107 protein-coding genes (1 of these 107 running past the window's edge) are annotated in these 109,031 nt (G+C 70.2%); 54 read left to right on the forward strand and 53 right to left on the reverse strand.

The window, feature by feature from the left end:
- Window positions 1-92: 92 nt before the first annotated feature.
- From AC1Q7O_RS18640 to AC1Q7O_RS18650, 3 genes are all read right to left on the reverse strand, one after another.
- On the reverse strand, window positions 93-653 hold the full coding sequence (locus AC1Q7O_RS18640) for an outer membrane beta-barrel protein (RefSeq protein WP_492657597.1): 561 nt from the start codon (window positions 651-653) through the stop codon (window positions 93-95).
- A 70-nt stretch (window positions 654-723) separates the two neighbouring features.
- Window positions 724-2,106 (reverse strand): sensor histidine kinase, encoded by a 1,383-nt coding sequence (locus AC1Q7O_RS18645; RefSeq protein WP_492657596.1) that lies wholly within the window; start codon window positions 2,104-2,106, stop codon window positions 724-726.
- A 69-nt stretch (window positions 2,107-2,175) separates the two neighbouring features.
- Window positions 2,176-2,835 carry a response regulator gene (locus AC1Q7O_RS18650; RefSeq protein WP_492657595.1) on the reverse strand — a complete coding sequence of 220 codons (660 nt, stop codon included), beginning with the start codon at window positions 2,833-2,835 and terminating at the stop codon, window positions 2,176-2,178.
- A gap of 91 nt (window positions 2,836-2,926) precedes the next feature.
- On the opposite strand from AC1Q7O_RS18650, the gene AC1Q7O_RS18655 reads away from it, so the two are divergent.
- Window positions 2,927-3,382, forward strand: coding sequence for a MaoC family dehydratase (locus tag AC1Q7O_RS18655; protein WP_492657594.1), 456 nt, complete (start codon window positions 2,927-2,929; stop codon window positions 3,380-3,382).
- A 27-nt stretch (window positions 3,383-3,409) separates the two neighbouring features.
- Here the strand turns inward: AC1Q7O_RS18655 and AC1Q7O_RS18660 are convergent, their stop codons facing one another.
- A complete protein-coding gene (locus tag AC1Q7O_RS18660; RefSeq protein ID WP_492657593.1) occupies window positions 3,410-4,195 on the reverse strand; it encodes a PEP-CTERM sorting domain-containing protein in 786 nt (261 codons plus the stop codon).
- A 35-nt stretch (window positions 4,196-4,230) separates the two neighbouring features.
- Window positions 4,231-6,288 carry a LamG-like jellyroll fold domain-containing protein gene (locus AC1Q7O_RS18665; protein ID WP_492657592.1) on the reverse strand — a complete coding sequence of 686 codons (2,058 nt, stop codon included), beginning with the start codon at window positions 6,286-6,288 and terminating at the stop codon, window positions 4,231-4,233.
- A 156-nt stretch (window positions 6,289-6,444) separates the two neighbouring features.
- Here AC1Q7O_RS18665 and AC1Q7O_RS18670 point away from each other — a divergent pair, with 156 nt between their 5' ends.
- Complete coding sequence (locus AC1Q7O_RS18670; RefSeq protein ID WP_492657591.1) at window positions 6,445-7,350, forward strand: DUF808 domain-containing protein; 906 nt, start codon at window positions 6,445-6,447, stop codon at window positions 7,348-7,350.
- A gap of 20 nt (window positions 7,351-7,370) precedes the next feature.
- On the opposite strand, the gene AC1Q7O_RS18675 is transcribed toward AC1Q7O_RS18670, so the two are convergent.
- Together AC1Q7O_RS18675 and AC1Q7O_RS18680 are read right to left on the reverse strand one after the other, a co-directional pair.
- Window positions 7,371-7,775 (reverse strand): GFA family protein, encoded by a 405-nt coding sequence (locus tag AC1Q7O_RS18675; protein ID WP_492657590.1) that lies wholly within the window; start codon window positions 7,773-7,775, stop codon window positions 7,371-7,373.
- 84 nt (window positions 7,776-7,859) lie between these two features.
- A complete protein-coding gene (locus AC1Q7O_RS18680) occupies window positions 7,860-9,350 on the reverse strand; it encodes a Ppx/GppA phosphatase family protein (protein ID WP_492657589.1) in 1,491 nt (496 codons plus the stop codon).
- A 59-nt stretch (window positions 9,351-9,409) separates the two neighbouring features.
- Between AC1Q7O_RS18680 and AC1Q7O_RS18685 the strand changes: the two genes are divergently transcribed.
- Window positions 9,410-10,273: a dienelactone hydrolase family protein gene (locus AC1Q7O_RS18685; RefSeq protein WP_492657588.1), complete on the forward strand. Its 864-nt coding sequence runs from the start codon at window positions 9,410-9,412 to the stop codon at window positions 10,271-10,273.
- Window positions 10,274-10,336: 63 nt separating this feature from the next.
- Window positions 10,337-11,125 (forward strand): ZIP family metal transporter, encoded by a 789-nt coding sequence (locus AC1Q7O_RS18690; RefSeq protein WP_492657587.1) that lies wholly within the window; start codon window positions 10,337-10,339, stop codon window positions 11,123-11,125.
- A 25-nt stretch (window positions 11,126-11,150) separates the two neighbouring features.
- Here AC1Q7O_RS18690 and AC1Q7O_RS18695 read toward each other — a convergent pair whose 3' ends face one another.
- The gene (locus tag AC1Q7O_RS18695; protein WP_492657586.1) at window positions 11,151-11,519 is read right to left on the reverse strand and encodes a hypothetical protein; all 369 of its coding nucleotides are present in this window, start codon (window positions 11,517-11,519) and stop codon (window positions 11,151-11,153) included.
- Window positions 11,516-12,280 (reverse strand): hypothetical protein, encoded by a 765-nt coding sequence (locus tag AC1Q7O_RS18700; RefSeq protein WP_492657585.1) that lies wholly within the window; start codon window positions 12,278-12,280, stop codon window positions 11,516-11,518. The genes AC1Q7O_RS18695 and AC1Q7O_RS18700 overlap by 4 nt, the downstream gene beginning before the upstream one ends.
- 185 nt (window positions 12,281-12,465) lie before the next feature.
- Here AC1Q7O_RS18700 and AC1Q7O_RS18705 point away from each other — a divergent pair, with 185 nt between their 5' ends.
- Window positions 12,466-14,175, forward strand: coding sequence for a methyl-accepting chemotaxis protein (locus tag AC1Q7O_RS18705; RefSeq protein ID WP_492657584.1), 1,710 nt, complete (start codon window positions 12,466-12,468; stop codon window positions 14,173-14,175).
- Between the two features lie 9 nt (window positions 14,176-14,184).
- Here AC1Q7O_RS18705 and AC1Q7O_RS18710 read toward each other — a convergent pair whose 3' ends face one another.
- The 9 genes from AC1Q7O_RS18710 to AC1Q7O_RS18750 all read right to left on the reverse strand — a co-directional run bounded on the left by AC1Q7O_RS18710 (window position 14,185) and on the right by AC1Q7O_RS18750 (window position 22,548).
- Window positions 14,185-15,558, reverse strand: coding sequence for a sensor histidine kinase (locus AC1Q7O_RS18710; protein WP_492657583.1), 1,374 nt, complete (start codon window positions 15,556-15,558; stop codon window positions 14,185-14,187).
- Complete coding sequence (locus tag AC1Q7O_RS18715) at window positions 15,527-16,213, reverse strand: response regulator transcription factor (protein WP_492657582.1); 687 nt, start codon at window positions 16,211-16,213, stop codon at window positions 15,527-15,529. The genes AC1Q7O_RS18710 and AC1Q7O_RS18715 overlap by 32 nt, the downstream gene beginning before the upstream one ends.
- Window positions 16,213-17,034, reverse strand: a complete 822-nt coding sequence (locus AC1Q7O_RS18720) for a MipA/OmpV family protein (RefSeq protein ID WP_492657581.1) — start codon at window positions 17,032-17,034, stop codon at window positions 16,213-16,215. The genes AC1Q7O_RS18715 and AC1Q7O_RS18720 overlap by 1 nt, the downstream gene beginning before the upstream one ends.
- Before the next feature lie 55 nt (window positions 17,035-17,089).
- The gene (locus AC1Q7O_RS18725; protein ID WP_492657580.1) at window positions 17,090-18,436 is read right to left on the reverse strand and encodes a sensor histidine kinase; all 1,347 of its coding nucleotides are present in this window, start codon (window positions 18,434-18,436) and stop codon (window positions 17,090-17,092) included.
- A gap of 70 nt (window positions 18,437-18,506) precedes the next feature.
- Window positions 18,507-19,166 carry a response regulator gene (locus AC1Q7O_RS18730; RefSeq protein WP_492657579.1) on the reverse strand — a complete coding sequence of 220 codons (660 nt, stop codon included), beginning with the start codon at window positions 19,164-19,166 and terminating at the stop codon, window positions 18,507-18,509.
- Window positions 19,167-19,208: 42 nt separating this feature from the next.
- Window positions 19,209-19,643, reverse strand: a complete 435-nt coding sequence (locus AC1Q7O_RS18735; protein ID WP_492657578.1) for a universal stress protein — start codon at window positions 19,641-19,643, stop codon at window positions 19,209-19,211.
- A 66-nt stretch (window positions 19,644-19,709) separates the two neighbouring features.
- Window positions 19,710-20,531, reverse strand: a complete 822-nt coding sequence (locus tag AC1Q7O_RS18740; RefSeq protein ID WP_492657577.1) for a sulfurtransferase — start codon at window positions 20,529-20,531, stop codon at window positions 19,710-19,712.
- A gap of 2 nt (window positions 20,532-20,533) precedes the next feature.
- On the reverse strand, window positions 20,534-21,436 hold the full coding sequence (locus AC1Q7O_RS18745) for a DMT family transporter (protein WP_492657576.1): 903 nt from the start codon (window positions 21,434-21,436) through the stop codon (window positions 20,534-20,536).
- On the reverse strand, window positions 21,436-22,548 hold the full coding sequence (locus AC1Q7O_RS18750; RefSeq protein WP_492657575.1) for an aromatic ring-hydroxylating oxygenase subunit alpha: 1,113 nt from the start codon (window positions 22,546-22,548) through the stop codon (window positions 21,436-21,438). Before AC1Q7O_RS18750 ends, AC1Q7O_RS18745 begins: the two co-directional genes overlap by 1 nt.
- 230 nt (window positions 22,549-22,778) lie before the next feature.
- Between AC1Q7O_RS18750 and xseB the strand changes: the two genes are divergently transcribed.
- The 3 genes from xseB to dxs are packed head-to-tail and all read left to right on the forward strand — an operon-like array spanning window position 22,779 to window position 25,842.
- Window positions 22,779-23,033, forward strand: a complete 255-nt coding sequence (xseB, locus tag AC1Q7O_RS18755; protein ID WP_492657574.1) for an exodeoxyribonuclease VII small subunit — start codon at window positions 22,779-22,781, stop codon at window positions 23,031-23,033.
- A 3-nt stretch (window positions 23,034-23,036) separates the two neighbouring features.
- Window positions 23,037-23,924 carry a polyprenyl synthetase family protein gene (locus AC1Q7O_RS18760; RefSeq protein ID WP_492657573.1) on the forward strand — a complete coding sequence of 296 codons (888 nt, stop codon included), beginning with the start codon at window positions 23,037-23,039 and terminating at the stop codon, window positions 23,922-23,924.
- Between the two features lie 10 nt (window positions 23,925-23,934).
- Window positions 23,935-25,842 carry a 1-deoxy-D-xylulose-5-phosphate synthase gene (dxs, locus tag AC1Q7O_RS18765; protein ID WP_492657572.1) on the forward strand — a complete coding sequence of 636 codons (1,908 nt, stop codon included), beginning with the start codon at window positions 23,935-23,937 and terminating at the stop codon, window positions 25,840-25,842.
- Here dxs and AC1Q7O_RS18770 read toward each other — a convergent pair.
- Window positions 25,790-26,698 carry a LysR family transcriptional regulator gene (locus tag AC1Q7O_RS18770; RefSeq protein ID WP_492657571.1) on the reverse strand — a complete coding sequence of 303 codons (909 nt, stop codon included), beginning with the start codon at window positions 26,696-26,698 and terminating at the stop codon, window positions 25,790-25,792. The genes dxs and AC1Q7O_RS18770 overlap by 53 nt on opposite strands.
- A gap of 70 nt (window positions 26,699-26,768) precedes the next feature.
- On the opposite strand from AC1Q7O_RS18770, the gene lysA reads away from it, so the two are divergent.
- From lysA to ahpF, 7 genes are all read left to right on the forward strand, one after another.
- Entirely contained in the window at window positions 26,769-28,013 is a 1,245-nt protein-coding gene (lysA, locus tag AC1Q7O_RS18775; RefSeq protein ID WP_492657570.1) for a diaminopimelate decarboxylase, read from the forward strand.
- A gap of 37 nt (window positions 28,014-28,050) precedes the next feature.
- Entirely contained in the window at window positions 28,051-29,115 is a 1,065-nt protein-coding gene (locus AC1Q7O_RS18780) for a Gfo/Idh/MocA family protein (RefSeq protein WP_492657777.1), read from the forward strand.
- Window positions 29,115-29,696: an acyltransferase gene (locus AC1Q7O_RS18785; RefSeq protein WP_492657569.1), complete on the forward strand. Its 582-nt coding sequence runs from the start codon at window positions 29,115-29,117 to the stop codon at window positions 29,694-29,696. The genes AC1Q7O_RS18780 and AC1Q7O_RS18785 overlap by 1 nt, the downstream gene beginning before the upstream one ends.
- Entirely contained in the window at window positions 29,696-30,793 is a 1,098-nt protein-coding gene (locus tag AC1Q7O_RS18790) for a DegT/DnrJ/EryC1/StrS family aminotransferase (protein WP_492657568.1), read from the forward strand. Before AC1Q7O_RS18785 ends, AC1Q7O_RS18790 begins: the two co-directional genes overlap by 1 nt.
- A gap of 34 nt (window positions 30,794-30,827) precedes the next feature.
- Complete coding sequence (locus AC1Q7O_RS18795; RefSeq protein WP_492657567.1) at window positions 30,828-31,958, forward strand: HD-GYP domain-containing protein; 1,131 nt, start codon at window positions 30,828-30,830, stop codon at window positions 31,956-31,958.
- 119 nt (window positions 31,959-32,077) lie between these two features.
- Window positions 32,078-32,641: an alkyl hydroperoxide reductase subunit C gene (gene ahpC, locus AC1Q7O_RS18800; protein WP_492657566.1), complete on the forward strand. Its 564-nt coding sequence runs from the start codon at window positions 32,078-32,080 to the stop codon at window positions 32,639-32,641.
- A 142-nt stretch (window positions 32,642-32,783) separates the two neighbouring features.
- Window positions 32,784-34,337, forward strand: coding sequence for an alkyl hydroperoxide reductase subunit F (gene ahpF / locus AC1Q7O_RS18805; RefSeq protein ID WP_492657565.1), 1,554 nt, complete (start codon window positions 32,784-32,786; stop codon window positions 34,335-34,337).
- A gap of 33 nt (window positions 34,338-34,370) precedes the next feature.
- Here ahpF and AC1Q7O_RS18810 read toward each other — a convergent pair whose 3' ends face one another.
- Complete coding sequence (locus tag AC1Q7O_RS18810; RefSeq protein ID WP_492657564.1) at window positions 34,371-34,613, reverse strand: glutaredoxin family protein; 243 nt, start codon at window positions 34,611-34,613, stop codon at window positions 34,371-34,373.
- 11 nt (window positions 34,614-34,624) lie between these two features.
- Window positions 34,625-35,500 (reverse strand): EamA family transporter RarD, encoded by an 876-nt coding sequence (rarD, locus tag AC1Q7O_RS18815; RefSeq protein ID WP_492657563.1) that lies wholly within the window; start codon window positions 35,498-35,500, stop codon window positions 34,625-34,627.
- 86 nt (window positions 35,501-35,586) lie between these two features.
- Here rarD and AC1Q7O_RS18820 point away from each other — a divergent pair, with 86 nt between their 5' ends.
- The 5 genes from AC1Q7O_RS18820 to AC1Q7O_RS18840 all read left to right on the forward strand — a co-directional run bounded on the left by AC1Q7O_RS18820 (window position 35,587) and on the right by AC1Q7O_RS18840 (window position 41,424).
- Entirely contained in the window at window positions 35,587-35,856 is a 270-nt protein-coding gene (locus AC1Q7O_RS18820) for a MoaD/ThiS family protein (RefSeq protein ID WP_492657562.1), read from the forward strand.
- 162 nt (window positions 35,857-36,018) lie between these two features.
- Window positions 36,019-37,092: a WD40/YVTN/BNR-like repeat-containing protein gene (locus AC1Q7O_RS18825; protein WP_492657561.1), complete on the forward strand. Its 1,074-nt coding sequence runs from the start codon at window positions 36,019-36,021 to the stop codon at window positions 37,090-37,092.
- Window positions 37,093-37,154: 62 nt separating this feature from the next.
- Window positions 37,155-38,600 (forward strand): methyl-accepting chemotaxis protein, encoded by a 1,446-nt coding sequence (locus AC1Q7O_RS18830; RefSeq protein WP_492657560.1) that lies wholly within the window; start codon window positions 37,155-37,157, stop codon window positions 38,598-38,600.
- Window positions 38,601-38,627: 27 nt separating this feature from the next.
- Complete coding sequence (locus tag AC1Q7O_RS18835) at window positions 38,628-40,586, forward strand: CocE/NonD family hydrolase (protein ID WP_492657559.1); 1,959 nt, start codon at window positions 38,628-38,630, stop codon at window positions 40,584-40,586.
- A gap of 40 nt (window positions 40,587-40,626) precedes the next feature.
- The gene (locus AC1Q7O_RS18840; RefSeq protein ID WP_492657558.1) at window positions 40,627-41,424 is read left to right on the forward strand and encodes a substrate-binding periplasmic protein; all 798 of its coding nucleotides are present in this window, start codon (window positions 40,627-40,629) and stop codon (window positions 41,422-41,424) included.
- On the opposite strand, the gene AC1Q7O_RS18845 is transcribed toward AC1Q7O_RS18840, so the two are convergent.
- The 7 genes from AC1Q7O_RS18845 to AC1Q7O_RS18875 all read right to left on the reverse strand — a co-directional run bounded on the left by AC1Q7O_RS18845 (window position 41,309) and on the right by AC1Q7O_RS18875 (window position 49,016).
- Window positions 41,309-42,052 carry a pseudouridine synthase gene (locus AC1Q7O_RS18845; protein WP_492657557.1) on the reverse strand — a complete coding sequence of 248 codons (744 nt, stop codon included), beginning with the start codon at window positions 42,050-42,052 and terminating at the stop codon, window positions 41,309-41,311. The genes AC1Q7O_RS18840 and AC1Q7O_RS18845 overlap by 116 nt on opposite strands.
- Window positions 42,049-42,462, reverse strand: a complete 414-nt coding sequence (locus AC1Q7O_RS18850) for a YchJ family protein (protein WP_492657556.1) — start codon at window positions 42,460-42,462, stop codon at window positions 42,049-42,051. Before AC1Q7O_RS18850 ends, AC1Q7O_RS18845 begins: the two co-directional genes overlap by 4 nt.
- A 25-nt stretch (window positions 42,463-42,487) precedes the next feature.
- Complete coding sequence (locus AC1Q7O_RS18855) at window positions 42,488-44,119, reverse strand: response regulator (RefSeq protein WP_492657555.1); 1,632 nt, start codon at window positions 44,117-44,119, stop codon at window positions 42,488-42,490.
- Window positions 44,116-44,802 (reverse strand): sensor histidine kinase, encoded by a 687-nt coding sequence (locus tag AC1Q7O_RS18860; RefSeq protein ID WP_492657554.1) that lies wholly within the window; start codon window positions 44,800-44,802, stop codon window positions 44,116-44,118. The genes AC1Q7O_RS18855 and AC1Q7O_RS18860 overlap by 4 nt, the downstream gene beginning before the upstream one ends.
- A 102-nt stretch (window positions 44,803-44,904) precedes the next feature.
- Entirely contained in the window at window positions 44,905-47,178 is a 2,274-nt protein-coding gene (locus tag AC1Q7O_RS18865; RefSeq protein WP_492657553.1) for a putative bifunctional diguanylate cyclase/phosphodiesterase, read from the reverse strand.
- A gap of 104 nt (window positions 47,179-47,282) precedes the next feature.
- Window positions 47,283-47,828 carry a GNAT family N-acetyltransferase gene (locus tag AC1Q7O_RS18870; RefSeq protein ID WP_492657552.1) on the reverse strand — a complete coding sequence of 182 codons (546 nt, stop codon included), beginning with the start codon at window positions 47,826-47,828 and terminating at the stop codon, window positions 47,283-47,285.
- Between the two features lie 99 nt (window positions 47,829-47,927).
- Entirely contained in the window at window positions 47,928-49,016 is a 1,089-nt protein-coding gene (locus AC1Q7O_RS18875) for an alpha/beta hydrolase (RefSeq protein WP_492657551.1), read from the reverse strand.
- Window positions 49,017-49,156: 140 nt separating this feature from the next.
- On the opposite strand from AC1Q7O_RS18875, the gene AC1Q7O_RS18880 reads away from it, so the two are divergent.
- Complete coding sequence (locus AC1Q7O_RS18880) at window positions 49,157-49,423, forward strand: hypothetical protein (RefSeq protein WP_492657550.1); 267 nt, start codon at window positions 49,157-49,159, stop codon at window positions 49,421-49,423.
- Window positions 49,424-49,439: 16 nt separating this feature from the next.
- Here the strand turns inward: AC1Q7O_RS18880 and AC1Q7O_RS18885 are convergent, their stop codons facing one another.
- Window positions 49,440-50,186 (reverse strand): DUF481 domain-containing protein, encoded by a 747-nt coding sequence (locus AC1Q7O_RS18885; protein WP_492657549.1) that lies wholly within the window; start codon window positions 50,184-50,186, stop codon window positions 49,440-49,442.
- A 113-nt stretch (window positions 50,187-50,299) separates the two neighbouring features.
- On the opposite strand from AC1Q7O_RS18885, the gene AC1Q7O_RS18890 reads away from it, so the two are divergent.
- Together AC1Q7O_RS18890 and AC1Q7O_RS18895 are read left to right on the forward strand one after the other, a co-directional pair.
- Window positions 50,300-52,675 (forward strand): UvrD-helicase domain-containing protein, encoded by a 2,376-nt coding sequence (locus tag AC1Q7O_RS18890; protein ID WP_492657548.1) that lies wholly within the window; start codon window positions 50,300-50,302, stop codon window positions 52,673-52,675.
- Between the two features lie 10 nt (window positions 52,676-52,685).
- On the forward strand, window positions 52,686-53,108 hold the full coding sequence (locus AC1Q7O_RS18895; RefSeq protein WP_492657547.1) for a PaaI family thioesterase: 423 nt from the start codon (window positions 52,686-52,688) through the stop codon (window positions 53,106-53,108).
- 165 nt (window positions 53,109-53,273) lie between these two features.
- Here the strand turns inward: AC1Q7O_RS18895 and bchE are convergent, their stop codons facing one another.
- From bchE to AC1Q7O_RS18920, 5 genes are all read right to left on the reverse strand, one after another.
- The gene (gene bchE, locus AC1Q7O_RS18900; protein WP_492657546.1) at window positions 53,274-54,818 is read right to left on the reverse strand and encodes a magnesium-protoporphyrin IX monomethyl ester anaerobic oxidative cyclase; all 1,545 of its coding nucleotides are present in this window, start codon (window positions 54,816-54,818) and stop codon (window positions 53,274-53,276) included.
- A gap of 199 nt (window positions 54,819-55,017) precedes the next feature.
- Entirely contained in the window at window positions 55,018-56,976 is a 1,959-nt protein-coding gene (locus tag AC1Q7O_RS18905; protein WP_492657545.1) for a PhoX family protein, read from the reverse strand.
- Between the two features lie 78 nt (window positions 56,977-57,054).
- Window positions 57,055-57,876 (reverse strand): BPSS1780 family membrane protein, encoded by an 822-nt coding sequence (locus tag AC1Q7O_RS18910; RefSeq protein WP_492657544.1) that lies wholly within the window; start codon window positions 57,874-57,876, stop codon window positions 57,055-57,057.
- Window positions 57,873-58,886 carry a homoserine kinase gene (locus tag AC1Q7O_RS18915; RefSeq protein ID WP_492657543.1) on the reverse strand — a complete coding sequence of 338 codons (1,014 nt, stop codon included), beginning with the start codon at window positions 58,884-58,886 and terminating at the stop codon, window positions 57,873-57,875. Before AC1Q7O_RS18915 ends, AC1Q7O_RS18910 begins: the two co-directional genes overlap by 4 nt.
- Window positions 58,887-58,927: 41 nt before the next feature.
- On the reverse strand, window positions 58,928-59,221 hold the full coding sequence (locus AC1Q7O_RS18920) for a hypothetical protein (RefSeq protein WP_492657542.1): 294 nt from the start codon (window positions 59,219-59,221) through the stop codon (window positions 58,928-58,930).
- 42 nt (window positions 59,222-59,263) lie between these two features.
- On the opposite strand from AC1Q7O_RS18920, the gene polA reads away from it, so the two are divergent.
- From polA to AC1Q7O_RS18940, 4 genes are all read left to right on the forward strand, one after another.
- Complete coding sequence (gene polA, locus AC1Q7O_RS18925; protein WP_492657541.1) at window positions 59,264-62,026, forward strand: DNA polymerase I; 2,763 nt, start codon at window positions 59,264-59,266, stop codon at window positions 62,024-62,026.
- 127 nt (window positions 62,027-62,153) lie between these two features.
- The gene (locus AC1Q7O_RS18930; RefSeq protein ID WP_492657540.1) at window positions 62,154-62,498 is read left to right on the forward strand and encodes a type II toxin-antitoxin system prevent-host-death family antitoxin; all 345 of its coding nucleotides are present in this window, start codon (window positions 62,154-62,156) and stop codon (window positions 62,496-62,498) included.
- A 3-nt stretch (window positions 62,499-62,501) separates the two neighbouring features.
- Window positions 62,502-63,122, forward strand: a complete 621-nt coding sequence (locus AC1Q7O_RS18935; RefSeq protein ID WP_492657539.1) for an ATPase — start codon at window positions 62,502-62,504, stop codon at window positions 63,120-63,122.
- A 30-nt stretch (window positions 63,123-63,152) separates the two neighbouring features.
- Window positions 63,153-63,776: a response regulator transcription factor gene (locus AC1Q7O_RS18940; protein WP_492657538.1), complete on the forward strand. Its 624-nt coding sequence runs from the start codon at window positions 63,153-63,155 to the stop codon at window positions 63,774-63,776.
- Window positions 63,777-63,930: 154 nt separating this feature from the next.
- Here the strand turns inward: AC1Q7O_RS18940 and AC1Q7O_RS18945 are convergent, their stop codons facing one another.
- From AC1Q7O_RS18945 to xdhA, 4 genes are all read right to left on the reverse strand, one after another.
- The gene (locus AC1Q7O_RS18945) at window positions 63,931-64,359 is read right to left on the reverse strand and encodes a hypothetical protein (protein ID WP_492657537.1); all 429 of its coding nucleotides are present in this window, start codon (window positions 64,357-64,359) and stop codon (window positions 63,931-63,933) included.
- A gap of 351 nt (window positions 64,360-64,710) precedes the next feature.
- Complete coding sequence (locus tag AC1Q7O_RS18950) at window positions 64,711-65,298, reverse strand: peptidoglycan recognition protein family protein (RefSeq protein ID WP_492657536.1); 588 nt, start codon at window positions 65,296-65,298, stop codon at window positions 64,711-64,713.
- Window positions 65,295-67,613, reverse strand: a complete 2,319-nt coding sequence (xdhB, locus tag AC1Q7O_RS18955; protein ID WP_492657535.1) for a xanthine dehydrogenase molybdopterin binding subunit — start codon at window positions 67,611-67,613, stop codon at window positions 65,295-65,297. The genes AC1Q7O_RS18950 and xdhB overlap by 4 nt, the downstream gene beginning before the upstream one ends.
- Window positions 67,610-69,076, reverse strand: a complete 1,467-nt coding sequence (gene xdhA / locus AC1Q7O_RS18960) for a xanthine dehydrogenase small subunit (RefSeq protein WP_492657534.1) — start codon at window positions 69,074-69,076, stop codon at window positions 67,610-67,612. The genes xdhB and xdhA overlap by 4 nt, the downstream gene beginning before the upstream one ends.
- A 39-nt stretch (window positions 69,077-69,115) precedes the next feature.
- On the opposite strand from xdhA, the gene guaD reads away from it, so the two are divergent.
- Together guaD and AC1Q7O_RS18970 are read left to right on the forward strand one after the other, a co-directional pair.
- Entirely contained in the window at window positions 69,116-70,432 is a 1,317-nt protein-coding gene (gene guaD / locus AC1Q7O_RS18965) for a guanine deaminase (protein ID WP_492657533.1), read from the forward strand.
- A 97-nt stretch (window positions 70,433-70,529) separates the two neighbouring features.
- On the forward strand, window positions 70,530-70,721 hold the full coding sequence (locus AC1Q7O_RS18970; RefSeq protein WP_492657532.1) for a hypothetical protein: 192 nt from the start codon (window positions 70,530-70,532) through the stop codon (window positions 70,719-70,721).
- On the opposite strand, the gene AC1Q7O_RS18975 is transcribed toward AC1Q7O_RS18970, so the two are convergent.
- The 5 genes from AC1Q7O_RS18975 to AC1Q7O_RS18995 all read right to left on the reverse strand — a co-directional run bounded on the left by AC1Q7O_RS18975 (window position 70,718) and on the right by AC1Q7O_RS18995 (window position 77,663).
- Complete coding sequence (locus AC1Q7O_RS18975; RefSeq protein WP_492657531.1) at window positions 70,718-70,921, reverse strand: hypothetical protein; 204 nt, start codon at window positions 70,919-70,921, stop codon at window positions 70,718-70,720. The two genes, AC1Q7O_RS18970 and AC1Q7O_RS18975, sit on opposite strands and share 4 nt — an antisense overlap.
- A 265-nt stretch (window positions 70,922-71,186) precedes the next feature.
- Window positions 71,187-74,474: a CHASE domain-containing protein gene (locus AC1Q7O_RS18980; RefSeq protein WP_492657530.1), complete on the reverse strand. Its 3,288-nt coding sequence runs from the start codon at window positions 74,472-74,474 to the stop codon at window positions 71,187-71,189.
- 5 nt (window positions 74,475-74,479) lie between these two features.
- Window positions 74,480-75,430, reverse strand: a complete 951-nt coding sequence (locus tag AC1Q7O_RS18985) for a diguanylate cyclase domain-containing protein (RefSeq protein WP_492657529.1) — start codon at window positions 75,428-75,430, stop codon at window positions 74,480-74,482.
- Between the two features lie 16 nt (window positions 75,431-75,446).
- Window positions 75,447-77,165 (reverse strand): methyl-accepting chemotaxis protein, encoded by a 1,719-nt coding sequence (locus AC1Q7O_RS18990; RefSeq protein ID WP_492657528.1) that lies wholly within the window; start codon window positions 77,163-77,165, stop codon window positions 75,447-75,449.
- Window positions 77,166-77,186: 21 nt separating this feature from the next.
- Window positions 77,187-77,663, reverse strand: a complete 477-nt coding sequence (locus AC1Q7O_RS18995) for a chemotaxis protein CheW (protein WP_492657527.1) — start codon at window positions 77,661-77,663, stop codon at window positions 77,187-77,189.
- A gap of 374 nt (window positions 77,664-78,037) precedes the next feature.
- Here AC1Q7O_RS18995 and AC1Q7O_RS19000 point away from each other — a divergent pair, with 374 nt between their 5' ends.
- From AC1Q7O_RS19000 to AC1Q7O_RS19010, 3 genes are read left to right on the forward strand one after another with little or no spacing between them, the layout of a single operon-like run.
- Window positions 78,038-78,418 (forward strand): response regulator transcription factor, encoded by a 381-nt coding sequence (locus AC1Q7O_RS19000; RefSeq protein ID WP_492657526.1) that lies wholly within the window; start codon window positions 78,038-78,040, stop codon window positions 78,416-78,418.
- Between the two features lies 1 nt (window position 78,419).
- A complete protein-coding gene (locus AC1Q7O_RS19005) occupies window positions 78,420-79,178 on the forward strand; it encodes an HD-GYP domain-containing protein (protein ID WP_492657525.1) in 759 nt (252 codons plus the stop codon).
- Window positions 79,179-79,192: 14 nt separating this feature from the next.
- Window positions 79,193-80,941 carry a sensor histidine kinase gene (locus tag AC1Q7O_RS19010; RefSeq protein WP_492657524.1) on the forward strand — a complete coding sequence of 583 codons (1,749 nt, stop codon included), beginning with the start codon at window positions 79,193-79,195 and terminating at the stop codon, window positions 80,939-80,941.
- A 12-nt stretch (window positions 80,942-80,953) separates the two neighbouring features.
- Here the strand turns inward: AC1Q7O_RS19010 and AC1Q7O_RS19015 are convergent, their stop codons facing one another.
- Together AC1Q7O_RS19015 and AC1Q7O_RS19020 are read right to left on the reverse strand one after the other, a co-directional pair.
- Window positions 80,954-81,712, reverse strand: a complete 759-nt coding sequence (locus AC1Q7O_RS19015; RefSeq protein ID WP_492657523.1) for a substrate-binding periplasmic protein — start codon at window positions 81,710-81,712, stop codon at window positions 80,954-80,956.
- A 22-nt stretch (window positions 81,713-81,734) separates the two neighbouring features.
- Window positions 81,735-82,289: an NUDIX hydrolase gene (locus tag AC1Q7O_RS19020; RefSeq protein WP_348690155.1), complete on the reverse strand. Its 555-nt coding sequence runs from the start codon at window positions 82,287-82,289 to the stop codon at window positions 81,735-81,737.
- A 33-nt stretch (window positions 82,290-82,322) separates the two neighbouring features.
- On the opposite strand from AC1Q7O_RS19020, the gene maiA reads away from it, so the two are divergent.
- Together maiA and pgeF are read left to right on the forward strand one after the other, a co-directional pair.
- Window positions 82,323-82,958: a maleylacetoacetate isomerase gene (gene maiA, locus AC1Q7O_RS19025; RefSeq protein ID WP_492657522.1), complete on the forward strand. Its 636-nt coding sequence runs from the start codon at window positions 82,323-82,325 to the stop codon at window positions 82,956-82,958.
- Window positions 82,948-83,676 carry a peptidoglycan editing factor PgeF gene (gene pgeF, locus AC1Q7O_RS19030; protein ID WP_492657521.1) on the forward strand — a complete coding sequence of 243 codons (729 nt, stop codon included), beginning with the start codon at window positions 82,948-82,950 and terminating at the stop codon, window positions 83,674-83,676. The genes maiA and pgeF overlap by 11 nt, the downstream gene beginning before the upstream one ends.
- On the opposite strand, the gene AC1Q7O_RS19035 is transcribed toward pgeF, so the two are convergent.
- Window positions 83,596-83,862 (reverse strand): hypothetical protein, encoded by a 267-nt coding sequence (locus AC1Q7O_RS19035; RefSeq protein WP_348690149.1) that lies wholly within the window; start codon window positions 83,860-83,862, stop codon window positions 83,596-83,598. The two genes, pgeF and AC1Q7O_RS19035, sit on opposite strands and share 81 nt — an antisense overlap.
- Before the next feature lie 174 nt (window positions 83,863-84,036).
- Here AC1Q7O_RS19035 and phaC point away from each other — a divergent pair, with 174 nt between their 5' ends.
- Genes phaC through phbB form a run of 3 tightly spaced genes read left to right on the forward strand, consistent with a single transcriptional unit; the run spans window position 84,037 to window position 87,626 of the window.
- Window positions 84,037-85,647: a class I poly(R)-hydroxyalkanoic acid synthase gene (phaC, locus tag AC1Q7O_RS19040; protein WP_492657776.1), complete on the forward strand. Its 1,611-nt coding sequence runs from the start codon at window positions 84,037-84,039 to the stop codon at window positions 85,645-85,647.
- A gap of 19 nt (window positions 85,648-85,666) precedes the next feature.
- Complete coding sequence (locus AC1Q7O_RS19045) at window positions 85,667-86,851, forward strand: acetyl-CoA C-acetyltransferase (protein ID WP_492657520.1); 1,185 nt, start codon at window positions 85,667-85,669, stop codon at window positions 86,849-86,851.
- A gap of 37 nt (window positions 86,852-86,888) precedes the next feature.
- Window positions 86,889-87,626: an acetoacetyl-CoA reductase gene (gene phbB, locus AC1Q7O_RS19050; protein ID WP_492657519.1), complete on the forward strand. Its 738-nt coding sequence runs from the start codon at window positions 86,889-86,891 to the stop codon at window positions 87,624-87,626.
- 86 nt (window positions 87,627-87,712) lie between these two features.
- Here phbB and AC1Q7O_RS19055 read toward each other — a convergent pair whose 3' ends face one another.
- Window positions 87,713-88,222 carry a hypothetical protein gene (locus AC1Q7O_RS19055; RefSeq protein ID WP_492657518.1) on the reverse strand — a complete coding sequence of 170 codons (510 nt, stop codon included), beginning with the start codon at window positions 88,220-88,222 and terminating at the stop codon, window positions 87,713-87,715.
- 131 nt (window positions 88,223-88,353) lie between these two features.
- Between AC1Q7O_RS19055 and dbpA the strand changes: the two genes are divergently transcribed.
- From dbpA to AC1Q7O_RS19075, 4 genes are all read left to right on the forward strand, one after another.
- Entirely contained in the window at window positions 88,354-89,754 is a 1,401-nt protein-coding gene (gene dbpA, locus AC1Q7O_RS19060; RefSeq protein WP_492657517.1) for an ATP-dependent RNA helicase DbpA, read from the forward strand.
- 36 nt (window positions 89,755-89,790) lie between these two features.
- Window positions 89,791-90,672, forward strand: coding sequence for a hypothetical protein (locus tag AC1Q7O_RS19065; protein WP_492657516.1), 882 nt, complete (start codon window positions 89,791-89,793; stop codon window positions 90,670-90,672).
- Window positions 90,673-90,788: 116 nt separating this feature from the next.
- Window positions 90,789-91,013: a hypothetical protein gene (locus AC1Q7O_RS19070; RefSeq protein WP_492657515.1), complete on the forward strand. Its 225-nt coding sequence runs from the start codon at window positions 90,789-90,791 to the stop codon at window positions 91,011-91,013.
- 68 nt (window positions 91,014-91,081) lie between these two features.
- Entirely contained in the window at window positions 91,082-91,882 is an 801-nt protein-coding gene (locus AC1Q7O_RS19075; RefSeq protein ID WP_492657514.1) for a substrate-binding periplasmic protein, read from the forward strand.
- A 13-nt stretch (window positions 91,883-91,895) separates the two neighbouring features.
- Here AC1Q7O_RS19075 and AC1Q7O_RS19080 read toward each other — a convergent pair whose 3' ends face one another.
- The 6 genes from AC1Q7O_RS19080 to AC1Q7O_RS19105 form a co-directional block, all read right to left on the reverse strand.
- Window positions 91,896-93,665, reverse strand: a complete 1,770-nt coding sequence (locus AC1Q7O_RS19080) for a glutamine--tRNA ligase/YqeY domain fusion protein (protein ID WP_492657513.1) — start codon at window positions 93,663-93,665, stop codon at window positions 91,896-91,898.
- A gap of 54 nt (window positions 93,666-93,719) precedes the next feature.
- Window positions 93,720-94,523 (reverse strand): hypothetical protein, encoded by an 804-nt coding sequence (locus tag AC1Q7O_RS19085; protein WP_492657512.1) that lies wholly within the window; start codon window positions 94,521-94,523, stop codon window positions 93,720-93,722.
- A 10-nt stretch (window positions 94,524-94,533) separates the two neighbouring features.
- Entirely contained in the window at window positions 94,534-94,788 is a 255-nt protein-coding gene (locus AC1Q7O_RS19090) for a hypothetical protein (RefSeq protein ID WP_492657511.1), read from the reverse strand.
- A 51-nt stretch (window positions 94,789-94,839) separates the two neighbouring features.
- Window positions 94,840-95,616, reverse strand: a complete 777-nt coding sequence (locus tag AC1Q7O_RS19095) for a LytR/AlgR family response regulator transcription factor (RefSeq protein ID WP_492657510.1) — start codon at window positions 95,614-95,616, stop codon at window positions 94,840-94,842.
- Window positions 95,613-96,686 carry a sensor histidine kinase gene (locus AC1Q7O_RS19100; RefSeq protein WP_492657509.1) on the reverse strand — a complete coding sequence of 358 codons (1,074 nt, stop codon included), beginning with the start codon at window positions 96,684-96,686 and terminating at the stop codon, window positions 95,613-95,615. The genes AC1Q7O_RS19095 and AC1Q7O_RS19100 overlap by 4 nt, the downstream gene beginning before the upstream one ends.
- An 81-nt stretch (window positions 96,687-96,767) precedes the next feature.
- Complete coding sequence (locus AC1Q7O_RS19105; RefSeq protein WP_492657508.1) at window positions 96,768-98,315, reverse strand: helicase HerA-like domain-containing protein; 1,548 nt, start codon at window positions 98,313-98,315, stop codon at window positions 96,768-96,770.
- A gap of 77 nt (window positions 98,316-98,392) precedes the next feature.
- On the opposite strand from AC1Q7O_RS19105, the gene AC1Q7O_RS19110 reads away from it, so the two are divergent.
- The 13 genes from AC1Q7O_RS19110 to AC1Q7O_RS19170 form a co-directional block, all read left to right on the forward strand.
- On the forward strand, window positions 98,393-99,115 hold the full coding sequence (locus AC1Q7O_RS19110) for a YebC/PmpR family DNA-binding transcriptional regulator (RefSeq protein WP_492657507.1): 723 nt from the start codon (window positions 98,393-98,395) through the stop codon (window positions 99,113-99,115).
- Window positions 99,115-100,401, forward strand: coding sequence for a phosphoribosylamine--glycine ligase (gene purD / locus AC1Q7O_RS19115; RefSeq protein ID WP_492657506.1), 1,287 nt, complete (start codon window positions 99,115-99,117; stop codon window positions 100,399-100,401). Before AC1Q7O_RS19110 ends, purD begins: the two co-directional genes overlap by 1 nt.
- Window positions 100,398-101,018, forward strand: coding sequence for a 1-acyl-sn-glycerol-3-phosphate acyltransferase (locus AC1Q7O_RS19120; protein ID WP_492657505.1), 621 nt, complete (start codon window positions 100,398-100,400; stop codon window positions 101,016-101,018). Before purD ends, AC1Q7O_RS19120 begins: the two co-directional genes overlap by 4 nt.
- The gene (gene hemF, locus AC1Q7O_RS19125; RefSeq protein WP_492657504.1) at window positions 101,015-101,950 is read left to right on the forward strand and encodes an oxygen-dependent coproporphyrinogen oxidase; all 936 of its coding nucleotides are present in this window, start codon (window positions 101,015-101,017) and stop codon (window positions 101,948-101,950) included. The genes AC1Q7O_RS19120 and hemF overlap by 4 nt, the downstream gene beginning before the upstream one ends.
- Window positions 101,947-102,534, forward strand: coding sequence for a nicotinate (nicotinamide) nucleotide adenylyltransferase (gene nadD / locus AC1Q7O_RS19130; RefSeq protein ID WP_492657503.1), 588 nt, complete (start codon window positions 101,947-101,949; stop codon window positions 102,532-102,534). Before hemF ends, nadD begins: the two co-directional genes overlap by 4 nt.
- Window positions 102,535-103,251 (forward strand): ribosome silencing factor, encoded by a 717-nt coding sequence (gene rsfS, locus AC1Q7O_RS19135; protein WP_492657502.1) that lies wholly within the window; start codon window positions 102,535-102,537, stop codon window positions 103,249-103,251.
- A complete protein-coding gene (gene rlmH, locus AC1Q7O_RS19140) occupies window positions 103,251-103,718 on the forward strand; it encodes a 23S rRNA (pseudouridine(1915)-N(3))-methyltransferase RlmH (protein WP_492657501.1) in 468 nt (155 codons plus the stop codon). The genes rsfS and rlmH overlap by 1 nt, the downstream gene beginning before the upstream one ends.
- Entirely contained in the window at window positions 103,715-104,320 is a 606-nt protein-coding gene (locus tag AC1Q7O_RS19145; RefSeq protein ID WP_492657500.1) for a Maf family protein, read from the forward strand. Before rlmH ends, AC1Q7O_RS19145 begins: the two co-directional genes overlap by 4 nt.
- A 48-nt stretch (window positions 104,321-104,368) precedes the next feature.
- On the forward strand, window positions 104,369-105,853 hold the full coding sequence (gene rng / locus AC1Q7O_RS19150) for a ribonuclease G (RefSeq protein ID WP_492657499.1): 1,485 nt from the start codon (window positions 104,369-104,371) through the stop codon (window positions 105,851-105,853).
- An 81-nt stretch (window positions 105,854-105,934) separates the two neighbouring features.
- A complete protein-coding gene (gene tolB, locus AC1Q7O_RS19155) occupies window positions 105,935-107,212 on the forward strand; it encodes a Tol-Pal system beta propeller repeat protein TolB (RefSeq protein ID WP_492657498.1) in 1,278 nt (425 codons plus the stop codon).
- Window positions 107,213-107,308: 96 nt separating this feature from the next.
- A complete protein-coding gene (pal, locus tag AC1Q7O_RS19160; protein ID WP_492657497.1) occupies window positions 107,309-107,842 on the forward strand; it encodes a peptidoglycan-associated lipoprotein Pal in 534 nt (177 codons plus the stop codon).
- Window positions 107,842-108,621, forward strand: coding sequence for a tol-pal system protein YbgF (ybgF, locus tag AC1Q7O_RS19165; protein ID WP_492657496.1), 780 nt, complete (start codon window positions 107,842-107,844; stop codon window positions 108,619-108,621). Before pal ends, ybgF begins: the two co-directional genes overlap by 1 nt.
- Window positions 108,621-109,031, forward strand: partial view of a tRNA threonylcarbamoyladenosine dehydratase gene (locus tag AC1Q7O_RS19170; RefSeq protein ID WP_492657495.1) — the 5' portion only. 381 nt of this gene lie beyond the right edge of the window; only the first 411 of its 792 coding nucleotides appear in the window; its start codon is at window positions 108,621-108,623; its stop codon lies off the right edge, out of view. The genes ybgF and AC1Q7O_RS19170 overlap by 1 nt, the downstream gene beginning before the upstream one ends.

Consider the following 109,031-nt stretch of genomic DNA (forward strand, 5'->3'; position numbering starts at 1 on the left):
TCGCTGGGGCGGCCAGCCCCAGCTTCGCGACGCGCCTACTCGCGGGCCGGTGCTGTCGCAAACGCGGCCCACAGGGGTTCTGCAGACCCTCCCTAGAACTTGTAGGCCAGCCCGATCTCGGCCTTCTGCTGCGTGAAGCGGCCACCCGCGTCGCGTCGCGCGCCGTAGTGGGCGTACTCCACGGTGGCGGAGATCTCCGGCGTGATGCGCCATGCCAGCCCGCCGCCGGCCATGGGGCGTACGAAGGTCTCGCGCGCCGAGTGGCCCAGCGTGTCGTGCTGGTCCAGCCGGTTCAGGGCTACGCCCAGCTTGCCGAACAGCTCGAACGATTCGCCCAGCGGCTGCGTGGCGCGGCCAGCCAGGTAGACGACCTTGGCGCCCAGCCGGGTGCGGAAGGTGGCGCCCGGTGCGGGGTCGCCGGCACGCCAGCTGCCGAAGGCGCCGTAGCCGACCTCGGCGGCCCAGATCGGCGTGAGCTGCAGGCCGGCGTAGAGCTTGAGCGCACGCGGGTGGTTGTCGTTGGCGACGCTGCGGCCGTTGATGTCGAAATTCGCTTCGCCGGGCGTGGCGAGATTGATGCCCACGTAGGGCTCGGCGGCGTGGGCCGAGGTGGCGACAAGCAGGGCCGCGGCGGCCAGAAACAGGGTTCTCAAGAAAGGCTCCAGGTCGTTGAAACAGGGACCGGGCCATTGTTGGAAGCGCCGCCTTAAGGGACGCCCAAGATCAGGGGACGCCCAGGGCGGTGGCGGGCAGCTGCAGGTCGAAGCGCACGCCGCAGCCGCCGGCGCGCGCCAGGCCGTCGGCGACCGTAACGCGGCCGCCCAGCCGCTCGGCCGCCTGCGCGACGATGGCCAGCCCCAGGCCGCTGCCATGCGCGTCGTGCCCGCTGCCGCGCCAGAAGCGCTCGAACACGTTGGCGCGGTCGGCCACGGGGATGCCGGGACCGTCGTCCGCCACGCCCAGGCGCGGGCCGTCGGGCGTGGCGGCCAGCGCCAGCGTGATGCGGCCGCCGCGGCCGACGTAGCGCAGTGCGTTGTCGAGCAGGTTGCGCAGCACCGACTGCAGCGCGGCGGTGTCCACCCGCACTGGCAGATGGTCGGGCGCGTCCAGCGACAGCTCGATGCCTTGGGTGCGCGCAAGCGCCGTGTGCTCGATCAGCAGTTCGGCGCAGGCCTGGGCCAGGTCGATGGCGGCCGGCGTGGTGGTCGGGTCGCTGTCGAGGCTGGCCAGGTCGAGCAGCTGGCGTGACAGGTGGGCGCTGCGGTTGATGGCCTGCTGCAGCGCGGTGGCAGCGGTGGCGCGGGCTGCCGCACTGCCCGCGTGCACGAGGGCGTGCGCCTGCGCGGCGACGACGGCCAGCGGCGTGCGCAGCTCGTGCGCGGCCTCGTGCACGAACGCGCGCTCGCGGGCGCGCCGCTGGCGCAGCCGCTGCAGCAGTGCGTCGAAGGCCTGGCCCAGTGGGCGCAGCTCGCCGTAGCGCAGGTCGGCGCCCAGCGGCGCCAGGTCCTGCCGGGCGTCGAGGTCGCGCAGGCGCCGCGCGAAGCGGCGCAGCGGTGCGAGGCCTGTGTGCACGGCCACCCACAGCGGCAGCAGCATCAGCGGGAAGGCCAGCAGCAGCTGCTTGCCCAGCTCCCAGCTGGCGAAGCCGAGCAGGCTGGTGCGCGGGATGGCCGGCTCGGCCAGCCGCAGCGACCAGCGCGGGCCGTCATGGCGGTAGGTCCAGTAGGTCCGGCCGTCGATGGGCCGCTCGCCGATGCCGGGCTTGTCGAGGTCGAACGCCGTTGCGGACGCATGGGCCACGCGGCCATCGGGGCCGATGAGTCGCGCCAGCAGCGGCCCTTGCGTCAGCTGCTGCTCGGCGCGCAGCCGGTTGATGTGGCGCAGGTGGCCGTCCAGCACGCGGGCGGCCAGCGTGGCGTCGTCGATTTCCTCCAGCCCCGCCGCCAGCTCGCGGCCGTACTGGCGAATGCCAGGGTTGGTGGCCAGCGTCTGCTGGATGTCGAGCTGGTCCTCCACCAGCAGCAGCACGGCGCACAGCGTGAAGGCGAGCAGCAGTGCGCCGATCAGCCGGCGCGTCAGCGTGGGCCGCAGCCAGTCAAAGGACATAGGTGCACCCTTCGCGCTGCGTGCTCCCGCCAAGCGGGAGCTGAGCCCCTTCGGCCGGCCGGGCGGGGCTCACGCGCACTCCAGCCAGTAGCCCACACCGCGCAGCGTGCCGATGCGCGACGCGCCGATCTTGCGGCGCAGGTTGGCCAGGTGCACCTCCAGCGTGCCGAATTCCAGCGGTTCGCCCAGCGGCGCCAGGCGCTGCGCCAGGTGGTGCTTGGCCACCACGCCGCCGCGCTCGCGCGCCAGCTCCAGCAGCAACTGGTACTCGCGGGGCGACAGCGCCAGCTCGACGCCGTCCAGCAGGGCGCGCTGGCGGCGCGGCTCTATGGTCAGGCTGCCCAGCGTCCAGTGGTCGCTGGCCTGCTGGGCGCAGCGCCGCAGCACCGAGCGCAGCCGCGCGATCAGCTCGGGCATCTCGAAGGGCTTGACGACGTAGTCGTCGGCGCCGCCGTCGAAGCCGGCCAGGCGGTCCTGCAGCGCGGTGCGTGCGGTGATGACGATGACCGGCACCGTGCAGCCCTGGCGGCGCCAGCGCATCAGCAGGTCGCGGCCCTCGCCGTCGGGCAGCGTCTGGTCCAGCAGCACGGCGTCCTGCGCGGCGGGGTCCAGCCGCGGCGGAGCATCGGCGCAGCGCCGCAGCCAGGTGCTGGTGTGGCCCTCGGTCTGCAGTGCGGCCTGCAGCGCCGGACCCAGGCCGAGGTCGTCCTCGATCAACAGGATGTGCATGGGGGGGTGAAGCGCGGTGTCGCCTGGGCTACGGTCGGGCAGGGCGCGCGAGGGTAACGTAAGCGCAACGTTCTCCGTTTCGTCACGCCGCATGCGCCATTTCGACACCCTTGCCGACCTGCAACCCCTGATCGGCCAGCCGCTGGGCCACAGCGACTGGATCACCGTGGACCAGGCCCGCGTCAACGCCTTCGCCGACGCGACCGAGGACCGGCAGTGGATCCATGTGGACCCGGAGCGCGCCAGGACCGGCCCGTTCGGCGGCCCCATCGCACACGGTTTCCTGACGCTGTCGCTGATCCCGTACTTCTTCGAGACCGGCTTTGCCGTGCGCGAGACGCGCATGGTCGTCAACTACGGTCTTAACAAGGTGCGCTTCACGGCGCCGGTGCCGGTGGGTAGCCGGCTGCGGGCGGCGTTCAGGCTGTTGGCGCTGGACGATGTGGCCGGCGGCGCCGTGCAGCTGACGGTGGAGGTGGCCGTGGAGGCCGAAGGCGCGGCCAAGCCGGTCTGCGTGGCCGAGAGCCTCGCGCGGCATTACCGCTGAGGCCCCCGGCCGCCGGGAGCCTGTCGTTCAGCGGCGCCGGCGCAGCAGCGGCACCACCACCAGGCCGGTCAGCATCAGCGCCCAGCTGCCCGGTTCGGGCACGGCCGTGATGGTGTAGTTGGCGATGCTGGCGACCTGCGCGGCGTTCAGCCCGTCCAGCCGCGGCGCGGCCAGCAGGTCCATCCCGGTCTGCCGGGCCAGCGCCTGGTCGGCCGCGGTCGGGCCGCTGGCGTCGCTGGCCAGGAAGGCGAAGTTCAGCAGGCTGAGCGTCTGGCCCGGTGCGAGGCTGACGCTGTAGCGCACGTTGTAGCGATCCGGGCTCAGCGCGGCCTGTGCCAGCCCGTTGTTGCCCGACACCAGCGCCAGCACCGGCTGGCCGGTGCACTGGCTCTGGCCGTCGTCCGTGCAGCTGACGATGAGCCCGCTGGCGTCGTGGCTCACCAGCTCGTCACCGTCCGAGCCCAGGTTGCCGAAGAAGTTCAAGGTCGTCGTGACCTGGGTGGCGCCGGTGTTGGTGAAGCTGTCGAAGAAGCGATACACGTTGCCGCCGAGCAGTTCGACCTGGCGCACCTGCTGCAGGCTGCCGACGCCGGCGTTGTAGAAGCCGAAGGCATCGAAAGCCTGGTTGGCGCCGCCGACGACGGCGCCCAGCGCCTGGTGGGCCGGGCTGGTGTAGCCGCCGGCACCGGTGTAGCGGCTGCCGTAGTCGACGCCGTTGAAGATGTCGTTGCCGGCCGTGATCTGGTCGGCGTGCGCGGCAGGCGCGGCGAGGAAGGCGGCGGCAAGCGCCACCGCGATGAAACGCGTGTGCATGGGAAGGTTCCGGAGGAGAAGACGAGGTGGGGGGTTCAGCGGCGGGCGGTCAGCCATTGGCTGGCGGGCAGCGGGCGGCCCACGAGGCGCAGTTCGCCGAGCCAGCCGTAGTAGCCGTCATCCAGGGACCCGTCCCACCAGCCTGCACCGAGGATCCAGGGCAGCGGGTTGGCCTGGGACCGCGTGCCGGTGGCGGCGTTGGCAACGTTGCGCAGCACCGGGGCGCCTTCGACGTAGAGCGTGGTGGTCGCGGTCGACGGGTCGTTGACCGCCGCCACGTGGTACCAGGTGTTGCGGATGATCTCGCCCGACCAGTTGGTCTGCGCGTAGTGCGAGTTGCTGGCGGGCACGACCTCCCACTGCACTTCGCGCAGGTTGGAGATCGCGAACAGCACGCTGGAGGCTTCCGGGTCGCCGCCCCAGTAGCCCCCCGGCACGGCGCCGCGGTTGCCCTGACGGCCCAGCAGGTTGCCCCAGCGGTGGCGGCTCGCGTCCCAGTCGGCCGGGATCTTGATGAAGGCCTCGACCGTGTAGCCGCTCCAGAAGCTGCGGCCGTTGACCGGGGCGCCCATGGCGGTCAGGAAGGCATTCAGGCGGCTGATGGTCTTGTCGGTATTCAGGAAGCGCACGCTGCCCGCCGCGGACGACAGGCGGTGCTTGTCGCGCGTCCAGACGACGTCGCCGAGCTGGCTCGGTCCGATCAGCGCGGTGCGACGCATGTCGTTGCCGCCGGCGATGTCCGGCAGCACGTCGCCGACCTGCACCACCTGGCCTTCGCTGATGCCGATGGGCGCGCGCCAGTGAGCGTAGGTGTCCGGCGCCTGCGGGAAGTCATTGACGTCGACGGGCAGCTTCGCGACGACCGGCGGTGGCTCGGTGTAGCCGGCCAGCAGCTCGCTGCGCACGCGCGGCAGGATGGCGGCGCCGGTGCTGGACAGCGTCGGCTTGAAGCGCATGAAGCCGGCGAAGCGCTTCTTGAAGTTGATCGCGATGCTGAAGCGCTGGCTGGCCTGCGTGAGCTCCGCGAAGTCGAAGGCATTGAGCGTCGCCTTGGGCTTTTGCACCACCCAGGGCGAGAAGGACATGACGTCGATGCGGTTGTTGCCCAGGTCCACCTCGTACAGCCGCATCATGGCGTTGCCGCCCTGGTAGTCCATCTGGTAGTCCACCACCATCTGGTGCACTTCGTTGCCGAAGTCATTGAACTTGCGCAGATGGGCCGCCCCGTGGTGGTGGCCGTTGAGCGTCATGAAGATCTGGTCGTTGTCCCGGATCAGTCGGTCCCACAGCATCAGGCCGTAGTCGGTCTCCTGCGGGTTGATGCCGTCATTGGCGATGTTGAGCAACTGGTGATTGGCCAGGATCACCGGCACGCCGGGGTTGCGCGCGATCGCGCCACGCGCCCAGGCGATGCCTGCATCGGAAATGCGCCAGGAGAGCGACAGCACCATGAAGGTCACGCCATGGGCCTGGAACAGGTGGTACTCGTGGAAGCCGGAGCTGTCCCGTTCCTTGAAGGTCGTCTGGCGGGCGGCCCGGCTGGCAGGGAACCATTTCAGGTAGGGCTCGGCCGCGAGGTTGCGCTGCGCGTCGGTGCCGGCTGCCTGATCGCCCGGCTGGTGGTAGTCGAGGTCGGTGACGACATCGTGGTTGCCCGCCAGGATGGAGTAGGGCACCCGGGCGGCTTCCAGCTGCTGCATGGCGGCGTCGGCGACAGCCCACTGGTTGGGCTTGCCCTGCTGGTCGACCACATCGCCGAGATGGATGACGAAGGGGATGTTGTAGGCCGTGGCGTTGCGGGCGATCCAGCCCGTCTGGGCGGCGAAAGGCGTGGAGCCGTAGCGCGCCTGGAACTGCTGTCCCTCGTCGGTGGTGGCGTAGCGGGAATAGAACTGGGTGTCGGGCAACACGGCGAGCGCGAAGCTCGTGGTGGGGCCGGTGGCAGCCTGGGCGGCATCGGCGCCCAGCAGACCACCGCCGAGGGCGAAGGCGGACAGGCCGGCCGCACCGCGCAGCACGCTGCGCCGGTCGGGATGGGAGGTGTCGGTCGGTGCGTCGGCGTTGGTGTCCGGCGTGGAAAGAAGATGGCTCATGGGTACTGCAGGAAGAGGAGGGGCGTGCCGCCTGGACGGTCACCGGCCGCGGCAGCCTGCAGTGTGGTGAGGCAATGCGGCACCGCAGTGACGGGAACGACGCGACGAATGAGCCGGTTAGCATGTCGGCCCTTCTGACCTCACCCCTCGCGCCGCATGGCCTCCAGCCTCCTCGTCCTGCTTGACGACATCGCCACCATCCTCGACGACGTGGCGACCATGACCAAGGTGGCGGCCAAGAAGACCGCCGGCGTGCTGGGCGACGACCTGGCGCTGAACGCTCAGCAGGTCACTGGCGTCAACGCCGATCGCGAGCTGCCGGTGGTGTGGGCAGTGGCCTGGGGGTCGATGCTGAACAAGGCCATCCTGGTGCCCGCGGCACTGGCGATCTCGGCATTCGCGCCCTGGGCCATCACGCCGCTGCTGATGGTGGGCGGCGCGTTCCTGTGCTTCGAGGGCTTCGAGAAGCTGGCGCACAAGTTCCTGCACAGCGCCGAGGAAGACCAGGCGCATCACGACCAACTTGTGCAGGCTATCGCCGATCCGCAGGTGGACATGGCGGCCTTCGAGCGCGATAAGGTCAAGGGCGCCATCCGCACCGATTTCATCCTGTCCGCGGAGATCATCGTCATTGCGCTGGGCACCGTGGCCACGCAGCCGCTGCAGACGCAGCTGGCCGTGCTGGTGGCCGTGTCCATCGCGATGACGGTGGGCGTCTACGGCTTCGTGGCGGGCATCGTGAAGATGGACGACGTGGGCCTGTGGCTGACGCGCCGGGCCGGCGCGGTGGCGCGGGCGGTCGGCCGCTTCCTGCTGGCCGCCGCGCCGCGGCTGATGAAGCTGCTGACGGTGCTGGGCACGGCCGCGATGTTCCTCGTCGGCGGTGGCATCCTGGCACACGGCGTCGCGCCGCTGCACCATGCCATCGCGCACCTGGCGCAGGGCCAGGCCTGGCTGGTGGCCGCGCTGATCGAGAACGGCGCGAATGCGCTGGTGGGCATCGTGGCCGGCGCGCTGGTGCTGGCGGCCGTGATGGCCGTGCAGAAGCTGCGCGGGCGCTGACGGCGGCCCGGTCGCGCCGCTCAGAGGTGCCGCGTCTCCTCGGGCGTGTGCCACCAGTTGTTGTGCAGACCGTCGTAGTACTGCACCGGTGCGGCCACCAGCTCCCCGGGCGTCACGTTGTCCAGGCAGTTGAGCTTGACAGACACGAAGGCGCCGCCCATCTCCTCGATGTGGCCGTGGCCGTAGGAGCGCACGCCGCAGGTCTTGCAGAACAGGTTGTGGATGCTGTTGGAGCCGAACTGGTAGTCGCTCTGTGCATCGGCGCCGGCCAGCAGCCGGAAGGCGTCGGGCTTCACGCTGGCGCTCCAGTTGCGTGTCTTGAAGCAGATGGAGCAGTTGCAGCGGCCGGTGCCGGCAGACAGGTCGAGGTCGACCTCGAAGCGCACGGCCTGGCAGTGGCAGCTGCCGGTATAGGTCTTCAGCATGTGATGCCTCGCGGGGTGGTGGGGAGACACATCCTCGCCAGCATCGCTGTCAGCGCGTGACAGCAGGACGGTAGTGGCCCGTCGTTACGTGATCGCCAGCTCCAGCGCGCCGCTGCGCGCCCAGGCCTCGGCCTCTTCCTTCAGGAGGAAGCGCGTGCGCGCCTGGCCGGTGGACCAGCTCTTGGGGCAGTGCAGTGTTAGCCGTTTGCCGTCGCGTGTCAGCTTGGGCTGGCCGGCGACCGGCGTGCGGGCGTGGCACAGGATGACGGCCAGGCGCAGCGCGACGAGCTGATCCAGCTGCCCGGCCTCGACCACCTGCGCCTCCACCTTGCGCAGGCCACCGCGCTGGCCCAGCGCCAGCGCCGCCAGGCGCTGCAGCTGGTTGGTGGAGAAGCCGGCCGCGTCGACGTGGCCGATGATGTAGGCGCTGTGGCGGTGGTGGTCGTGGTGCGACACCAGCATGCCGATCTCGTGCAGCGCCGCGGCCCAGCGCAGCTCGCGCAGCGGCTCGGGCAGCGGCTTGTCCACCAGCTGGCGGTAGAGCTTCTCGGCCTGGCCGGCCACGCGCTCGGCCTGCGGCATGTCCACGCCGAAGCGCTGCTGCAGCTCGGTGACCGACGTGGCGCGCGCATCGCGTGCGGCGCTGGGCTGCAGCCGCTGCGCCAGGTCGAAGATGACGCCCTGGCGCAGCGCGCCCTTGGTGGGCAGCAGTTCCTCGATGCCGAACTGCGTCAGCAGCGTGTAGAGGATGCACAGGCCGCCGGCGACGACGGGGCGGCGGTCGTCCTTGAGGCCGGGCATCTGCAGCTTGTCCTGCGAGCCCGCGGCGATGCACTGTTCGATGCACCAGCGCAGCGAGGCCGGCGTGATGCGGCCGTCGGTCTGGCCCGTGGCGGCCAGGATCTGAGACACCGCGCCGACCGTGCCCGACGAGCCCAGCGCCTCCTGCCACAGCTCGGGGCGGAACAGCGTCAGCGCCTCTTCCAGTTCGGCGCCCGCGGCCACCTGAGCGGCGCGGAACGACTCCTCGGTGTACTTGCCGTCGGCAAAGAAGCGCAGCGACAGGCCCACGCTGCCGACGCCGAAGGACTCGGCCAGCACCGGCTTGCGGCCCTGGCCCAGGATCATCTCGGTGGAGCGGCCGCCGATGTCGATGACCAGGCGCGGCTTGTCCGACGGTTGCAGCCGGGCCACGCCGGCAAAGATCAGGCGGGCCTCCTCGCGGCCGGCGATCACTTCGACGGGATGGCCCAGCACGGCCTCGGCGCGGGCCAGGAAGGCGTTGCGGTTGCGGGCCTCGCGCAGCGTCTGCGTCGCGACGGCGCGGATGCGCTCTGGCGGGATGCCCACCAGCTGCTCGCCGAAGCCCTTCAGGCAGGTCAGGCCGCGCTCCATGGCGGCCTCGGTCAGCATGCCCTGCTCGTCCAGCCCGGCACCCAGCCGCACGCTTTCCTTGATGTAGCTGACGCGCTGGTAGCGCTCGCCGCTCAGACGGGCCAGCTCCAGGCGAAAGCTGTTGGAACCGATGTCGATGGAGGCCCAGATCTGGCCGGCGGAATCAGGGCGCTTCGTCATGGCGGCGGATTGTCGCGGCAAAATTTGACGCTCTTTCGTAACCGCCCCCCGGAGCCTTCATGTTGAAAGACGAGATCGACAGCCTTGCGCCCAGCCGCGACTTCAGCCGCCGCAGCTTCGTGCAGACGACCGTGGGCAGCGGCTTCGCGGCGGCGGTGCTGCCGGTGTCGGCGCAGACCATCACGACCGACACCGCGGGGCTGGAGGCCGGCCCGGTCGGCATCCCGGTCGGCGACTTCAACCTGCCGGCCTACCGCGCCCAGCCTGCCGGCGGCAAGAACCTGCCGGTCGTGCTGGTGGCCAGCGAGATCTTCGGCGTGCACGAGCACATCGCCGACGTGTGCCGGCGCTTCGCCAAGGCGGGCTATCTCGCCATCGCGCCGGAGCTGTTCGTGCGCCAGGGCAATGCCGGCGCCTACACCGAGGCGGGCAAGCTCATCGCCGAGGTCGTCAGCAAGGCCAGCGACGCGCAGGTGCTGGCCGACCTGGACGCCACCGTCGCCTGGGCCGCGGCCCATGGTGGCGATACGGCCAGGTTGGGCATCACCGGCTTCTGCTGGGGTGGCCGCACCACCTGGCGCTATGTGGCCCACAACCCGCGGGTCAAGGCGGGCGTGGCCTGGTACGGGCCGGTGGCACGCAGCTACCACCCCGGCGACAAGACCATCGTCGAGCTGGCCGCCAGTATCAAGGCGCCGGTGCTGGGCCTGTACGGTGCGGCGGACGGCGGCATCCCGGTCGACACGCTGACGCAGCTGGAGGCGGCGCTGAAGGCCGCCGGCAACCTGAAGAGCGAGTTCGTCGTCTACCCCGACACGCCGCATGCTTTTTATGCCGACTACCGCCCGAGCTACCGCAAGGCGGCGGCCGACGACGGGTGGGCGAAATGCCTGGCCTGGTTCCGCAAGAACGGCGTGGCTTGACAGCTCTGCTAGGCTGACGGAGTCGGGGCCGTACACCAACGGCCCCGTTTCATTGCTGCTTCCATGACTCTCCTCTACATCGTGCTCGCCACCTTTGCCGGCGGGCTGCTGTCGGTGCTCGTTGCCGCGAGCCTCACCGTCGGCGTGCTGACCCGCCTCGTCAAGAGCCTGGTCAGCCTGTCGGCCGGCATCCTGCTGGGCACCTCGCTGCTGAACGTGCTGCCCGAGGCCTTCGAGAGCCACACGGCCGAGCCGCAGACGCTGTTCGCCGTGCTGCTGGCGGGTCTGCTGTTCTTCTGGTTGCTGGAGAAGGTGGAGCTGTACCGCCACGTGCACCACCACGAGGGCGACGGCCACCACCATCACCACCATTTCGACGCCGAGCAGGCCGGCCGGGGCGGCCTGACCGTGCTGGTGGGCGACAGCATCCACAATTTCTGCGACGGCGCCATCATCGCGGCGGCCTTCCTGGCCGACACGCGGCTGGGCTTCGCGACGGCGCTGGCCATCGTCGCGCACGAGATCCCGCAGGAGGTGGGCGACTACATCGTGCTGCTGAACGCCGGTTTGAGCCGCGCCAAGGCGCTGCTGTTCAACGCGATTTCAGGCATGGCCTCGGTCGTTGGCGGCGTGCTGGGCTACTTCCTCATCGGCAGCTTCGACGGTGTGCTGCCCTATCTGCTGGTGCTGGCGTCCAGCAGCTTCATCTACATCTCGGTGGCCGACCTGCTGCCGCAGTTGCAGCAGCGCCTGGCCTGGCGCGACACCTTTGCGCAAGTGGCCTGGCTGGCCGTGGGCCTGGGCGTGGCGTTCGGCGTGTCAGCGCTGCTGCACGGGTCGCACGCGCACTGAGCACCTGCCGGCGCGCGACGGGTGCTCAGCCCGCGCGCCGCAACTTGAACTTGCGCAGCAGGCCTTGCGCGTCGAACAGCAGCACCAGCTCGGTCTCGGGCGTGTCCAGCGCCGAGGTGACCAGCCCGACGATGGGCACGAAGTCCAGCGCGCGCGGCAGGCCGTCGCGGTAGACGTAGTGCGTCGTTGTCCAGCCGCTCTCCAGGCGCAGCACGCTGCCGGCGCCCAGCAGCTGCTCGGCGTCGGCCTGGGTCGTGATGCCCGGGCGCAGCAGCTCGGCGGCCTCGGTGGCTTGCAGCGTGCGCACGCGGCCGTTGCCCACCGTGGTGCAGGCAGCGAGGCCGCCCCCCAGGGCGAAGGTCAGCAATGCAAAGGCGAGGGCGTGGCGGTTCATGGCGTCATGGGTTCAAGTTCGACGACGGCGTCAGGTGACCAGTCCTGCCATTTGCCTGGCGGCATCACGACGAAGCGGTCGCGCAGCGCATAAGGCCAGTCCAGCAGGCCGAACATCACGCTGCTCTGGCCCATCTCGCTGCCGTGCATCCAGCGGTAGGACAGCTCGGCGCGGCGCTGGCCGTCGCGCACCTGGGCGGCGAATGTCGGCCGGTCGGCGAAGAAGCCGTAGGCGACCTGGGTGCTGGTGCACAGGTCGGTGACGGCGCGCATCGCGTAGAAGGCTGGCGGCTTGATGCCGCGGGCCAGCGCGCCGCCGTACAGGTCGGCGCGGCACTCCAGCCGCAGGTCGCCCAGGCGCCGGGCGTCGTCGGGCAGGCCGGGCGTGCGCACGTCCACGGCCCAGGCGAGGCGGCCGGACAGCAGCGGGCTGCGCACGATGGCGTCCGCCGGCAGCGCGCGCCAGGCGGGCGGGATGGCGAAGCGGCCCAGCGCGTCGAGCGCGACGGGCTCGCGCACGCGGCCGTGGCGCAGCTCCAGCGCCGGGATGTCGGCCAGGTCGCGGCGCGGCAGCACGCGGATGTGGAGCTCGGCCTGCGGCGCCAGCCGGGCGCGCTCGCGCTCGAAGACGTCCAGCACGCGCAGCAGGTCGGCCACGGTCTGCTGCTCGCGGGCGGCGGTGCTCTCGCCCTGCACCGCTACGGGCGGCAGTTCGGTCGTGGCCGCGAGCGCCAGCGCGGCCAGCCAGGGGGCCGCGCTCATGCCGGCGGCGGGCAGGAACGGATGCTGAACGGCATGGTGCGTGCGTCGAAGTGGGGACGCCGGCCATTGTTGGCAGCCCGCCCCAAGCATCGCCAAAGAGGCACTTCGTGTGCTGCAGTGCACAAAAGTTTTTGACAGCGCAGTCAGCCCGTGCCTAGAGTGGACGTGTATTCAGGGAGAACACGATGGATTGGTTGAAGCAAGTCAGGATTGGCCCGCGGCTGGGCCTGGGTTTCGGGCTGGTGCTGTTGCTGCTGGCCGTGGTGGCGCTGCTGGGGCGCGCAAGCCTCGGGCAGGTGTCGGCCGGGTTGGAGACGGTCTATCTGGACCGCACCGTGCCGCTGGCCCAGCTGGGCGATGTCAGCCGGCTGACGATACGCAACCGCTTCCTGCTGGCCGACATGATGCTGAAGCCCGAGCCGGCGGTCATCGAGAAGCACACCGCGGAGATGGCCACCAACATCAAGGCCATTGACGACCTGGTCAAGCAATACCTGGCGACGCACCTGACGCCGGAAGAGAAGCAGCTGGCGGACCGCTTCGTCGCCGCGCGCACGGCCTACGCGCAGCAGGGCCTGGCGCCGGCGCGAGCCGCGCTGCTGAAGGGCGACGTGGAGGCCGCCCGGGCGCTGTACGACGGCAAGGTGGCCGAGATGGCGCCGCAGGTGGCCGGCGCGCTGTCCGAGCTGCAGCGTCTGCAGGTGCGCGTCGCGCAGCAGGAGTTCGAGGCTGCCCAGGCCGTGCAGCGGCGCGCTGAATGGATCACGCTGGCGTCGGCGGTGTTCGCCATCGCGATGGGCGCGTTGCTGGCCTGGCTCATCACGCGCTCCATCACGCAGCCGGTGGCGTCGGCCGTGCGGCTGGCGGAAGCCGTCTCGGCCGGCGACCTGCGCCAACACATCGCCGTGCAGGGGCGCGACGAGATTGCGCAACTGCTGCGCGCGCTGGTGACGATGAACGAGAACCTCGTGAAGATCGTCAGCCAGGTGCGCCACAGCTCCGACTCCATCGCCACCGGGTCGTCCGAGATCGCCACCGGCAACGCCGACCTGTCGCAGCGCACCGAGGAGCAGGCATCCAGCCTGGAGCAGACGGCGGCGTCCATGGAGGAGATGAGTGCCACCGTGAAGCAGAACGCCGACATCTCGCGCACCGCCACGCAGCTGGCCACCAGCGCCAGCGGCGTGGCCATCCAGGGGGGCGAGGTGGTGGGCCGCGTCGTCAGCACGATGGACGAGATCACGGCCAGCTCGCGCAAGATCGTCGACATCATCGCCACCATCGATGGCATCGCGTTCCAGACCAACATCCTGGCGCTGAACGCCGCCGTGGAGGCGGCCCGTGCCGGCGAGCAGGGCCGCGGCTTCGCGGTCGTGGCGGGCGAGGTGCGCACGCTGGCGCAGCGCAGCGCCGAAGCGGCACGGGAGATCAAGAGCCTGATCGGCCAGAGCGTCGAGAAGGTGGACGCCGGCTCGCAACTGGTGGCCGAAGCCGGCAGCACGATGGGCGAGATCGTCGCCCAGGTGAAGCGCGTGGCCGACCTGATCGGCGAGATCGACGCGGCCAGCGGCGAACAGGCCAAGGGCATCGGCCAGGTCAGCGAGGCGGTCAACCAGCTGGACCAGGTCACGCAGCAGAACGCGGCGCTGGTGGAAGAGTCCGCCGCCGCGGCCGAGAGCCTGAAGAACCAGGCCGCGCGGCTGGCCGAGGTGGTGGGCCAGTTCAAGCTGGACGGCGGCGCGCCGGTGCCGCCTCCGGCGCCGGCGTCCAGGCGCGCACCGGCCGTGGTGCGCGCGGCCGCGCCCAGGCCGGCGGCCCGGCCCGCAGCGGCGCCGGTGGCCCGGCCCCGGCCGGCACCGGCCGCGGAGGACGGCGGCCAGTGGGAAAGCTTCTGACGCCGGGCGTCAGCGTGGCGTGCCGGCCAGCACCAGGCGCAGGCCCGGGTCGGCGTGCCGGGCGCTCAGCGTCCAGCCGTGGGCCTGGGCGATTTCCTGGCAGATGGCCAGGCCCAGCCCGGCGCCGTGGTCGCGCCGATGCGCGCCGCGCCAGAAGCGTGCGAACAGCTGCGGCAGCTGCTCCGGCGTGACGCCGGGGCCGAAGTCGCGCACCGCCAGCGTCGTCGCCCCCACTTCGACGACGACGGCCGTGCCGGCCGGCGCGTGCTGCAGCGCGTTCTCCAGCAGGTTCTTCAGCAGCGTGAACAGCGCGCCGCGGTCGGCGTGCCAGGGCGGCACGCCCGGCTCGGCCACCAGCTCGATGCGCACCTGCGCGGCCCGCGCCATGCGGTCCAGGTACCGCGCGGCCTCCTGTGCAACGTCCGCCATGTCCACCGGCGCGAAGCCGTAGTTGTGCGCCTCGCTGGCCTCGGCCAGCAGCAGCAGTTGCTGCACCTGTCGCGTCATGTGCGCCACGTCGCCCAGCAGCGCGTCGCGGGCGTCGCCGGGCGGCATCAGCTCGATTTGCGCGCGGATCAGCGCCAGTGGCGTCTTCAGCTCGTGCGCCGCCGTCGACAGGAACTCCTGCTGCACGCGGTAGCCGCCCTGCAGCCGGTCCAGCACGCGGTTGAAGCTGTCCACCAGCGGCGCGATCTCGGCCGGCACGCGCTCGTCGCGCAGCCGCGCGTCCAGCGAGCGCGGCGAGATGGCGGCGGCCGCCGCCGACAGCTCGCGCAGCGGCTGCTGCACCTGTCGCATCGTGATGAACGCGCCGATGCCGAACACCACCAGCAGCACGGCGCTGAACAGGCCGATGCCGATGCCCATGAAGGGCAGCGCGAACTCCAGCCGCAGCAGCTCGGCCAGCCGTGCGCTGTTGGCCATCTGGAAGAACCAGCGGTGGCCACCGTGATCGACGACCTCGGTGGCGCCGCGGTACAGCTGGCCGCCGCGTTCGAAGTCGAAGCGCCCCGGCCGCAGCGGCGGCGCCTCGCCGGCGGCCGGCCAGAAGGCGTCGCCCGCCGGCGACTGCAGCACGACGCGCCCCGCGCCGTCCATCACGCGGTAGGCGACGTCGTCCTTCATGGTCTGGAACACCCAGGCGCGGCGCTGCAGCTTGGTGTCGAAGCCCACGGGTCGGCCCGCCGCGTCGAAGCTCAGGTGCTCGGCCAGCCCCTCGGCGTTCTCGCTGACGTCCTCCTCCAGCAGGATGGGGCTGCGCAGCACCAGCAGGCCCTTGATGGCCAGCACGAGGATGAGCACGCTCAGCACCACGCCGGCGACGTAGGCGCGGATGACCTTGACGCTGAGGCTATTCGTCCACGTCCGCCAGCCTGAGCGCATAGCCCTGATTCCTCACGTTGATGATGCGCTGGCTGGACCCGATGGCCAGCAGCTTGCGGCGTAGCCGGTGCAGGGCCACGTCCAGCGCGTTGGGCGTCACCGCGTCGTCCAGCCCCCAGCCGGCGGCCTCCAGCGCGCTGCGCCGCACGGTCTCGCCCGCCTTGTCCACCAGCATCAGCATGATCTGCATCTCGGCCGCCGCCAGCGTGATGCTGTCGTCGCCGCAGCTGGCGGTGCCGGCCTGCGGGCGCAGCCGCAGGTCGCCCCGTTGCGGGTCCAGCTCGCGGGCCTGGGCGGGCCGGCGCAGCAGCGCGCGCACGCGCGCCACCAGCTCGTCCATCGCAAAGGGCTTGGGCAGGTAGTCGTCGGCGCCGGCGTCCAGCCCCTCGATGCGGTCGTGCAGCGCGTCGCGCGCGGTCAGCACCAGGCAGGGCGTGCCCAGGCCCGATTCGCGCATGCGCTTGAGCAGGTCCAGCCCGTCGCCGCCGGGCAGCCCGCGGTCCAGCACGAGCGCCCGGTAGGGGCGCTGCTGCAACGCCTGCCAGGCAGCGTTGGCGCGGTCGACGGTGTCCACGGCGATGCCGGCGTTGGCCAGCCCCTGGGCGACCAGCCGCGCCAGCCGCTCATGGTCCTCGACCAGCAGGATGCGATTCATCAGAAGCGGTACAGATAGCCCATGAACACGCGGTTCTCGGTGGAGCGGTCGACCAGCGGGCTGTCGCGGATGGGCCGGGACAGGCGCGTCACGCCGACGTCGACGAACAGCGAATGGTGCCGGTCCAGCAGGTAGGCGCCGCGCAGGCCCAGCTCGGTGTTGACGCCGGCCCGGCCGCCGTAGGCCGCGCGGCCCGGCAGCGCCTCGCCGTCGCGGACGCTGAAATAGTAGTCCACGGACTTGCGGTCCAGCCACGCGGCGCCCAGCCGCGGCGTCAGCATCAGCTGCGGGCCGACGCGGAAGTTCTTCTCCACGCCCAGGCTCAGGCGCTGGCCCTTGCTGTGGCCCGAGGCGTCCGCCGTCCAGTCGGCGCTCAGCTGCGCGAAGCCGGTGTGCCAGATGGCCCGGGCACCGGCCCAGAAGCCGCCCTTGCGCTCGGCCATGCCGTTCAGGATGGGGGCGTCGTCGGCTTCGTAGCCGCTGCCGTCGTAGCGGGCGACGAGGCGGAAGTCGAGGTGCTGCGTGTCGCTCAGGTCCAGCCGCGGCAGCTTGACCTCGGCGCCCAGGCCGGCCACGCGCAGCCAGCGGTTCTCGTAGCTGAGCATGGGCAGCACGCGGTTCTCGCGGTCCATGCCGGCATAGGGCTTCTGCATGGAGCCCGCGCCCAGGCCCAGGCCCCAGGAGGCGGCGGGTTCGGTCTCGGCCGCGGCGGCCAGCCGGGGCATCAGCAGGACGAGCGCGGCGGCGCGCATCAGCGTCGCGCGGGCGAACGCCGAGCCCGCGGTGCGCTTGGGGAGGGGCGTGAGGTGCGGCAGTTGCATGAGGGTCTCGAAGAAGGCCGGGGGTGAAGGTCGGCGCATCGTCGGCGCTGCCGTCTTACCGCGTACTTACCGGCGGCAGCCTCAGCACGATGCTGCAGCCGCGCCCGTCCAGCCCGTCCTCGATGTGGACGCGGCCGCCCAGCCGGGCCGCGGCGCGGCGCACGATGGCCAGGCCCAGCCCGGTGCCAGCCACGTCGGCGCCGGCCGCGCCGCGCCAGAAGCGGTCGAACGCCGCCTCGCGCTGGTCTGGCGGGATGCCGGGGCCGTCGTCGGCCACGGTGAGGCTCAGCCCGTGCGCGCTGCCGGCCAGCGTGACGGCGATGCGCCCGCCCGGCGGCACATAGCGCAGCGCGTTGTCGACGAGGTTGTTCAGCACCGACTCGAAGGCCGCGCGGTCGAGCTGTGCCGGCAGGCTGGGCGGGGCGTCCAGCGACATCTCCAGCCCCAGGTCCAGCGCGCGGGCGGCCTGCGTGGCCAGCGCCTGCTGCACGAGGGCCGCCAGGTCCACGGTCTGCTCGGCAGTGGGCCGGCCCTCGTCCAGCGTCGCCAGCGTCAGCAGCTGCCGGCTCAGGTGGGCGCTGCGCTGCAGCGCGGCGTCCAGCGCGGCGGCGGCCTCGCGGCGCTCGGTGTCGTCCACCGCATGCGCCAGCACATGTGCCTGCGCGGCGACGACGGCCATCGGCGTGCGCAGCTCGTGGGCGGCGTCCTGCACGAAGGCGCGCTCGCGCTGCAGCTGGCCGCGCAGCCGCGCGAGCAGGCCGTCGAACGCGGTGACGAGCGGCCGCAGCTCGTCATGCCGCGGCGTGAGGCCCAGCGGCGACAGGTCTTGCGCGTCGCGTGCGGCGACGCGGTCGGCCAGCTCGTTCAGCGGCCGCATGCCGCGGCGCACGGCGATCCACAGCGGCAGCAGCACGACCGGGAAGGCCAGCAGCAGCGAGGGCAGCAGGTCGCGCACCAGCCAGCCCAGCACCGTGGTGTCGGCCAGCCGCGGCTCGGCCAGCGTGAGGCGCCACGGGCCGGCCTGCGCCTGGGCCTGCCAGTGCGTCGCCGTGCCGGCGCTGGCGGCGCCGGGCGTGGCGAACACCACGCGGCCCGCCGCATCGGCGAGGCGGAACTCCACGTCGCCCGGCAGCAGGCCGGCCGCGTGGCGCAGCCGATGCGTCTCGCGGGAACGGGCCTGCACGATGAGCGCGGCGTCGCGGGCGTCGGGCACGTCGGCCAGCGACGTCGCGATCGCGTCGGCCAGCGTCTGCACGCCGGGGCGGGTGGCCATCTCGTGCTTGAACTGCACGAAGTCCAGCGCCAGCAGTGCCGTACCGGCCAGCGCGAAGGCCAGCAGCAGCGCGCCGACGATGCGGCGCAGCAGCGTGGGCCGCCACAGCGGCTGCAGCAGCGGCTTCATGCCGCACCCACCGCGCTGCGCGCGGTCCCGCCAGGCGGGAGTCGAGCCCGTTCGGACGGCCGTGCGGGGCTCACGCGACGAGCTGGTAGCCGATGCCGCGCACGGTTCGGATGCGCTCAGGGCCGATCTTCTTGCGCAGGTTGCTGACGTGCATCTCCAGCGTGGCGGCGTCCACCGGCTCGTCCAGCGGCGCCAGGCGCTGCGCGATGCGGCCCTTGGCGACGACGGCGCCGGGTTCGCGGGCCAGCTCCACCAGCAGCTGGAACTCGCGCGCCGTCAGCGGCAGCGGCTGGCCGGCCAGCAGCGCCGCATGGGCGCGGGGCTGGATGACGAGCTCGCCGAACTGCCAGTTTTCATGCGCCTGGCGCGCGCTGCGGCGCACGACGGCGTGGATGCGCGACACCAGCTCGGGAATGGCGAAGGGCTTGAGCACGACGTCGTCGGCGCCGCCGTCTAGGCCGGCCAGGCGGTCCTCAAGCGCGGTGCGGGCGGTGATGACGATGACGGGCGTGGTGGCGTCGGCGCGGCGCCAGCGGGTCAGCAGGTCCAGGCCGCTGCCGTCGGGCAGGCCCAGGTCCAGCAGCACGCAGTCGGCGGCCACGTCGGCCAGCTGCAGCGGCGCATCCTGCGCGCGGCGCAGCCATTCGCAGCTGAACCCGGCCTGCTGGCGAAAGGCGGCCTGCAGGCTGCGGCCGAGGTCCAGGTCGTCTTCGATGAGCAGCAGGTGCATGGCCAGGGATTCTGGCCTGTGCACCTCAACGCGGCCTCAAGTTCACTTGACGATGAGCACCGGCAGGTCGATGTGGGTCAGCACCTTCTGCGCCTCGCTGCCCAGCAGCAGCGCGGCAAAGCCCTTGCGGCCGTGCGAGGCCATGACGATGAGGTCGACGTTCTCGGCCTTGGCATGGTCCACGATGGCCTCCCACGCGTGCAGCGCCTCGATGGTGTGGCCCTTGCAGGCCATGCCCTGCGCGGCGGCCGTGGCGCAGACGTCCTCGACGCGCTTGGTGGCCACGCGCTGCTGCGCCTCGATGAACTCCTGCGGCGGCACCGGCTGGATCTCGGAGACCGCGCTGTAGGGGAAGGGCTCCATGACGCTGAGCGTCAGCAGCTGGGCGCCATGGACCTTGGCGAGCTGGATGGCGGTATCCACCGCGTGGGCGGTGATGTCGGAACCGTCGGTGGGAACCAGGATGCGCTTGAACATTCGCTCCTCCAGTCGTTGCGGAGGACCCCAGTGTGGCCCATCGCCGGGTGCACCGCTTGTCGGAGATCAACCCTTTGCGAGCGGGCGCGAGGGGTCGGACGACCACTCGCTCCAGGAGCCGGGGTAAAGCACCCCCCCATCCGGTGCCGCCAGGCCGGCGTGCGCCATCGCCAGCAGGTTGTGACAGGCGGTGACGCCGGAACCGCATTGGTGCACGACGGTGCCACCGGCCAACGGCGCGAGTTCGGCGCGCAGCTGGTCGACGGGTTTGAAGCGGCCGTCGGCGCCGAGGTTGTCCTTGAAGAAACGATTGCTGGCGCCGGGGATGTGGCCGGCGGCCTTGTCCAGCGGCTCGACGTCGCCGCGGAAGCGCTCGGCGGCGCGGGCGTCGATGAGGCGCACGGTGCCCAGCTGCTTCAGCAGCGAGGCAGCGTCGATCTGCCGCACCAGCGGTTCGCCGGGGTGCCAGGTGCTGGGCGCGGCAGCGGGGAGGGTGGTGCTCAGCTCGCCATCCCAGGCGCCGTCCAGCACGGCGACCTCGGCGTGGCCCAGCCAGCGCAGCATCCACCAGACGTGCGCCGCGTAGGGGCCGCCCTGGCGGTCGTAGGCGACGACCTGGCGGCCGGCGGCCAGGCCCAGCCGGCGCATCAGCGCGGCAAAGGCCTCGCGCTCCGGCAGCGGGTGGCGGCCGCGGAAGGCGCCGTCGGGCCCCGTGGTGGGGCCGCAGCAGTCGCGGTCCAGGTGCAGGTAGAACGCGCCGGGGATGTGGCCAGCCGCGTAGGCGCGCTCGCCGGCGCCGGTGTCGGTGAGGTCGAAGCTGCAGTCCAGGATCAGCGGGTCCTGCAGCGAGCGCAGCTCGGTGGCGGAGATCAGCGTGGTGTAGACCATGGTCAGGATTCGTTGGGGTTGAACTGGCTGTCCTTCAGGGGCGGCGCGACCTTGGCGCGCAGCAGCGTCGCTGCGATGCCGGCGCCGATGATGAGCAGCATGCCGACGGCGGCGGGCCAGGTCAGCGGGTCCTTGAACAGCAGCATGCCGTAGCCGAACGAGAACACGATGCCCAGGTACTGCAGGCAGGCGTTCACCAGCGGGCGGCCGATGGCGTAGGCGCGGGTCAGGCAGACCTGGGCGGTGGTGGCCAGCAGGCCCACGGCCAGCAGCAGCGCGGCGCCTTTCAGCGTGTGCGTCTGCAGGCCGCCTTCGGTGACGGCGGTGACGAGCGCGCCGGCGATGGCGCCACCCGCCGAGAAGTAGAAGACGACGCGCAGCTCTGGCTCGCCGGCGCGGCCCAGTGCCGTCACCTGCAGGTAGGCCATCGCGGCCAGCATGCCCGACAGCAGGCCCGCCAGGCCGTGCCACAGCTGCTGCTCGTCCACTGTGGGCCGCAGGATCAGCGCGACGCCGACGAAGCCCAGCAGCACCGAGGCCATCAGCCGCCAGTCCAGTTTCTGCGCGCCCATCAGCACAGCGCCGCCCAGCAGGAACAGCGCCATCCACACGGAGGACATGTAGTTCAGCGTCATCGCCGTGGCCAGCGGCAGCTTGCCGATGGCATAGAACCACAGGCACAGCGACGTGACGCCGGAGATGCTGCGCCACAGGTGCATGCCGGGCACCCGGGTCGCCAGGCGGATGCCCTGCTGGCGCGTCAGCAGCGCCATGGCCACCATGCCGACGAGGCCGCGGTACATGACGATCTCGCTGGCCGCGTAGAGCTCGCTGGCCAGCTTCACGCAGACGCCCATGGTGGCGAACAGCAACGTCGCCGCGACCATGAGCAACGGCGCCGGCATCAGAGCTGTGCGCCTATTTCTTTTCGATACCACTCATGGAAGTGCTGCATGCCGTCTTCCATCGGGCTTTGATAGGGGCCGCGCTCGTCATCGCCGCGCATCATCAGCGCCTTGCGGCCGGCATCCATGCGCTCGGCGATCTCGTCGTCCTCCACACAGGTCTCCATGTAGGCGGCCTGGTGGGCCTCGACGAAGTCGCGCTCGAAGGCGGCGATCTCCTCGGGGTAGTAGAACTCGACGAGGTTCACCGTCTTCTGCGGGCCCTGCGGATGCAGCGTGGACACCACCAGCACATGCGGATACCACTCCACCATGATGTGCGGGTAGTAGGTCAGCCAGATAGCGCCGGCCTCGGGCGGGCGGCCTTCGCGGTATTTCATGAGCTGGTCGTGCCAGCGCTGGTAGACCGGCGAGCCCGGGCGCTCCAGGCCCTTGTGCACGCCCACGGTCTGCACCGAGTGGTGCTTGCCGAACTCCCAGGCCAGGTCGTCACAGGTGACGAAGCCGCTCAGGCCGGGGTGGAAGGGGCCGACGTGGTAGTCCTCCAGATAGACCTCGATGAAGGTCTTCCAGTTGTAGTTGCACTCGTGGACCTGCACCTTGTCGAGCACGAAGCCGGAGAAGTCCAGCTGCGCGCGCGGCCCGAGCTGGGCCAGCTCGGCGGCGACGTCGTGGCCGTTGTCCTCGAACAGCAGGCCGTTCCATTCCCGAAGCTTGTAGTTGTTCAGGTTGAGGCAGGGGTCGTGGTCGAAGTGCGGCGCGCCGATCAGCTCGCCCTGGTGTGAATATGTCCAGCGGTGCAGCGGGCAGACGATGTTGGCCTTCGTGTTGCCGCGCCCCTTCAGCATGACCGCCTGACGGTGCCGGCAGACGTTGGAGATCAGCTCCAGCCCCGCGGCCGATCGCACCAGCGCCCGGCCTTCGCCCTCCTGCGGCAGCGCGTAGTGGTCCCCGATTTCAGGGACGGCCAGTGCATGGCCGACATAGCGGGGCCCTCGCTGGAAGATGCCTGCCAGCTCGCGCTGGAACAGATCGGGGTCGAAGTAGGCGCTCACCGGGAGCTGGGTCTGGCTGCGTTGTAGCGCCGAGACGGGGAGGCTCAGGTCGGACATGATCCAGGCGGGTCTTTCAGGCGGGTAGGGGTGCTGCGTCCCTCCGGCGCATCTCGGCGGTGCCGAGTCGGCCAGGTTGCTAAGGTGTGGGGGAGTCGGAGGCGCGTACGCGCGTCCGCGGGGAAAGGGTCGGGATTCTACCCAGGGCGTCGGCCCGGGGCTACAGCGGGCTTTTGGTTGCACGGGAATGTCAAAACCCGCTGACTACAATTGCCGTTTCGCGTTTTGAAATGACGACCAAGTCCTCCCCCCGTGCCAAGGCCGCCGCAGCAGACAGCAGTGAAACCAGCTACGAGCAGGCGCTCGACGAGCTGGAGCGCCTGGTGGCGGCGATGGAGGGCCAGCAACTGCCGCTGGACCAACTCCTGCAAGCCTACAAGCGTGGCGCCGAATTGCTGGCCCTGTGCCGCGGCCGGCTGCAGGCCGTGGAGCAGCAGGTCAAGCTGCTGGACGGCGCCGAGCTGAAGGCCTGGGAGGGCTCCTGAACCATGGATGCAAAGGACTTTGACCACTGGGTCGACACGTCGCTGACCGCCTTCGAGGCGGCCCTCGATGCGCTCGTGCCGGCCACCGCGCCGGCCGGCCTGGGGGAGGCGATGCGCTACGCCGTGCTGGGTGGCGGCAAGCGGCTGCGCCCGCTGCTGGTGCTGGCCAGTTGCGCCGCGGTGAACGGTGATGCGTTTGCGGCGATGCGCGCGGCCTGTGCCGTCGAGCTGATCCACGCCTACTCGCTGGTGCACGACGACATGCCCTGCATGGACAACGACGTGATGCGCCGCGGCAAGCCGACCACCCACGTGGCCTTCGGCGAAGCCCAGGCCATGCTGGCCGGCGACGCGATGCAGGCGCTGGCCTTCGACGTGCTGACGCCCGATGAAGGCATCGCCCCGGCGCTGCAGGCGCGGCTGTGCGCACTGCTGGCCCGCTCGTCCGGCTACGACGGCATGGCCGGCGGCCAGGCCATCGACCTGGCCAGCATCGGAAAGACCCTGGACGAATGCACGCTGCGCGACATGCATCGCCGCAAGACCGGCGTGCTGCTGCAGGCCAGCGTCATGATGGGCGCGGCCTGCGGGCCGGCGTCGGCAGCGGCCACGAAGGCGCTGTCGGACTACGGCGCCGCGCTGGGCCTGGCCTTCCAGGTCGTCGACGACATCCTCGACGTGACGCAGGACTCGTCGGTGCTGGGCAAGACCGCCGGCAAGGACCAGGACGCCAACAAGCCCACCTATGTCAGCGTGCTGGGCCTGGAACCGGCCCGGGTGCTGGCCCAGGCACTGCGTGCGGAGGCCAAGGCGGCGCTGGCCGCCAGCGGCCTGGCCGACGTCAGCCACCTGAGCCTGCTGGCCGACTCCGTCGTCGAACGCGTGAACTGAGGGTTTCGCCATGGACTACACGCTGCTGAACGGCATTGCCAGCCCGGCCGACCTGCGCCGGCTGCCCCGCACCGACCTGAAGAAGGTCGCCGACGAGCTGCGCGCCTATGTGCTGGAGAGCGTCTCCAAGACCGGCGGCCACCTCGGCTCCAACCTCGGCACCGTCGAGCTGACGGTCGCGCTGCACTACGTCTTCAACACGCCGGAAGACCGGCTGGTGTGGGACGTGGGCCACCAGACCTACCCGCACAAGGTGCTGACGGGCCGCCGCGACCGCATGGGCTCGCTGCGGCAGCTGGGCGGCATCAGCGGCTTTCCGCGCCGCGACGAGAGCGAGTACGACACCTTCGGCACCGGCCACTCGTCCACCAGCATCTCCGCCGCCCACGGCATGGCCATGGCGGCCAAGATCAAGGGCGAGGACCGCAAGGCCGTGGCCATCATCGGCGACGGCTCGATGACGGCCGGCATGGCCTTCGAGGCGCTGAACAACGCTGGCGTGGCGCACGGCGGCCTGATGGGCGACGTGCTGGTCATCCTGAACGACAACGACATGTCGATCAGCCCACCCGTCGGCGCGCTGAACAAGTACCTGGCCCGCCTGATGAGCGGCAGCTTCTACACGGCCGCCCGCGAGGGCGCCAAGAGCGTGCTGAAGAACACGCCACTGTACGAGTTCGCGCGCAAGTTCGAGGAGCACACCAAGGGCATGGTCGTGCCGGGCACGATCTTCGAGGAGTTCGGCTTCAACTACGTCGGCCCCATCGACGGTCACGACCTGGATGCACTCGTGCCGACGCTGGAGAACCTGCGCGACAAGCGTGGCCCGCAGTTCCTGCACATCGTCACGAAGAAGGGCGCCGGCTACAAGCTGGCCGAGGCAGACCCGGTCAAGTACCACGCCGCGTCCGGCAAGTTCGACCCGGCCGTGGGCTTCGTCAAGCCGGCCACGCCGGGGAAGACCACCTTCACGCAGGTTTTCGGCGACTGGCTGTGCGACATGGCCGAGGCGGATGCGCGGCTGGTGGGCATCACGCCGGCCATGCGCGAGGGCTCGGGCATGGTGGAGTTCCACAAGCGTTTCCCGCAGCGCTATCACGACGTCGGCATCGCCGAGCAGCACTCGGTCACCTTCGCCGCGGGCCTGGCCTGCGAAGGCCTCAAGCCGGTCGTCGCGATCTACTCGACCTTCCTGCAGCGCGCCTACGACCAGATGGTCCACGACGTGGCCATCCAGAACCTGCCGGTGCTGTTCGCGCTGGACCGTGCCGGCCTCGTCGGCGCCGACGGCGCAACGCACGCCGGCAACTACGACATCGCCTACACGCGCTGCATTCCCAACATGGCCGTGCTGACGCCGGCCGACGAGGACGAATGCCGCCAGGCGCTGTACACCGGCTTCCAACACAACGGCCCGGTCACGGTGCGCTACCCGCGCGGCGCCGGTGCTGGCGTCGTGCCGGTCAAGCAGATGACGGCCCAGCCCTGGGGCAAGGGCGAGGTGCGCCGTGAGTCTCAGAGCACCGGCCAGCGCATCGCCGTGCTGGCCTTCGGCACGCTGCTCTACCCGGCGCTGGAAGCGGCGGAACGCCTGGATGCGACGGTGGCCAACATGCGCTTCGTGAAGCCTCTGGACGCCGAGCTTGTCGCCGAACTGGCGCGCACGCATGACGCCCTCGTCACCGTCGAGGACGGCTGCCTCATGGGCGGTGCAGGCAGCGCGGTGACCGAGGCGCTGAACGCTGCCGGCATCACCATTCCGGTGCTGCAGCTGGGCCTGCCGGACGAGTTTGTCGAGCATGGCGACCCGGCCAAGCTGATGAGCCTGTGCGGGCTGGATGCCGCCGGCATCGAGGCCAGCATCGTCAAGCGCTTTGGCGCGAAGCCCCAGGTCGTCCGTTCGACCGCAGCGCGCTGAGTAAGGCAGCGACAAGCGGCTGCGCCGGCCGGTGCAGCGGGATCAGCGCCGAAACTCGGTAGGGAATCGACACCGCCAGCGGCCGCACGACGAGGCCGTCGCTCGCGCATGCCGCGGCCGTCAGCGGGTTGACGATGGCCACGCCCAGCCCGGCACGCACCAGTTCGCAGACGGCCACGGCGCTGTGCGTCTGCACCCGCAGGCGGCGCGAGACACCCGTGGCGTCGAAGCGCGCATCGATCTCGCGCCGGTAAGGGTCGTCGCTGGCCAGGCTGATGAAGTCCTGCGCCTCGAAATCCTGCAGCGCCAGCCGCTCGCGTGACGCCAGCGCGTGGCCGGCCGGCAGCACGGCGACTTCGTCCGCTTCCAGCACCGGCTCCACCCGCACGCCGGGCAGCGGCGTGGCCTGTTCGGCCAGCCCCAGGTCGAAGCGCTGTTCGCTCATCCAGGCGTCCAGCAGCGGCGGCTCGGCGGGCGTGATGTCGATGCGCGCGCCCGCATGCGTGGCCAGCAGCATCGCCAGCGCGCCGGGCAGCAGCGCGTGGCTCAGCGCGGGCAGGCTCAGCACCATCAGCTCCGCACCGTCGTCCCGCCCCAGCGCCTGCGCGCGCTCGACGACGCGGCTCAAGGCCTGGAAGCTGCGCTCCACCTCGTCGAACAGGGCGCGCGCCCGCGCCGTGGCCTTCAGCCGGCCGCGCTCGCGCTCGAAGAGGGCGTAGCCCAGCAGCTGCTCCAGCCGGGCCAGGTCGCGCGACAGCGTCGGCTGCGACGTGTGCAGCAGCGCCGCGGCGGCGGTGACGCTGCCGGCCGTCATGACGGCGCGGAAGACTTCGATGTGGCGGTGCTGGATATCCATATCAGGATTGGATTGTCTAACGACAAATTGCAATTTGATTGAATGGATGGCGGGCGGCATGCTGCGAACCATGACCAAGCCCCTGCCCACCGCCCTCACGCCCGCCCGCCTGCAAGCCGAGGCCGCCGACCACGGCACGCCGCTGTGGGTCTACGACGCCGCCACCATCCGCGCCCGTGCCGCGTCGCTGAAGCGTTTCGACGTCGTCCGCTTCGCGCAGAAGGCCTGTTCCAACATCCACATCCTGACGCTGCTGCGCGAGGCCGGCGTCAAGGTGGACGCCGTGTCCCGCGGCGAGATCCTGCGCGCGCTGGCGGCGGGTTATCAACCCGGTGGCGACGAGATCGTCTTCACCGCCGACCTGCTGGACCACGCGACGCTGGCCACCGTCGCCGAGCACCGCATCCCGGTCAACGCCGGTTCCATCGACATGCTGCACCAGCTGGGCGCCGTGTCGGCCGGCCACCCGGTCTGGCTGCGCATCAACCCCGGCTTCGGCCACGGCCACAGCCACAAGACCAACACGGGCGGCGAGCACAGCAAGCACGGCATCTGGCACGCGGACCTGCCCGAGGCCCTGGCCGCCATCCGCCAGCATGGCCTCAAGCTCGTCGGCCTGCACATGCACATCGGCTCCGGCGTGGACTACGGCCACCTGGCCCAGGTCGGGCAGGCGATGGTGGGCCTGGTGAAGCAGACCGTCGAGGCCGGCCATGACCTGCATGCGATCTCTGCGGGCGGTGGCTTGTCGATTCCTTACCGCGAGGGCGATGCCGGCATCGACGTGGACCACTACTTCGGCCTGTGGGATGCGTCCCGCCGCGAAGCCGAGGCGCTGGTGGGCCACCCGCTGACGCTGGAGCTGGAGCCGGGCCGCTACCTCGTCGCCGAGAGCGCCGTGCTGCTGGCCGAGGTGAGGGCGGTCAAGAACGCCGGCGCCAACCGCTTCGTGCTGGTGGATGCCGGCTTCAACGAGCTGATGCGGCCCGCGATGTACGGCAGCTTCCACGCGATGACGCTGCTGCCGGCGGACGGCGTGGCGCGGCCCGTGCGTGAGTCCGTCGTCGCTGGTCCGCTGTGCGAGTCGGGTGACGTGTTCACGCAGGCCGCGGGTGGCGAGGTGCTGACGCGCGCGCTGCCCGAGGCACGCGTGGGCGACCTGCTGGTCATCCACGACGCGGGCGCCTACGGCGCGTCCATGTCCAGCAACTACAACAGCCGTCCGCTGGCGGCCGAGGTGCTGGTGGATGGCGACGTGAGCCGGCTGATCCGCCGCCGGCAGACGGTCGAAGCGCTGTTGGCGCTGGAGGTCTGACAATCGGGGGATCGAATTCCCCCGGTTGCCCATGACCATGCCCCGCCCGCCCGTCCAGGGCCGCAAAGTCCGCTTCGCCTTGATCGGCTGCGGCCGCATCGCCCAGAACCACATCGAAGCCATCCAGCGCCATGCCGAGCGGGCGGCGCTGGTGGCCGTCTGCGACACCGACCCGGCCGCGCTGCAGGCCGCTGTCGCCAAGTCCGGCGCGCGCGGCTTTGCCAGCCTGACCGAGCTGCTGGCCAACCGGGACGAGCTGGGCATCGACTGCGTCGTGCTGACGACGCCCAGCGGCCTGCACCCGCGCCAGGCCATCGAGGTCGCGGCGGCCGGGCTGCATGTGATGACCGAGAAGCCCATGGCCACGCGCTGGCAGGACGGTCTGGCGATGGTCAAGGCCTGCGACGACGCCGGCGTGCGCCTGTTCGTCGTCAAGCAGAACCGCCGCAATTCGACGCTGCAGCTGCTCAAGCGCGCCGTGGCCGAAGGCCGCTTCGGGCGGCTCTACAACGTGGCCGTCAACGTGTTCTGGACGCGCCCCCAGGCCTACTACGACAGCGCCGACTGGCGCGGCACCTGGGAGTTCGATGGCGGCGCGTTCATGAACCAGGCCAGCCACTACATCGACCTGCTGGACTGGATCGTCGGCCCGGTGGAGAGCGTCATGGCCTACACCGGCACGCTGGCGCGCAACATCGAGGTGGAGGACGCCGGCGTGGCGGCGCTGAAGTGGCGCAACGGCGCGATGGGCACCGTCAACGTCAGCATGCTGACCTACCCGAAGAACCTGGAAGGCTCGATCACCGTGCTGGGCGAGAGGGGCTCGGTGCGCATCGGCGGCGTGGCCGTCAACGAGATCACGCACTGGCAGTTCGACACGCCGCACGAGATGGACGCGCAGATCGCTGACGCGAGCTACCAGACCACATCGGTCTACGGCTTCGGCCATCCGCTGTACTACGACAACGTCATCAACACGCTGCGCGGCGAGGCGCAGGCCGAGACCGACGGCCGCGAAGGCCTGAAGTCGCTGGAGCTGCTGATCGCGATGTACATGAGCGCCCGCGACGGCAAGCGCATCAACCTGCCTTTGAGCTATTGATGAGCATCACGATTCACCCCTCGGCCATCGTCGACGACGGCGCCCAGCTCGGCGACGGCTGCCGTGTCTGGCACTTCGTGCACATCAGCGCGGGCGCGCGCATCGGCGAGCGCTGCTCCTTTGGCCAGAACGTCTACGTCGGCAACGACGTCGCCATCGGCAGCAACGTCAAGATCCAGAACAACGTGTCCGTCTATGACGCCGTCACGCTGGAGGACGACGTGTTCTGCGGCCCCAGCATGGTGTTCACCAATGTCTACAACCCGCGCTCGGCCGTCACGCGCAAGGACGAGTACCGGCGCACGCTCGTTAAGCAGGGCGCCACACTGGGTGCCAACAGCACAATAGTCTGCGGCACCACCATCGGCCGCCATGCCTTCATCGGCGCCGGCGCCGTCATCAACCGCGACGTGCCCGACTTCGCCCTGATGGTGGGTGTGCCGGCGAAGCAGATCGGCTGGATGAGCCGCTTCGGCGAGAAGCTGGCCCTGCCCGTGAAGAGTGCCGACCCCGTCGAAGCCACCTGCCCGCACACGGGCGACCGTTACCGCCTGACCGGCCAGCAACTCACTTTGATCTGATGGACTTCATCGACCTCAAGAGCCAGTACGCGGCCCTGCGCGACAACATCAACGCCCGCATCCAGGCCGTGCTGGATCACGGCCAGTACATCCTCGGCCCCGAGGTCAAGGAGATGGAGGCGGCGCTCGTCGCCTACACAGGCGCCAAGCACTGCATCAGCGTCGCCAGCGGCACCGAGGCGCTGCTGATCTGCCTGATGGCGCTGGACCTGCAGCCTGGCGACGAAGTCATCACCAGCCCGTTCACGTTTGCGGCGACGGCCGAGATGATCGTGCTGGCCGGCGGCGTGCCGGTGTTCGTCGACATCGAAGCGGACACGGCCAACATCGACGCGACGCTGATCGAGGCGGCCATCACGCCGCGAACGAAGGCCATCATGCCGGTCAGCCTGTATGGCCAGGTGGCCGACATGGCCACCATCAACGCCATTGCCGACAAGCACGGCCTGTCCGTCATCGAGGACGCCGCGCAGAGCTTCGGCGCCAGCTATCAATCAAAGAAGAGCTGCAACCTCTCCACCTTCGGCTGCACCAGCTTCTTCCCCAGCAAGCCGCTGGGCTGCTACGGCGACGGCGGCGCCATCTTCACGAGCGACGACCGGCTGGCCCAGGCCTGCCGCGAGATCCGCACGCACGGCCAGAGCCAGCGCTACCTGCACACCCGCCTGGGCGTGGGCGGGCGTATGGACACGCTCCAGTGCGCTGTCGTGCTGGGCAAGCTGGACCGCTTCGGCTGGGAGATCGAGCGTCGCCTGGCGCTCGGCGACGCCTACGCGCGCAAGCTGCAAGCCGCGGCGCCGGGCCTGCAACTGCTGGCTGTGCGTGATGACCGCGATTGCGTGTGGGCGCAGTACACCGTCTTCGTCGACGAGCGCGATGCCGTGCAGGCCAGGTTGAAGGCCGCGGGCATCCCGACGGCCGTGCACTACCCGCGCCCGCTGCATCACCAGCCCGCCTATGCCCAGTACGGCCACCCGGATGCCTGCCCGAACAGCGTCGCCGCGGCGCAGCGCGTCATGAGCCTGCCGATGAGCGCCGACCTGACGGACGCGCAGCAAGACCAGGTGGTTAGCGTTCTGGCCGCTTCCATCGGCTGAACCCGTTAGCCCCGAGTCCGGTCATCATCCGGACATGAAACTCGTTCCCATTCAACAAGTTGGCGGCCAGCTCAAGGCCGGGGCGCCGCTGCCCTTCGGGGTGCGGGATGCCGAAGGCAAGCTGCTGCTGGCCAAGGGCCAGATGGTGCCCAGCGAGCAGATGCGCGAGGCGCTGCTGAACCGCGGCGTGTTCGTCGACCTCGACGAGCTGAAGGATGCCTCGCGCCGGGGGAATGACGACGGCACCGGCGGCGAGGACTTCTTCGCCCGCTGGGAGGCGCTGCAGACGCGGCTGTCCGTGCTGCTGCGTGCGCCGCAGGAGCCGCTGTTCCTGCCGCGCGTCAAGGAGTGCGCCGGCCAGCTCATCACCTGGGCCGAGCGCTTTCCTGACCAGCTGCTGTTCGTCGTCATCCAGCACGACCACAGCCGCCACGAGGTCTACGGTCTGGTGCACCTGCTGCATGCGGCGGCCATCGGTGCGCTGCTTTCGCGCCGCCTGGGCTGGACGCCGGAGCGGCAGAAGAGCCTCGTCGGCGCCGCGCTGACGATGAACCTGTCCATCATCGATCTGCAAGGCCGCCTGGCCTCGCGCGGCGGCAAGCTGCTGCCGCCGCAGCGCGCCGCCATCAACCGCCACCCCGACGAAGCCGTGGCCTGGCTGCGCAACGCGGGCCTGGACGACGCCGAGTGGCTGGCCGCCGTGGCCCAGCACCACGAGCAGCCGGGCGGCGGTGGCTACCCGCAGCACCTGCCCGAACCCACCGAGGCCTCGCAGTTGCTGCGGCTGGTGGACATCTTCCTTGCCAAGCTGGCCAGCCGCGGCGGCCGCGCGGGGCTGCCGGCGCCGCACGCTGCCAAGGCGCTCTATACCGGCAGCAACGGCCATGCGTTCGCGGCGCTGCTGGTCAAGGAGCTGGGGATGTTTCCGCCGGGCACCTTGGTTAAGCTGGCGAGCGGCGAGGTCGCCGTGGCCGTGCGGCGCGGGAGCTCGGGCAACACCCCCATCGTCAGTGCCCTCATGAACCGCCAGGGGGATGCGCTGGGGTCACCCGTGCGGCGCGACACGGCGTCCGCCGAACATGCGATCACGTGCCTGGTCGCGGCGCAGCAGCTGCGCGTCAAGCTTGCGCCACACCAGCTCTACGACCGCCGCTATGAAGCCTGAATCAATGAGCCGCGATAGGCTCTATCAATAACGGCGATTTGATAAATGTTTTCAACCGAAAACACAAAGTCTATATAGTTCTACCTATCCCATCCACCCCAGCCCCCACTGGAGCAACCATGTCCCTGATCAACACCCAAGTCCAACCCTTCAAGACCGAAGCCTTCCACAACGGCAAGTTCATCACCGTGTCCGACGAGTCCCTGAAGGGCAAGTGGTCCGTGCTGATCTTCATGCCGGCCGCGTTCACCTTCAACTGCCCGACGGAAGTCGAAGACGCCGCCGACAACTACGCCGAATTCCAGAAGATGGGCGCCGAGGTCTACATCGTCACGACCGACACGCACTTCTCGCACAAGGTGTGGCACGAGACCTCGCCGGCAGTCGGCAAGGCCAAGTTCCCGCTGGTGGGCGACCCGACCCACACGCTGACCAACGCCTTCGGCGTGCACATCCCGGAAGAAGGCCTGGCGCTGCGCGGCACCTTCATCATCAACCCGGAAGGCCAGATCAAGACGGCCGAAGTGCACTCCAACGAGATCGCCCGTGACGTGTCGGAAACGCTGCGCAAGCTGAAGGCGGCCCAGTACACCGCCGCCAACCCCGGCCAGGTCTGCCCGGCCAAGTGGAAGGAAGGCGCCAAGACCATCGCCCCGAGCCTGGACCTCGTCGGCAAGATCTAAATGCTGTTTGCAAGGAGCCCGGGAGGGCTCCTTCCCTCCGCAGAACCCCACAGGTTCTGCTGAAAGGGCCTCCAGCCGCTTCGGTGCGGGGACCCTTTCAGCAGTGGCCCGCTTCGCCACGCCTCACTGAAAGGACCTCACCATGTTGGACGCCGCACTGAAGACCCAGCTCCAGGGTTACCTGGATCACGTCAAGGTCCCCTTCGAGATCATCGCCACGCTGGACAACTCCGCGTCCAGCGACGAGATGCGCGAACTGCTGGAAGAGATCGCCGGCATGAACGACAAGATCTCGTTTCGCGCCGACGGTGTCGACACCCGCACGCCGTCCTTCCTGCTGCGCCGCACGGGCACTGAGCAGTCGCTGCGCTTCGCCGCCATTCCGCTGGGCCACGAGTTCACGTCGCTGGTGCTGGCGCTGCTGTGGACGGGCGGCCATCCGCCCAAGGTCGAGCAGGCGCAGATCGACGCCGTCAAGGCGCTGGACGCCGATCTGGACTTCGAGATCTACATGAGCCTGACCTGCCACAACTGCCCTGACGTGGTGCAGGCACTGTCGCTGATGGCCATCGTCAACCCGCGCATCCGCACCACCGTCATCGACGGCGGCCTGTTCCAGCAGGAAGTGGAGGCGCGCGACATCATGGCCGTGCCGGCGGTGTGGCTGAATGGCCAGCCGTTCGCCTCGGGCCGCATGAGCCTGGAAGAGATCGTCGCCAAGCTCGACACCGGCGCCGCCGCCCGCGATGCGAAGAAGCTGGACGCCGAAGAACCTTACGACATGCTCATCGTCGGCGGCGGCCCTGCCGGCGCAGCGGCGGCCGTGTATGCAGCCCGCAAGGGCATCCGCACCGGCGTGGCAGCCGAGCGCTTCGGCGGCCAGGTCAACGACACGCTGGGCATCGAGAACTACATCTCCGTGTCCGTCACCGACGGGCCGAAGTTCGCCGCGGCGCTGGAAGGCCACGTCAAGGACTACAAGGTCGACATCCATAACCTGCAGCGGGCCGAGAAGCTCATCCCCGCCGCGCAGCCGGGCGGCTTCGTCGAGGTGGAACTGGCCAATGGCGCCAAGCTCAAGGGCAAGACGGTCATCCTGTCCACCGGCGCGCGCTGGCGCAACGTCAATGTGCCCGGAGAGGCCGAGTACAAGAACAAGGGCGTGGCCTACTGCCCGCACTGCGACGGCCCGCTGTTCAAGGGCAAGCCGGTCGCGGTCATCGGCGGCGGCAACTCGGGCGTCGAGGCGGCCATCGACCTGGCCGGCATCGTCAAGCACGTGACGCTGATCGAGTTCGGCGCCGAGCTGCGCGCGGACGCGGTGCTGGTCAACAAAGCGAAGAGCCTGCCCAACGTGACCATCATCACCAATGCGCAGACGACCGAGTTCACCGGTGCCGGCGGCAAGCTCAACGGGCTGAACTACACCGACCGCGTGACCGGTGAAGCCAAGCGCGTGGAGGTGGACGGCTGCTTCGTGCAGATCGGCCTGGTGCCCAACACCGAGTGGCTGCGCGGCACGGTCGAGCTGAGCAAGCACGGTGAGATCATCGTGGACGCCAAGGGCGCGACCTCGGTGCCGGGCGTGTTCGCCGCGGGCGACGTGACGACAGTGCCGTTCAAGCAGATCATCATCGCGGCCGGCGACGGCGCGAAGGCAGCGCTGGGCGCCTTCGACTTCCTGATGCGCAGTTGAGTTGAAAGAGGCCGCAACTGCAGCCTCTTTGTCTTACAGCTTCAGCTGCGCAAACGCGGCCTGCAGGCCCGTCACGCCGCCCACGCGCTGGTCGTTGATGAAGACCTGAGGCATCTGCCGAACGGACGGGCCGCACTTGGCGAAGAAGGCCAGACGCTGTTCCTCGTCGTCGATCTTAATCTCCTCGAACGGCAGGTTCTTGGCCTTCAGCAGGCTTTTGACGGTGTCGCACTGCGGGCAGGCGGACTTGGAATAGACGACGATGTTGAGCTGCATGGGGCCGGATTTTAAAGAGGCCGCGCCTGCAGCATCCGGCGGGTTTGCCAGAGCCCCTCGGCGCTGTAGACCGCCAGTGCGGCCCAGATGAAGCCGAAGGCCACCAGCCGGGTCGCGTCCATCGGTTCCTTGAACAGGAACACGCCCAGCAGGAACTGCAGCGACGGCGACACGTACTGCACGATGCCCAGCGTGGCCAGAGGCAGCCGGCGCGCGCCGGCCGCGAACAGCAGCAGGCTGCCGGCCGTCACGGGCCCGGTGCCGATCAGCCAGGCCCAGTCCACCGCCGTCTGGCCGGCCATGCTGCCGTCCTGGCTCCACCAGATCAGCCCGGCGGCGGCCAGCGGCGCCAGGATCAGCGTCTCCAGCGTCAAGCCCTCGATGGCGCCCAGCGCGGCCGTCTTGCGCATCAGCCCGTAAAGGCCGAAGCTGACCGCCAGCATCAGCGCCACCCAGGGCAGCCGGCCACCGGCCACCGTCAGCCAGACGACGCCGAAGGCCGCCAGCCCGACGGCCAGCCACTGCACGCGGCGCGGCCGCTCGTGCAGCACGGCGAAACCCAGCGCCACGTTGACCAGCGGGTTGATGAAATAGCCCAGGCTGGCGTCGATGACGTGGCCGTGGCCCACGGCCCAGACGTAGGTGAGCCAGTTGATGGCGATCAGTGCCGCCGACACGGCGAAGCGCGCCCATGTCGCTGCGCCGACGCCGCGCAGCCATCGCAAGTTGCGGCTCACCACCAGCACGACGGCCACGAAGGCCAGCGACCACAGCGTGCGGTGCGCGACGATCTGCAGCGCGGGGATGGCGGCGATCTGGCGGAAGTAGAGCGGGAACAGCCCCCAGCTCAGGTAGGCGCCGAGGGCGAAGAGGATGCCGCGATTCATCGCGCGCATTCTCGGTGCGGGTAATCCCCGGTGCTGTCGGCGGGGCATCGCCGTCGAATTTGCGCCGCCCCGTTCGTCGTCATGCCATGGCCCGGATCGAATTCACCCCCCAGCTGCACCGTTTCGTCGACACCCCCGTCGTCGACACGCCGGCCACCGTGCTCCGTCAGGGCCTGGACGCCGCTTTCGCGATCAACCCGCGGCTGCGCGGCTACATCCTGGATGACCAGGGCCATCTGCGGCCCAACGTGGTCGTCTTCATCGACGGCCGGCGCGCGCGTGATCTGCGCGGGCTGACCGACCCGCTCGGGCCCGATAGCCGGGTCCACGTGCTGCAAGCTCTATCCGGAGGCTAGGCATGCGGCCCCTCGTCCAAGGAGTACCTTGGCCGGTCCCCCAAGGGGACGGCGATGCTTGCGGCATTGAGCCGCAAGCACATCGCCCTGGCGGGCCGGCTTGGGAGCGGCCCGGCGCGCGGCCCGCATGGAACGCATCACCGACTCACAAAGGAGATTGAGATGACACGAGACCGCGCCTGGGCCGCGACCCGCAAAGGCCTGTTCGAACTTCGTCGCCGTGGCGGTGCGTGGCAGGTGGAACACCTCAGCTTCGTCGCCGATCCGGTCACGATGCTGCTGCCGCCCGACGACTCGGGCCACATGCTCGCCGGCCTCAACCTCGGCCACTTCGGCGCCAAGCTGCACGCCAGCGACGATGCCGGCCACACCTGGCGCGAGGTGGCCGCGCCTGCGTTCCCACCGCAGCCCGACGGCGCCGAGGGGCCGGCCTGGAAGCTGGAGCAGGTGTTCTCGCTGGAGCGCTCGGGAGACGCGATCTGGTGCGGCAGCGTGCCCGGCGGGCTGTTCGTCAGCCGCGACCGGGGCGAGAGCTGGCAGCTGATTGATCCGCTGTGGCGCGACCCGCGGCGCGAGCAGTGGATGGGCGGCGGCAATCCCAACCCGGCGCTGCATTCCATCTGTCCGCACCCCGCGCGGCCGGACGAGCTGCTCGTCGGCGTGTCCTGCGGCGGCGCCTGGCGCACGACGGACGGCGGCCGCAGCTGGGGCCTGCGCGCCAAGGGCATGCGGGCCGACTTCATGCCGCCCGACCTGGCCGGCGACGAGAACTCGCAGGATCCGCACCTCATCGCGCGCTGCCGGGCCGCGCCCGACGTGCTCTGGTGCCAGCACCACTGCGGCATCTTCCGCAGCACGGACAACGGCGCGACGTGGCACGAGCTGCAGGCCCGGCCCTCCAGCTTCGGCTTCGCCGTGGCCGCCCATCCGCGCGACCCCGACACCGCGTGGTTCGCGCCGGCCATCAAGGACGAGCGCCGCATCCCGGTCGACGCCGCGCTGTGCGTGACCCGCACGCGCGACGGCGGCAAGACCTTCGACGTGTTGCGCGCCGGCCTGCCGCAGCAGCATTGCTACGACCTCATCTACCGCCACGGCCTGGCCGTGGACGACAGCGGCGAGCAGCTTGTCATGGGCTCCACTACCGGCGGCCTGTGGGCCAGCGGCGATGGCGGCGACAGCTGGCAGACCGTGTCGGCCCACCTGCCGCCCATCTACGCGGTCAAGTTCGGCTGACTTGCCGCCGCGGGGCCGAAGCTCCTAGCATCGTCTCCCACCACAGCGAGAGGAGACGCGGCATGAGCAGCAGCACTTGGGGTGACGGCGAGGGCGCGCGCGTGAGCGCGCGGCAGGCCTCCTGGCGCGAGGCCGACCGGCTGATGCTGATGGGCCTGGCCGTGCATGTGCTGATCGCCGTGGCGCTGGGCCTTTACTTCGGCGGCATCGGGCTGGCGCTGGGCGGCAGCCTCGTCGTGGCGGGTGTGGCGCTGGCCGTGCACGCGACGGCCGGCGGCACGGCGATGTCCGCGCACACCCAGGCCGTCTGCGCCATGGCGATGGTGGCGCTGCAGATCCAGCTGGCCCGCGGCATGCTGGAGTTCCACTTTGGTGTGTTCGTCACGCTGGCCTTCCTGCTGACCTACCGGCACTGGGCGCCCATCGTCACAGGCGCGGCCGTCATCGCCGTGCATCATGTGCTGTTCGACCGGCTGCAGGCCGGCGGCGTGGGCGTGTACTGCCTGAGCGACCCCGGCTTTCCGCGCGTGCTGATCCACGCCGGCTACGTGGTGGGGCAGACGGCGTTCGAGCTCCTCATCGCGCTGCAGATGCACCGGCGTGCGGCCGAGCAGTCGTCGCTGGTCAACCTCGTCGAGCACCTGACGGCGCGCGAGCGCATCAACCTCGACACGTCGCATGCCGGCGACGTCGACGGCACGGCGGCGCTGCTGCGCGGCGCGGTGGACCGCATCCACGGCGTGGTGCACCAGGTGCAGACGGCGGCGCGCAGCATCGATGGCGCCAGCGCCGAGATCGCGTCGGGCAACCAGGACCTGTCGGTGCGCACCGAGAAGATGGCCGCCAGCCTGCAGTCCACCGCGTCGTCGGTGGACTCGCTGACCGTCGCCGTGCGCCAGACGGCCAATGACGCGCGCCAGGCCCACTCGCTGGCCAGCGGCGCGGCGGGCTCGGCGTCGCGCGGCTCCGGCGTCGTGCAGCAGGTGGTGACGACCATGCAGGCCATCGACACCAGCGCCGGCCGCATCGCCGACATCACGGGGCTGATCGACTCCATCGCGTTCCAGACCAACATCCTGGCGCTGAACGCCGCCGTCGAGGCGGCGCGCGCCGGGGAGCAGGGGCGGGGCTTCGCCGTCGTCGCGTCCGAGGTGCGCAGCCTGGCGCAGCGCAGCGCCGAGGCGGCGCGCGACATCAAGCGCCTCATCGCGCAGTCCACCGAGCAGGTGGCGGCCGGCTCCGGCCTGGTGGCATCGGCCGGCGAGGCCATGCGCGAGATTGCCGACGCGGCCCAGCAGGTGGCCGACCTCATCGGCAACATCGCCCGCTCGGCGTCCGAGCAGAGCGAGGGCATCGAGCGCGTCAACCAGGCCGTGGGGCAACTGGACCAGGTCACGCAGCAGAACGCCGCGCTGGTGGAGCAATCCGCCGCGGCGGCCGAGAGTCTGCGCGACCAGGCCCAGCGGCTGGCCGACGAGGTCAGCGTGTTCAGCACCCGGGCGGGCTGAACCGCCGGGCGGTGTCAGACTCCGCCCATGTCATCTCCACCGACCTCGCCGATGCCGCTGCGTGCCCGCCTGTTCATTCTGCTGGCCCTGGGTGGCCCGCTTGCCGCCACCGCCGACGACAAGCCGCCGGCCTACGAGCCGCGCGAGCACTACACCAAGTACGAGTACCGCGTGCCGGTGCGCGACGGCCGCAAGCTGTTCACCGCCGTCTATGTGCCCAAGGACCAGAGCCGGCGCTACCCCTTCCTGATGGTGCGCACGCCCTACGGCTGCGGCCCCTACGGCGTGGACCGCGACAACGTGCGGCGCCTCGCACCCAGCGAGGAGTTCCTGAAGAACGGCTACATCTTCGTGTGCCAGGACGTGCGCGGGCGCAACCAGTCCGAGGGCGATTTCATCGAGATGACGCCGCACCGCCCGGTCAAGAAGGCACCGGCCGACGTCGACGAGAGCAGCGACACGCACGACAGCGTGCAGTGGCTGCTGGACCGCATCCCCGGCCACAACGGCCGCGTCGGGCTGTGGGGCATCTCCTACCCGGGCTTCTACACGGCGGCGTCCATCATCGATTCCCACCCCGCCATCAAGGCGGCGTCGCCACAGGCGCCCATCGCCGACCTCTTCATGGGCGATGACAGTTACCACGGCGGCGCTTTCATGCTGGCGGCCAACTTCGGCTTCTACACCGGCTTCAAACCCCAGCAGACACCGGTGCTGCCGCCCAAGCAATGGCCGCAGTTCGACTGGGGCACGCTGGACGGCTACGAGTTCTACCTGCAGCACGGCAACCTGGACGCGCTGTCGGCCCGGCTCGCGAAAGACGGCGGGCCCAACCCGTACCTCGACGTGCAGATCCGGCACGACCGCTACGACGGCTTCTGGCAGCCGCGCGCCCTCACGCCGCACCTGAAGAACATCCGTGCTGCCGTGCTGACGGTGGGCGGCTGGTTCGACGCCGAGGACCTGGCCGGCCCGCTGGCCATCCACCGCGCCATCGCGAAGCAGAGCCCGGCGACGGACAACCGCCTCGTCATGGGGCCGTGGGTGCATGGCGGCTGGGTGGGCGCGCCGGGCCGGCAACTGGGCCGCGTGCAGTTCCATCAGCCCACGTCGGAGCAGTTCCAGCAGGACGTGCTCCTGCCGTTCTTCGAGCAGCATCTGCGGGCCGATGGTGAAGTGAAGGCGCCCACGGTGCCCGTCGCCAAGGCCACCGTCTTCGAGACCGGCACCAATGTCTGGCGCCGCTACGACGCCTGGCCGCCGAAAGAGGCGCAGCCGCGCACGCTGTACTTCGCGCCGGGCGGCAGGCTCAGCTTCACGCCGCCGGCGGCCGCACAGCCCGAGTTCGACAGCTGGGTCAGCGACCCCAACAAGCCCGTGCCCTTCGTCGGCCACACGACGCTGGGCGTGCCGCAGGACTACATGGTCGGCGACCAGCGCTTCGCCGCGACCCGGCCCGATGTGCTGACCTTCCGCAGCGACGTGCTGGAGGAGGACGTCGTCATCGCCGGCCCCATCGTCGCGCGGCTGTTCGCGTCCACGTCGGGCACCGATGCCGACTGGGTCGTCAAGCTCATCGACGTCTACCCGCCCGAACTGGAGGAAGAAGCGGCGAAGAAGCGCAAGGCCCGCACCGAGGACGTCGAGCCCGGCGAATCGCCGCTGGGCGGCACCCAGCAGCTGGTGCGCGGCGACCCGCTGCGCGGGCGCTTCCGCAAGAGCTTCGAGACGCCGGAGGCGATGGTGCCGGGCCAGGTGGAGGAGCTGCGCGTGGCGCTGCAGGACGTCAACCACAGCTTCCGCCGCGGCCACCGCATTATGGTGCAGCTGCAAAGCAGCTGGTTCCCGCTGATCGACCGCAACCCGCAGACCTTCGTGCCCATCCGCAGCGCGAAACCCGAGGACTTCCGGCCCGCCACGCAGAAGCTCTACCGCTGGCAGGGCCAGGCGTCGGGCCTGGAGGTGAAGGTGCTCGCGCCGCGCTGATCCGGTCTATCCTCAGGCGCACGTCCACCGGAGGGCGCCTATGGCGAGACGACTGCTGACCGCGCTGCTGCTGTGCGTGCCGTTGCTGGCCTCGGCGGGCTGCGAACGGCCATGGCGCGTGCCGTTCGAGGACTGGCGGCCTTATGCCTACCTCGACGGCGCCGGGCAGCCGGCGGGCCTGGAGGTGGAGCTGCTGGCGGCCGTGGCGCGCGAGCTGGGCTGCCGCGTGGAGTACGTGCGCCATGTGCCGCGCAACCGCCGCCTGCCGCTGCTGGCCAGCGGCGAGCTGGACCTGCTGGTGGCTGCCTCCTACGACGGCCCCAACACGCCGTCGCTGGCCTGGTACACGAGCGCCTACCGCCACGAGGAGTTCGCCGCCTTCATGCGCGCGGACGCCGTCCGGGGCCGTGCCGTTCCGCAGACGCTGGCCCAGTCGCTGGACGAGGGCCGGGCGCTGCTGACCCACCGCGGCCCGCCCGTCGCGCCGCTGGTGACCGAGTTCGACCGGCGCGGGCGGCTGACGGCCTTCGAGGACTACGCCAAGGGCGTGCAGCTGCTGGCGCTGGGCCGCGGCGACCTGCTGCTGGGCGACCGGCTGGCCGTGCTCTACGCGGCCGACGCCGCCGGCGTGGAGGTCACGGAGCTGGCGTTGACGGTGCGTCGCGACGTCGTGGCCTACAAGCTGGCCCGCAAGCGCTTCGATGCGGCCGGGCTGGCCCGCTTCAACGAGGCGCTGCAGCGCCTGGAGTCGCAGGGCGAGCTGCAGCGCATACGCAGCCGCTGGCTGGGGCCGGTGGCCAGTTCAGCTCAGCCTGCAGCGTCAGCGGCGCGCCGCTGACCGGGTGCGCGAACTGCAGCTGCTGCGCATGCAGCCACAGCCGATTCACGCCCAGGTGGGCGGCCACCGCGCGGTTCAGCGGTCCCTTGCCGTGCGTGGCGTCGCCGAGGATGGGGTGGGCCAGGTGCTTCAGGTGGCGGCGAATCTGGTGGCGCCGGCCCTGCAGCGGTTCGGCCTCCAGCAGCGCGACGCGCGTCGTCGGGAAGTTCGGGTGGGTGGCGATGGGCCAGTCCAGCCGCTGCAGCACGCGCCAGCGCGTCTGCGCGTCCAGCAGCGGCTGGCCGGCCGACGGCAGCTCCGGGTCTCGCGCCAGCGGGTGGTCGACGACGCCTTCGTCTGCCGCCGGCCAGCCACGCACCAGGGCCAGGTAGCGCTTGTGCATGCGCCCGCCCTCGAACATCGCCCCCAGCGCCGACGCGACCTCGGCCGACAGCGCGAACAGCAGCACGCCCGACGTGCCGCGGTCCAGCCGGTGCACGGGCCACACGGTGCGGCCCAGCTGGTCGCGCAGCAGCTGCAGCGCGGCCTCGTCCTCGCCGGCGGCGAGCTGCGTGCGGTGCACCAGCAGGCCCGGCGGCTTGTCGATGGCGACGAGGTGCTCGTCCCCGTAAATCAGGGTCAGGGTCAATTTCTCAGATCGCCGCCGAGGTCGCCATCCACGTAGAACCACTCGCCGTTTTCGCGCACGAAGCGGCTCACCTCGTGCAGCCGGTGCGCGCGGCCGCCCAGCTTGCTGCGGGCGACGAACTCGACGGTGCCGTGGTCGGCGTCCTGCAGGGCGGTGCGCTTCACGTCGAGTCCCAGCCACTTCAGGCCGGGCTCGGGCGCGTCCAGGTCGGCGGGGCGGGTGCTGACGTGCCAACTGGCGAGCAGGTAGGGCCTCCGGTCCAGGACGAAGGCGGCATAGCGCGAGCGCATCAGCGCCTCGGGCGTGGGCGCGGCCAGCCGGCCGCTGGCGGCGTGTTCGGCATGCCAGCGGCCGCAGCAGGCGTCGTAGCGCAGGGCGCTGCCGCAGGGGCAGGGGAGGGAGTCGGTCATAGGCGCCGCATGATGCCGGACGCCGTCACGGCGGGACCTGCGTCCAGCGCGCCAGCTGCTGTAGCAGGTCCGCCGCGCGCGGGTCGCGAGGACGCAGCGCCTGGGCCGTCGAGATGCTCTGCAGCACCTCTGCCTCCAGCGCGGCGGAGCGGCCGTGGCGTTGCAGCACCGTCATGGCCACGGCGGCGAAGTTCAGCAGCACGCGGGCGTTGCGCGGCATGGAGATCTTGGCGCTACGCAGGCTCTCCAGCGCGGCCTGCGGGTCGCCGTCTGCCATCAGCTGCATGCCGTCCTTCATCGCATGCGTGGCCTCGCGGCGCGCGGCGGCGGCCAGTTCGCCGCCGCTGGTGCCCTGGCCCAGCCGGTCGAAGGCGCGTTGCGAGCGCTGCAGCAGGCGCTCGTCGTCGTAATTGTTGCGCGCCACGTGCTGCAGCAGCCGCGTCGCCTCGTCGCCCTGCTGCGCCTCGATCAGCGTCTCGGCGATGCGCACGGCGATGTCGGCGGCGTGGTCCGACGTCGCGTCGGCGCTCTGGCCCACCAGCTCGGCGGCGAGCCGGGCGGCCGCCGCGGTGTCGCCCAGCGCCTGCAGCGCGCGCACGGTCTCGGCCTTGGCCAGCAGCAGGGCGTCTGGGCCGTCGTAGCGCTGGGTCATGGTGGCCAGCAGCTTCTGCGCCTCGCCGGGCGCGCCGGCCTCGGTGTGCATCCTGGCCATGCCGAGGAATGGCTCCAGGCTTTCGACGGCGCTGTGCTCGGTGAGCTTGATGGCGCGCGAGAAGGCCTTGGCCGCGGTGTCGTGCCGCCCCAGCGCCAGCGCGGCCACGCCCAGGGCGGACTGGCGGTGCGCCGCGTTGGGCGACAGCGCGGTGGCACGCTCCAGCACGGCCACTTGCTGCCCGCCGTCGCCCTGCTCGTGCAGCACGCCGGCCAGCTCGTCGTAGGCGTCCAGGTACTGCGGATGCTCGCGCACGGTGTCCTGCAGCAGCGTGCGGGCGCCGGCCAGGTCGCCACCGTGCACGCGCACCTGTGCCAGGCCCAGCTTGGCCCAGGCGATGGGGCCGCGCTGCAGCACGCTCTCGTAGACGGCCTGCGCGCGCGGCCAGTCGTCCAGCTTCTGGTGCAGCTGGGCCTTGAGGCGCAGCACCTCGGCCAGGCTCTTGGTGCCGGCGGCGATCTGCTCGTCACACAGCTGCAGCGCACGCGGCCAGTCCTGCGCCTTCATCGCGACGGCGATGCCGGCCAGCGCTGCCTTGCGTTCGATGAGCTTGAGCAGCCGCACCTGCAGCAGGTTCTCGGTGATGGGCTTGAGCAGGTAGTCGTCGGGCGCGTCCTCGGCGGCGGCCGAGACCATGGTGCTGGTCTTCTCGGCGGTGATCATCAGCCACACCGACGCCGGCCCCACCCAGCCCTTGAGCCGGGCTTCCTCCAGCAGCTGCTGGCCGTTCTTGCCGGGGCCCAGGTTGTAGTCGCACATGACGACGCCGTAGGGCTTGGCGGCGAGCATGGCGGTGGCCTCGCGGCCGTCCTTGGCGGTGTCCACGCGGTGCGCGCCGCAGCGCAGCAGCTGGCCCTTGAGCACGCTGCGCATGGCCTCGAAGTCTTCCACCAGCAGCACGTCGCTGGCGCGCAGTAGGGCCTCGGGCGAGGTGTCGGGCTTCATGGCAGCTGGACGATGAAGCGGCTGCCGCCCAGCTCGCCGCCGTTGGCGAGCCGCGTGCTGCCGGTGGCGTCGCCGTGGCGGTGCAGGCTGGCGGCCAGGCGCGCGAAGTACAGGCCCAGGCCGGTGCTGCCGGTGCGGGTGTCGATGCCCTGGCGCGACGGGAAGCCCTGCGCCAGCATGAAGTCGGGGAAGCCGCGGCCGTCGTCCGCCACCTCGATCTCCAGCCGGCCGTCGTCGGAGCGCAGCGTCAGCCGCACCGTGTGGGCGGCGTAGCGCACTGCGCTGAACAGCGCCTGGATGACGACGCTGCCGATGAGGTCGTGGTCGAACACCCAGTCGTGCAGCTCTGGCGGGGCGTGGCATTGCAGGTCCAGCCCCTTGAGCCGGGCGAGCGGCGCCACGCGCCCCTGCATCTCGGCGACGAACTCGTCCAGCGCCACATGCGCGGGCTCGAAGGGGTACATGCCCTCCTCGATCTTGAACAGCGCCATCAGCTGCACGAGGTTGCCGTTGACGCGCTGCGTCTCGTACAGCGCCTGCGCGGTGGACTGCGCCGCGGCGCCGAGCGGGCCGGCGTCCGTGACGGCCATGCGGGCCAGCGCGTCCTCCAGGTAGGCCGCGATGACGCTGACCGAGTTCTTCATGTCGTGGGCCGCGGCTGCCACGAAGGTGGAGTTGTCCATCGCTCGCCTTTGTTCCGGCAGGTGCCGCGATGCTGGCACATCCGGTGCGGACGGCCTGCGGCGGGGCGTGAACGACTTTACAGGGCGCGGCGGCCCGGGCGTTCAGCGCCGGCCCAGCGGGAAGGCCTGCACCAGGCCGTCCAGCGGCAGCGGCCGGCCCAGCAGCCAGCCCTGGCCGAAGCGGCAGCCGCAGGCGCTCAGCTCGGCGAGCTGGGCCTCGCTCTCGATGCCCTCGGCGATGACCTCAAGCTGCAGGTGGTGGCCCAGGTCGACGATGGTGCGGGCGATGGCGCGGTCGCGCTCGCCGCTGGGCAGGTCGCGCACGAAGCTGCGGTCGATCTTCAGCGAGCTGATGGGCAGGCTCTTGAGCATGGCCAGCGACGAGTGGCCCATGCCGAAGTCGTCCAGCGAGATCTCGAAGCCGATGTCGCGCAGCTGGTGCATGACGCGCTTCACCTGCTCGGGCTGGCGCATCAGCATGCTCTCGGTCAGCTCCAGCACCACCTGCGACGGCGGCACGGCGAGCCGGTCGGACATGGCGCGCAGCATTTCGGGCAGCGCGCTGCTGGTGAACTCCGACGCGGCCATGTTGACGTGGATCTTCAGCCCTGCGAGCGCGCCGCCCTGCAGCGACGCGAGGTCGCGCAGCGCCTGGCCCAGCACCCAGCGGCCGATGTCGATGATGAGGTCGCTCTGCTCGGCGATGGGGATGAAGACGTCGGGCGGCACGACGCTGCCGTCGGGCTTGCGCCAGCGGATCAGCGCCTCCACGCCGTGCAGCGCGCCGCTGGCGATGTCGACGATGGGCTGGTACACCAGCCGCAGCTGGCCGCTCACCAGCGCCTCGTGCAGCTCGGTTTCGATGGCCAGGTGGCGGGCCAGCTTGGCACGCTGCTCGGCCAGCGTGTCGGGGCTGCTGGTGGAGAACACGTTGCAGCCGTTGCGGCCGTTCTGCTTGACGCGGTACATGGCCGCGTCGGCGCTGCGCAGCAGCTCGGGGCCGGTCAGGCCGTTCTCGGGGAAGCGGCTGACGCCGACGCTGGCCGACACGTTCAGCGCCACGTTCTCGTAGACGAAGGGGCGGCTGGCGGCTGCCAGCACGCCGTCCACCAGCGCGGCCAGCGCCTCGTCGTCGCCGCTGTCGGGCAGCAGCACGGCGAACTCGTCGCCGCCCAGCCGCCCGACGCGGGCCGGCGGCGGGGCCAGCGCCTGCAGCCGGCGCGCGAAGCCCTGCAGCACGGCGTTGCCGGCCTCGTGGCCGAAGGCGTCGTTGATGGGCTTGAAGCGGTCCAGGTCGATGAACATCAGCGCGAAGCGCCCGCCCTGGCGCTGGCTGAGCGCGCAGTGGCGGTTCAGCTGCGCGTAGAAGTAGCCGCGGTTGTCCAGCTCGGTCATCTCGTCGACCTGCGCCAGGCGGCGGATGACGGTCTCGGTTTCCAGCCGCTGCGCCGTCTGCGCGATCAGCGCGCCGATGGTGGTGGACACCTTGGGCAGCTGCGCGTCGGGCTGGCGGGCCAGGCTGCTGTAGAACTCCAGCACGCCGGGGCGGTGCTGCTCGCCGTCGTCGGACGCGTAGGTGACCGGGAACACATAGCCCGACCACAGCCCGCACATCTGCGCGCTGCCGCGGCGCAGGAAGCGCGCGTCGGTGCTCATGTCCTCCACCCATTCGGCCTGGCCGGTGGCCCACACGCGGCCCACCAGCCCCTCGCCGGGTGACATGCCCAGCCCCGCGCTGACGGCGCTGAACTGCTCAAGGTCGCGGTCCGGCGGGTGCCAGAAATGCCGGCAGCGCAGCTGGCCGTTGCCGGCGTCGGCGTCGTCCTCCATGCGCCAGTAGGCGCCCCACTCCCAGCCGAGGTTGCGGCAGATGAGCTGGATGACGTTGGCGATGGCGTCCGGCAACGTGTGCGTGCCGACGAGGTACTCCGTCAGCGCGTAGCCCAGGCGCTCGCGCACGGCGGCGTGGGTCAGGTCGGTGATGTCCTGCAACAGGCCGTGGCGCCAGCGCGGCCGAGCCGGGTCGGGCGGCAGCGGCGTCACGCGCAGCCAGCGCATGCCGCGCCCCAGGCCGATGACGCGGATGTCCAGCGGGCGCTGCAGCGGCGCGCCGGTCCACAGCCGCCGCAGCTCGGGGATGTCGTCCTCGACGACATGGCCGAAGCAGGCGTAGAGGCTGTCAGCCGCCTCGCCGGGCATCTCCAGGTACTCGGCCGCCACGGGCGACAGCAGGCTGTGGCCGGTCAGCGGGTCGTACCACCACTGGCCGAAGCCGGCGGCGCGCTCCAGCGCCTGCAGGCCAGCCGGCAGGGCAGGCCGCGGCAGGTCTTCCGGGAGGGCATGGGGTGGTGCGCGGTATCCCTGGGGGCTGGTCATGGGGCGGGACTGCGCAAGTCGCATGCCAGCGTTCCGCCCACCCAACGGCCCGGGAATCCTGGGAATGGGGCGCAGTGCACAAGCCTGGTGCGCCGCGGGGCGAGCTAGCGCAGTGTTAGCTCCCAGGTCTCGTTGACGACGTCAATCCCAAAGCCGTGGCCGGCCGCGCTGTGCACGAGCTGGTAGCCCTCGGCAGCGTAGATCGCACGTGCTGCGGCCAGCCCGCTCTGCGTCCACAGCACGATGCGCTCGTAGCCCGCCTGGCGGGCGAAGTCGCTGCACTGGCGCACCAGCCGCCTGCCCAGCCCGAGGCCGCGGGCGTGGGGCTCCAGCAGCAGCAGGCGCAGCTTGGCGACACCGGGGCGGGGCGCGTCGGTGGCTTCCTCGCGGGCCTGCACCAGCATCACGCAGCCCAGCCGCTCGGCGCCGCGCGCGGCGATCCAGCAGGCCTCGCGGCCGGGCTGGAAGCGGTCGACGAAGTCCGCGCAGATGCGCGCCACCAGCGCCTCGAAGCGCTGGTCCAGCCCGAGTTCGGCGGCATAGGTGGCGCCATGGCGCTCGACGATCCAGCCCAGGTCGCCCGCCCGCGGCGCGCGCAATTCAACCGGGGCCGCGGCGTCGGGTGCCGGCAGCGCCTGGCTGCGGGTCATGGCACCAGCACGCCGATGCGGCGCGTGTGGAGGCTCTGTAAGGCGCCGCCGGCCGGCGCATCGGTGGTGTGTCGCATGGCCGCCATCATGCGGCCAACGTCACGTCTCGGCACTCATGAAGTACTGGCCCGCGTTCAGCAGCGGCGTGCGGTGGGCGACCGAGCCGGGCGCGGTGCCGGTCAGCGTCGCGGCGATGTCCTGGATGACCTGCGGGATGTAGAGGTAGGCGCTGTGCAGTTCGGTACCGGCCGGGTAGACGGAGGGCGACAGCTGCCCCACGTAGACCTGGTTGACCACCGCCGAGCAGTCGACGCTGACCATGTTGGGCGCCTGCGGCCCCTGGTCGTAGCTGGGCCCGGCCAGGCCCAGCCGGCCGAAGAAGGCGGGGTTGTGATACGCCCCGGTGTCCATGGACAGCGGGAAGCTGAGTTCCGCGGAGAACGAGCCCTCGGACAGCGCCAGCGTGTTGTCGTTGCTGCTGTAGTACACCGTGACGCGCGAGGACTGCGCCGCGATGGCGGCAGCGCTGCCGGTCAGGTCGCTGGCGGGTGTCTGGAACGCACCGTTGTTGATGTCGGCGGCCAGCATGATGGTCTCGGTGATGCCGGCGCCGCTGTTGGCGGCCAGGCCGTTCATCAGCATGTAGTTGCCCTCGGAATGGCAGACGACGTTGAGCTGCAGGTCCGGTACCTGCGTCGCCACCTGCTGCGTGAAGGCGATGAGGCTGCCGAAGCTGGCCAGGCTGCACATGACGTTGCCGCGCGCCGTGCCGCTCTGGGCCGGCTGGGGGAAGCTGTCGGCGTACTCGATGAGATCCAGCTCGCCCATGCTGGGCCAGCTGAAGCCGATGACCAGGCCACCGTAGCTAGCCTTGGCGAGGTTGGCGCCCAGCGTGGCGGTGTCGCGGACGGCATTGCTCCAGTTGGTGTTCAACCCGTGGATGAACAGCGTCAGGCTGGGCGTGGCCGAGTCCTGGTTCTGCAGCTCCGTGACGACGGCCTGGACGAACTTGGGCGGCGCGCTGGCCTGGGCGTCGGAGGTCAGCGACTGGTAGTCCTGGTAGTCCGGATCGTTGGCCTGGGCGGTGGCGACGTACCACCACAGCGTGTTGCCATCGAGCGGCGACTGCGGGTCGATGATCGCCGTGGGGTAGCGGCGGTTCGTGATCATGTAGCTGTAGGCGGTCATGGCGGAGGCTCCTGGGTGGATGAGGCCGCGCAGCCGGGCCGGCCGCGTCCGCCTCCTCTGCTACAACGCGGCCGTGGCGCCAGACCCGACAGGCGCGCGGCCGCAAGCTGCGGCCATCTCATTCATTTGATGGAGACGCCGTGGGCATCGTGGTGTATTGGCTGGACGGCGAGGGCGACGCGGCCCTGCCGGTGTGCGAGTGCTTCGGCAGCGGCGAGCTGACGCAGGCGCTGGCCTGCGCCGAGGAGCGGCGCCGGGCAGGGCACCGGCACGTCAGCATCTCGACCGAGCTGGACGGCAGCGTGGGCCGGCCCGGCGTGTCGGCCGTGGAGGGTGGCCGCACGCCCGACGGCGAGGCCTACGAGTGGAGCAAGGCGGGGCGGGCCGGCAAGGTGCGCCGGCGTTGATCTGGCATTGGGGCGTTCAGAACTTGTAGCCGAAGCCCACGGTCAGCAGGTTGTCGGTCTTCTTGGTGCCCACGGGCACGCGGTCGGCGTAGCGGCTGGCCAGGCCGACGTTGAGCGTCCAGCCGCCGCTGATCGTCGTGGCCAGGCCGGCGTCGAAGGTGGCGCGGTCGCCCAGTTCGCCGCCGTCCGGGTAGTAGACGAAGCGCTGCTTCAGCGTCGTGGTCTCGCTGAGCTTGTGGCTGGACTCCTCACCCAGCAGCACCTGCACGCCGTTGGCCGTGTTGCCGTCGGTGAAGTGGGTGGCCGTGTAACCCAGACCGCCGAAGACGTCCCAGCTGTGGGTGTCGTTCTTCACGAGGTGGTAGCCCACGCCGCCGGTCAGGTTGTAGCGGTCGCGCACGCCGCCGGCCTTGTTGGTCTCGCCCTCGGCGGCACCGAAGGAGAACCACTGCGGGCCGAGGTTGAAGTCGTAGCGGCCGCCCAGGCGCAGCAGGTTGGCCGTGGTGCTGGTGACGCCGCCGACCTTGTTGCGGCCGTAGTTGGCCACGCCGTAGAGGCTGATCTTGTCGTCGGCCGTCGCGGCGCTGGCATCGGCATTGGCGGCCAGCGTGCGGCTGCTGCTGTTGCCGCTGGCAAAGGCGCCGGCCAGGCTGAGGCCGCCGTGCCAGCGGCCGTCCGGGGTGTCCTGGGCCAGCGCGGCCGGCGCGGCGAACGAGAGGGCGAGGGCGGCGAGCGCGGCATGCGCGGGGGAGAGGCGGTGCATCGGAAAGCAGGCAGGGAAAACCAGCAGTATCGCCAGCAGTATCACCAGGGGCAGGGCGAGGCCCGCCGGGCGCGCCAGCGGGGCCGCCCGGGGGCGTTCCCTAGAATGCCGGCATGACTTCTTTCCCTGTCGGCCAGGCGGCCGGCGCTGCTTCCAGCCCCCTCCTCAAGAACCTCAACCCCGAGCAGCTGGCCGCCGTCACCGCGGCACCCGAGCCGGCGCTGATCCTGGCCGGGGCGGGCTCCGGCAAGACGCGCGTGCTGACCACCCGCATCGCCTGGCTGCTGCAGACCGGCCAGGTGAGCCCCGGCGGCGTGATGGCCGTGACCTTCACGAACAAGGCCGCCAAGGAGATGCTGACGCGTCTGTCCACGATGCTGCCGTTCAACGTGCGCGGCATGTGGATCGGCACCTTCCACGGGCTGTGCAACCGCTTCCTGCGTGCCCACTGGAAGCTGGCCCACCTGCCGCAGGCCTTCCAGATCCTGGACGCCAGCGACACGACGTCGGCCGTCAAGCGCGTCATCAAGGCGATGAAGCTCGATGAAGAGCGGTTTGTCCCGAAGCAGGTCGGCTGGTTCATCGCCGGCTGCAAGGAAGACGGCCAGCGCCCGGGCGACGTGTTGCCGCATGACGAGCAGACGAAGAAGCTCGTCGAGATCTACGCCAACTACGAGGACCAGTGCCAGCGCGAAGGCGTCGTCGACTTCGCCGAGCTGATGCTGCGCAGCTACGAGCTGTTGCGCGACAACCCGGCCGTGCGCGAGCATTACCAGAACCGCTTCCGCCACATCCTTGTCGACGAGTTCCAGGACACCAACAAGCTGCAGTACGCGTGGCTGAAGATGTTCGCGCCACCGGGACGTGACGCTGGCCAGAGCCTGCTCGCGGTGGGCGACGACGACCAGAGCATCTATGCCTTTCGCGGCGCGCGCGTGGGCAACATGGCCGACTTCGAGCGCGAGTACCGCGTGAAGAAGGTGATCAAGCTGGAGCAGAACTACCGCAGCTTCGGCCACATCCTGGACGCGGCCAACGAACTGATCAGCCGCAACAGCCAGCGCCTGGGCAAGACGCTGCGCACCGACGCCGGTCAGGGCGACCCCATCCGCGTGCAGGAGGCGCCCAGCGACTTCGCCGAGGCGCAGTGGCTCATCGAGGAGGTGCAGCAACTGCACCGCAGCGGGCTGGACCGCAAGGAGATCGCCGTGCTGTACCGCAGCAACGCGCAGTCGCGGGTCATCGAGTCGGCGCTGTTCAACTCGGGCATCCCGTACCGCGTGTACGGCGGCCTGCGCTTCTTCGAGCGCGCCGAGGTGAAGCATGCGCTGGCCTACCTGCGCCTGCTGGAGAACGCCAACGACGACACCAGCTTCCTGCGCGTCGTGAACTTCCCGACGCGCGGCATTGGCGCCAAGACGCTGGAGAACCTGCAGGACGCCGCGAAGGCCACGGGCCGAAGCCTCTACCAGAGCGTGGGCGCGATCACCGGCAAGGGCGGCGCCAACCTTGTCGCGTTCACCAACCTGATCGACTCCACGCGCAACCTCACGCAGGGCATGACGCTGCGCGAGATCATCGAGCAGGTGCTGCAGACCTCCGGCCTGCTGGACTTCTACCGCACCGACAAGGACGGCGCCGAGCGGCTGGAGAACCTGGACGAACTGGTCAACGCGGCCGAGGCCTTTGTCATGCAAGAGGGCTTCGGCAAGAACGCCGTGGGCCTGCCGGTGGACGAGGTGGCACCCGGCCTTCAAACCGCCGGCACGCCCGGCGCGGTGCCCGACGCCGAGACCGGCGAGATCATGTCGCCGCTGGTGGCCTTTCTCACCCACGCTTCATTGGAAGCCGGCGACAACCAGGCGCAGGCTGGCCAGGACGCCGTGCAGCTGATGACCGTGCACTCCGCCAAGGGCCTGGAGTTCGACGCGGTGTTCATCACGGGTCTGGAAGAAGGCCTGTTCCCGCACGAGAACGCGATGTCCGACCACGACGGGCTGGAGGAAGAGCGCCGGCTCATGTATGTCGCCATCACGCGGGCGCGCAAGAAGCTGTCCTTGAGCTTCTGCCAGACGCGCATGCTGCACGGACAGACGCGGTATCACATCAAGAGCCGCTTCTTCGACGAGCTGCCCGAGGAGAGCCTGAAGTGGCTGACGCCGCGCAACCAGGGCTTCGGCTCGGGCTTCGCGCGGGAGTACCAGAACGCCTGGCAGCGCGGCTCGGGCCTGAAGGGCATGGTGGGCGCCGGCAACGTTGCCAAGGCGGCCTGGGTGGAGCCGCCGGTGCCGGCCAGCATGAAGCCCAAGGTGTCCGAAGAGCATGGCGGCCTGCGCGTGGGCAAGGGCGTGTTCCACACCAAGTTCGGCGAAGGCGTGCTGCTGACGCTGGAAGGCACGGGCGCCGATGCGCGCGCGCAGGTCAACTTCGGCCGGCACGGCACCAAGTGGCTGGCGCTGTCGGTCGCCAAGCTGACCCCCATCGACTGAAGGACCACGAATGCCCGAGAGCCGCCCCACGCATGCCGAACTGACGGCCTTCCTCGCCGCCGAGTTCCCGCAGAGCCGCTGCACGCTGGAGGAGCTGGACGAGGATGGCAGCGTCGTCGTGGCGCATCCGGTCGGCGAGGCGGAGCTGCGGCCGGGCGGCACGGTGTCGGGCCCGGTCATGATGACGCTGGCCGACGTGGCGCTGTACATCGCCATCCTGGCGCGCATCGGCATCGTGCCGCTGGCGGTGACGACGAATCTCTCCATCAACTTCCTGCGCAAGCCGCGGGCGGACCGGCGCGTCGTCGCGCGCTGCCGGCTGCTCAAGCTGGGCAAGGCGCTGGCGGTGGGCGAGGTCGCGATCTACTCCGAGGGCGAGGACGAGCCGGTGGCGCACGCCACGGGCACGTACTCGATTCCGCGGGACCGCTGACGCCCTGCCGCGCGACCACCGTGACGGTGTAGCGGCCGGCATTCAGCACACGCAGTACGCCGCGCCGGGCGCGCGCGGCCAGGTCGGCGCTGGCGTAGGGCCCCAGCTGCTGCACGGGCAGCAGCCCGCGGCGGTCTGCAACCTCCAGCCAGTGCGTGGCGGCGCTCATGCGGCCTTCAGCGGGATGGTGCGCCGCGCGGGCGCGGCCTTGGACAGCGCGTACTCGCGGTCTTCCAGCGACGGGCCGAGGAACTCCTGCAGCGTCGGCCCGCGGCGCTGCCGCACGGTCGTGAAGATGAACTCGGCCACCTCGCGCAGCCACACACGCCGGCCCATCTCGGAGTACCAGCGCATGGACTGGCGCTGCACCGGGTCCGGGTGCAGCAGCAGCCGATAGAGCGCGCGGGGCCGCAGCTGCAGGATCAGCTCCATGGACTTGAACCACAGGAACAGCCGCCATGGCGGCATGTGGCGCGTGGCCAGCACCTGGTGCTTGTAGTCCCAGCGGCGGGTGTCCAGCTGGATGACCGGGCGGTGCGCGGCGGTCTTGTAGAACGGCGTCCAGCGATGCGGCGTCACGTAAAGCAGCTGGATCTGGTCGGGGTCGTAGCGCAGCAGGTGGCGCAGCGAGCGCCACAGGTCGCCGTCGCGTTCCTCCTCGAAACCGACGACGTAGGTGGCCATCGACAGGATGCCGTGGCGGCGCAGCAGCTGGATGGCCTGCTGGTCCTCGTGCATGCTGGCGCCCTTGCGGATGTGGGCGAGCGTGCTCTCGCTGTACGACTCGATGCCCAGCAGGAAGCGGATGACGCCCGCGCGGCGGTAGAGGTGCAGGATGTCAGCGTCGCGCACGATGTCGCTGGCGCGGGTGGAGCCCACCAGCAGCACCGGGACGTTCTCTTCGATCAGCGCTTCCAGGAAGGTGCGCCACATCTTGCGCGAGCCGGTGGGCAGCTCGTCGGCGAAGTTGATCAGCTCCACGCCGTGCTCGCGGTGCAGGCGGGCGATCTCCCGCGCCAGCTTGACCGGGTCACGGTGCCGCCACTGCGTCCAGAACCCGCGCTGGCCGCAGTAGTTGCACAGGTAGGGGCAGCCGCGCGAGAACTGCACGACCACCGCACGCTTGCCGCCCCAGTAGGTGTAGCGGGCATGGTCGATCAGCTCCCAGCCGACGCGGTAGTCGTCCAGGCAGCGGAGCATCACCGCGGCGGGCGTGTCGACGACCTCGGCTGTGCCGTCGGGCCGCGTCGCGCGGAAGGCCACGCCGCGCAGCGTGCGCAGGTCGCGCTGCTCCCGCAGCGCCCGCATCAGGTCCACCGCCGTCTGCTCGCCCTCGCCACGCACGATGACGTCGATGCCGGGGCAGCCGGCCAGGATCTCGTCCCAGTGGTAGGTCGGGTGCACGCCGCCGTAGACGGTGATGACCTGCGGCAGCCGCTGCTTGAGCGCATCGCACAGCGCCACCACGGTGGCATGGGCCGAGCTGGAGCCGGAGTGGCCCAGCATCACCACGTCCGGCTGGCGGCGCGCGGCGTCATCGACGATCTGCGCCAGCGGCAGGTTGTCCAGGTCCGCATCGAGCAGTTCCACCGTGAAGCCGGCGTCCAGCAGCGGCCCGCCGATGCTCAGCAGCCCCAGCGGTGGCAGGTGGTCATCGGGGATGCGGCTGCCGATGGCGGTGTGCGGCGGGTTGATCAGGACGACCTTCATGCGAGCCTTGGTGCGACTCGGCCCCGCACGCGAGGGGCGCGGGCTGCCGGTGGCGGTGCGGGCAGTGTGCGCAGCCTCGGTGAGGGGCGTATGAGGTCAGTGTGAAGTCGGCAGGCTGGCGGCGCAGCCAAAAAAAGGGGCTGCGATGGCAGCCCCTTTGTGCATCAGCGCCTGCTTGGCGCTCGGCATGCCGTGGTGGTCACGCCTTCATCAGCCGCATGCCGGTGGCTGCGCCCGTCAGGTAGCCCACCTGGGCGCCGAAGCGGTCCTTGTAGTTGGCGCGCACCAGCGGGTCCAGCGTGGCCTTCACGACGTTGTGCAGCGGCACGCCCCAGTCGCCCGGGTGCTGGAAGTTGCTGGTGATGTAGGTCCAGCCATTCAGGTCGTCCACCACGCCCAGGCCCGTGGCCTCGGCGCCCGACGGCATGGAGGCGATGCGGCTCAGCGTCTTCGTATCGACGTTGTAGGCCCAGATGAAGTTGTTGACGTGGTAGCTGCTGTCCTCGCCGATGAACAGCGTGCGCATGCGCTCGGAGAACTTCAGGTTGTCCGGCGCGCCGATCTTGTCGGGGTTGGCGAGGTTGCCCAAGGCGTCGGCGGTGGCGAGGTCTTCGCCGATCAGCAGCGTCTTCGTCAGCGACGGCACCCACTCGCTGTCGATGGCGGTGCCGGTGCTGTCCTTCTGGCCGGCACTCAGCGTGTGGGCCAGCACGCCGCCGGCGTTCAGCGCCTTGTCGATGCCGATGTTGTAGTCGGCGTTGTACGCGGCGTTGCCCTTCACCATCGAGCTCTGCATGTTCTGCAGCGCCGAGTAGGCGATCTTGTCGCGCGCGTTGACGGTGGTGCCCTCCATCTTCGTGAAGGCCATCGAGCCGCCCTTGAGTGCGGCGTAGCGGTGGGTCTCCAGGAACGCGGCGGCCTTCTCCATGCCGGCCTTCAGGCGCACCCATTGCGGCTTGCCGCTGAACCAGATCTTCGTGAACGTGGCGTCCGCCGGGTCGGTGGTGGACACGTCCATGATGTCCGTGGGCTTGAGCGTGTCGGCCAGCGTCTTGATCTCGGCGCTGGTGGCCGAGCCGAGCTTGATCCACGTGATGGCGGCGCCCGCGGCGGCCGGGTCCAGCGAGAAGCCGGTGCCGAACCTGGCAACGTACAGCGTGCCGGACGACAGGTCCTTGGCCTTGTCGGCCACGAACATGAAGAAGCCGCCGTTGGTCGCGTCGTCGCCCATGATGGCGGTGCGCTGGTCGGGCAGCACCTGGATCAGCTCGTGCGAGATGCGGCCCAGGCAGTAGTGCTTCTTGATGGTGCCGGTGCCGTCGGGGTTGACGGTCACTTCGGGCAGGTGGCCGTAGTGGTAGACGTTGGCCTTGGTCTCGTCGCCGAACAGGTTCTTGCTGTAGGCCTTGAACTGCGCGTTCGTCGAGACGGTGAATGCGTCGGGCTCGTACTCTTCGCTGGACAGGTGCGTGTCCCACGGCGACAGGCTGGAGCCGCAGGTGATCCACAGGCCCATCGCGGGTGCGGTGTCCACGTTGTGGTACTTCACGAGCGTGAGCTTGCCGGTGGCGGGGTCCTGGTCCAGCGTCAGCACGGCGATGGGGGAGGGCAGCTTGCCGTACATGTCGGTCTTGCCGTCCTGCGCCCAGGTCGTGTACTCGAACTGCACGACAGCGAACACGGCGTTGCCCTTCACGCCGGTGACGGTGGCGCTGGGCAGTTTCAGCAGCGAGGTGCCGTCCGGCGAGTCGCTGAAGAACTGGCGCTCCTTGCCGGCGACGGTGGCGTCGACGATGGGCTTGCCGGCGAAGTCGACATAGCCGCCCGCGAGGATGGTGCCGCCCTTGCCGTCCGGCACGAGGTCACCGGTCGTGAAGAAGGGCTGGTAGGCCAGCGCGTAGTCCTGCGTGCTGTTGTCGGTGTACTTGACGCTCAGCGTGGAGGCCACGAGCGTCTTGGCCATGTCGGCCGGCGTCGCCAGCGACGGGGCGGCCATGCCGGTGAAGCTGGCACCGGTCATGCTGGGCGTGGGGCCGCTGGTGCCGCCGCCGCAGGCGGTCAGCAGGCTGCCCATGGCCGAGCCGCCAAGCGGCAGCATGAGCGGGGCGCCCAGGAACTTCAGGGCTTGGCGGCGTTGGAGAACATTGGATCGCGACATGAAAGCGGCAGACTGCCCGGCTGTGTAAAGCGCGGCAATCTAGGCTTTTTGCATGTCAGCCTCGTTAAAACCCGAGGATCAGGTCTGGCTGTCGAGCAGGTCCTGCGGCGCGCCGAACATGAAGCAGTCGACGAAGCTGAAGTACAGCGACGCGTAGAACACGGCCCAGGCCAGCATGCCGACCACCAGCATGACCACCGGCGCCGCCTGCAGCAGGCCCAGCACCGTGAACACCATCGTGATGGCCATGGACAGCACCAGGAACGCCGCCACCCACAGCAGCCCGTTCAGCGCAAAGGCGGCCTTGTTGCGCCACAGCGCCAGCGTGCTGGAAAACAGTGCCTGGCCCACGCTCTGGCCACCCCAGTGGATGAGTGCCGGCGCGTGCCAGTAGGGCACCGACAGCAGCGCCAGCCCGCCGAAGCGCAGCAGCGCACCCCAGACGATGCGCGAGTCTTCCGCCACCTTGGCGAACTCCTCGGCGGAGCCCTTCCTGGCCATCAGGTCCAGCACGGCCTGCGTGGCCTCGCCGTCGATGGCGTTGGCGGCCATCAGGATGAGCAGCGCCAGCACCGCGAAGCTGGCGCCCAGCACCAGCTGGCGGTTGCGGCGCTCGGGCGTCAGCCGCAACGGCGCGACGAAGACGGCTGCGGTGGGCATCTTTTTCTGCAGCACCAGGTGTGTGGCCAGCATGAAGCCCAACGAGCAGATCGGGATGGCCATCAGCCCCAGCAGCGGACCCACCAGCGGCAGCGCCGTCAGCAGCATGGACGCCAGCAGCGCCAGGCCCATCAGGCCCACGAAGGCCAGCGGCTGGCGCCGGAAGACACGAAAGCCGTGGCGTATCCACAGCCGGCCGTTGGCGGCCGGTACCTGCTGCAGGTGCAACTGCATCGTCATTCAAGACTCTCCAGCGGCATGGCATGCCAGGGCTTGCTGATGCGCTCGCGCAGCACGCGCTCAAAGTGGCGCGGGTCGTGCGCCTTCAGCAGCGAGGCCTCGCGCGGCAGGTGCAGGTCGTACAGGCGCGACACCCAGAAGCGCAGCGCCGCCGCACGCAGCAGCGCGGGCAGCAGCCGGTGCTCGGTGCCGGACAGCGGCCGCACGCTCTCGTACGCGGCCACGAAGACGGCGGCGCGCTCGGTGATGAGGCGGCCGTCGGCCAGGTCGATGCACCAGTCGTTCAGGCACACGGCCAGGTCGAACAGCCAGGTGTCGCAGCCGGCGAAGTAGAAGTCGAAGAAGCCGGTCAGCCGCTCGCGGCCCGGGCCCTCGCCGGGCTCGAACATGACGTTGTCGCGGAACAGGTCCGCGTGGATGGGGCCCGACTGGTGTTGCGTCAGCTCGGCATAGCCGGCCGACGCGGCCAGTTGCTGCTGGTAGGCCAGCTCGCTGGTCAGCAGCGCGCGCTCATCGGCGCTCAGGAACGGCAGCAGCTGCGGCACCACCTGCTGCCACCAGGCGAGGCCGCGCAGGTTGGGCTGATGCAGCGAGTAGTCACGCCCGGCCAGGTGCATCTGCGCCAGCGTGGCGCCCACTTGCTGGCAGTGGAAGGCGTCCGGAGCCATCTGGTGGCCGCCGTGCAGCCGGTCGACGATGGCCGCCGGCTTGTCCGCCACCTCGAACAGGATCTCGCCGGTCGCGTCGGCATGCGGCTCGGGCACCGGCACGCCGCGCTGGGCCAGGTGCTGCATCAGCCGCAGGTAGAACGGCAACTGCTCGGCGGTGAGGCGCTCGAACAGCGTCAGCACGTAGCGGTGCAGGTGGCCGTCGTCGCCGGTGCAGTCGACGAAGTAGTTGGTGTTCTCGATACCGGCACCGATGCCGCGCAGCGAGTTGAGCTGCCCCAGGTGGAGGTGGTCCAGCAGGGCTTGGGCCTGCGCGGGGCTGACTTCGGTGAAAACGGCCATGACGTGGGGGGCTGGGCTGCGGCGGTGGGCGCCGCGGGCAATCAGAATTTGAGGACGCGCCAGACCCGCGTGCCGGAGCCGCTCTTGCTCAGGCCGGTGCCGCTGCCGCCGGCCGACTCGCGGCCTGCGTCGTTGACGACGATCTCGTAGTCCGGCGCGTTGGTGAGCTTGTTCTTCACCGTGACCTTCTTGGTCTCGCCGCGCACCTTGAGTTCCTCGATGCGGACCTGGTCGTCCTCGGCCACGGTCTTCTCGACCTTCGGCTCGGGCGGCGGGTCGGCGACGGCGCTCGTCGCCACGGCGGCGAGCAGGAGGAGGGCGGTGCGGCACAACATGCTGTCGATTCTAGGTGGCCGGCTGCCCGAGAATCTCCGCCCATGAACAAGCCCATCCTGCTGCTGGTCGACGGCTCCAGCTACCTGTACCGTGCCTTCCATGCCATGCCCGACCTGCGCGGCCCCGAGGGCCAGCCCACCGGGGCAGTGCGCGGCATGGTGGCCATGCTGAAGAAGCTGCAGAGCGACGTCGGCGCGGAGCACGCCGTCTGCGTGTTCGACGCGTCCGGCCCCACCTTCCGCGACGAGTGGTACCCCGAGTACAAGGCGCAGCGCTCGCCGATGCCGCCGGAGCTGCGCGCGCAGATCGAGCCCATCCACGAGGTCGTCAAGCTGCTGGGCTGGCCCACGCTGACGGTGCCGGGCGTGGAGGCGGACGACGTCATCGGCACGCTGTGCCGCGTCGGCGCCGAGCAGGGGCACCGCGTCATCGTGTCGACGGGCGACAAGGACCTGTCCCAGCTCGTGAACCCCGATGTGGAGCTCATCAACACCATGAGCAACGAGCGGCTGGACGAGGCCGGCGTGCTGGCCAAGTTCGGCGTGCCGCCCAACCGCATCATCGATTACCTGACGCTGATGGGCGACACGGTGGACAACGTGCCTGGCGTGACCGGCGTGGGCCCCAAGACCGCGGCGAAGTGGATTGCCGAGTACGGCTCGCTGGACGGCGTCATCGCCGCGGCAGCCAGCGTGAAGGGAAAGGCTGGTGAGAACCTGCGCGCGGCGCTGGACTGGCTGCCCATGGGCCGCAAGCTTGTCACCGTGAAGCTGGACTGCGAACTCGCCGACCACGTGAAGGGCTGGCCGGCGCTGGAGGAACTCGCCTTCCGCGAGCCCGACAAGGCGCCGCTGGCCGAGTTCTACACGCGCAGCGGCTTCAAGGCCTGGCTGGAGGAGCTGACCGGCGAGGCCCCGGCGCCCAAGACCAGGGCGGCGGCCGCCGCCAGCCCCGGGCTGTTCGACGAGCCCGAGCCGCCTGCCGGCGCCGCCGACCTGGCGCGTCAGTACGACACCATCCTCACGTTCGAGCAACTGGACGCCTGGATCGCCCGGCTGCGCGCCGCGCCGCTGTGCGCGCTGGACACCGAGACCGACTCGCTGGACCCGATGGCCGCCGCCATCGTCGGCATCTCGTTTGCGGACAAGCCGGGCGAGGCCGCCTACGTGCCGCTGCACCACAGCGGCCCGGATGCGCCTGAGCAACTGCCGTTCGACGAGGTGCTGGCCCGCCTCAAGCCGTGGCTGGAGGACGAGTCCGCCAAGAAGATCGGCCAGAACCTGAAGTACGACCGCCACGTGTTGCTGAATCACGGCGTCCACCTCGCTGGCGTGCAGCACGACACGCTGCTGCAGAGCTACGTGATCGAGGCCCACAAGACCCACAACCTCGAAGCACTGGCCGAGCGCCATCTCGGCCGCAAGGGCCTGAGCTACGAGGACCTGTGTGGCAAGGGCGTGCACCAGATCCCGTTCGCGCAGGTGGCGGTCGACAAGGCCACCACCTACTCGGGCGAGGACAGCGAGATGTGCCTGCACCTGCACGGTGTGCTGTGGCCGCAGATCGAGGCCGATGCGGGGCTCAAGCGCATCTACGCCGACATCGAGATGCCAACGGCCGACCTGCTCGCGCGCATCGAGCGCCACGGCGTGCTGATCGACGCCGACAAGCTGAAGGCGCAGAGCCACGAGATCGGCCAGCGCCTGGTGCTGCTGGAGCAGCAGTGCTACGACATCGCCGGCCAGCCGTTCAACATCGGCAGCCCGAAGCAGATCGGCGAGATCCTGTTCACCAAGCTGGGCCTGCCGGTCGTCAAGAAGACGGCCACCGGCGCGCCGTCCACCGACGAGGAGGTGCTGACCGAGCTGGCTGCCGACTTCCCGCTGCCGGCCAAGATCCTCGAGTACCGCGGCCTGTCCAAGCTCAAGAGCACCTACACCGACAAGCTGCCGCTGCAGGTCAACGCGCACACCGGCCGCGTGCACACCAACTACGCGCAGGCCGTGGCGGTGACGGGGCGGCTCTCCAGCAACGAGCCCAACCTGCAGAACATCCCCATCCGCACGGCGGAAGGCCGGCGCGTGCGCGAGGCCTTCGTGGCCCCCGAGGGTTTCAAGATCGTCAGCGCCGACTACTCGCAGATCGAGCTGCGCATCATGGCGCACATCAGCGAGGACCCGGGCCTGCTGAAGGCCTTCCAGGAGGGGCAGGACGTGCACAAGGCGACAGCCAGCGAGGTGTTCGGCGTGCCGCTGGACGAGGTGTCCAGCGAGCAGCGCCGCTATGCCAAGACCATCAACTTCGGCCTGATCTACGGCATGGGCGCGTTCGGGCTGGCGTCGGCGCTGGGCATCGAGCAGAAGGCGGCCAAGGACTACATCGACCGCTACTTCACCCGCTTTGCCGGCGTGAAGACCTACATGGACGAGACCAAGGCCGGCGCGGCCGAGAAGGGCTATGTTGAGACGCTGTTCGGCCGGCGCATTTACCTGCCGGAGATCCGCGGCGGCAACGGCCAGCGCCGCGCTGGCGCCGAGCGCCAGGCCATCAACGCGCCCATGCAAGGCACGGCGGCGGACCTCATCAAGCTGGCCATGCTGGCCGTGCAGGCCGAGCTGGACCGCGCCGGCAAGCAGAGCAAGATCGTCATGCAGGTGCACGACGAACTGGTGTTCGAGGTGCCCGAAGCCGAGCTGGACTGGATGCGCTCCGAGGTGCCGCGGCTGATGGCCGGCGTGGCGCAGCTGAAGGTGCCGCTGCTGGCCGAGGTGGGCGTGGGCAGCAACTGGGAAGAAGCCCACTGACGTCCCACGCCTGTTGCGCTTCGCGCTCCTCTCGAGGGGGCACCGGCCAAGGCTGGCTGGGGGGCTCGGAAATTTGGGTGATTTCCATAAAAAGGGCAAAATACCCAAAACGCCGTTGGAGTTGCCCATGTCCGCCGTCCTCGAACAAGCCATCGCCGACCAGCTGCCCAGCGTGACGGCCACGGAGCTCGTGGCCGGCATCCAGAAGGTGGGCCGCGCTGTGGCAGCCCATGGCGCGGTGCTCATCACCAAGCACGACCAGCCCGCCTACGTGCTGATGTCGGTGGAGCGCTACCGCGAGTTGCAGCGCGCCGCCGAGCCGGACCTGGGCGCGTTGAGCGGCGAGTTCGACGCGATGTTCGAGCGCATGCAGGCCCAGGGCGACGCCATGGCCGCCGCTTTCGCCATGCCCCCCGAGGCCGTTGGCGCTGTTGCCGCCAAGGCCGCCAAGCCCCGCCGCAAGGCTGCCTGAGCCTTGCCCGCCAAGCTGTTCGTGCTGGCCGGTGTCAACGGCGCCGGCAAGAGTTCGCTGGGCGGTGCGGCCATTCAGGCCAGCGGCGCCGAGTTCTTCAACCCCGACGTCATCGCCGCGCGGCTGCGCGAGCAGCAGCCGGGCCTGTCCGCCGAACAGGCCAACGGCCTGGCGTGGACGCTGGGCCGCCGCGGCCTGGAGAAGGCGCTGGCCGGCGGCCTGACCTACGCGTTCGAGACGACGCTGGGCGGCCACAGCATCGCCAGGCTGCTGCTGGAAGGTGCGCGGGCGGGCGCCGAAGTCCACGTCTGGTTTGCCGGCCTGGCGACGCCCGAACTGCACCTGAAGCGCATCGCCGCGCGCGTGGCGGCCGGTGGGCACGACATCCCCGAGGCCAAGGTGCGCGAGCGCTTCGACGCCAGCCGCAGCAACCTCGTCAAGCTGATGCCGCACCTGGCCAGCCTGCGCGTCTACGACAACAGCGTGGAGGCCGACCCGCGCGCCGGCAAGCGGCCGCAGCCGGTGCTGCTGCTGCAGATGCAGGTCGGGCGTGTCATGTCGCACGCGCCGCTGCGCGGCGTGCCCGCCTGGGCCAAACCTCTGCTGGCCGCGGCGCTGCGTTGACTATCATCCCCACCTCCTGGAGGAGGGGTGATGAGGGTTCTGCTGATCGATGGATTTCCGATGGTGCGCGCCGCGCTCACCGGCCTGATCGAGCAGAACTTCGCCGGCGCCCGGGTGCAGGGCGTCGACACCGTCGCTGCGGCCCGCATTGCGCTCGCCGAGGGCGTACCCCGCCTGGTGCTGCTGGACCTGCACGTGGACGGCGGCTTCGAGCTGCTGCAGCAGATACACCGCGAGCACCTGGTGTTGCCCGTGGTGGTCATCTCGGGCAGTGACGACACCGAGGACGCGCTGCAGGCACTGGGCGCCGGCGCCATGGGCTATGTGCCCGAGCGCAGTGACCTCAACACGCTGGTGCAGGCGCTGCACCTTGTGCTGGCCGGTGGCACGTACGTGCCGCCGCTGAAGCGCCTGGCCGACGAGCCCGCACCTGTGGCGGCGCCGGCCCGGGCCTGGGCCGAACTGCCGCTGACGCCGCGCCAGAAGGGCGTGCTGGAGCTGTTGGCGCGCGGGCTGTCCAACAAGGAAATCGCCCGCGAGCTCAACGTCAGCGTCGACACGGTCAAGGACCATGTCGCCGCCGTGCTGAAGGCACTGGGCGCCAACTCGCGCACGCAGGCGGTGCTGATCGCGACACAGAAGCAGGGGCGGTGACGGGCTCATTGCAGCCGCTCGGTGGCCGCCGCTCGGTTGGCAGCTTTCGACCCGGAGCGGTTCTCCGATCGATCGAATTCGCAGCCTGAAAGCCGTCGTTCAGCGGCTCGATGCAAAGGAATCTGTAAGGCGGGTCGCGACCCGCCTTACATGACTACGCGTTGCTCTCGCGCCTGACGCTGACCTTCTTGAACGGAGTTTCCCTTCCACGAGCAGCCGCGCCCCCGGCAGAGAAGGAGAGGTTCTGCTCTTTGTAGAAGTGCAGCGACACGCCTCGGACGTGGGGGAATTCGACCAGTGCTTGACGCACGAGCGCCTCGATAGTGCCAATGTCTTCGGGGGTCGTGATTTCGTACAGGACGATGGTCGGATGGCGGTCCGAACCGGGTGAGGAGTAGTAGATCTTGCCCTTGCCCGTACGCTCGACCACCTGCCGGTCGTCGAACCGTCCATACCCGGCTGCGATGTAGCGGCCAACTGCGTTTGCGGCATCGACGTCTGGCCCACCTGGAATATGGGTAGTACACCAGCCCAGATATGCCAACGGCAGCAATGCGATGTGAACAAGCAAACGATTCAGCATTTCGGGAGATCTAGCGCGTTGTAGACCGAAGGGCCGCGCCTGTGGTGCTGATGTTGTGCGGTGCCAATTTCATGCTCCAAGGCTACTTGCTCAAATCGCAGATGCGTATCGCAATACGCCGAAGGCGCACGACGATCTACGGCCGGTATCGCTTCTTGCGCCCCAGCCGCGAGCCGAGGAGCAGCCATTCGCAGTTGACCGCTTCGGGCCGAAAGGCACCAATCCCATCCTCGCCACGTGCCTGACCGCGATCACGGCCAAGCAGCCCATTTGCCCTGCTTGGCCAAAACGCCGGGTGCTCAACGGCGACGCTCGCTCGCACCAGCCGTCGCGCTCGCCACCGGTGAGGTATCACCTGGCTTCCAGCAGCCGGCGCACCTCGTCCCTGAACCAGCCTGATTCGATCCGGGCATACAGGTTCCGTCCCGGGCAGACGGTCTGGGCGCTGTAGTCCTTGTGGCTGGCGATGTCGTCCGGCCCCAGACGGTGCTCGCGCGCCAGCCAGGCGCTCAGCTGGACGGCGGCGTTCAGCTGCGCGGGCGTGGGCTGCTGCACCTCGAAGTTGCCTACCAGCATCAGCAGCGCATGGCCGCGGGGGTCGTAGTCGGTGTTGGTGTCGCCCGGCTGCTGCAGCGGCCGCGCCGCGTAGATGCGGCCATCGGGCGCGATGACGTAGTGATACGGGATGTCGGCCCAGCGCTTGGTGAGGCGCGACCATTGCTGCAGCCGGCGCAGGTAGGCCGCCACGTCGGCGCCGTCCTGCCAGACCTCGCCCTGGTGATGCAGCGTGATCTTGCGGATGGGCTGCGCGGGCGCTGCGGTGCTCGCAGCCGTGCCGCCCCAGGTGTCCACCTCGATGATGGTGGGGGCGGGCGGCCGCCCCGTGGCGCAGCCCGCCAGCGACAGGGCCGCAACGACGCTGGCGAGGCCGCGTCTCACCGCACGGCGTCGATCGCGTCCAGCACCGCCTCGGCCGTGGCCGGTGCGCGCAGTGGCGGGTCGCAGCCCTCCGGGCCGCAGGCGGCGCAGGCGTCCTTGATCGCCAGCAGTGCCGCGAAGCCCAGCAGCAGCGGCGGCTCGCCGACGGCCTTGCTGCGGTGGATGGTCTCGCTCGCGTTGGCCACGCCGAACAGCTCCGTGCGGAATTCGGTCGGGCAGTCGTTGGCGGTCGGGATCTTGTAGGTGCTGGGCGCGTGCGTGGTCAGCAGGCCCGTCACCGGGTGCCACACCAGCTCCTCCATCGTCAGCCAGCCCAGGCCCTGGATGAAGCCGCCTTCGACCTGGCCAATGTCCAGCGCCGGGTTCAGGCTCTGGCCCACGTCGTGCAGGATGTCGGCGCGCGTGATGCGGCTCTCGCCGGTCAGCGTGTCGACGAGCGCCTCGCAGACGGCGCCGCCCCAGGCGTAGTAGTAGAACGGGTGGCCCTGCAGCTTGGTGCGGTCCCAGTGCAGGCCGGGCGTTGCGTAGAAGCCGTCGCTCCACAGTTGCACGCGCTTTAGATACGCCGCGGCGACCAGGTCTGCAAACGGCAGCGCCTGCCCGCCGCCGCTGACCTGGCCGGCCTCGAACGCGACCAGCTCGGCCGCGCAGCCGAAGCGCTCGGCCGCAAACGCCGCCAGCCGCGCCTTGATCTTGCGCGCCGCGTCCTGCGCGGCCTTGCCGTTCAGGTCGCTGCCGGTGGAGGCGGCCGTGGCCGAGGTGTTGGCCACCTTGCTGGTGTCCGTCGCCGAGCAGCGCACACGGTCGAACGGCAGGCCCAGCTCGTGCGCCACAACCTGTGCGACCTTGGTGTTCAGCCCCTGGCCCATCTCCGTGCCACCGTGGTTCACGAGCACCGAGCCGTCGGTGTAGACATGCACCAGCGCGCCCGCCTGGTTCAAGTGGGCGACGTTGAACGAGATGCCGAACTTGACCGGCGTGAATGCCAGGCCTTTCTTCAGCACGCGGCTGGTCGCGTTGAACGCGGCGATCTCGGCGCGGCGTTCGGCGTAGCCGCTGCTGGCCAGCAGTTGCGCCGTCAGCGGCTGCGCGTGCAGCTCCTCGACCTGCTGGCCGTAGGGCGTCATGTCGCGGCCCGGCGCGTAGAAGTTGCGCTGGCGCACGTCAGCCGCATCCAACCCCAGCCGGCGCGCGATGCCGTCCAGGATCATCTCGATCGCGATGGCGCCCTGCGGGCCGCCGAAGCCGCGGAAGGCGGTGTTGCTCTGCGTGTTGGTCTTCGCGCAGAAGCCGTGCATGGCCACGTGCGGCAGCCAGTAGGCGTTGTCGAAGTGGCACAGCGCGCGGGCCATGACGGGCGCGGACAGGTCGGCGCTGTGGCCGGCATTGGAGACCAGCTCGATGTCGGCGGCCAGCACGCGGCCCTCGTCGTCGAAGCCCACATCCCAGCGGTAGTCGAAACTGTGGCGCCGGCCGGTGATGAGGAAGTCGTCGTCGCGGTCCACGCGCAGCTTGACCGGCTTCTTCAACGCCAGCGCGGCCAGCGACGCGACGCAGGCAAACAGCGCCGACTGGCTCTCCTTGCCGCCGAAGCCGCCGCCCATGCGCCGGCATTGCACGACGACCCGGTGGGCGGCCCAGCCCACCGCATGCGCGACGAGCTGCTGCATCTCGCTGGGGTGCTGCGTGGAGCAGTGCACCAGCAGGCCCTCGCCCCCTTCCTGCGGCACGGCCAGGCTGATCTGGCCTTCCAGGTAGAACTGCTCCTGCCCGCCCAGGCTCCACGTGCCCTGCAGGCGGTGCGGCGCCGTGGCGAGGTGCTCGGCCGGCTCGCCGCGCGTGAGGTGCATGGGCGGCAGCACGTACTGGCCGGCCGCGTGCGCGGCCAGCGCCGTCAGTACCGGCGGCAAGGGCTCGGCCTGGATGACCTGCTTGGCGATCGATGCCGCACGACGGGCCAGCTCGCGGTTCGTCGCGATGACGGCGAACACCGGCTGGCCGACGTAGCGCAGCTCGTCCGCAGCCAGGATGGGGTCGTCATGCAGCAGCGGGCCGCAGTTGTTGTCGCCGGTGATGTCGGCCGCCGTGAACACGGCGACGACGCCGGGCTGCTGGCGCAGGCGCTCGATGTCGATGCCCACGAGCTTGCCGTGTGCGATGGGCGACAGCCCCAGCGCCGCGTGCAGCGTGCCGGCGGGTTCGGGCAGGTCGTCGATGTAGGGCGCGGCGCCGCGCACATGAAGATGGGCGGACTCGTGCGGCCGCGATGTGCCGACGACGGGCTTCAGCTCGGGAATGGCTTCGGGCTTGTTCATGCGGCCAACCTCGCGCTGCGCCACACGGTGACGGTACGCCGGTCCAGGCTTTCCAGCCACAGCTTGCGCAGCAGGTTCTGCGCAACCTTGAGCCGATAGCCGTCGGACGCGCGCATGTCGGTCATGGGCTTGAAGTCGTTGGGCAGCGCGGCAGCCGCCGCCTCGGCGGTGGCTTCCACCCAGGGTTGGCCGACGACGGCGGCTTCCGCCGCTGCCGCGCGTTTGACGATGGCCGCCATGCCGCCGAACACGAAGCGCGCCTGCTGCACCGTGCCGTTGCGCAGCTGCAGCGCCAGCACGGCGCAGACGGCTGAGATGTCGCTGTCATGCCGCTTGGAGACCTTGTGCGCGCTGATGGCCCAGCTGGTGTCGGGCTTGGGCACCCACAGCGCCTCGACGAACTCGCCGGGTTGCAGGTCCTTCTTCATGTAGTCCAGGTAGAAGTCCTGCAGCGGCAGGCGGCGCTGCTGCGCGCCGCGGCGCAGCAGCACGTCGGCGCCCAGCGCGATGAGGGCCGGTGCGCCATCGCCGATGGGCGAGCCGTTGGCGATGTTGCCGCCCAGCGTGCCGGCATGCCGCACCGGCGGCGACGCGAAGCGCCGCCACAGCTCGGCCAGCGACGGCGCCAGTGCCGTCAGCGCGGCCCAGGCGTCTTCCAGCGAGGCCGCCGCACCTATCCACAGGCCGCCGTCTTCCTCGCGGATGGCCTTTAGCGCCTCCACGCGGCCCGTGTAGATCAGCGCCGGCAGCTCGCGGAACTGCTTGTTGACCCACAGGCCGATGTCGGTGGAGCCGGCGAGCAGCGTGGCCTGCGGAGAGGCCTCGCGCAGCAGCGCCAGGTCGTGGACGCTCTGCGGCGCGTGGAAGCACTGGCCGGCGTGCTCGTAGGCCAGCGGCGCGTCCTGCGCCAGCTCGCGCAGCGCGGCGGCGATGGCGCTGCGGTCGATCAGCCGGGCGGGCGCGTCGAACATCTGCTCGCCGGCATCCAGGATGGGCCGGTAGCCGGTGCAGCGGCACAGGTTGCCGGCCAGATCGTCGGCCAGTTGCTGCCGGTCGGGCCGCGTGCCGGCGGCCTGGTGGCGCTCGTAGCAGGCCGTCATCGTCATGACGAAGCCGGGCGTGCAGAAGCCGCACTGCGAGCCGTGGCAGTCCACCAGCGCCTGCTGGGCCGGGTTGAGCCGCTCGGGGCCGCCCACGTCCTCCACCGTCAGCAGCGCGCGGCCGTCCAGCGTGGGCAGGAACTGCGTGCAGGCATTGACATTGCGTAGCTGCAGCTGGCCGGTGGCGTCCAGCTCACCCTGGATGACGGTGCATGCGCCGCAGTCGCCCTCGGCGCAGCCCTCCTTGGTGCCGGTGCAGTCGGCGTGCTCGCGCAGGTAGTGCAGCACGGTGGTCGTGGTGGGCAGGTCGTTCACCTCGACGACCTGGCCGCGGTGGAAGAAACGGATGGGGCGGGTATTCATGCTGGCCTCGATTGTCTGACCTTGCCTCAGAATTGCCATATGAGTTTTACTAACCAGAAAAACTTTGCCCATGCACAAACCGGGCCGCGGCGCTGGGCGCTGCGGGGCGACCTGCTGGACTTCACCGCCGCACCGGGCTGGGGCGACACCACGCCCGCCGCGGTGCGTTTCGAGCGCGACCACTGGCTGTTGATCGAGGACGGCCGCATCGTCGGCCGCCAGGCGCACGAGCCTGACGCCAGCTGGGAGCGCAAGGACCATGCCGGTCAGCTGGTGCTGCCGGGCTTCATCGACACCCATGTCCATTGCCCGCAGCTGGAGGTCATCGCCTCCTATGGCACGGAGCTGCTGGACTGGCTGGAGCGCTACACCTTCCCCAGCGAATGCGCGTTCGCCGACCCGGCGCGCAGCCGCGCCGGCGCCGAGCTGTTCCTGGACGCGCTGCTGGCCAGCGGCACGACCTCGGCCGTGGTGTTCGCGACGGTGCACAAGACCTCGGCCGAGGCCCTGTTCCAGGGCGCGATGGCGCGCGGCATGCGGCTCATCACCGGCAAGGTGCTGATGGACCGCCACGCGCCCGATGGCCTGCGCGACGACGTGACCCAGGCCGAGCGCGACTGCGTGGACCTGATCCAGCGCTTCCACGGCCAGGCCCGGCTGTCGTATGCGGTGACGGTGCGCTTCGCCCCCACCAGCACGCCCGAGCAGCTGGCCATGGCCGGCGCGCTGTGTCGGTCGGACGCCAGTCTCTACATGCAGACCCACGTGGCCGAGAACCGCGCCGAGGTCGACTGGGTGGCCCGGCTCTTCCCCGAGGCGCGCAGCTACCTGGACGTCTACGAGCGCGTGGGCCTGGTGCACGAGCGCGCGGTGCTGGCCCACGGCATCTGGCTGGACGATGCCGACAAGCGCCTCATCGCCGAGCGCGGCGCGCATGTGGCGCATTGCCCGTCCAGCAATCTGTTCCTGGGCAGCGGTCTGTTCGACTGGTCCGGCGCCGGTTTCAACGTCAGCCTGGCGTCCGACGTGGGCGGCGGCACCAGCTTGAGCCTGCCGCGCAACATGGGCGATGCCTACAAGATCCAGGCACTGCGCGGCCAGCGGCTGACGGCCTGGACGGCTCTGCATGCCGCCACGCGTGGCGCGGCCGAGGCGCTGCGGCTGGGCCACGAGATCGGCGGGCTGTCGGTCGGGCAGGTGGCCGACCTGTGCGTCTGGGACTGGGCGCAAGGCCCCGTGGCGCAGGCGCGGGACGCCGCGGCCCGCGAGCTGCACGAGCGCGTCTTCGCGTGGATGACGCTGGCCGATGAGCGCAACCTGGCGGCCTGCTACGTGGCCGGCCGTCAGCGCGTCTGACGGCCCGTCCCGGCGGATCGCCGCTCCGTCGCAAGCCGTGTGAACGAACAGCCCGCCAGGCCTAGCCTGTGGGCTGTTCGCTCAAAGGAGTTCCGCGATGTTCGGCTTCCTGCTCTGGTGCCTTCTGTTCGTCGTCTGCTGGCCGCTGGCCATCGGCGCGCTGCTGCTGTGGCCGCTGGTATGGCTGCTCCTGCTGCCGTTCCGGCTGCTGGGCATCGCGGTGGACGGCGTGTTCGCGCTGCTGCGCGCCGTCGTCATGCTGCCGGCGCGCGTGCTGGGTGGCCGTTAGGCCGGCTGCGACAGCCTGAAGCTGGCCACCTCGGTGGCCAGGCCCTGGGCCTGGTCGCGCAGGGCCGACGCCGCGGCGGCCGTCTGCTCCACCATCGCGGCGTTCTGCTGCGTCGCGCGGTCCAGCTCCTGCACCGCGCTGCCCACCTGGCCGATGCCCTGGCTCTGCTGGTCGGAGCCGGTGGCGATCTGGCCCAGCAACTCCTTGATGTGGTCGGCACATCTTGACGATGTCGCTGATCGCCGAGCCGGGCTCGCGCACGATGCCGGTGCCGCTGTCTACCTTCTCGACGCTGGCTGTGATGAGGCTCTTGATCTCGCGCGCCGCGGTCGGCCACGCTGGCGTTGCGCGACGCGTTGCGGGTGGCCTCCTGCGTGGGGTCCGATGTCCGGCGCACGGTGACACCATCTCCTCCATTGCGCTTGTGACGAGACCGGGTGAGGCGGAGTGCGTCCTGACAGGGCGTCACCTGCCGGCAACGGGTTCGCAGGCCGGGGCCAGCATCCGCGCGGCGGCCTCGAAGTCCAGCTGCTGCACGAGGGCGACCACCTGGTGGGCCACGGCGTCGCCCAGCGCGGCAGCCAGCGCGTCGACGAGGCCCTGGCAGGTGGCGAGCGCGGCCAGGTCGCTGTCACGAAGCTGCTGCATCAGCGCGGCCAGGCCGTGCACCGGGTGCGACAGCCCATGCTGGATGGCCAGCGTGGCGGAGGGCGTGCGCGGCGTGGCCTGGGCCAGCGCCTGCACCAGCGGGGCGGCGGCGGTGGCCAGGTCGCGAAGCGCCGGCGCCGCATCGGCCCAGTGGCGCGCCTGCAGTGCCTGCTCGGCACGGGCGGCCGCGTCGCGTACCGCCGCGGCGCCCAGCGTGCCGGCAGTGCCCTTGAGGTCGTGCATCAGCCGGGCGTGTGTGGCCCAGGCGGTGTCGTCTTCAGGGGGCGGTGCCTGCAGATCGCCGGCCGCCGTTGCCATGCCGCACAGGGCCTGCAGCATGCGGTCGAACAGGTCGCGGTCGCCCTTCAGATGGCGACGGGCCAGTGGCGCGTCCAGCCCCGGCAGCGCCGGCCAGTCATCACCGGTGTCGGGCAGCGGTGCGGCAGCGGGTGATGCAGCAGCGGCAGAAGCCGGCGGGGCCCGGCGGCCCACCAGCTGCGAGATGCGGGCGACCAGCGTCGGCGGGTCGAAGGGTTTGCCCACCACCGCGTCCATGCCAGCCGACAGCGCCAGCCGGCGCTCCTCGGGCGACACGCCTGCGGTCAGCCCGACGATGGGCGGGGCGTGCCGGCCGGCCAGCGCGCGGATCAGCCGCGTCGCCTCCAGCCCGTCCATGCCCGGCATCTGCACGTCCATCAGCAGCACGTGGAAGCGGTCGCCTTCGGCCGTCATCAGGTCGACGGCCTGGCGACCGTCGCAGGCGAGGGACACGGTCGCGCCCTCGCTGCGCAGCAGCCGCTCCGCGACTTCGCGGTTCAGCGGGTTGTCGTCCACCACCAGCACCTGCAGCCCCGCCAGCGGCGCGCCCGTCGGGGCGGTCAGCCAGCTGGCCAGCGGTGCCGGCTTCTGCTGCGGCGGCGCGATGGCGAACACCAGGTCGACCTGGAAGCTGCTGCCCTGACCCGGGGCGCTGGTCAGCCGGATGCTGCCGCCCAGCAGCCCGACGAGCTGCCTGACGATGGACAGACCCAGCCCCGTGCCGCCGAACTTGCGCGTGGTGGACGCGTCCGCCTGCATGAAGGGCTGGAACAGCCGGCGTTGCACGTCCTCGGACATGCCGATGCCGGTGTCGGAGATGCGGAAGGTCACCGGCTGGTGCGTCGCGTCGTCGGTCTCGGGTGCGCTGACCTCCAGCGTCACGCTGCCCCGGGGGGCGAACTTGATGGCGTTGCTGAGCAGGTTCAGCAGGATCTGCGTGAGCCGTGTGCTGTCGCCCAGCAGCAGCTCGGGCAGGCGCCCTTGGCGGACGACCGAGAACGCGACGCCGCTCTGCTCGGCCGAGACGCTGGCCAGCGAGGCCACCTCGTCGACCAGCTCGGCAAAGTCGAAGGGCACGGCCTCCAGTTGCATCTCGCCGGCCTCGATCTTGGACAGGTCCAGCACGTCGTTGAGCAGTGACATCAGCGCCTTGCCGGCCGTGCGGATGCGGGCCAGCATGCCGGCCTGGTCGGCGTCCAGCCGGGTGCGCTCCAGCATGTGCGACAGCCCGATCACGGCGTTCATGGGCGTGCGGATCTCGTGGCTCACGTTGGCCAGGAAGCGGCTCTTGGCATGGTTGGCGTCGCGCGCCTCCTGCATGGCGCCGTCCAGTAGTGCGGTGCGTTCGCGCACCTGGTCTTCGAGCGACGCGTTCAGCTCGCGCATGCGCTGCTCTGCCGCCTTGGCCTCGCGCACGTCACGCAGGATCTTGGCGGAGCCTACGACCACGCCGTCGTCGTCGCGGATGGGAGATGCGGTGATGGAGACCGGGATGTCGGTGCCGTTCCGTGCGCGGCGCAGGGTCTCGAACACGCGCACCCGGCCGCCGCCGGCGACGGTGGCGCGCAACTCTTCGTCTTCCGCGACGAGCGCCGATGGCAGCAGCAGCTCCGTCGCGGTCCTGCCGACGGCTTCGTCACGGGCATAGCCGAACAGACGTTCCGCGCCATCGTTCCAGTCCGTGATGTGGCCGTCCAGGTCCTGCACGATGATCGCGTCGTCGCTGCCCTCGACGATGGCCGCGCGCCGGGCCAGCTCCAGCCGCTGGCCGCGGGTGCGGTCCCCGAGTTGGGCGCCGGTGGCCAGCAGCGCGGCGAACACGCCGCCTAGCAGTGCGGCCTTCAACGCCTCGCCCCAGGGCGAGGCCTGGTGCAGCGACTGCACGAACGCCACTGTCGGCTGCAGCCGCGCTTCCCAGCGGCGCCCGTACAGCGGGATGTCAACCAGTTGTGCGTCTAGCGTCGTCGCCAGCGCGCGGTCCTTGCCGGTCGCGTAGAACTCGGTGTTCGGCGGTTGCGCCAGGTCGTGCAGCGACAGCGCGAAGTGCTCCTCCTCGGCGTCCAGCCCGTGCAAGATGTCGTCGATCAGCAGCGGTGCGTATGACCAGCCGATCAGCTCCCCCGCGTCCTCGTCGCCGATGCGCCGGATGGGCAGCAGCAGCAGCAGGCCGCCGGACTTCTTCACGCTGGCCTGCACCAGCGTGAGCGGGGCGGTCAGCGTGGCCTCGGAGGTTTCGGCGGCGCGCAGTGCGGCCTCACGGCGGGCGGGCTCGGATGCAATATCCAGCCCGATGGCCTCCCGGTTGCGCGCCAGCGGCTCCACGTAGGTGATGACGAAGCGGTCACCGTCGTGTGGCGCCATCGAGCGGATCGCGAAGTCCGGCGAATCGCTGTCGCGGCGGGCCTGCACGAAGGACGCTTCCCGGTCCGGGCTCACGCGATAGACCACTCCGAAGCCGCGCGCCCCGGGAAACTCGCGGTCGATCTGGCGCGAGGCAGCGTAGCGCGCGAAGGACTCGCGTGACACCGCGCCGTTGGCGGCGGCGACGACGCCGCGCGCGCCGCGCAGGCCATACTCATACCGCCGCAGTCGCTCCACGATGCCCTGTGTCACGCGATGCGACAGCGCGGCGAAGCGTTCGTCGGCGTCGTCGTGGTTTGTGGTGGCCTGCAGGAAGTAGCCGACCAGCCCGGCCACCGCGGCGACCAGCACGATGACGGCCAGCATCGTGCTCAGGCGGCGCAGCGGCCGCGGCGCCGCCTGCGGCAGGGCGGTTTCGGACGTCATCAGCCCTACTCGGCGAGCAGCGCGGCCCGCTCGGGCGCCACCGGCGCCGCCTGGGCCAGGTGCGCCCGGTTGCGCCCGTTCGACTTGGCGACGTACAACGCCTGGTCGGCGCGCTCGACCAGCGACTGCGCGCCCTCGGCCGATACCGGTGGCACGGGCTGGCAACTGGCCGCGCCGATGCTGATGGTGACGTGCGGCGCCGTGTCGGACCCGCCGTGCGGGATGCCCAGCGCCGCCACCGCCGCGCGCAGTTGCTCGGCGGCCTGCTGTGCACCGTCCGCATGGGTGTGCGGCAGCAGCACGGCGAACTCCTCGCCACCCACGCGGGCCACCAGGTCGGTGCTGCGGCGCGCGCGCAGCGCCAGCGCATCGGCCACCGCGCGCAGGCAGGCGTCGCCGGCCGGGTGGCCGTAGCGGTCGTTGAACTTCTTGAAATGGTCCACGTCCAGCAGGATCAGCGACAGCGCCTCGCCGTTGCGTGCCGCGCGGGCCCATTCGAGCTGCAGCCGCTGGTCGAAGTGGCCGCGGTTGGCCAGGCCCGTCAGCGCGTCGGTGGCGGCCCGGCGCTGCAATTCGTCGGACAGCTGCTTGAGCCGCAGATGGGTCTGCACCCGCGCCAGCAGGACGGGCTCGTTGACCGGCTTGGAGATGAAGTCCACCGCGCCGGCGTTCAGCCCGCGCAGCTCGGCCTCGGGGGCGTTGTGCGACGTCACGAAGATGACCGGGATGCGCTCCAGCGCCGGGTCGGCCTTCATCGCCTGGCACACCGCGTAGCCGTCCATGCCGGGCATCTCGGCGTCCAGCAGCACCAGGTCGGGCGTCTCGTCGCGCATGCGCATCAGCGCCATGGCACCTGACGTGGCGAACCGGACCTGCCCCACCGGCGCCAGCATCTTGCCCAGCACGGCGATCAGGTTGGGGTTGTCGTCGACGATGAGGATGGATGTCATGGCCATGGCAGGGCTCACGGTGTCAGAAGGATTCCCAGGCCAGGTCGGCAGCGGGAACGGGGGTGGGGCGGGGCGCCGGGGCGGTGGCGGCGCGGCGCGGTGCGGCGGGCTGCGGTGCGCGGGCCGGTGCCTTCGTGACGGGCTGGGCAGCAGGCTGGGTGACAGGCCGTGTGGTGGCACCCGCCTCGGTGTGCGCGTCGGTGCGGAACTGGCCCACCGCCTCGGCCAGTGCCTGCGCCTGGTGGGCCAGGCTGGCCGCGGCGGCGGCGCTTTCCTCCACCAGCGCCGCGTTCTGCTGGGTCACCTGGTCCATCTGCGTGACGGCGGTGTTCACCTGCTCGATGCCGCGGCTCTGCTCGCCGGCGGTGCCGGCGATCTCGCCGATCAGGTCGTTGACCTTGCGCACCTGCGCCACGATGTCCTGCATCGCGCGGCCGGCCTCGGCCACCTGGCGGCCGCCGGCCTCGACCTTGTCGGCACTGGCGCCGATCAGCGTCTTGATCTCCTTGGCCGCATCGGCGCTGCGCTGGGCCAGCGTGCGCACCTCGCTGGCGACGACCGCGAAGCCGCGTCCCTGCTCGCCGGCCCGCGCCGCCTCCACCGCGGCGTTCAGCGCCAGGATGTTGGTCTGGAACGCGATGCTGTCGATGACGCCGATGATCTCCACGATTCTGCGGCTGGCGGCGCTGATCTCGTCCATCGTGCCCACCACCTGGCCCACCACCTCGCCGCCGTGGCCAGCGGCCATGCTGGCGTCGGCCGCCAGGCCGCTGGCGGCGCGCGCCGTCTCGGCGCTCTGACGCACCGTGGCGGTCAGTTCCTCCATGGAGCTGGCGGTCTCCTGCAGGCTGGAGGCCTGCTGTTCGGTGCGGCTGGACAAGTCCTGATTGCCGGCGGCGATCTGGCTGGACGCCGTGGTCACCGAATCGATACCGGCGCGCACCTCGCCCACCAGCCGGCGCAGCGTGCCCACCGTGCCGGCCAGCGCCTGCTGCAGCTCGCCGATCTCGTCCCGGCGGTCGGCAGTGACCTGCACGGTGAGGTCGCCGCCCGCCACGGTCTTCAGCGTGGCGACGACGCGGCCCACGGGGCGCGTGACCGAGCGGGTCACGATGACGCCGGCTACGATGGCCAGTGCCAGGCCCGCCAGCGTGCCGCCCAGCATCAGCAGGCTGACGCGGTCAATGGTGGCCAGCGTGGCCTCGCCCTCCGTTTCCATCAGCTCTTCCTGGAACTTCGTCATCTCGGCCAGGCGCTGCTGGTAGGCCAGCTGGCGCGGGCGCAGCTTGTCCAGCAGCACCGTCTTCGCCGCGGCCATGTCGCCCGCCCGGACGAGCTTCAGCAGTTCGTCCTGCTCGGCGATGAAGCCGGTGCGCTCGGCCTGCACCTTGTCGAGCATCGCGCGGCCCTTGGGCAGGTTGAGGCGGCCGCTCAGGTCGTCGTAGGCCTTGGCAATCTGCGCGCGCGAGTCGAGCAGGGCCGTGATCTCCTTGTGGCGCTCGGCCTCGCTGTCCATGATGACCAGGTTGCGCACGATGCGCGCATGCAGGTTCACCGCTTCGCCGATGTCCGTGATGATCTTGACCTTGGCGTAGCGGTCGTGCAGCACCGTGTCCATGTTGTCGCGGATGCTGACCAGACCCAGGCGGGCGATGGCGGCGATGGCCACCATCAGCACGGCCACGAGGGCGAAGGCCAGGGCCAGGCGGGTGCCGATGCGCAGGTTGTTGAGTGCGTTCATGGGGTGGTCTCCGGCGTGAGGTCAGAGGCCGCGCAGCAGTGCACCCAGGTCCGTGAGTTGCAGCAGCCGCGGGCGGTCGTTTCCGTTCAGCGTGGCCAGGCCGACGATGAAGCCGGCGTCGGCCCCGGCGCCCAGTGCCGGCCGGGGCCGGATGCAGTCGGCAGCCAGCGCGACGACGTCGGACACCGCGTCCACCACCAAGCCCAGCGTGCGGTTCGCGACGTTGACGACCACGGTGACCGTGTCGTGGCCTTGCTCGGCGGGCAGGCCGAGGTGGCGACGCAGGTCCACGACCGGCACGATGACGCCGCGCAGGTCCATCACGCCGAGCAGGTGGGCGGCTGCATTGGCGATGCGGGTGGGCGCCTCGTAGCGGCGGATTTCCTGCACGGCCAGGATGTCGATGCCGTATTCCTCGCCGCCCAGGCGGGCGGTCAGGACCTCTCGGGGCATGGCGGCGGCCACGGCGGTTTGTTCGATGACGGAGAGTGCGGTCATGTTGTAGGTGTGGTTGCGCTTCAATCGCTATATTTGATACTTTTGAATTGGATTTGCACAGGGCTCACGTGCTCGAGACCGTGAAGAGTTGCCGCGCCCGGGGCCTGAAATCGCGCTCGCCCGGGCTGGCCAGGTCGCCGCACATGAGGCTGCGACTCCCCAGGTTGCAATCGTCGGCAGCTGATAGATGTCAGCCTAGTTGGCAATGGGCGCAGCGCCTTGATGTCGATCAAGCCGCAGGATCCATGCATCCCGTGCGCCGCGCCGGCGAGAACTAGTGCGCAGGCCAGGCCTGTTGCTGGCTGTCGATTTGCGCAAAGTCAAATGATAAAAGTGATAATTCAGGCGAACTGATCACCACAAGGCGACGTCGCATGAAGAAGATCCTGATCGTCGAAGACCACTCCGACATCCGCCGACTCATCCGCTTGACGCTGGAGTTCGAGGACTACGAGATCCGTGAGGCCGCCGACGGGACGACGGCGCTGAGCGTCGCGGCTGAGCAGCAGCCCGACCTGGTGCTGCTGGACGTGATGATGCCGGGCACCCTGGACGGGCTGGCCGTGTGCCGGCGGCTCAAGTCCGGCGAGTTCCCGGTCACGCCGCGCATCCTCATGCTCAGCGCGCGCTGCCATGCCGGCGACCGCGCGGCCGGCGTGGAAGCGGGGGCCGACATGTACCTCGTCAAGCCGTTCAGCCCGCTACAGCTGATCGACTGCATTGCCGACCTGTGCGCCGTGGCCGGGGAGCACTGACATGCCGTTCCCCTGTTCCACTCTCCCCGAAAGCCGCACGTTCGACGATGCCGCCGCCGCGCAGATGGAGCGCATCGTCGTGGACCTGCGACGCATGTACCAGGAGCGCAACGAGGCGTTGCGCGAAGTCACGCGCGCCCACCACGAGGCCCTGCTGCGGCTGGCGCTGGCGGCAGACTTCCGCGACGACGACACCGGCGTGCACATGGTGCGCATCGGCTACCTGGCCGAGGCGCTGGCGCTCGCCCTCGGCCAGCCGGCCGTGTTCGCCAGCATGCTGCGGCGCGCGGCGCCCATGCACGACGTGGGCAAGATCGGCATCCCCGACGTGATCCTGAAGAAGCCCGGCAGCTACACGCCGGACGAGCGGCTGGTGATGAACCAGCATGCCGAGATCGGCGCGGGCATCCTGGGCCGCTCGCGGGTGCCGCTGTTCCAGCTGGCGGCCGAGGTGGCGCTGACGCACCACGAGCGCTGGGACGGCACGGGCTATCCGCGCCAGCTCCGCGGGGAAGACATCCCGCTGTCCGGCCGCATCGTGGCGGTCGTGGACTTCTTCGACGCGCTGACGATGGACCGCTGCTACCGCAAGGCCTTCGCGGAGGACGTGGCGCTGCGCATGCTCATCGACCAGCGCGGCAGCGCGTTCGACCCCACCGTCGTCGACGCGTTCTTGCGCGAGGCGCCCTCCCTGATCGCGCTGCGCGACCACATCAACCGACAGCCGCCGAGCTTCGAAGAGCTCACGGAAAAGGACTGAGAGGCGCTGCCGTGATGCGCGAGCCCAAGACCTCGAGCCGGCGCCTTTCCCGGCGCCTGGCGGGCTGGCCCGGGTTGCAGCGGGCGCGGGTGCTGCTGGGCCTGGTGGTGGCGCCGCTGGGGCTGGTAGTTCTGGCCCTCGGCTCCGTGCTCGCCGGGCCTGAGCAGCAGCAACTGCGATGGATGTACGCCGAGGGGCTGCTGGCGCTGGTGACGGCAGCCGGCAGCCTGTACGCGTTGCAGCGCGAGCGGCGCGCCCACGAGCAAGCTTCCCAGCGCGAGCGGGAGCTGAGCGTTCTGCTCAAGAGCGTGCAGGAGCTGATCTTCCGCACTGATGCAAATGGCGCGATCACTTATGTCAACGCTCGCTGGTCCGCCGTGGGCGACGAGGGCCAGGCCCAGGCACGTGGCCGGCAGCTGTGGGACCTCGTGGTGCCTGCCGACCGTGATCGCGCGGCCGCGCTGTTCCGGCACGACGACATGGTGGGCCTGCGCCAGGCCCAGGTCTGCATCCCGGCGCCCGATGGCGGGCCACGGCACTTCCAGCTAGCCGTCGTGCCGCTGCATGCGGAGGGCGACATCGTCGGCTTCGCCGGCAGCGCGATCGATGTCAGCGAGCGCGTGGCCTTCGACCAGCAGCTGCAGCACCAACTCGCGTTCTCCGCGCTGTTGCTGGAGCTGAGCCCGCTGCCGGTCTCCATGTTCGATGCGCAAGGGCGCTACCTGATGGTGAACCAGGCATGGGAAAGCTTTGTGGGGCGTCCGCGAGCGCAGGTCATCGGCTCCTATGTCGGGCACTTCCTGTCCACCGAAGAGGCCCGGATCCACGCCGAGCAGGATGCCCTGCTGATGGCCCAGGGCGGCCGGCTGCGCTATGAGACGCAGGTGCAGCATGGCGACGGGTCGTTGCGCGACATGGTCATCACCAAGGTGCGGGTGCCCGGCGAGGGAGGTGCCGCCACCGGCATCCTGTGTACGCTGATGGACGTCAGCGAGTTTCGCGATGCCGAGCGTGCCACGCGCGAGGCGCGCGACGCGGCCGAGCAGGCCTCACGCGTCAAGTCGGAGTTCGTCGCCAACATCAGCCACGAGCTGCGCACGCCGCTGCAAGCCATCCTGGGCTTCTCGGAGCTGGGCTTCACGCGTGGCCGCGAGCATGCCCGGTTGGCAGGCATGTTCTCCGACATCCACCGCTCCGGCCAGCGCATGCTGGCCCTCGTCAACGACCTGCTGGATGTCGCCAAGATCGAGAGCGCCGTCGGCACCATGGAGCTGCAGCGCCACGACCTGCGCCTGCTGGTGCAGGCCGTGCTGCTGGAGCTGGACCCGCTGCTGGGCCAGCGGCGGCTGCGCGTGGCGCTGCGGCTGGCGGATGAGCCGCTGGTGGGGCGGGTCGACCCGCTGCGCATGCACCAGGCGGTACGCAACGTCGTCGCCAACGCGATCCGGTTCTCGCCCGAGGGCGGCGTGCTGGAGATCGCCGCGCAGGCCGTGTCGCCGCAGGCCTGCGCGCTGACCGTCGCCGACCGTGGCCCCGGCATTCCGCCGGCGGAACTGGAGTCCATCTTCGAGGCCTTCGTGCAGTCCAGCCTCACGAAGGACGGCGCCGGCGGCACGGGGCTGGGCCTGGCCATCTGCCGCAAGATCGTCGACGTGCATGGCGGCCACATCAGCGCCACCAACCGCGCCGGCGGCGGCGCGCTGTTCACCATCCGGCTGCCGCTGCGCGCCACGGGCGACTCGCAGGTGCAGACCGAGTACTGACGCCGCGCCGGGCTACAGCGCCACCGCCGGCCGCTCCACGCTCCAGCGCCGGTACAGCTCGGCGGCGTCGGCAGACCGCACCCAGCGCTCGAAGGCCTGGTCGTAGCGCTGCGCCAGCGCCTCTCCTGCGGCGCTGCGTGCGAACGCCATGTGGCCGTGCAGCACGTCCAGCGGCGGCGAGCAGCGCGTGATTGCGTCTGCCATGCCCAGCCGCTGCAGCACCGGCTGGCAGTTACGGTCGTTGGCCGCGAACAGGTCCACGCGGCGGCGCCCCAGCATCTGCAGCCCTGAGTCGACGTTCTGCACCCAGGTCAGCTGCGCCAGCCCGGTCTTGAGCCGCTCGAAGCGGCTGCCATAGGCCCAGCCCCTCACGGCGGCCACGGGGGTCTGCGCCAGCTCGCCGAACTCGCCGCTCCAGCGCGACTCCTCGCCGCGGCGCGCGTACCAGACCATCGCGTCGGCATAGAACGAGCGCACGCTGAACAGCATGCGGGCCTCGCGTTCCGGTGTGCGGTAGGGGCCGATGAGGATGTCGGCCTCGCCCTGCTCGATCATCAGCTGCGCGCGCGGCCAGGGCAGCCATTCGCAGCGCACGCTGTCGCCGAACAGCTGGCCCAGCAGGTCCACCGCCAGGCCCTTTGGCGCCTGCGCCTCGCTGCCTTCGAAGATGCGCGAGAACTGCGCGCCCACCGCGCGCAGCGGCGCTGCGTGCGCCGGGCCGGCCATGGCCAGCGCGCCCGTGCAGCCCAGCAGGTGACGTCGTGTCAGCATGCCGGCGATGATGCGCCTGGCCTCAGGGAATGTCGATGGCGTGAAGCGGGAAACCGCGGCCCTGGCGGCGGTCGTCGAAGAAGCAGCGCAGCGTCTCTCGCGTGGTCTTGAAGGCGAGGTCGTCCCAAGGGATCTCGTCCTCGGCGAACAGCCGCGCCTCCAGTGACTCCGGGCCGGGGTCGAACACCGTCGAGCGCAGCCGCGCCAGGTAGAACAGGTGCACCTGGCCCACGCGCACGACGTTCATCAGCGTGTACAGCTCGCCCATCGCCACGTCGGCGCCGGCTTCCTCCTGCGTCTCGCGTAGCGCGCCTTCAAGCGTCGTCTCGCCCAGCTCCATGAAGCCGGCCGGCAGCGTCCACAGCCCGTGGCGCGGCTCGATGGCGCGCCGGCACAGCAGCACGCGGCCGTCTTCCTCCCACACCGGCAGCGTGCCGACGACGTTCAGCGGGTTCTGGTAGTGGATGGCGTCGCACGCCGGGCAGACCGCGCGTTCGCGGTTGTCGTCCGCGGGGATGCGGTAGTCCACGGCGGTGCCGCAGGCGGGGCAGTGCTTGAAGCGGCTTTGGAAGGGCATGCGTGCGAGTTTAGAAGGCCCAGAATGACGGCCATGAAGCTCTACAACTACTTCCGCTCGTCGGCGTCCTGGCGAGTGCGCATCGGGCTGGCGCTCAAGGGGCTGGACTATGGCTACGAGCCCGTCCACCTGGTCCGCAACGAGCAGTTCGCCGGCGACTTCGCGGCGCAGCAGGCGTCGCATCTGGTGCCGGCGCTGGTGCTGGACGACGGCACCTGGCTGGGCCAGTCCATGGCCATCCTGGAGTACTTGGACGAGACCCACCCCGAGCCGCCGCTGTTGCCGCGCGACGCGGTGGGCCGCGCGCAGGTGAGGGCGCTGGCGCAGGACATCGGCTGCGACCTGCATCCGCTCAACAACCTGCGCGTGCTGCGCCACCTGAAGAGCGAGCTGGGTCAGGAGCAGGCGCAGGTCGACGCCTGGTACCGCCACTGGGTGGCCATCGGGCTGGCCGTCGTCGAGCAGAAGCTGGCTCGCATGGCCGGCACGTTCAGTGTCGGCGACACGCCGGGCCTGGCCGACTGCCTGCTGGTGCCGCAGGTCTACAACGCGCAGCGCCTGGCCTGCCCGCTGGACGCCTACCCCACCGTGATGCGCGTCAACGCTGCCTGCCTGGCGCTGCCGGCTTTTGCCACCACCCACCCGGATGCCTGCCCCGATGCAGCCTGACCCGCAGTGGCTGAGCCCGGGCTGGCCCGGCGTGACGGCCTTCATGACGACGCGCGGCCCCAACTTCGGCCGCAAGGCCGGTGATGCCGACGAGGTGCGCGCCAACCGTGCCGCGCTGGCCGAGGTGCTGGGCGCGCGGCCGGTGTTCCTTGACCAGGTGCATGGCGCCGACGTCGTGCGTCTGCGCGCCGACTGGCATGACGACAACGCGCCGCAGGCCGACGCGGCCGTGTCCACCGACCCCGACCTGGCCGTGGCCATCCTCGTGGCCGACTGCCTGCCCGTGCTGTTCCGTGCACCCGGCGGCGTGGCCGGCGCCCATGCCGGCTGGCGTGGGCTGGCGGCGGGGGTGTTGAAGAACACGGTGGCCGAGTTGTGCGCCGCCACTGGCTGCGAGCCGCGCGACGTGCAGGCCTGGCTGGGCGCCAGCATCGGCCCGCAGGCCTTCGAGGTGGGGCCGGAGGTCGTTGCCGCGTTCGGCCGCGAGCCGCTGCCGCACGACCAGCCCGGCTTTCTCTACCGGCCCAACCCCGAGCCTCGCTGGCGCGCCGACCTGCCCTTGCTGGCTCGCGAAAGCTTGGAGGCCGCCGGTGTCACCCAAATCAGCGGCGGTGGCTGGTGCACGCTGACCGATGATTCACGCTTCTTCTCGTTCCGGGGCGAGTCCCTGGGCCGGCCCCGCGGGCGCATGGCCGCCTGCATCAGCCTCGGCCGCTGACTCCGCCGCGCGCCGCCTGCGCCGGCGGCCCGGTGTGCCGAGGATGTACATCAGCAGGCCCAGTGGGAGCACGCCGTAAAGCATCAACGTGACCAGGGCGCCGAACACCGTGCCCTGCGGGCTCAGCGCTTCGGCGGCCGCCATCATCAATGCGACGTAGGCCCAGGCGATGGCGACGAGATACATGTGTCATGGGCGCGTCAGCGCGCGTGGTTACAAAGCCGCGACGGCGGGATGTGGCAAGCTTATTGCAACGGACCGAGACAAGACCGCTGATGCGGGAGTTCCGAGGAAGACATGGCCACTCGCAAGAAGAACGACGCGGCGCCCGCCCAGGACGCGCAGCCCTTTGCCGATCTGATGCAGCAGATGGCGCACCTGCCGCAGATCTCGCCTGCCACGCTGGTCGAGCTGCAGGCTGACTACCTCCGGCAGGCCACGGCGCTGTGGAACGCGTCGCTGGGTCAGGGCGACACGCCCGCCGCAACGGACCGCCGTTTCGCGGCGCCGGAATGGCGGTCCAATCCCGCGGCCCATTTCATGAGCCAGCTCTACCTGCTCAACGGCCGCACGCTGGGCCGCATGGCCGAGCAGGTCGAGGCCGACGACAAGACCAAGGCCCGCATCAAGTTCGCGGTGCAGCAGTTCGTCGACGCCGCATCGCCCAGCAACTTCCTGGCACTGAACCCCGAGGCGCAGAAGCTCGCGCTGGACAGCCATGGTGAAACGCTGGCCCGCGGCCTGCAGCAGCTGTGGGGCGACGTGCAGCGCGGCCATGTGTCGCAGACGGACGAGAGCGCCTTCGAGGTCGGCAAGAACGTGGCCACGACGGCGGGCAGCGTCGTGTTCGAGAACGATCTGTTCCAGCTCATCGAGTACGCGCCGCTGACGCCGCAGGTGCATGCGCGGCCCTTTCTGCTGGTGCCGCCGTGCATCAACAAGTTCTACATCCTCGACCTGCAGCCTGACAACTCGTTGATCCGTTATGCCGTGGCCGAGGGCCACCGCGTCTTCGTCGTCAGCTGGCGCAACCCGGACGACTCGGTCAGGCACCTGACCTGGGACGACTACGTCGAGCAGGGCGCCATCCAGGCCATCCGCGTCGTGCAGGAGATCTCCGGCCAGGACCAGGTCAACACGCTGGGCTTCTGCGTCGGTGGCACCATCCTCGCGAGCGCGCTGGCCGTGCTGGCCGCGCGCGGCGAGCAGCCGGCAGCCAGCCTGACGCTGCTGACCACGCTGCTGGACTTCGCCGACAACGGCATCTTGGACATCTTCGTCGACGAGGCCAGCGTGCGGCTGCGCGAGGCCACGCTGGGCCCCGACTCGCCCAAGGGCCCGCAACTGCTGCACGGCCAGGAGCTGGCGACGACCTTCAGCTTCCTGCGCCCCAACGACCTGGTGTGGAACTACGTCGTCGGCAACTATCTCAAGGGCGAGGCGCCGCCGGCCTTCGATCTGCTGTACTGGAACGGCGACTCCACCAATCTGCCCGGGCCCATGTACTGCTGGTACCTGCGCCACACCTATCTGCAGAACGAGCTGAAGCTGCCGGGCCGGCTGACCGTCTGCGGCGAGAAGCTGGACCTGTCGTCCATCGCCTGCCCGGTCTACGTCTACGGCTCGCGCGAGGATCACATCGTGCCTTGGCAGGCTGCCTACCGGAACACGCAGATCTTCAAGGGCCCGCGCCGCTTCGTCATGGGCGCCTCGGGCCACATCGCCGGCGTCATCAACCCGCCGGCCAAGGGCAAGCGCAGCCACTGGATTGCCAAGAGCACGGCGCTGCCGGCCGACCCCGAGGCCTGGCTGGCCAGCGCCACCGAACACCCGGGCAGCTGGTGGACCGACTGGTCCGCCTGGCTGGCCGCGCATGCCGGCGCGAAGAAGCCAGCGCCCAAGGCGCCGGGCAGCCGCAAGTACAAGGCCATCGAGCCCGCGCCCGGTCGCTACGTGAAAGTCAAAGCCTGATCACTTTTTTGGAGACACCATGAGCCAGCAAGACATCGTCATCGTCGCCGCCGCGCGCACCGCCATCGGCAAGTTCGGTGGCACCCTCGCCAAAACGCCCGCCAGCGAGCTGGGCGCGGCCGTCATCCAGGACCTGCTGCGCCGCACCGGGCTGTCCGGCGAGCAGATCAACGAGGTCATCCTCGGCCAGGTGCTGACGGCCGGCGTGGGCCAGAACCCGGCGCGCCAGTCGGTCATCAAGGCCGGCCTGCCGCACGGCGTGCCGGCCATGACCATCAACAAGGTCTGCGGCTCCGGCCTGAAGGCCGTCATGCTGGCGACCCAGGCCATCCGCGACGGTGACAGCGACATCGTCATCGCCGGCGGCCAGGAGAGCATGAGCCTGTCCCCGCACGTGCTGCCCGGCTCGCGCGACGGCCAGCGCATGGGCGACTGGAAGATGATCGACACGATGATCACCGACGGCCTGTGGGACGTGTACAACCAGTACCACATGGGCATCACCGCCGAGAACGTCGCCAAGAAGTACGGCATCACCCGCGAGCAGCAGGACGCGCTTGCGCTTGGCAGCCAGCAGAAGGCCGCCGCCGCGCAGGAAGCTGGCCGCTTCAAGGACGAGATCGTGCCCTTCACGATCCCGCAGAAGAAGGGCGACCCGGTCGTCTTCGCCGCCGACGAGTTCATCAACCGCAAGTCCACCGCTGAAGCGCTGGCCGGCCTGCGCCCCGCCTTCGACAAGGCCGGCAGCGTGACCGCCGGCAACGCGTCGGGCCTGAACGACGGCGCCGCCGCCGTGATGGTGATGACGGCCGCCAAGGCCGCGGCGCTGGGCCTGACGCCGCTGGCGCGCATCGCGTCCTACGCGTCCGCCGGCCTGGACCCGGCCTACATGGGCATGGGCCCCGTGCCCGCGGCGCAGAAGGCGCTGGCCCGCGCCGGCTGGAAGGCAGCCGACCTGGACCTGCTGGAAATCAACGAGGCCTTCGCGGCCCAGGCCTGTGCCGTGCACAACGAGATGGGCTGGGACACGAGCAAGGTCAACGTCAACGGTGGCGCCATCGCGCTGGGCCACCCTATCGGCGCCAGCGGCTGCCGCGTGCTCGTCACGCTGCTGCACGAGATGGTCAAGCGCGACGCCAAGAAGGGCATCGCTTCGCTATGCATCGGCGGCGGCATGGGCGTCGCACTGACGGTCGAGCGCTAATCACTTTTTTCCCCACTCCAACCACAAGGAGACTCCAATGAGCCAAAAAGTTGCCTACGTCACGGGCGGCATGGGTGGCATCGGTACCGCCATCTGCCAGAAGCTCGCCAAGGCTGGCTTCAAGGTCATCGCCGGTTGCGGCCCGAGCCGCGACTACCAGAAGTGGCTGGATGAGCAGAAGGCGCTGGGCTACAGCTTCCACGCCTCGGTCGGCAACGTCGCCGACTGGGACTCGACTGTCGAGGCCTTCACGAAGGCCATCAGCGAGCACGGCGCCATCGACGTGCTGGTCAACAACGCCGGCATCACGCGCGACCGCATGTTCCTGAAGATGACGCCCGACGACTGGAAGGCCGTCATCGACACCAACCTCAACTCCATGTTCAATGTGACCAAGCAGGTCGTGCCGGGCATGGTGGAAAAGGGCTGGGGCCGCATCATCCAGATCTCGTCGGTCAACGGTGAGAAGGGCCAGGCCGGCCAGACCAACTACTCCGCCGCCAAGGCCGGCATGCACGGCTTCACGATGGCGCTTGCGCAGGAGCTGGCGGCCAAGGGTGTGACGGTCAACACCGTCAGCCCCGGCTACATCGGCACCGACATGGTCAAGGCCATCAAGCCCGAGATCCTGGAGAAGATCGTCGCGACGATTCCCGTCAAGCGCCTGGGCACGCCGGACGAGATCGGCTCCGTCGTCGCCTGGCTGGCTGGTGAGGACAGCGGCTTCACGACCGGTGCGGACTTCTCCTGCAACGGCGGCCTGCACATGGGCTGACGCCAAGCCGTGGGCACGAGCGCCCACGGTGCATTGAAAAAGCCGCCCCGAGGGGCGGCTTTCATGGCACCAGGCTGGTGCGGCCGCTAGTTCGGCGGCAGCCCCTGGCGCGCCCGTTCGCGGGCCATGTAGTTGTTGTGCGCCCGGTCGCGCTCGCGCTGCTGGCGGGCCTCGCGGGTTTCCCAGTCGCCGCAGCTGAAGAACGAGCCGCCGAACAGCCAGCCCACCACGCTGGAGTCGTCCACGGCCTTGGCGTCACCGGCCGTGCAGACCATCGCGGCCTTGGAGCCGCTCTCGGCCGCCAGCGCTTCCTGCACCAGCATGGAGCGCGACATCAGCACCGACGCCGGCATGGCGATGGCCAGCAGCACGCCGCCGATGACGACACCCTTGGCCCAGCGCGGTAGGCCGTCGGCCTTGACGGCGGCTCCCTGCGCACGTGGGCCGGCGGCGGGGCGCGGTCTGGGGGCGGCCGGCATCGCGGGGCGTGTGGCCTGCGGGCGCGCCGCGCCGCCACCCTCCAGCACCCGTGGCCGCGCCGAAGTGGGCGGGTCGATGGGCTGGGTTTCCGGGAAGGAGCGTGTGACGGTAGGCATGGCGTTAGGCGGGGCGGCAGGCCCGCGGCGAATGCTAGTGATCGACCTTCGGCGCAATCGTGAGCAATTGCAAGCCCTGCCCGGGCGGCGGCGAAAAACGCGCAGGAAGTCACACGCGGGACAATGGCGGCATGACCGATATCGCTTTTTCCACACTGCCGCTGAGCCCCGCCATGCTGGCCAACCTCGACCAGCTGGGCTATGCGCAGATGACGCCCATCCAGGCTGCCAGCCTGCCGCTGGCTCTCGCGGGCCGCGATGTCATTGGCGAGGCGCAGACCGGCTCCGGCAAGACGGCCGCCTTCGCCATCGCGCTGCTGCACCGGCTCAAGGCCGACCTGGCGCGCGTGCAGGCGCTGGTGCTGTGCCCCACGCGCGAGCTGGCCGATCAGGTCACGCAGGAGATCCGCCGCCTGGCCCGTGCGGCCGACAACATCAAGGTGCTGAGCCTGTGCGGCGGCAGCCCGATGAAGCCGCAGATCGAGAGCCTGTCCTTCGGCGCGCACATCGCCGTGGGCACGCCCGGCCGGCTCATCGACCACCTGGAGCGCGGCACGCTGGACCTGTCCGCACTGAGCACGCTGGTGCTGGACGAGGCCGACCGCATGCTGGACATGGGCTTCGTCGACGACATCAAGGCCGTGGCCAAGCGCGCGCCGGCCAACCGGCAGACGCTGCTGTTCTCGGCGACCTTCCCCGACGGCGTGAAGGACATCGCGCAGAAGTTCATGCGCGAGCCGCAGACGGTGCAGGTGGCCGGCGCGACGAGTGCTGCCGCGTCGACGATCCGCCAGATCGCCTACGAGGTGACCGAGGCGCAGCGGCTGGATGCCGTGCCGCGGCTGCTGCGAGCGTTCCGCCCCGAGTCGACCATCGCCTTCTGCAACACCAAGCAGCAGTGCCGTGACCTGGAGGCCGTGCTGGCGGCACAGGGCTTCGTCGCGCTGGCGCTGCACGGTGACCTGGAGCAGCGCGATCGCGACCAGGTGCTGATCCAGTTCGCCAACCGCAGCGCGTCGGTGCTGGTCGCCACCGACGTCGCCGCGCGCGGGCTGGACATTGCCAACCTGGCCTGCGTCATCAACGTGGACATCAGCGCCGACGTCGAGCAGCACGTGCACCGCATCGGCCGCACCGGCCGCGCGGGTGCGCAAGGCCTGGCGCTGAGCCTGGCCAGCCTGGACGAGATGGGCCGTGTGGGCCGCATCGAGCAGCTGCAGTCGGCGCCATTCCAGTGGCAGCCGCTGGAGGGCGTGAAGGACGCGACCGGCGGCCCGCTGCTGCCGGCGATGGACACGCTGCAGATCCTCGGCGGCCGCAAGGAGAAGATCCGCCCCGGCGACATCCTGGGTGCGCTGACCGGCGAGGCCGGCTTCACGGCGGCGCAGATCGGCAAGATCAATGTCACCGACTTCCACAGTTATGTTGCAGTGCAGCGCGACATCGCGAAGGAAGCCGTGAAGCGGCTGTCGGCTGGCAAGCTCAAGGGCCGCAAGGTCAAGGTGAGAAGGCTGGCGGACCTGGCCGACTGACTTCACGGCGCCCGGGGGCAGGACTACATTGCCCCCATGCTGCGCAGACGCTCCCTGCTGACGTGCCTGCCCGCGTGCGTCGCGGCGGCGCCTGCTCGGACGGAGGCGCTCACCGTCACGTTGCGCGCACCGGACAGCGAGGCCGACATGCGCAACGCCTATGTCCGCGATGCCGTGACGCTGGCGCTGGACAAGACCCGCGCCACCGACGGCCCGTACCGGTTGCTGACGTCGGCGACGATGAACAAGCGCCGGGCGCTGCTGGAGGCGGCGCAGCGCAAGGTGCCCAACTACCTTGTCGTTACGAGCCCGGAGGTCGGCCGCGCGGCCGGGCTGGCGCCGCTGCGCTTCCCCATCCACCTCGGCGCGAACCGCTATCGCGTGTGCTTCGTGCATGCACCCCGCCAGCCGGTCGTGCGGGCGGCCGACACGCTGGCTGCGGTGGCGAAGCTGCGCCACGTGCAGGGCCGGGACTGGGCGGACGTGGCCGTCATGCGCGCCAACGGCTTCACGGTGGCCGAGGTGAACACCTACGAGGCGCTGTTCGAGCTCGTCGCCGTAGGCCGGGCGGACCTGTTCTGCCGCAGCGTGCTGGAGATGGGGCACGAGGTCCGGGCACATGCCGGCCTGCCGGGGCTGGCGGTGGAGGACAGCCTGCTGCTGTCCTACGACCTGCCGCAGTACCTCTACACCCATGTCGACAACCACCTGGCTATCGAGCGGGTGGAGCGGGGCTTGCGGCTGGCATTCGCCGACGGCTCGTTGCAGGCGCTGCTGCGGCGCTACCTGCAGCCGTCACTGGCCCGGCTGGACCTGCCGCGGCGGCGCCTGTTCACGCTCGAGGCGCCCGCGCCGGCCCATGTGGAGATGGACGACCGGCCGTTCCAGATCGACCTGCTGCGCAAGCCCGGCCGCTGACGTGTGACATGTTGGCGCCCGGACCGCCCAGGGAGGGGGTGTGGCGCTGCGGCTGCGACGTTTTCACGCGCGGCGGGGTGGGGTGGCGCCTAGTCTGGCATCAAGCGAGGTGCCCCATGAACTCACGCCCCATGCCTCTGATGTGCGATGACTATGAGCTGCGTTTCGAGTCCCTGTTCCACAGCGGCCGGGCGCTGGCCTTCCCCTGCGATGCCCATGGCGGCGTGCGGCTGGACGCGCTGAGCGACCGGGCGCGCCAGAACTACCTGTTCGCCCGTGCCGTGGTCGGCCGGGAGTTCGCCACGCCCATCGTGCTGCGCTGCGGCGGAGCCCGGGACTGACGCGGCGCGACGTTGCTGGCTTGTCACAGGTCAACGGCGCGGGCCCGCGGCCGTGCTGGAATGTCTCGATGCAGAGACATTCGGGGAGCCTGGTTCGCAGTGCGGTGACCGTGGGCCGGCGGCGGCTGTGCCTGGCGGGCCTGCTCGCCGGGCTGCCGCTGCAGCGCGCCGCGGCGGCCGAGCCGGCCGTGCTGCGCATCCAGACCATCCAGTCCGAGCCGTTCGGGCGCGTCGGCCCGCAGGGGGCCGGCGGGCTGATGTACGAGATCGGCCAGCTGATCGCCCAGCGCGCCGGCCTAGCCGCCGAGAACCACGTGGTGCCCTACGCGCGCACGGTGCTCAGCCTGCAGAACGGCAGCGCCGACATGGTGCTGCGCTTCTCCAATGACGAGCTCAAGGCCGTGGCCCACCAGGTGGCGCCGGTGCTGGCGCTGCCGACCGTGCTGGTGAGCCGCCGGGAGGTGCCGATGCCGAGGCTGGAGGCCTTGTCGCAGCTGTCGCTGGCCGTGCCACGCAGCTTCCCGATGCCGGAAAGTCTGACCGGCCTGGCGGGCCTGCGGCTGCAATGGGTGAACAACAACGAGCACGCCATCCAGATGCTGATGGGCGGGCGCGTGGACGCGGCCTACGGCAGCAACCTCGGCCTGTTCGGCGCCGCGCGCGGGCTGGGCCTGCGCATGCAGGCCTTCGCCAGACCGCTGCTGGTGGAGCGCCAGACCTTCTGGCTGCACCTGTCACGCAAAAGCGCGACGCCGGCGCTGATCGAGCAGTTGGCCAAGGCCGTGGAGGCCTTGCACCGCGACGGCAGCATCAACCGGCTCTACCGGCAGGTGCTGGACGAGTTCGGCGACGACCGCATGCCGGCCTGAGAGCCGGTCGGGTTCAGCGCGGGAAGCTGTCCTTCAGCCCCGTGATCTTGTTGAACACCGGCTTGTCGGCGCGGTGGTCCACGCGGTCGGTCACGAAGTAGCCGTGGCGCTCGAACTGCCAGCGTTGGTCCGGCGCCGCGCCGGCCAGCGAGGGCTCGACGAAGCCCTGCACCACGCGTAGCGAGTGGGGGTTCAGGAACTCGATGAAGTCCCGGCCTCCGGCATCCGGCTGCGCTTCGGCGAACAGGCGCTCGTACAGGCGCACCTCGGCCGCCACGGCCTCGTGAGCACCCACCCAGCCGATCGTGCCCTTGACCTTGACGGCATCCGCGCCCGGCGTGCCGCTCTTGGTGTCGGGGATGACGGTGGCCAGTGCGGCGGTGATGTTGCCGTCGGCGTCCTTCTCTGCGCCGGTGCATTCGATGATGTAGCCGGCTTTCAGGCGCACCTTGTTACCGGGGAACAGCCGGAAGTAGCCCTTCACGGGCGCTTCCATGAAGTCCTCCGCTTCGATCCACAGCTCGGGGCCCAGCGAGAACTTGCGTTGGCCCAGTTCCGGCTTGTGCGGGTGGGCGGCGGTCTCGCAGGGCTCGCGGTGGTCGGCGCTGCCGAAGACCTCGGCGTAGTTGGTCAGCTTCAGCTTCAGCGGCTGCAGCACGGCGAAGGCTCGCGGTGCCTGCGGCTCCAGGTCGGCACGCAGGGCCTGGTCCAGCACCGTGTCGTCGATCCACGCGTTCTGCTTGCTGGCGCCGGTGGCTTCCACCATCGCGCGCAGGCTGGCGGGCGTGAAGCCGCGGCGGCGCAGGCCCACCAGCGTCGGCATGCGCGGGTCGTCCCAGCCGCTGACGTGGTGTTCCTCGACGAGCTGGCGCAGCTTGCGCTTGCTGGTGACGACGTAGTTCAGGTTCAGGCGTCCGAACTCGATCTGCTGCGGCAGCGGCCGGGCCAGCAGGCCCAGGTCGGCGAGCTGGTTCAGCAGCCAGTCGTAGAACGGGCGCTGGTCTTCGAACTCCAGCGTGCAGATGCTGTGCGTGATGCGCTCCAGCGCGTCCTCGATCGGGTGCGCGAAGGTGTACATCGGGTAGATGCACCACTTGTTGCCCGTCGCGTGGTGTTCCGCATGCTTGATGCGGTACAGCGTCGGGTCACGCAGGTTGATGTTGGGCGACGCCATGTCGATCTTGGCGCGCAGCACCATCGCGCCGTCCGGGTGCTGGCCGTCGCGCATTTCGCGGAAGCGCGCCAGGTTCTCTTCGGCTGAGCGGCTGCGGAAGGGGCTGTCCACGCCGGGACGGCCGAAGTCGCCACGGTTGGCGCGCATCTCGTCGGCGCTCTGCTCGTCCACGTAGGCGTGGCCGGCGGTGATCAGCGCCTCGGCGGCCTGGTACATGAAGTCGAAGTAACTGCTGGCCTCGAAGAGGTTGTCGCCCCAGCTCCAGCCCAGCCACTGCACCATCTCCTTGATCGCGTTGACGTACTCCAGCTCCTCTTTCTCGGGGTTGGTGTCGTCGAAGCGCAGGTGGCAGGCGCCGCCGTAGTCGCGCGCCAGGCCGAAGTTCAGGCAGATGCTCTTGGCGTGGCCGATGTGCAGGTAGCCGTTGGGCTCGGGCGGGAAGCGGGTGCGGATGCGCGCTTCGTCCAGCGGCCCGGCCGCGTGGTGGGCGGCGTCGCCCGGCGTGCCGGCGAAATGCCGGCCGTCGAACGTGCCGGCGCCGAGGTCTTGCTCGATGCGCTGGCGCAGGAAGTTCGTTGCGGGGGCGGCAGGGGCTGCGTTCTGGCTCATCGTCGGCTCTGAAATGGATGCGGGCCGTTTTTCAGGCCCGCGATGCCGCCGATTCTAAGGACGCCGCAATGGCAGGCGCACGTGCGCCAGGCCGATGCTGATCCAGACGGCCACGCTGAAGTACAGCGTCATCCACACCACCTCGCTGCGCCAGTGCGCCCAGTCGTGCGAGACGGTCCAGCGGCTGGACGCATCGGCGATGCCGGCCGCCAGCGTCTGGTAGGAGCGGCCGGCGGCCTCGTCGGCCAGCCAGCGCGACCAGTACATGGGCACGTCGACAAGGAACATGTAGCCGGCGTAGAGCGTGCCGGCGGCGATGGCGACGGCCAGCCAGCGGCGGCCCCGCGCACCGACCCGCCGCCACAGGCCCAGCATGGCCGCCACGCTGAGCACGGCCACCGTGCCCCACAGCGTTTCCTCGGCGACATGGCCGATGTTGCGCGTCGTCAGCACGGCGTTCCAGGAGTTGATCTCGGCGATGGCGATCAGCGGCACGATGGCGTAGGCCACCCGAAGGCTGAACAGGTGGCCCGTGGCCAGCGCGGCGCCGCGAAGCAGCAGCGCCCATTGCGCCGCGAAGCTCAGCTCCGCGATGGTGGCCACGGTGCGGCCGACGATGACGCTGGACGCCCAGGAGTCCACCATGACGACCCGCGGCACGTCGAACACCGGCAGCACCGAGCGGTAGCCGCAGCCCAGCACGTACAGCGCCGACAGCACCAGCTGCAGCCGCTGGTGCGGCCAGGTGGTGCCGTCGGGCCGGTGGCGGTGCAGCCACGCGGTGGAGGCCGTCCACGCGATGAGGTTCAGGCCGGCAATGGCGCACAGCGCCTGCCACCACGGGGTCGCGTCGGTCATGGCGGTCTCCTTATCGGGCCTTCGGTGGGCGGCCGGTCTTCACGGGCGCCAGCCGGTCCAGCGCTGCGGCCAGCTCGCGGTCGTCCAGCGCGGCCAGCGCCTGCAGCCCGGCGCGCAGCAGCTCGCTCTTCTTGGCCTCGCGCTGCTGGCCGTGCAGGCGGTGCTTTAGCGCCTTGAACAGCGCGTAGTCGGCCTCGGGCATGGTGAAGCCGTCGCGCACTAGCTTGGCGCGTTCGGGGGGCGGGGGCTTATGGTCGTGGCTCATAACGATGAAAACCGTTTATACGGTTTTCATCGCCGCGGCGCTACCTTGCCGCTACAGCGCCTTGAACCGACCGGCGTGCACGCGGCTGACGGTCAGCCGCTCGGGCCGTTCGCGCAGCTCCAGCAGCACGGTGCCGTTCTCCTGCCGCACCGCGCGGGCCACGGCGTCGATCTGCACGACGGTGGAGCGGTGCACCTGCCAGAAGCGCTCGGGGTCCAGCTGCGGCAGCAGTTCGCGCAGCGGCGCGCGCACCCAGTAGTCGCGCTCGGCGGTGACGGCACGCACGTACTTGTCGGCGGCCTCGAGGTAGCAGACGTCGGCCAGCGGCACCAGCTCGATGGCGTCGCCCACGGCGGCCTGCAGGTGGCGCAGCCGTGGGGCCGGTGCGGCGGCCTGGGCCAGCAGCTGGCGCAGCGAGGCCAGCGTCGCGTCGGTCGTGGCCGGCTGGGCCAGGCGCGCCTGCAGCCGCGCCGCGCTCTGCGCCAGGCGCTCGGGCGTCACGGGCTTGAGCAGGTAGTCGGCCGCGGCGGCGTCGAAGGCCTGCAGCGCGTACTGGTCGTAGGCCGTCACGAACACGAACAGCGGCAGGGCGCCGGCGTCGTCGGGCCAGTCCTCGGTGATGGCCTGCGCCGCCTCCAGCCCGGTCATGCCGGGCATGCGGATGTCCAGGAAGCAGACCCGCGGCCGGTGGCGCAGCGCCAGCTCGACGGCGGCCGGCCCGTTGGCCGCCTGGGCCACGATCTGCAGCGCGGGCCAGGCGGCAGCCAGCTCAGCGCGCAGGTCGTCGGCCAGCAGGGGTTCGTCTTCGGCGATCAGCGCGGTGGTCATGACGTGATGGTGATGCGGGCGATGCTGCCGCCGCCCGGCTGGGGCTGCAGCGTGAAGGTGGCGGCGTCGCCGTAGCGCTGCGCCAGCCGCTCGCGCACCTGGTTCAGCCCGAAGCCGGTGCCCACGCTGCTCAGCTCGCTGGTGCGGGCCAGGCCCACGCCGCTGTCGGCCACCTCCAGCACCAACCGGCCCTGCTCACGCGCCGCCGACACGCACAGCTCGCCGCCCTCCATATGCGGCTCCAGCCCGTGTTTGATGGCGTTCTCCACCAGCGGCTGCAGCAGCAGCGGCGGGATGGCGACGCCGCTCAGCTCGGCCGGCAGCGCCAGGTGCACGCGCAGGCGCTCGCCCATGCGCAACTGCATCAGCGCGAGGTAGTCGGACAGGCGCTCGAACTCGTCGGTGAGCGCGTGCTCGGTGGCGCGGCTGGCCTGCAGCGTGGCGCGCAGGTAGTCGATGAGGCGGTCCAGCATGCGCTGCGCCTCGTCGGGCCGTAGCTTGATGAGCACGCGCAGATGCGCCAGCGTGTTGAACAGCATGTGCGGTTCCAGCTGGCTCTGCAGTAGCGCCAGGCGCGCCTCGGCCGCCTGGCGCTCGGCTTCCGCGCGCTCGACGCGGGTCGCGTTGAGCTTGAACATCGAGAAGAAGAACCACGTCGACACCACCGAGATCAGCAGCGTGAAGGTCACCGACAGCGTGACCGGCCGGTCGGCGATCTGCCAGAGCTGCCTGGTGCGGCTGCCGCTGATCAGGTCGCCCAGCCAGATGCCCCCGCTGTAGCCGGCCAGCGAGCCGAGCAGGATGCAGGGCAGCATCCAGCCCCAGCCCACCCAGCCATGTTGCAGCGCCGCGCAATCCCCCTGCCGGCGCCGCAGCAGCCAGGCCATGCCGTAGGTCAGCAGCGAGATGTAGGCCGAGATCTGCACGCCGATCGTGAACGCGTACAGCATGCCGTGCCAGAACTTCCCGTTGCGCACCAGGTAGTTCAGCAGGCCGACGATCAGGCAGATGGCAATCGTGCCACCGACGTGGATCGCCCATTCGCGGCGGGGGGGAGGCGGGGAGCTCATGCCGCCAGCATCAGCCGGCCCGCGCGCCGGCACCATCGGCGTGCGACGAATGGGGCGAGGGCGGCGCCACCGGCATGCCGGTCAGCGCCGGCGGCCACCACCGCCGCCCAGGATGCTGCCCAGCACGCCGCGGATGATCTCGCGGCCCACGGCCGAGCCGATGCTGCGCACGGCCGACTGCGCCGCCTTCTCGGCCAGACCAGGGTGGCGCCCGCCACGCGGGCCGGTGGTGCCGAACAGCACGTCCTTGAGGCCGTCCATCAGCCCGCCGCCGGACTCGGCCGGCGCGGGCTGGGCCGGCCCGCCCTTGAACACCTGCCCGGCCTCGGCCGCCATGCCGCCGCCGGCGGGCGCCGCGGGCTTGCCATTGAGCTTCTCGTAGGCGGATTCGCGGTCCAGCTGCTTCTCGTAGACGCCGGCCACCAGCGAATTGGCGATCAGCGCCTGGCGCTGCGCCGGCGTGATGGGGCCGATCTGGCTGCCCGGCGGCAGCACGAACACGCGCTCGGTGACGCTGGGGCGCCCCTTGTCATCCAGCAGGCTGACCAGCGCCTCGCCCACCGCCAGCTCGGTGATGGCGGTGGCAATGTCCAGCCCCGGCTTGGCGCGCATGGTCTCGGCGGCGCTCTTGACGGCCTTCTGGTCCCGCGGCGTGAACGCGCGCAGCGCGTGCTGCACGCGGTTGCCCAACTGGCCCAGTACGGCGTCGGGGATGTCCAGCGGGTTCTGCGTCACGAAATAGACGCCTACACCCTTGGAGCGCACAAGGCGCACCACCAGCTCGATGCGCTCCACCAGCGCGTCCGGCGCGTCCTTGAACAGCAGGTGGGCCTCGTCGAAGAAGAACACCAGCTTCGGCTTGTCCAGGTCGCCCACCTCGGGCAGCGTCTCGAACAGCTCGCTCAGCATCCACAGCAGGAAGGTCGCGTACAGCCGCGGCGCGTTCATCAGCTTGTCGGCGGCCAGCACATTGATGACGCCGAGACCCGACTCGGTCTGCATGAAGTCGGCGATGTTGAGCATCGGCTCGCCGAAGAACTTGTCCCCGCCCTGGGCCTCGATCTGCAGCAGGCCGCGCTGGATGGCGCCGACGCTGGCGGCCGACACGTTGCCGTACTGTGTCGTGAACTGGCTGGCGTTGTCGCCCACGTACTGCAGCATCGCGCGCAAGTCCTTCAGGTCCAGCAGCAGCAGGCCCTGGTCGTCGGCGATCTTGAACACCATCTGCAGCACGCCGGCCTGCGTCTCGTTCAGCGCCAGCATGCGGGCCAGCAGCAGCGGTCCCATGTCGGACACCGTCGCGCGTACCGGGTGGCCCTGCTCGCCGAAGACATCCCACAACGTCGTGGGGCAGGCGATCTTTTCGGGCGGGGCGATGCCGCGGTCCTTCAGCGTGGCCAGCAGTTTGTCGCTGGGCGCGCCGGCCTGGCTGATGCCGGTCAGGTCGCCCTTCACATCGGCCATGAAGACAGGCACGCCGATCCGGGAAAAACTCTCGGCCAGCGTCTGCAGGCTGATGGTCTTGCCGGTGCCCGTGGCACCGGTGATGAGGCCGTGGCGGTTGGCCAGCGCGGGCAGCAGCAGGCACTCGATGTCACCATGGCGGGCCAGCAGGATCGGGTCGGTCATGGACGCTCCTCTAAAATCACTCTTCTGCCAACGATAAATCAGGCCGCTGCACCGTCAGCCGGCCGGGAGCCGAACTTATGGCTGGTCATTCCAAATGGGCCAACATCCAACACCGCAAAGGCCGCCAGGACGAGAAGCGCGGCAAGATCTGGACGCGCATCATCCGTGAGATCACGGTCGCAGCCCGCCAGGGTGGGCCCGACATCAAGGACAACCCGCGCCTGCGGCTGGCCGTCGCCCAGGCCAAGGCGGCCAACATGCCGGCCGACCGCATCAAGTACAACATCGACAAGGCCAGCGGCAACATCGATGGCCTGACGTACGAGGAAATCCGCTACGAGGGCTATGGCATTGCCGGCGCGGCCATCATGATCGACACGATGACGGACAACCGCGTCCGCACCGTGGCCGAGGTGCGCCACGCCTTCAGCAAGTACGGCGGCAACATGGGCACGGACGGCTCGGTGGCCTTCCAGTTCAAGCACGTCGGCCAGATGCTGTTCGCGCCTGGCACGTCGGAAGACAAGGTCATGGAAGTGGCGCTGGACGCCGGCGCCGAGGACGTCATCACCGGTGACGACGGCGCCATCGAGGTACTGACCGCGCCCGCCGACTATGAAGTCGTCAAGGCGGCGCTGGAAGCCGCCGGCCTGGTGCCGGAGCTGTCGGAAGTGACGATGCGCCCCGAGAACACCATCGCGCTGACCGGCGAGGACGCCGAGCGCATGCAAAAGCTCTTGGACGTCATCGAAGACCTCGACGACACCCAAGCCGTCTATCACAACGCGGAACTCGGCTGATGAAAGTCCTTGTCATCGGCAACGGCGGCCGTGAACACGCACTGGCCTGGAAGCTGTCCCAGGCCGAGCGCGTCAGCCAGGTCTACGTCGCTCCCGGCAACGGCGGCACCGCACGCGACGAGCGGCTGGAGAACGTCGCCATTTCCGCCACCGACCCGAAGGCGCTGGCCGACTTCGCCGTCGAGCAGAAGATCACGCTGACCGTCGTCGGCCCCGAGGCCGCGCTGGCCGCCGGCGTAGTGGACGAGTTCCGTGCGCGTGGTCTGCGCATCTTCGGCCCGACCCAGGCGGCCGCCCAGCTGGAGTCCTCCAAGGCCTTTGCCAAGGACTTCATGAAGCGCCACGGCATCCCGACGGCGGCCTACGAGACCTTCTCCGACCCCGTGGCCGCCCACGCCTACGTGGACGGCCGCGGCGCCCCCATCGTCATCAAGGCCGACGGCTTGGCGGCGGGCAAGGGCGTCGTCGTCGCGATGACGCTGGCGGAGGCCCACGAGGCGATCGCATGGATTCTTGAAGACAACAAGCTGGGCGTCACGCACAACGCTGGCGGCGCGCGCGTCGTCATCGAGGACTTCCTCGCCGGCGAGGAGGCCAGCTTCATCGTCGTCTGCGACGGCAAGCATGTCGTGTCGCTGGCCACCAGCCAGGACCACAAGCGCCTGCTGGACGGCGACGAAGGCCCCAACACCGGCGGCATGGGCGCCTACTCGCCGGCGCCGGTCGTCACGCCCAACGTGCATGCCAAGGTCATGCACGAGATCATCCAGCCCACCATCGCGGGCATGGCCAAGGACGGCCATCCGTTCACCGGCTTCCTGTACGCCGGCCTGATGATCGACGAACACGGCCAACCGCGCACCGTCGAGTTCAACACCCGCATGGGCGACCCCGAGACGCAGCCCATCATGATGCGGCTCAAGAGCGACCTGTTCGAGCTGCTGATGCATGCCACCGACGGCACCCTGGATCAGGTCGAGCTGCAGTGGGACCGCCGTGTGGCGCTGGGCGTGGTGCTGGCGGCCGAAGGCTACCCGCTGAATCCGCGCAAGGGCGATGCCATCACCGGCCTGCCGGCGGATGACGCCGAGGCCATGGTCTTCCACGCCGGCACCACCGAGCAGGACGGCAAGCTGCTGACCAGCGGCGGCCGCGTGCTGTGTGTGACGGCGCTGGGCGAGTCGGCCCGCACGGCGGCGCAGAGCGCCTACGAGCTGGCGACCGGCATCCAGTTCGCCGGGCGGCAGTACCGCAGCGACATCGGCCACCGCGCCATCAAGCGTTGACCGCCAGTCCCACCGTCCTGACCGGGCCGCTGCACGCCACCGGCCGCCACAGCCGGCTGGCGCGCGGCATGCTGGGCCTGTGCGGCTGGACGGTGGATGTGCCCGGGCTGCCGGCGGAGCAGGGCGTCATCCTGGTCTACCCGCACACGTCCAACTGGGACTTCGTCATCGGCGTGCTGGCCAAGTGGACGCTGGGGCTGCAACTGCGCTTCTGGGGCAAGGACAGCCTGTTCAAGGTGCCGCTGCTGGGGCCGTGGGCCCGCTGGATCGGCGGCGTGGCCGTGGACCGCAGCAGCCCGCACGGCCTCGTCGGCGACACGGTGCGCCAGATGCAGGAAGCCGCCGCGCGCGGCGAGCGCTTCTGGCTGGCCGCGGCGCCGGAGGGCACGCGCTCGCTGGCGACCGGCTGGCGCACCGGCGCCTATCAGGTGGCCGTGCAGGCCGGCGTGCCGGTGGGCCTGTGCTACTTCGACTTCAAGGAGCGCGTCGTGTCGCTGACGCGCTTCGTCCAGCCGACCGGCAACGTCGACGCCGACTTCGCCGCCTTTGCCGACTACCTCGGCCACCGCACGGGCAAGCGCCCCGCGCTGGCCAGTCCCATCCGCCCGCGCCCATGAACTCACAAGCCGTTCGCGACTATCTGCTCGACCTTCAGCTGCGCATCGTCACCGCGCTGGAAGCGGCCGACGGCAACGCCTTCGTCAGCGACGGCTGGGCCCGCGAGCCCGGCGGCCGGCTGGAGGGCGACGGCCTGTCGCGACTCATAGAAGGCGGCGCCGTGTTCGAGCGCGGCGGGGTCAACTTCTCGCACGTGAAGGGCCGCGTGCTGCCGCCCTCGGCCACGCAGCACCGCCCCGAACTGGCCGGCGCGCCCTTCGAGGCCATGGGCGTGTCGCTGGTCATCCACCCGCACAACCCGTTCGTGCCCACGGTGCACATGAACGTGCGCATGTTCGCGGCGCTGCCCGCGAACGCGCCGGCCGTCACCTGGTTCGGTGGCGGCATGGACCTGACGCCCTACTATGGCTACGAGCGCGACGCCCAGCACTTCCACCGCACCTGCCGTGATGCGCTGGTGCCGCACGGCGAGGATCTGCATCCGCGCTTCAAGACTTGGTGCGACGAGTACTTCTTCCTGAAGCACCGCAACGAGCCGCGCGGCGTGGGAGGCATCTTCTTCGACGACTACGCCGAGGGCGGCTTCGACCGAGGCTTCGCGCTGATCCGATCGGTGGGCGACGCCTTCCTGGACGCCTACCTGCCCATCGTGCAGCGCCGCCAGGGCTATGCCTACGGCGAGCGCGAGCGCGACTTCCAGGCGTATCGCCGGGGCCGCTATGTCGAGTTCAACCTCGTCTGGGACCGCGGCACGCTGTTCGGCCTGCAGTCCGGCGGCCGCACCGAATCCATCCTGATGTCGATGCCCCCGCAGGTGAAATGGCGCTACGACTGGGCCCCCGAGCCCGGCACGCCCGAGGCACGGCTGTACACCGACTTCCTGCGGCCGCGCGACTGGGCCGACGAACCCCCTACCGCGCTGTGGCTATGAAGCTGGCCCTCTTCGGCGGCAGCTTCGACCCTCCGCACCTGGGCCATCTGGCTTTCGCCCGCTTCGCGCTGGACGCGCTGGCGCCCGATCGCCTGCTGTGGCTGCCCGCCGGCCGGCAGTGGCAGAAGCCCGACCAGGTCATGGCCGCCGGCGTGCACCGCGTGCAGATGCTGCGGCTGCTGACTGCGGGCGAGCCGCGCTTTGCCATCGATGATCGCGAACTGCACCGCCGTGGCCCCAGCTTCACGGCCGACACGCTGCGCGAGTTCAAGGCGGAGGCGCCCGACGCCGAGCTGATGTTCCTCATCGGCCAGGACCAATACGCCCGCCTGCCTACCTGGTACCGTGCCGAGGCGGTGGCGAAACTCGCCACGCTGGTCGTCGTGCCTCGCGCGGGCGAGGCCGTCGTGACGCCGCCCGGCATGCCGCCGCACCGCCTTCAGGTGCTGAACCTGCCGGACACCCCTCTCTCATCCACCGCCGTGCGCGACGCGATCGCGCGTGGCGACGACATCAGCCCCTTGGTGGGCGCCGACGTGGCGAGCTATATTGACTCGCACCGTCTTTACGGGAAGAAGCCCTGAATGGACATTCGCAAGCTGCAACGGGCCATCGTCGATGGTCTGGAAGACGTCAAGGCTCAGAACATCGTCGTGTTCAATACCGAGCACCTGTCGCCACTGTTCGAGCGCGTCATCATTGCCTCCGGCACCAGCAACCGCCAGACCAAGGCGCTCGCTTCCAGCGTGCGTGAAACGGTCAAGGGCCGCGGCATGCAGGTCATGCGCACGGAGGGCGAGGACAACGGTGAATGGATCATCGTGGACTGCGGTGCCGCCGTCGTGCACGTGATGCAGCCCGGCATCCGCGACTACTACCGCCTTGAAGAGATCTGGGGCGACAAGCCCGTCAAGCTCAAGGTCGCCAGCGGCGAGACCAAGCTCGTGAAGGCGTCGGAAGACGCCGCGCCGGCCAAGAAGAAGGCGCCGGCGACGAAGGCCGCGGCGCCCGCCAAGAAGGCTGCGCCCGCCACCAAGCCGGCGGCCAAGACCGCTGCCAAGAAGACGCCGGCCAAGAAGACGCCGGCCCGCGTCGTCGACGCGAAGACGCCCGCGGCCAAGACCATCAAGGTCGGCGCCACCAAGCCGGCCGCGAAGAAGCCCGTGGACAAGAAGGCAGCCGTGAAGACGACGGTGGGCGTGAAGAAGGCTGCGCCCGCGAAGACGGCTGCCAAGACCACCGCCAAGGCTGCCCCGGCCAAGAAGGTGGCCGTCAAGAAGGCACCGGCCAAGAAGGGCTGATGCGGCTGTTCCTCGTCGCCGTGGGCCAGCGCCAGCCGGCCTGGGCGGACACCGCCTATGACGACTTCGCCAAGCGCTTTCCGCCCGAGCTCAGGCTGGAGCTGAAGGCCGTGAAGGCCGAGACGCGCGGCAGCAAGACGGCCGAGCAGCTGATGGCGGCCGAGGCGGCCCGCATCGAGGCCGCGTTGCCGAAAGGCGTGCGCCGCATCATCCTGGACGAGCGCGGCGAACGCCGCACCTCCGTTCAACTCGCTGAGCGTTTGAAGCTGTGGATGGGGGAGGGCCGCGACGCTGCCCTCATCATCGGCGGCCCGGACGGCCTGCATCCCGACCTGAAGGCCACGGCCGACGAGACGCTGCGCCTGTCCGACCTGACGCTGCCCCACGCCTTTGCCCGCGTGCTGCTGGCCGAAGGCCTGTACCGCGCCTGGACCGTGACAACCGGCCACCCCTACCACCGCGAATGAACGCACCGTTTCTCTACCTCGCCTCGCAAAGCCCGCGCCGCCGCCAGCTGCTGGATCAGCTCGGCGTGCGGCATGAGCTGCTGCTGCCCGGCGACGACGAGGATGCCGAGGCGCTGGAAGCGGTGCAGGCAGGTGAGCTGCCCGAGGCCTACTGCGCCCGCGTCACGGCCGCCAAGCTGGACGCGGCGCTCGCCCGCCGGGCCGCGCGCGGCCTGCCGCCGGCGCCCATCCTGTGCGCCGACACGACGGTGGCCGTCGACGACCTCATCCTCGGCAAGCCCGAAGACGAGGCCGACGCGCGCCGCATCCTCGCGCTGCTGTCCGGCCGCAGCCACCGCGTCATCACGGCCGTGGCCGTGACCGACGGCACCCACCACGCCCAGGCGCTGAACGTTTCGCAGGTGGAGTTCGCGCCGCTGTCCGCCGCGCAGATCGACCGCTACGTCGCCAGTCGCGAGCCCTTCGGCAAGGCCGGCGCCTACGCCATCCAGAGCCAGGCGGCGGCCTGGATCGTGAACATTGCCGGCAGCTACTCGGGCATCATGGGGTTGCCCCTCTTTGAGACGGCGCAGCTCTTGGACAAATTTCACTTCGAGTTTTGATGCGTGCCGCTCGGCGCGGCGGCACGCATCAGCATTCAAGGATGAGAGATGGAAGACATCCTGATCAACTGGTCCCCGCAGGAGACGCGGGTGGCGGTGGTCGAGAACGGCGCGGTGCAGGAACTGCACGTCGAGCGCACGTTGGAGCGGGGCCTTGTCGGCAACGTCTACCTCGGCAAGGTCGTGCGTGTGCTGCCGGGCATGCAGAGCGCCTTCATCGACATCGGCCTGGAGCGCGCGGCGTTCCTGCACGTGGCCGACCTGCACAGCGCGTCGCAGTTCGGCCATGGGCGGCACCAGAACAACGATGCGCCGCCGACGCCCATCGAGCGCCTGGTCTTCGAGGGCCAGCCGTTGACGGTGCAGGTCATCAAGGACCCCATCGGCACCAAGGGCGCGCGGCTGTCCAGCCAGATCAGCATCGCCGGCCGCATGCTGGTCTACCTGCCGCAGGATGAGCACATCGGCATCAGCCAGAAGATCGGCTCGCCAGAGACGCGCGAGGCGCTGCGCGCCCGCATGGTGACGCTGGTGGGCAGCAAGGAGCAGGGCGGTGGCGGCGGTTTCATCCTGCGCACCAACGCGGAAGACGCGTCTGACGAGGAGCTCGCCGCCGACATCGCCTACCTGCGCAAGACCTGGCAGCAGATCCGCGAGAAGGCCCTCACGACGCCTCCCGCCAGCCTGCTGCACCAGGACCTCAGCCTCGTCGAGCGTGTGCTGCGCGACCTGGCCAGCGAGCGCACGGGCCACATCCGCATCGACTCGCGCATGCAGTACGACGTGTTGCGCGCCTTCGGCGAGACCTTCATGCCCGCCGCCACGACCAAGCTGGAGCACTACCGCGGCGAGCGGCCCATCTTCGACCTGTGCAACGTCGACGCCGAGATCGCCCGTGCGCTGGCGCGCAAGGTGGAGCTGAAATCCGGCGGGTCCCTCGTGTTCGATCAGACCGAGGCGATGACCACCATCGACGTCAACACCGGCGGCTTCGTCGGCGCGAAGAACTTCGACGACACCATCTTCAAGACCAACCTTGAAGCCGCGGGTGCCATCGCCCGCCAGCTGCGCCTGCGCAACCTGGGCGGCATCATCATTGTCGACTTCATCGACATGACGCGCGAGGAACACAAGGCTGCCGTGCTGGCCGAGTTCAGGAAGCAGCTCAGCCGCGACCGCACCAAGGTCACCGTCGGCGGCTTCACGCAACTGGGCCTGGTGGAGATGACGCGCAAGCGCACGCGCGAGTCGCTGTCCCGCATGCTGTGCGAACCCTGCCCCACCTGCGAGGGCCGCGGCCAGGTGAAGACGGCGCGCTCCGTCTGCTACGACATCCTGCGCGAGATCCTGCGCGAGGCGCGCCAGTTCTCGCCGCGCGAGTTCCGCGTCGTCGCCGCCGCCAACGTCGTCGAGATGATGCTGGACGAGGAGAGCGCCCACCTGGCCGGTCTGTCCGACTTCATCGGCAAGCCCATCTCGCTGACGGCCGAGCCCACCAACCAGACTGAGCACTACGACATCGTGCTGCTGTAGCGCGGCGATTGCATAAGGGATTGCAAAGTCGGCGCCTTGTCTGACGTAACGACTGCGTCTACTGCGGCAGAATCGCGCGCCATGTCTGCACCCGTCTCCCGCCGCCGCGGCCTCGCGGTTCTTGCCGCGCTGGCTGCCAGCCCGGCGTTCGCCCAGCTGCGCATCGATATCGCCGGCGTCGGCGGCACGCGCATCCCGGTGGCCATCGTCGACTTCCGCGACGAGTCCAAGTCGCCTCAGCCCATCGCCGCCATCATCCGCGCCGACCTGGAGCGCAGCGGCCTGTTCCGCAGCGTCGACGCACCCGGCGCCCTCAGCGAGACCAGCGTGCCCGCCTACGCGGACTGGAAGGCCCGCCAGGCCGATGCGCTGGTGGCCGGCTCGGTCAACAAGCTGGCCGACGGCCGGCTGGACATCCGCTTCAAGCTCTGGGACGTCGTCAAGGGCGCCGAGATCATCGGCCAGGCCCAGGCGGTGCATCCCGACGATGCGCGCCTGGCGGCCCACCGCATCGCCGACGTCATCTACGAGAAGTTGACCGGCGACAAGGGCGTGTTCGCCACGCGCATGGCCTACGTCACCAAGGCCGGCCGCCGCTACAGCCTCGTCATCGCCGATGCCGACGGCGAGGGCGCCAAGGTCGCGCTGACGAGTCCCGAGCCCATCATCTCGCCCGCCTGGGCGCCCAACGGCCGCGAGCTGGCCTACGTGTCGTTCGAGAGTGGCAAGGCCACCGTGCGCATCCAGGACGTGCAGACCGGCACGCGCCGCGTTCTGGCCGACTTCAAGGGCACCAACAGCGCGCCGGCCTGGTCGCCCGACGGCAGCCAGCTCGCGCTGAGCCTGTCGCGCGAGGGCGGCACGCAGCTGTTCGTCATCAACCGTGACGGCTCGGGCCTGCGCCGCATCACGCAGAGCAGCGCCATCGACACCGAGGCCTGCTACGCGCCCGACGGCAGCAAGATTTACTTCGTCAGCGACCGGGGCGGTGGCCCGCAGATCTACCGCATGCCCGCCAGCGGCGGCGCGGCCGAGCGCGTCACGTTCAACGGCAACTACAACATCAGCCCCGCCATCAGCCCGGACGGCCGCACCATGGCCTACGTCACGCGCAACGGCGGCGCCTTCCGTCTGTGCGTGATGGACATCGCCACCGGCCAGTCCCAGCAGATCAGCGACGCCAACGACGACGAAAGCCCGTCCTTCGCGCCTAACAGCAAGCTCATCGTCTACGCCAGCCGCGCTGGCGGCAAGGAAGTGCTGATGACGACGACGCTGGACGGCAAGATCAAGACGCCGCTGCTGGTCACGCTGGCCGAGGTGCGCGAGCCGACCTGGGGTTCATTTGCAGCCCAGTGATCGTATGACTCGCACCATGTTGGACAATATCGCGCCGGCAACGTTGTCGGCACTGCTGTTTCACCCCGCCCCCCGTCTGTTGTGGAGACCACTCGAATGAAGCTGACCCGTTACGCGCTCACCCTGCTTGCCGCTGCTGCCCTGGCAGGCTGCCAATCCACCGTCAAGCTGGACGAGCCCGCGCCGGTCAAGGAAGCCGCGCCCGTCGCTCCGCCCGCTCCGGTGCAACCCAAGGTCGAATCGGTCGCCCAGACCCAGGTCAAGACGCTCACGCTGGACGAACAGCTGACGCAGCAAGTCCAGGGCAAGCGCGTCGTCTACTTCGACTTCGACAGCGACGTCGTCAAGGAAGAGTTCCGCCCGCTGGTCGACCTGCACGCCAAGCGCCTGAACAACAACAAGAAGCTGGCGCTGACGCTGGAAGGCCACACCGACGAGCGCGGTGGCCGCGAGTACAACCTGGCCCTGGGCCAGCGCCGTGCCGAAGCCGTCGCCAAGTCGCTGACGCTGCTGGGCGTGGCAGGCACCCAGGTCGAAGCCGTCAGCTTCGGCAAGGAGCGCCCGGCCGTGCAAGGCAGCGGCGAAGAAGCCTGGGGCAAGAACCGCCGCGTCGAGCTCAAGGACAAGTGATGCGTGGACTGCGTCTGACGCTGGTGGCCCTGGCTGCGGGCGCGGCCTTCATGCAGCCGGCCTCGGCCGGCCTGTTCGAGGATGACGAAGCCCGCAAGGCCATCCTCGAGCTGCGCACCAAGATCCAGGCCAACGAGGACGCCGCCAAGCAACGCGCCGAGCAGCTCAACTCGCTGGTGCAGGACCAGCTCCAGCCGCTGCGCCGCAGCATGCTGGAGCTCAACAGCCAGCTCGACGCACTGCGCGCCGAGGTTGCCACGCTGCGCGGCGCCAATGAGCGGCTCGCTCGCGATCTGTCCGACACGCAGCGCAAGCTGACCGACCAGTCGCAGTCCGTCGACGCCCGCCTGAAGCCGCTGGAGCCGCAGAAGGTGAGCCTCGATGGCCGCGAGTTCCAGGTCAGCCCCGACGAGCGCAGCCAGTACGACGCCGCCATCGGCCTCGTGCGCCGCGGCGACTTCGCCGAGGCCGTGGCCGCGCTGAACGCCTTCCTGAAGCGCTACACGGCCAGTGGCTACACCGACTCGGTGCGCTTCTGGCTGGGTAACGCGCAGTACGGCAAGCGTGACTACAAGGACGCCATCGCGACCTTCAAGGCCTTCATCGCCGGTAACCCTGACCATCCGCGCGCGCCCGAGGCGCTGCTCGCGCTGGCCAATTGCCAGGCCGAACTGAAGGACAACAAGGCCGCACGACGCAGCCTTGAAGACCTCATCAAGGCCTACCCCGGCACCGAAGCCGCGCAAGCGGGCAAGGAACGCCTGGCCACGCTGAAGTGATGCTCGCGGATCAGCTCGACGCTGATCTGGAGCGCCGCTTTGGCGGTCTGCGCCGGCTGCATGGCGACGCGGCCTACCAACGCCTGCGTACCGCGCGCTTCGCGGTCGTGGGCCTGGGCGGCGTTGGCTCCTGGGCCGTCGAGGCGCTGGCCCGCAGCGGCGTGGCCGCGCTGACGCTGATCGACCTCGATCAGGTCTCCGAATCCAACATCAACCGCCAGATCCAGGCGTTGGGCTCCACCGTCGGCATGGCCAAGGCCGAGGCGCTGCGGCTGCGCATTGCCGACATCCATCCCGGCTGCGCGGTGCGCGTCATCGAGGAGTTCGTCGAGCCCGACAACTGGCCGGCGCTGATCGGTGATGCCGACTTCGACGGTCTCATCGATTGCTGCGACCAGGTGCGCGCCAAG

This window comes from Roseateles sp. GW823-FHT07B05, from assembly GCF_058794515.1.

Excerpts from the sequence above, each read along its gene's own strand:
- AC1Q7O_RS18915 (WP_492657543.1), bottom strand. The coding sequence starts at position 58,886 with ATGGCCGTTTTCACCGAAGTCAGCCCCGCGCAGGCCCAAGCCCTGCTG.
- AC1Q7O_RS18780 (WP_492657777.1), top strand. The coding sequence starts at position 28,051 with ATGCCCCGCCCGCCCGTCCAGGGCCGCAAAGTCCGCTTCGCCTTGATC.
- AC1Q7O_RS18825 (WP_492657561.1), top strand. The coding sequence starts at position 36,019 with ATGACACGAGACCGCGCCTGGGCCGCGACCCGCAAAGGCCTGTTCGAA.
- AC1Q7O_RS18910 (WP_492657544.1), bottom strand. The coding sequence starts at position 57,876 with ATGACGATGCAGTTGCACCTGCAGCAGGTACCGGCCGCCAACGGCCGG.
- AC1Q7O_RS19145 (WP_492657500.1), top strand. The coding sequence starts at position 103,715 with ATGAACGCACCGTTTCTCTACCTCGCCTCGCAAAGCCCGCGCCGCCGC.
- AC1Q7O_RS19045 (WP_492657520.1), top strand. The coding sequence starts at position 85,667 with ATGAGCCAGCAAGACATCGTCATCGTCGCCGCCGCGCGCACCGCCATC.
- AC1Q7O_RS18855 (WP_492657555.1), bottom strand. The coding sequence starts at position 44,119 with ATGAAGCCCGACACCTCGCCCGAGGCCCTACTGCGCGCCAGCGACGTG.
- rng (WP_492657499.1), top strand. The coding sequence starts at position 104,369 with ATGGAAGACATCCTGATCAACTGGTCCCCGCAGGAGACGCGGGTGGCG.
- AC1Q7O_RS18970 (WP_492657532.1), top strand. The coding sequence starts at position 70,530 with ATGTTCGGCTTCCTGCTCTGGTGCCTTCTGTTCGTCGTCTGCTGGCCG.
- AC1Q7O_RS18690 (WP_492657587.1), top strand. The coding sequence starts at position 10,337 with ATGACTCTCCTCTACATCGTGCTCGCCACCTTTGCCGGCGGGCTGCTG.
- phbB (WP_492657519.1), top strand. The coding sequence starts at position 86,889 with ATGAGCCAAAAAGTTGCCTACGTCACGGGCGGCATGGGTGGCATCGGT.
- AC1Q7O_RS18700 (WP_492657585.1), bottom strand. The coding sequence starts at position 12,280 with ATGAGCGCGGCCCCCTGGCTGGCCGCGCTGGCGCTCGCGGCCACGACC.
- AC1Q7O_RS19070 (WP_492657515.1), top strand. The coding sequence starts at position 90,789 with ATGAACTCACGCCCCATGCCTCTGATGTGCGATGACTATGAGCTGCGT.
- AC1Q7O_RS18930 (WP_492657540.1), top strand. The coding sequence starts at position 62,154 with ATGTCCGCCGTCCTCGAACAAGCCATCGCCGACCAGCTGCCCAGCGTG.
- AC1Q7O_RS18940 (WP_492657538.1), top strand. The coding sequence starts at position 63,153 with ATGAGGGTTCTGCTGATCGATGGATTTCCGATGGTGCGCGCCGCGCTC.
- pal (WP_492657497.1), top strand. The coding sequence starts at position 107,309 with ATGAAGCTGACCCGTTACGCGCTCACCCTGCTTGCCGCTGCTGCCCTG.
- AC1Q7O_RS19065 (WP_492657516.1), top strand. The coding sequence starts at position 89,791 with ATGCTGCGCAGACGCTCCCTGCTGACGTGCCTGCCCGCGTGCGTCGCG.
- AC1Q7O_RS19095 (WP_492657510.1), bottom strand. The coding sequence starts at position 95,616 with ATGACCACCGCGCTGATCGCCGAAGACGAACCCCTGCTGGCCGACGAC.
- AC1Q7O_RS18890 (WP_492657548.1), top strand. The coding sequence starts at position 50,300 with ATGACTTCTTTCCCTGTCGGCCAGGCGGCCGGCGCTGCTTCCAGCCCC.
- ybgF (WP_492657496.1), top strand. The coding sequence starts at position 107,842 with ATGCGTGGACTGCGTCTGACGCTGGTGGCCCTGGCTGCGGGCGCGGCC.
- AC1Q7O_RS18885 (WP_492657549.1), bottom strand. The coding sequence starts at position 50,186 with ATGCACCGCCTCTCCCCCGCGCATGCCGCGCTCGCCGCCCTCGCCCTC.
- AC1Q7O_RS18785 (WP_492657569.1), top strand. The coding sequence starts at position 29,115 with ATGAGCATCACGATTCACCCCTCGGCCATCGTCGACGACGGCGCCCAG.
- AC1Q7O_RS19055 (WP_492657518.1), bottom strand. The coding sequence starts at position 88,222 with ATGCCTACCGTCACACGCTCCTTCCCGGAAACCCAGCCCATCGACCCG.
- AC1Q7O_RS18985 (WP_492657529.1), bottom strand. The coding sequence starts at position 75,430 with ATGGCCATGACATCCATCCTCATCGTCGACGACAACCCCAACCTGATC.
- AC1Q7O_RS18905 (WP_492657545.1), bottom strand. The coding sequence starts at position 56,976 with ATGTCGCGATCCAATGTTCTCCAACGCCGCCAAGCCCTGAAGTTCCTG.
- AC1Q7O_RS18850 (WP_492657556.1), bottom strand. The coding sequence starts at position 42,462 with ATGACCGACTCCCTCCCCTGCCCCTGCGGCAGCGCCCTGCGCTACGAC.
- AC1Q7O_RS18830 (WP_492657560.1), top strand. The coding sequence starts at position 37,155 with ATGAGCAGCAGCACTTGGGGTGACGGCGAGGGCGCGCGCGTGAGCGCG.
- AC1Q7O_RS18645 (WP_492657596.1), bottom strand. The coding sequence starts at position 2,106 with ATGTCCTTTGACTGGCTGCGGCCCACGCTGACGCGCCGGCTGATCGGC.
- AC1Q7O_RS18875 (WP_492657551.1), bottom strand. The coding sequence starts at position 49,016 with ATGACCGCCTACAGCTACATGATCACGAACCGCCGCTACCCCACGGCG.
- AC1Q7O_RS19085 (WP_492657512.1), bottom strand. The coding sequence starts at position 94,523 with ATGACCGACGCGACCCCGTGGTGGCAGGCGCTGTGCGCCATTGCCGGC.
- AC1Q7O_RS19100 (WP_492657509.1), bottom strand. The coding sequence starts at position 96,686 with ATGAGCTCCCCGCCTCCCCCCCGCCGCGAATGGGCGATCCACGTCGGT.
- AC1Q7O_RS18650 (WP_492657595.1), bottom strand. The coding sequence starts at position 2,835 with ATGCACATCCTGTTGATCGAGGACGACCTCGGCCTGGGTCCGGCGCTG.
- AC1Q7O_RS19110 (WP_492657507.1), top strand. The coding sequence starts at position 98,393 with ATGGCTGGTCATTCCAAATGGGCCAACATCCAACACCGCAAAGGCCGC.
- dxs (WP_492657572.1), top strand. The coding sequence starts at position 23,935 with ATGGACTACACGCTGCTGAACGGCATTGCCAGCCCGGCCGACCTGCGC.
- ahpF (WP_492657565.1), top strand. The coding sequence starts at position 32,784 with ATGTTGGACGCCGCACTGAAGACCCAGCTCCAGGGTTACCTGGATCAC.
- AC1Q7O_RS19035 (WP_348690149.1), bottom strand. The coding sequence starts at position 83,862 with ATGTATCTCGTCGCCATCGCCTGGGCCTACGTCGCATTGATGATGGCG.
- AC1Q7O_RS18995 (WP_492657527.1), bottom strand. The coding sequence starts at position 77,663 with ATGACCGCACTCTCCGTCATCGAACAAACCGCCGTGGCCGCCGCCATG.
- AC1Q7O_RS18725 (WP_492657580.1), bottom strand. The coding sequence starts at position 18,436 with ATGAAGCCGCTGCTGCAGCCGCTGTGGCGGCCCACGCTGCTGCGCCGC.
- AC1Q7O_RS19000 (WP_492657526.1), top strand. The coding sequence starts at position 78,038 with ATGAAGAAGATCCTGATCGTCGAAGACCACTCCGACATCCGCCGACTC.
- AC1Q7O_RS18790 (WP_492657568.1), top strand. The coding sequence starts at position 29,696 with ATGGACTTCATCGACCTCAAGAGCCAGTACGCGGCCCTGCGCGACAAC.
- AC1Q7O_RS18860 (WP_492657554.1), bottom strand. The coding sequence starts at position 44,802 with ATGGACAACTCCACCTTCGTGGCAGCCGCGGCCCACGACATGAAGAAC.
- AC1Q7O_RS19075 (WP_492657514.1), top strand. The coding sequence starts at position 91,082 with ATGCAGAGACATTCGGGGAGCCTGGTTCGCAGTGCGGTGACCGTGGGC.
- xdhA (WP_492657534.1), bottom strand. The coding sequence starts at position 69,076 with ATGAATACCCGCCCCATCCGTTTCTTCCACCGCGGCCAGGTCGTCGAG.
- AC1Q7O_RS18745 (WP_492657576.1), bottom strand. The coding sequence starts at position 21,436 with ATGCCGGCGCCGTTGCTCATGGTCGCGGCGACGTTGCTGTTCGCCACC.
- AC1Q7O_RS18735 (WP_492657578.1), bottom strand. The coding sequence starts at position 19,643 with ATGTTCAAGCGCATCCTGGTTCCCACCGACGGTTCCGACATCACCGCC.
- AC1Q7O_RS19005 (WP_492657525.1), top strand. The coding sequence starts at position 78,420 with ATGCCGTTCCCCTGTTCCACTCTCCCCGAAAGCCGCACGTTCGACGAT.
- phaC (WP_492657776.1), top strand. The coding sequence starts at position 84,037 with ATGCAGCAGATGGCGCACCTGCCGCAGATCTCGCCTGCCACGCTGGTC.
- ahpC (WP_492657566.1), top strand. The coding sequence starts at position 32,078 with ATGTCCCTGATCAACACCCAAGTCCAACCCTTCAAGACCGAAGCCTTC.
- AC1Q7O_RS18720 (WP_492657581.1), bottom strand. The coding sequence starts at position 17,034 with ATGCAACTGCCGCACCTCACGCCCCTCCCCAAGCGCACCGCGGGCTCG.
- AC1Q7O_RS18675 (WP_492657590.1), bottom strand. The coding sequence starts at position 7,775 with ATGCTGAAGACCTATACCGGCAGCTGCCACTGCCAGGCCGTGCGCTTC.
- AC1Q7O_RS18740 (WP_492657577.1), bottom strand. The coding sequence starts at position 20,531 with ATGGTCTACACCACGCTGATCTCCGCCACCGAGCTGCGCTCGCTGCAG.
- AC1Q7O_RS18770 (WP_492657571.1), bottom strand. The coding sequence starts at position 26,698 with ATGGATATCCAGCACCGCCACATCGAAGTCTTCCGCGCCGTCATGACG.
- AC1Q7O_RS18715 (WP_492657582.1), bottom strand. The coding sequence starts at position 16,213 with ATGAATCGCATCCTGCTGGTCGAGGACCATGAGCGGCTGGCGCGGCTG.
- purD (WP_492657506.1), top strand. The coding sequence starts at position 99,115 with ATGAAAGTCCTTGTCATCGGCAACGGCGGCCGTGAACACGCACTGGCC.
- AC1Q7O_RS18835 (WP_492657559.1), top strand. The coding sequence starts at position 38,628 with ATGTCATCTCCACCGACCTCGCCGATGCCGCTGCGTGCCCGCCTGTTC.
- AC1Q7O_RS18795 (WP_492657567.1), top strand. The coding sequence starts at position 30,828 with ATGAAACTCGTTCCCATTCAACAAGTTGGCGGCCAGCTCAAGGCCGGG.
- AC1Q7O_RS18695 (WP_492657586.1), bottom strand. The coding sequence starts at position 11,519 with ATGAACCGCCACGCCCTCGCCTTTGCATTGCTGACCTTCGCCCTGGGG.
- nadD (WP_492657503.1), top strand. The coding sequence starts at position 101,947 with ATGAAGCTGGCCCTCTTCGGCGGCAGCTTCGACCCTCCGCACCTGGGC.
- hemF (WP_492657504.1), top strand. The coding sequence starts at position 101,015 with ATGAACTCACAAGCCGTTCGCGACTATCTGCTCGACCTTCAGCTGCGC.
- lysA (WP_492657570.1), top strand. The coding sequence starts at position 26,769 with ATGACCAAGCCCCTGCCCACCGCCCTCACGCCCGCCCGCCTGCAAGCC.
- AC1Q7O_RS18945 (WP_492657537.1), bottom strand. The coding sequence starts at position 64,359 with ATGCTGAATCGTTTGCTTGTTCACATCGCATTGCTGCCGTTGGCATAT.
- polA (WP_492657541.1), top strand. The coding sequence starts at position 59,264 with ATGAACAAGCCCATCCTGCTGCTGGTCGACGGCTCCAGCTACCTGTAC.
- AC1Q7O_RS18670 (WP_492657591.1), top strand. The coding sequence starts at position 6,445 with ATGGCCTCCAGCCTCCTCGTCCTGCTTGACGACATCGCCACCATCCTC.
- rarD (WP_492657563.1), bottom strand. The coding sequence starts at position 35,500 with ATGAATCGCGGCATCCTCTTCGCCCTCGGCGCCTACCTGAGCTGGGGG.
- AC1Q7O_RS18750 (WP_492657575.1), bottom strand. The coding sequence starts at position 22,548 with ATGTCCGACCTGAGCCTCCCCGTCTCGGCGCTACAACGCAGCCAGACC.
- dbpA (WP_492657517.1), top strand. The coding sequence starts at position 88,354 with ATGACCGATATCGCTTTTTCCACACTGCCGCTGAGCCCCGCCATGCTG.
- AC1Q7O_RS19015 (WP_492657523.1), bottom strand. The coding sequence starts at position 81,712 with ATGCTGACACGACGTCACCTGCTGGGCTGCACGGGCGCGCTGGCCATG.
- tolB (WP_492657498.1), top strand. The coding sequence starts at position 105,935 with ATGTCTGCACCCGTCTCCCGCCGCCGCGGCCTCGCGGTTCTTGCCGCG.
- AC1Q7O_RS18655 (WP_492657594.1), top strand. The coding sequence starts at position 2,927 with ATGCGCCATTTCGACACCCTTGCCGACCTGCAACCCCTGATCGGCCAG.
- xseB (WP_492657574.1), top strand. The coding sequence starts at position 22,779 with ATGACGACCAAGTCCTCCCCCCGTGCCAAGGCCGCCGCAGCAGACAGC.
- AC1Q7O_RS18705 (WP_492657584.1), top strand. The coding sequence starts at position 12,466 with ATGGATTGGTTGAAGCAAGTCAGGATTGGCCCGCGGCTGGGCCTGGGT.
- pgeF (WP_492657521.1), top strand. The coding sequence starts at position 82,948 with ATGCAGCCTGACCCGCAGTGGCTGAGCCCGGGCTGGCCCGGCGTGACG.
- AC1Q7O_RS18990 (WP_492657528.1), bottom strand. The coding sequence starts at position 77,165 with ATGAACGCACTCAACAACCTGCGCATCGGCACCCGCCTGGCCCTGGCC.
- AC1Q7O_RS19010 (WP_492657524.1), top strand. The coding sequence starts at position 79,193 with ATGCGCGAGCCCAAGACCTCGAGCCGGCGCCTTTCCCGGCGCCTGGCG.
- maiA (WP_492657522.1), top strand. The coding sequence starts at position 82,323 with ATGAAGCTCTACAACTACTTCCGCTCGTCGGCGTCCTGGCGAGTGCGC.
- guaD (WP_492657533.1), top strand. The coding sequence starts at position 69,116 with ATGAGTTTTACTAACCAGAAAAACTTTGCCCATGCACAAACCGGGCCG.
- AC1Q7O_RS19105 (WP_492657508.1), bottom strand. The coding sequence starts at position 98,315 with ATGACCGACCCGATCCTGCTGGCCCGCCATGGTGACATCGAGTGCCTG.
- xdhB (WP_492657535.1), bottom strand. The coding sequence starts at position 67,613 with ATGAACAAGCCCGAAGCCATTCCCGAGCTGAAGCCCGTCGTCGGCACA.
- AC1Q7O_RS18660 (WP_492657593.1), bottom strand. The coding sequence starts at position 4,195 with ATGCACACGCGTTTCATCGCGGTGGCGCTTGCCGCCGCCTTCCTCGCC.
- rlmH (WP_492657501.1), top strand. The coding sequence starts at position 103,251 with ATGCGGCTGTTCCTCGTCGCCGTGGGCCAGCGCCAGCCGGCCTGGGCG.
- bchE (WP_492657546.1), bottom strand. The coding sequence starts at position 54,818 with ATGAAGGTCGTCCTGATCAACCCGCCGCACACCGCCATCGGCAGCCGC.
- AC1Q7O_RS18840 (WP_492657558.1), top strand. The coding sequence starts at position 40,627 with ATGGCGAGACGACTGCTGACCGCGCTGCTGCTGTGCGTGCCGTTGCTG.
- AC1Q7O_RS18810 (WP_492657564.1), bottom strand. The coding sequence starts at position 34,613 with ATGCAGCTCAACATCGTCGTCTATTCCAAGTCCGCCTGCCCGCAGTGC.
- AC1Q7O_RS18820 (WP_492657562.1), top strand. The coding sequence starts at position 35,587 with ATGGCCCGGATCGAATTCACCCCCCAGCTGCACCGTTTCGTCGACACC.
- AC1Q7O_RS18870 (WP_492657552.1), bottom strand. The coding sequence starts at position 47,828 with ATGACCCGCAGCCAGGCGCTGCCGGCACCCGACGCCGCGGCCCCGGTT.
- AC1Q7O_RS18665 (WP_492657592.1), bottom strand. The coding sequence starts at position 6,288 with ATGAGCCATCTTCTTTCCACGCCGGACACCAACGCCGACGCACCGACC.
- AC1Q7O_RS18680 (WP_492657589.1), bottom strand. The coding sequence starts at position 9,350 with ATGACGAAGCGCCCTGATTCCGCCGGCCAGATCTGGGCCTCCATCGAC.
- AC1Q7O_RS18980 (WP_492657530.1), bottom strand. The coding sequence starts at position 74,474 with ATGACGTCCGAAACCGCCCTGCCGCAGGCGGCGCCGCGGCCGCTGCGC.
- AC1Q7O_RS18730 (WP_492657579.1), bottom strand. The coding sequence starts at position 19,166 with ATGCACCTGCTGCTCATCGAAGACGACCTGGACCTCGGCCGCAGCCTG.
- AC1Q7O_RS19080 (WP_492657513.1), bottom strand. The coding sequence starts at position 93,665 with ATGAGCCAGAACGCAGCCCCTGCCGCCCCCGCAACGAACTTCCTGCGC.
- AC1Q7O_RS18920 (WP_492657542.1), bottom strand. The coding sequence starts at position 59,221 with ATGTTGTGCCGCACCGCCCTCCTCCTGCTCGCCGCCGTGGCGACGAGC.
- AC1Q7O_RS19020 (WP_348690155.1), bottom strand. The coding sequence starts at position 82,289 with ATGCCCTTCCAAAGCCGCTTCAAGCACTGCCCCGCCTGCGGCACCGCC.
- AC1Q7O_RS18710 (WP_492657583.1), bottom strand. The coding sequence starts at position 15,558 with ATGCGCTCAGGCTGGCGGACGTGGACGAATAGCCTCAGCGTCAAGGTC.
- AC1Q7O_RS18685 (WP_492657588.1), top strand. The coding sequence starts at position 9,410 with ATGTTGAAAGACGAGATCGACAGCCTTGCGCCCAGCCGCGACTTCAGC.
- rsfS (WP_492657502.1), top strand. The coding sequence starts at position 102,535 with ATGGACATTCGCAAGCTGCAACGGGCCATCGTCGATGGTCTGGAAGAC.
- AC1Q7O_RS18865 (WP_492657553.1), bottom strand. The coding sequence starts at position 47,178 with ATGACCAGCCCCCAGGGATACCGCGCACCACCCCATGCCCTCCCGGAA.
- AC1Q7O_RS18895 (WP_492657547.1), top strand. The coding sequence starts at position 52,686 with ATGCCCGAGAGCCGCCCCACGCATGCCGAACTGACGGCCTTCCTCGCC.
- AC1Q7O_RS19090 (WP_492657511.1), bottom strand. The coding sequence starts at position 94,788 with ATGAGCCACGACCATAAGCCCCCGCCCCCCGAACGCGCCAAGCTAGTG.
- AC1Q7O_RS18760 (WP_492657573.1), top strand. The coding sequence starts at position 23,037 with ATGGATGCAAAGGACTTTGACCACTGGGTCGACACGTCGCTGACCGCC.